The 103,782-nt window shown below is 45.2% G+C and carries 106 protein-coding genes, 1 tRNA gene and 1 pseudogene (1 of these 108 running past the window's edge); 48 read left to right on the plus strand and 60 right to left on the minus strand.

Going from position 1 to position 103,782, the window contains the following annotated elements:
- From CIK98_RS09645 to CIK98_RS09690, 10 genes are all read left to right on the plus strand, one after another.
- Positions 1 to 532: the 3' portion of a glycosyltransferase family 4 protein gene (locus CIK98_RS09645; protein ID WP_094384023.1), read on the plus strand. Its footprint begins 737 nt before the window's first position; 532 of the gene's 1,269 nt are visible here — the last part of the coding sequence; its start codon lies beyond the left edge, outside the window; it ends in the stop codon at positions 530 to 532.
- 39 nt (positions 533 to 571) lie between these two features.
- Positions 572 to 1,984, plus strand: a complete 1,413-nt coding sequence (locus CIK98_RS09650) for a glycoside hydrolase family 57 protein (protein ID WP_094384024.1) — start codon at positions 572 to 574, stop codon at positions 1,982 to 1,984.
- Positions 1,985 to 2,108: 124 nt separating this feature from the next.
- Positions 2,109 to 3,530 (plus strand): hypothetical protein, encoded by a 1,422-nt coding sequence (locus CIK98_RS09655; protein ID WP_094384025.1) that lies wholly within the window; start codon positions 2,109 to 2,111, stop codon positions 3,528 to 3,530.
- Between the two features lie 170 nt (positions 3,531 to 3,700).
- On the plus strand, positions 3,701 to 4,453 hold the full coding sequence (locus CIK98_RS09660; RefSeq protein ID WP_141210498.1) for a hypothetical protein: 753 nt from the start codon (positions 3,701 to 3,703) through the stop codon (positions 4,451 to 4,453).
- 656 nt (positions 4,454 to 5,109) lie between these two features.
- Entirely contained in the window at positions 5,110 to 5,310 is a 201-nt protein-coding gene (locus tag CIK98_RS09665; RefSeq protein WP_094384027.1) for a zinc ribbon domain-containing protein, read from the plus strand.
- Positions 5,311 to 5,329: 19 nt separating this feature from the next.
- Positions 5,330 to 5,629 carry a YkvA family protein gene (locus CIK98_RS09670; RefSeq protein WP_094384028.1) on the plus strand — a complete coding sequence of 100 codons (300 nt, stop codon included), beginning with the start codon at positions 5,330 to 5,332 and terminating at the stop codon, positions 5,627 to 5,629.
- A gap of 70 nt (positions 5,630 to 5,699) precedes the next feature.
- Positions 5,700 to 7,949 carry a GTPase domain-containing protein gene (locus tag CIK98_RS09675; protein WP_172409895.1) on the plus strand — a complete coding sequence of 750 codons (2,250 nt, stop codon included), beginning with the start codon at positions 5,700 to 5,702 and terminating at the stop codon, positions 7,947 to 7,949.
- The gene (locus CIK98_RS09680) at positions 7,936 to 9,627 is read left to right on the plus strand and encodes a LeoA/HP0731 family dynamin-like GTPase (RefSeq protein ID WP_094384030.1); all 1,692 of its coding nucleotides are present in this window, start codon (positions 7,936 to 7,938) and stop codon (positions 9,625 to 9,627) included. The genes CIK98_RS09675 and CIK98_RS09680 overlap by 14 nt, the downstream gene beginning before the upstream one ends.
- Positions 9,628 to 9,805: 178 nt before the next feature.
- Complete coding sequence (locus CIK98_RS09685) at positions 9,806 to 10,303, plus strand: HNH/ENDO VII family nuclease (RefSeq protein WP_094384031.1); 498 nt, start codon at positions 9,806 to 9,808, stop codon at positions 10,301 to 10,303.
- Between the two features lie 14 nt (positions 10,304 to 10,317).
- Positions 10,318 to 10,662: a hypothetical protein gene (locus tag CIK98_RS09690; protein WP_094384032.1), complete on the plus strand. Its 345-nt coding sequence runs from the start codon at positions 10,318 to 10,320 to the stop codon at positions 10,660 to 10,662.
- Between the two features lie 142 nt (positions 10,663 to 10,804).
- On the opposite strand, the gene CIK98_RS09695 is transcribed toward CIK98_RS09690, so the two are convergent.
- Positions 10,805 to 11,176, minus strand: a complete 372-nt coding sequence (locus CIK98_RS09695; protein ID WP_141210499.1) for a GNAT family N-acetyltransferase — start codon at positions 11,174 to 11,176, stop codon at positions 10,805 to 10,807.
- Between CIK98_RS09695 and CIK98_RS09700 the strand changes: the two genes are divergently transcribed.
- Complete coding sequence (locus tag CIK98_RS09700) at positions 11,132 to 11,521, plus strand: DUF4143 domain-containing protein (RefSeq protein WP_216358968.1); 390 nt, start codon at positions 11,132 to 11,134, stop codon at positions 11,519 to 11,521. The genes CIK98_RS09695 and CIK98_RS09700 overlap by 45 nt on opposite strands.
- 860 nt (positions 11,522 to 12,381) lie before the next feature.
- Here CIK98_RS09700 and CIK98_RS09705 read toward each other — a convergent pair.
- From CIK98_RS09705 to CIK98_RS09750, 10 genes and pseudogenes are all read right to left on the minus strand, one after another.
- Positions 12,382 to 12,870 (minus strand): 3'-5' exonuclease, encoded by a 489-nt coding sequence (locus tag CIK98_RS09705; protein WP_094384034.1) that lies wholly within the window; start codon positions 12,868 to 12,870, stop codon positions 12,382 to 12,384.
- A 263-nt stretch (positions 12,871 to 13,133) separates the two neighbouring features.
- The gene (locus CIK98_RS09710) at positions 13,134 to 13,568 is read right to left on the minus strand and encodes a DUF6078 family protein (RefSeq protein WP_094384035.1); all 435 of its coding nucleotides are present in this window, start codon (positions 13,566 to 13,568) and stop codon (positions 13,134 to 13,136) included.
- 75 nt (positions 13,569 to 13,643) lie between these two features.
- Positions 13,644 to 14,681 (minus strand): virulence RhuM family protein, encoded by a 1,038-nt coding sequence (locus tag CIK98_RS09715; RefSeq protein ID WP_094384036.1) that lies wholly within the window; start codon positions 14,679 to 14,681, stop codon positions 13,644 to 13,646.
- Positions 14,682 to 14,998: 317 nt separating this feature from the next.
- Positions 14,999 to 15,358, minus strand: a pseudogene (locus CIK98_RS09720) (cell filamentation protein Fic); the annotation flags it as partial.
- A gap of 39 nt (positions 15,359 to 15,397) precedes the next feature.
- Positions 15,398 to 16,945, minus strand: a complete 1,548-nt coding sequence (dnaB, locus tag CIK98_RS09725) for a replicative DNA helicase (RefSeq protein WP_094384037.1) — start codon at positions 16,943 to 16,945, stop codon at positions 15,398 to 15,400.
- 18 nt (positions 16,946 to 16,963) lie between these two features.
- Positions 16,964 to 18,445 (minus strand): glycoside hydrolase family 10 protein, encoded by a 1,482-nt coding sequence (locus CIK98_RS09730; protein ID WP_094384038.1) that lies wholly within the window; start codon positions 18,443 to 18,445, stop codon positions 16,964 to 16,966.
- 2 nt (positions 18,446 to 18,447) lie between these two features.
- Positions 18,448 to 19,071, minus strand: a complete 624-nt coding sequence (locus CIK98_RS09735) for an HAD family phosphatase (RefSeq protein ID WP_094384039.1) — start codon at positions 19,069 to 19,071, stop codon at positions 18,448 to 18,450.
- A 7-nt stretch (positions 19,072 to 19,078) separates the two neighbouring features.
- Complete coding sequence (metH, locus tag CIK98_RS09740) at positions 19,079 to 21,823, minus strand: methionine synthase (RefSeq protein ID WP_094384040.1); 2,745 nt, start codon at positions 21,821 to 21,823, stop codon at positions 19,079 to 19,081.
- 24 nt (positions 21,824 to 21,847) lie between these two features.
- Positions 21,848 to 22,327 (minus strand): SsrA-binding protein SmpB, encoded by a 480-nt coding sequence (gene smpB / locus CIK98_RS09745; RefSeq protein WP_094384041.1) that lies wholly within the window; start codon positions 22,325 to 22,327, stop codon positions 21,848 to 21,850.
- Positions 22,320 to 22,829, minus strand: a complete 510-nt coding sequence (locus tag CIK98_RS09750; RefSeq protein WP_094384042.1) for a DMP19 family protein — start codon at positions 22,827 to 22,829, stop codon at positions 22,320 to 22,322. Before CIK98_RS09750 ends, smpB begins: the two co-directional genes overlap by 8 nt.
- 199 nt (positions 22,830 to 23,028) lie before the next feature.
- Between CIK98_RS09750 and CIK98_RS09755 the strand changes: the two genes are divergently transcribed.
- Both CIK98_RS09755 and CIK98_RS09760 read left to right on the plus strand, forming a co-directional pair.
- The gene (locus CIK98_RS09755; RefSeq protein WP_172409896.1) at positions 23,029 to 23,709 is read left to right on the plus strand and encodes a ComF family protein; all 681 of its coding nucleotides are present in this window, start codon (positions 23,029 to 23,031) and stop codon (positions 23,707 to 23,709) included.
- Positions 23,710 to 23,818: 109 nt separating this feature from the next.
- Complete coding sequence (locus CIK98_RS09760; RefSeq protein ID WP_094384044.1) at positions 23,819 to 24,670, plus strand: ABC transporter permease; 852 nt, start codon at positions 23,819 to 23,821, stop codon at positions 24,668 to 24,670.
- 92 nt (positions 24,671 to 24,762) lie between these two features.
- Here CIK98_RS09760 and CIK98_RS09765 read toward each other — a convergent pair whose 3' ends face one another.
- From CIK98_RS09765 to CIK98_RS09790, 6 genes are all read right to left on the minus strand, one after another.
- On the minus strand, positions 24,763 to 25,248 hold the full coding sequence (locus CIK98_RS09765) for an Lrp/AsnC family transcriptional regulator (RefSeq protein WP_094384045.1): 486 nt from the start codon (positions 25,246 to 25,248) through the stop codon (positions 24,763 to 24,765).
- Positions 25,249 to 25,337: 89 nt separating this feature from the next.
- A complete protein-coding gene (locus tag CIK98_RS09770) occupies positions 25,338 to 26,627 on the minus strand; it encodes a serine dehydratase subunit alpha family protein (protein WP_094384046.1) in 1,290 nt (429 codons plus the stop codon).
- 3 nt (positions 26,628 to 26,630) lie between these two features.
- Positions 26,631 to 28,664, minus strand: a complete 2,034-nt coding sequence (locus CIK98_RS09775) for a cytochrome c biogenesis protein CcdA (RefSeq protein WP_094384047.1) — start codon at positions 28,662 to 28,664, stop codon at positions 26,631 to 26,633.
- A gap of 142 nt (positions 28,665 to 28,806) precedes the next feature.
- Positions 28,807 to 29,568, minus strand: a complete 762-nt coding sequence (locus CIK98_RS09780) for an exodeoxyribonuclease III (protein WP_094384048.1) — start codon at positions 29,566 to 29,568, stop codon at positions 28,807 to 28,809.
- Between the two features lie 5 nt (positions 29,569 to 29,573).
- Positions 29,574 to 30,044, minus strand: coding sequence for a 6,7-dimethyl-8-ribityllumazine synthase (gene ribH, locus CIK98_RS09785; RefSeq protein WP_094384049.1), 471 nt, complete (start codon positions 30,042 to 30,044; stop codon positions 29,574 to 29,576).
- The gene (locus CIK98_RS09790) at positions 30,044 to 30,721 is read right to left on the minus strand and encodes a tol-pal system YbgF family protein (RefSeq protein ID WP_094384050.1); all 678 of its coding nucleotides are present in this window, start codon (positions 30,719 to 30,721) and stop codon (positions 30,044 to 30,046) included. The genes ribH and CIK98_RS09790 overlap by 1 nt, the downstream gene beginning before the upstream one ends.
- A gap of 147 nt (positions 30,722 to 30,868) precedes the next feature.
- Here CIK98_RS09790 and CIK98_RS09795 point away from each other — a divergent pair, with 147 nt between their 5' ends.
- Positions 30,869 to 31,975, plus strand: coding sequence for a DNA replication/repair protein RecF (locus tag CIK98_RS09795; RefSeq protein ID WP_094384051.1), 1,107 nt, complete (start codon positions 30,869 to 30,871; stop codon positions 31,973 to 31,975).
- A complete protein-coding gene (locus CIK98_RS09800) occupies positions 31,957 to 32,247 on the plus strand; it encodes a DciA family protein (RefSeq protein WP_094384052.1) in 291 nt (96 codons plus the stop codon). The genes CIK98_RS09795 and CIK98_RS09800 overlap by 19 nt, the downstream gene beginning before the upstream one ends.
- 15 nt (positions 32,248 to 32,262) lie before the next feature.
- Here CIK98_RS09800 and CIK98_RS09805 read toward each other — a convergent pair whose 3' ends face one another.
- The 11 genes from CIK98_RS09805 to CIK98_RS09855 form a co-directional block, all read right to left on the minus strand.
- Positions 32,263 to 32,799: a 5-formyltetrahydrofolate cyclo-ligase gene (locus CIK98_RS09805; RefSeq protein ID WP_094384053.1), complete on the minus strand. Its 537-nt coding sequence runs from the start codon at positions 32,797 to 32,799 to the stop codon at positions 32,263 to 32,265.
- A gap of 29 nt (positions 32,800 to 32,828) precedes the next feature.
- Complete coding sequence (locus CIK98_RS09810) at positions 32,829 to 34,463, minus strand: S41 family peptidase (RefSeq protein ID WP_094384054.1); 1,635 nt, start codon at positions 34,461 to 34,463, stop codon at positions 32,829 to 32,831.
- Positions 34,441 to 34,884, minus strand: a complete 444-nt coding sequence (locus CIK98_RS09815) for a dCMP deaminase family protein (protein ID WP_094384055.1) — start codon at positions 34,882 to 34,884, stop codon at positions 34,441 to 34,443. Before CIK98_RS09815 ends, CIK98_RS09810 begins: the two co-directional genes overlap by 23 nt.
- A 19-nt stretch (positions 34,885 to 34,903) precedes the next feature.
- Positions 34,904 to 37,012, minus strand: a complete 2,109-nt coding sequence (locus CIK98_RS09820) for a M3 family metallopeptidase (RefSeq protein WP_094384056.1) — start codon at positions 37,010 to 37,012, stop codon at positions 34,904 to 34,906.
- A 77-nt stretch (positions 37,013 to 37,089) separates the two neighbouring features.
- Positions 37,090 to 37,764, minus strand: a complete 675-nt coding sequence (locus CIK98_RS09825; RefSeq protein ID WP_094384057.1) for a Crp/Fnr family transcriptional regulator — start codon at positions 37,762 to 37,764, stop codon at positions 37,090 to 37,092.
- An 8-nt stretch (positions 37,765 to 37,772) separates the two neighbouring features.
- Entirely contained in the window at positions 37,773 to 38,792 is a 1,020-nt protein-coding gene (locus CIK98_RS09830; RefSeq protein ID WP_094384058.1) for an FAD:protein FMN transferase, read from the minus strand.
- A 25-nt stretch (positions 38,793 to 38,817) separates the two neighbouring features.
- Positions 38,818 to 39,507 (minus strand): DUF6048 family protein, encoded by a 690-nt coding sequence (locus tag CIK98_RS09835; protein ID WP_094384059.1) that lies wholly within the window; start codon positions 39,505 to 39,507, stop codon positions 38,818 to 38,820.
- Positions 39,458 to 39,940 carry a DUF6452 family protein gene (locus tag CIK98_RS09840; protein ID WP_253249690.1) on the minus strand — a complete coding sequence of 161 codons (483 nt, stop codon included), beginning with the start codon at positions 39,938 to 39,940 and terminating at the stop codon, positions 39,458 to 39,460. Before CIK98_RS09840 ends, CIK98_RS09835 begins: the two co-directional genes overlap by 50 nt.
- A complete protein-coding gene (locus CIK98_RS09845) occupies positions 39,928 to 40,890 on the minus strand; it encodes a glycosyltransferase family 2 protein (RefSeq protein ID WP_094384060.1) in 963 nt (320 codons plus the stop codon). Before CIK98_RS09845 ends, CIK98_RS09840 begins: the two co-directional genes overlap by 13 nt.
- Positions 40,891 to 40,919: 29 nt before the next feature.
- The gene (locus CIK98_RS09850) at positions 40,920 to 42,779 is read right to left on the minus strand and encodes a tetratricopeptide repeat-containing sensor histidine kinase (protein ID WP_094384061.1); all 1,860 of its coding nucleotides are present in this window, start codon (positions 42,777 to 42,779) and stop codon (positions 40,920 to 40,922) included.
- Positions 42,776 to 43,312 carry a DUF4199 domain-containing protein gene (locus CIK98_RS09855; protein ID WP_094384062.1) on the minus strand — a complete coding sequence of 179 codons (537 nt, stop codon included), beginning with the start codon at positions 43,310 to 43,312 and terminating at the stop codon, positions 42,776 to 42,778. The genes CIK98_RS09850 and CIK98_RS09855 overlap by 4 nt, the downstream gene beginning before the upstream one ends.
- 256 nt (positions 43,313 to 43,568) lie before the next feature.
- On the opposite strand from CIK98_RS09855, the gene CIK98_RS09865 reads away from it, so the two are divergent.
- Positions 43,569 to 43,642: transfer RNA gene (locus CIK98_RS09865), tRNA-Thr, on the plus strand.
- Between the two features lie 174 nt (positions 43,643 to 43,816).
- Complete coding sequence (locus tag CIK98_RS09870; RefSeq protein ID WP_094384063.1) at positions 43,817 to 44,569, plus strand: hypothetical protein; 753 nt, start codon at positions 43,817 to 43,819, stop codon at positions 44,567 to 44,569.
- Between the two features lie 131 nt (positions 44,570 to 44,700).
- Here CIK98_RS09870 and CIK98_RS18170 read toward each other — a convergent pair whose 3' ends face one another.
- On the minus strand, positions 44,701 to 45,753 hold the full coding sequence (locus CIK98_RS18170) for a hypothetical protein (protein ID WP_094384064.1): 1,053 nt from the start codon (positions 45,751 to 45,753) through the stop codon (positions 44,701 to 44,703).
- Positions 45,754 to 45,985: 232 nt separating this feature from the next.
- Here CIK98_RS18170 and CIK98_RS09880 point away from each other — a divergent pair, with 232 nt between their 5' ends.
- From CIK98_RS09880 to CIK98_RS09915, 9 genes are all read left to right on the plus strand, one after another.
- Entirely contained in the window at positions 45,986 to 46,600 is a 615-nt protein-coding gene (locus CIK98_RS09880; RefSeq protein ID WP_094384065.1) for a YiiX/YebB-like N1pC/P60 family cysteine hydrolase, read from the plus strand.
- A gap of 45 nt (positions 46,601 to 46,645) precedes the next feature.
- Entirely contained in the window at positions 46,646 to 47,047 is a 402-nt protein-coding gene (locus CIK98_RS09885; protein ID WP_094384066.1) for a DUF4878 domain-containing protein, read from the plus strand.
- Between the two features lie 284 nt (positions 47,048 to 47,331).
- Entirely contained in the window at positions 47,332 to 47,886 is a 555-nt protein-coding gene (locus tag CIK98_RS09890) for a DUF4372 domain-containing protein (RefSeq protein ID WP_253249691.1), read from the plus strand.
- A 25-nt stretch (positions 47,887 to 47,911) separates the two neighbouring features.
- Complete coding sequence (locus CIK98_RS18725; protein WP_253249692.1) at positions 47,912 to 48,184, plus strand: hypothetical protein; 273 nt, start codon at positions 47,912 to 47,914, stop codon at positions 48,182 to 48,184.
- Between the two features lie 223 nt (positions 48,185 to 48,407).
- Positions 48,408 to 48,866, plus strand: coding sequence for a hypothetical protein (locus CIK98_RS09895; RefSeq protein ID WP_141210500.1), 459 nt, complete (start codon positions 48,408 to 48,410; stop codon positions 48,864 to 48,866).
- A gap of 162 nt (positions 48,867 to 49,028) precedes the next feature.
- Positions 49,029 to 50,810, plus strand: coding sequence for a 30S ribosomal protein S1 (rpsA, locus tag CIK98_RS09900; RefSeq protein WP_094384068.1), 1,782 nt, complete (start codon positions 49,029 to 49,031; stop codon positions 50,808 to 50,810).
- 100 nt (positions 50,811 to 50,910) lie between these two features.
- Entirely contained in the window at positions 50,911 to 51,444 is a 534-nt protein-coding gene (locus CIK98_RS09905) for a bifunctional adenosylcobinamide kinase/adenosylcobinamide-phosphate guanylyltransferase (RefSeq protein WP_094384069.1), read from the plus strand.
- An 18-nt stretch (positions 51,445 to 51,462) separates the two neighbouring features.
- Positions 51,463 to 52,512, plus strand: coding sequence for a nicotinate-nucleotide--dimethylbenzimidazole phosphoribosyltransferase (gene cobT / locus CIK98_RS09910; protein ID WP_094384070.1), 1,050 nt, complete (start codon positions 51,463 to 51,465; stop codon positions 52,510 to 52,512).
- Between the two features lie 63 nt (positions 52,513 to 52,575).
- A complete protein-coding gene (locus CIK98_RS09915) occupies positions 52,576 to 53,379 on the plus strand; it encodes an adenosylcobinamide-GDP ribazoletransferase (RefSeq protein ID WP_094384071.1) in 804 nt (267 codons plus the stop codon).
- Positions 53,380 to 53,399: 20 nt separating this feature from the next.
- Here CIK98_RS09915 and CIK98_RS09920 read toward each other — a convergent pair whose 3' ends face one another.
- Complete coding sequence (locus CIK98_RS09920; RefSeq protein WP_094384072.1) at positions 53,400 to 55,352, minus strand: HAMP domain-containing sensor histidine kinase; 1,953 nt, start codon at positions 55,350 to 55,352, stop codon at positions 53,400 to 53,402.
- 102 nt (positions 55,353 to 55,454) lie between these two features.
- Between CIK98_RS09920 and cobC the strand changes: the two genes are divergently transcribed.
- The gene (gene cobC, locus CIK98_RS09925) at positions 55,455 to 55,994 is read left to right on the plus strand and encodes an alpha-ribazole phosphatase family protein (protein ID WP_094384073.1); all 540 of its coding nucleotides are present in this window, start codon (positions 55,455 to 55,457) and stop codon (positions 55,992 to 55,994) included.
- On the opposite strand, the gene CIK98_RS09930 is transcribed toward cobC, so the two are convergent.
- The 7 genes from CIK98_RS09930 to ffh are packed head-to-tail and all read right to left on the minus strand — an operon-like array spanning position 55,950 to position 61,017.
- A complete protein-coding gene (locus CIK98_RS09930) occupies positions 55,950 to 56,486 on the minus strand; it encodes a 2-oxoacid:acceptor oxidoreductase family protein (protein ID WP_094384074.1) in 537 nt (178 codons plus the stop codon). The two genes, cobC and CIK98_RS09930, sit on opposite strands and share 45 nt — an antisense overlap.
- Entirely contained in the window at positions 56,483 to 57,262 is a 780-nt protein-coding gene (locus tag CIK98_RS09935; RefSeq protein ID WP_094384075.1) for a thiamine pyrophosphate-dependent enzyme, read from the minus strand. The genes CIK98_RS09930 and CIK98_RS09935 overlap by 4 nt, the downstream gene beginning before the upstream one ends.
- Positions 57,263 to 57,266: 4 nt before the next feature.
- Positions 57,267 to 58,349 (minus strand): 3-methyl-2-oxobutanoate dehydrogenase subunit VorB, encoded by a 1,083-nt coding sequence (locus CIK98_RS09940; protein WP_094384076.1) that lies wholly within the window; start codon positions 58,347 to 58,349, stop codon positions 57,267 to 57,269.
- 5 nt (positions 58,350 to 58,354) lie between these two features.
- Positions 58,355 to 58,585, minus strand: a complete 231-nt coding sequence (locus CIK98_RS09945; protein WP_094384077.1) for a ferredoxin family protein — start codon at positions 58,583 to 58,585, stop codon at positions 58,355 to 58,357.
- Positions 58,586 to 58,609: 24 nt separating this feature from the next.
- Complete coding sequence (locus CIK98_RS09950; RefSeq protein WP_094384078.1) at positions 58,610 to 58,789, minus strand: tetratricopeptide repeat protein; 180 nt, start codon at positions 58,787 to 58,789, stop codon at positions 58,610 to 58,612.
- Positions 58,779 to 59,660, minus strand: a complete 882-nt coding sequence (gene folD, locus CIK98_RS09955) for a bifunctional methylenetetrahydrofolate dehydrogenase/methenyltetrahydrofolate cyclohydrolase FolD (protein WP_094384079.1) — start codon at positions 59,658 to 59,660, stop codon at positions 58,779 to 58,781. The genes CIK98_RS09950 and folD overlap by 11 nt, the downstream gene beginning before the upstream one ends.
- Before the next feature lie 16 nt (positions 59,661 to 59,676).
- Positions 59,677 to 61,017 (minus strand): signal recognition particle protein, encoded by a 1,341-nt coding sequence (ffh, locus tag CIK98_RS09960; protein WP_094384080.1) that lies wholly within the window; start codon positions 61,015 to 61,017, stop codon positions 59,677 to 59,679.
- 285 nt (positions 61,018 to 61,302) lie between these two features.
- Between ffh and CIK98_RS09965 the strand changes: the two genes are divergently transcribed.
- On the plus strand, positions 61,303 to 62,172 hold the full coding sequence (locus CIK98_RS09965) for an aldose 1-epimerase family protein (protein ID WP_094384081.1): 870 nt from the start codon (positions 61,303 to 61,305) through the stop codon (positions 62,170 to 62,172).
- 21 nt (positions 62,173 to 62,193) lie between these two features.
- Positions 62,194 to 63,108 carry an adenosylcobinamide-phosphate synthase CbiB gene (gene cbiB / locus CIK98_RS09970; protein WP_253249693.1) on the plus strand — a complete coding sequence of 305 codons (915 nt, stop codon included), beginning with the start codon at positions 62,194 to 62,196 and terminating at the stop codon, positions 63,106 to 63,108.
- A 525-nt stretch (positions 63,109 to 63,633) separates the two neighbouring features.
- Here the strand turns inward: cbiB and CIK98_RS09975 are convergent.
- Together CIK98_RS09975 and CIK98_RS09980 are read right to left on the minus strand one after the other, a co-directional pair.
- Positions 63,634 to 64,038: a hypothetical protein gene (locus tag CIK98_RS09975; protein WP_094384083.1), complete on the minus strand. Its 405-nt coding sequence runs from the start codon at positions 64,036 to 64,038 to the stop codon at positions 63,634 to 63,636.
- 110 nt (positions 64,039 to 64,148) lie between these two features.
- Positions 64,149 to 64,556 carry a hypothetical protein gene (locus CIK98_RS09980; RefSeq protein ID WP_172409897.1) on the minus strand — a complete coding sequence of 136 codons (408 nt, stop codon included), beginning with the start codon at positions 64,554 to 64,556 and terminating at the stop codon, positions 64,149 to 64,151.
- Positions 64,557 to 64,871: 315 nt separating this feature from the next.
- Between CIK98_RS09980 and CIK98_RS09985 the strand changes: the two genes are divergently transcribed.
- The 13 genes from CIK98_RS09985 to CIK98_RS10045 all read left to right on the plus strand — a co-directional run bounded on the left by CIK98_RS09985 (position 64,872) and on the right by CIK98_RS10045 (position 77,897).
- Positions 64,872 to 66,305, plus strand: coding sequence for a Na+/H+ antiporter NhaC family protein (locus CIK98_RS09985; RefSeq protein WP_094384085.1), 1,434 nt, complete (start codon positions 64,872 to 64,874; stop codon positions 66,303 to 66,305).
- Positions 66,306 to 66,329: 24 nt separating this feature from the next.
- Complete coding sequence (locus CIK98_RS09990) at positions 66,330 to 67,457, plus strand: helix-turn-helix domain-containing protein (protein ID WP_094384086.1); 1,128 nt, start codon at positions 66,330 to 66,332, stop codon at positions 67,455 to 67,457.
- 56 nt (positions 67,458 to 67,513) lie between these two features.
- Positions 67,514 to 67,978 carry a transcription elongation factor GreA gene (greA, locus tag CIK98_RS09995; protein ID WP_094384087.1) on the plus strand — a complete coding sequence of 155 codons (465 nt, stop codon included), beginning with the start codon at positions 67,514 to 67,516 and terminating at the stop codon, positions 67,976 to 67,978.
- A gap of 26 nt (positions 67,979 to 68,004) precedes the next feature.
- Entirely contained in the window at positions 68,005 to 70,011 is a 2,007-nt protein-coding gene (gene ligA / locus CIK98_RS10000) for an NAD-dependent DNA ligase LigA (RefSeq protein ID WP_094384088.1), read from the plus strand.
- A 102-nt stretch (positions 70,012 to 70,113) separates the two neighbouring features.
- A complete protein-coding gene (gene infC / locus CIK98_RS10005) occupies positions 70,114 to 70,821 on the plus strand; it encodes a translation initiation factor IF-3 (RefSeq protein ID WP_094384089.1) in 708 nt (235 codons plus the stop codon).
- An 82-nt stretch (positions 70,822 to 70,903) separates the two neighbouring features.
- Complete coding sequence (gene rpmI / locus CIK98_RS10010; RefSeq protein ID WP_094384090.1) at positions 70,904 to 71,101, plus strand: 50S ribosomal protein L35; 198 nt, start codon at positions 70,904 to 70,906, stop codon at positions 71,099 to 71,101.
- Between the two features lie 35 nt (positions 71,102 to 71,136).
- A complete protein-coding gene (gene rplT / locus CIK98_RS10015) occupies positions 71,137 to 71,481 on the plus strand; it encodes a 50S ribosomal protein L20 (RefSeq protein WP_094384091.1) in 345 nt (114 codons plus the stop codon).
- 193 nt (positions 71,482 to 71,674) lie between these two features.
- Positions 71,675 to 71,854 (plus strand): hypothetical protein, encoded by a 180-nt coding sequence (locus tag CIK98_RS10020; RefSeq protein WP_141210501.1) that lies wholly within the window; start codon positions 71,675 to 71,677, stop codon positions 71,852 to 71,854.
- A 96-nt stretch (positions 71,855 to 71,950) separates the two neighbouring features.
- Entirely contained in the window at positions 71,951 to 72,766 is an 816-nt protein-coding gene (locus CIK98_RS10025; RefSeq protein WP_094384093.1) for a hypothetical protein, read from the plus strand.
- A 29-nt stretch (positions 72,767 to 72,795) separates the two neighbouring features.
- Entirely contained in the window at positions 72,796 to 74,952 is a 2,157-nt protein-coding gene (locus CIK98_RS10030) for an NHLP family bacteriocin export ABC transporter peptidase/permease/ATPase subunit (protein ID WP_094384094.1), read from the plus strand.
- Positions 74,953 to 74,968: 16 nt separating this feature from the next.
- Positions 74,969 to 77,140, plus strand: a complete 2,172-nt coding sequence (locus tag CIK98_RS10035) for an ATP-binding cassette domain-containing protein (protein WP_094384095.1) — start codon at positions 74,969 to 74,971, stop codon at positions 77,138 to 77,140.
- 25 nt (positions 77,141 to 77,165) lie between these two features.
- A complete protein-coding gene (locus CIK98_RS10040) occupies positions 77,166 to 77,573 on the plus strand; it encodes an ATP-binding protein (RefSeq protein ID WP_094384096.1) in 408 nt (135 codons plus the stop codon).
- A gap of 24 nt (positions 77,574 to 77,597) precedes the next feature.
- The gene (locus CIK98_RS10045; protein WP_094384097.1) at positions 77,598 to 77,897 is read left to right on the plus strand and encodes an STAS domain-containing protein; all 300 of its coding nucleotides are present in this window, start codon (positions 77,598 to 77,600) and stop codon (positions 77,895 to 77,897) included.
- 84 nt (positions 77,898 to 77,981) lie between these two features.
- On the opposite strand, the gene rfbA is transcribed toward CIK98_RS10045, so the two are convergent.
- Positions 77,982 to 78,851, minus strand: a complete 870-nt coding sequence (gene rfbA, locus CIK98_RS10050; RefSeq protein ID WP_094384128.1) for a glucose-1-phosphate thymidylyltransferase RfbA — start codon at positions 78,849 to 78,851, stop codon at positions 77,982 to 77,984.
- A gap of 135 nt (positions 78,852 to 78,986) precedes the next feature.
- Here rfbA and CIK98_RS10055 point away from each other — a divergent pair, with 135 nt between their 5' ends.
- The 4 genes from CIK98_RS10055 to rny all read left to right on the plus strand — a co-directional run bounded on the left by CIK98_RS10055 (position 78,987) and on the right by rny (position 81,920).
- A complete protein-coding gene (locus tag CIK98_RS10055; protein WP_094384098.1) occupies positions 78,987 to 79,625 on the plus strand; it encodes a hypothetical protein in 639 nt (212 codons plus the stop codon).
- A 117-nt stretch (positions 79,626 to 79,742) separates the two neighbouring features.
- Entirely contained in the window at positions 79,743 to 80,036 is a 294-nt protein-coding gene (locus tag CIK98_RS10060) for a hypothetical protein (RefSeq protein WP_094384099.1), read from the plus strand.
- Positions 80,037 to 80,053: 17 nt separating this feature from the next.
- Positions 80,054 to 80,353 carry a cell division protein ZapA gene (locus CIK98_RS10065; protein WP_094384100.1) on the plus strand — a complete coding sequence of 100 codons (300 nt, stop codon included), beginning with the start codon at positions 80,054 to 80,056 and terminating at the stop codon, positions 80,351 to 80,353.
- A 31-nt stretch (positions 80,354 to 80,384) separates the two neighbouring features.
- Complete coding sequence (rny, locus tag CIK98_RS10070) at positions 80,385 to 81,920, plus strand: ribonuclease Y (protein ID WP_094384101.1); 1,536 nt, start codon at positions 80,385 to 80,387, stop codon at positions 81,918 to 81,920.
- Between the two features lie 277 nt (positions 81,921 to 82,197).
- Here the strand turns inward: rny and CIK98_RS10075 are convergent, their stop codons facing one another.
- From CIK98_RS10075 to CIK98_RS10135, 13 genes are read right to left on the minus strand one after another with little or no spacing between them, the layout of a single operon-like run.
- The gene (locus tag CIK98_RS10075) at positions 82,198 to 84,186 is read right to left on the minus strand and encodes a fructose-1,6-bisphosphatase (RefSeq protein WP_094384102.1); all 1,989 of its coding nucleotides are present in this window, start codon (positions 84,184 to 84,186) and stop codon (positions 82,198 to 82,200) included.
- Positions 84,183 to 85,298 carry a hypothetical protein gene (locus CIK98_RS10080; protein WP_094384103.1) on the minus strand — a complete coding sequence of 372 codons (1,116 nt, stop codon included), beginning with the start codon at positions 85,296 to 85,298 and terminating at the stop codon, positions 84,183 to 84,185. The genes CIK98_RS10075 and CIK98_RS10080 overlap by 4 nt, the downstream gene beginning before the upstream one ends.
- A complete protein-coding gene (locus CIK98_RS10085; RefSeq protein WP_094384104.1) occupies positions 85,295 to 86,434 on the minus strand; it encodes a glycosyltransferase in 1,140 nt (379 codons plus the stop codon). The genes CIK98_RS10080 and CIK98_RS10085 overlap by 4 nt, the downstream gene beginning before the upstream one ends.
- Position 86,435: 1 nt before the next feature.
- Positions 86,436 to 87,602 carry a diaminopimelate decarboxylase gene (lysA, locus tag CIK98_RS10090; protein ID WP_094384105.1) on the minus strand — a complete coding sequence of 389 codons (1,167 nt, stop codon included), beginning with the start codon at positions 87,600 to 87,602 and terminating at the stop codon, positions 86,436 to 86,438.
- A gap of 36 nt (positions 87,603 to 87,638) precedes the next feature.
- Entirely contained in the window at positions 87,639 to 88,958 is a 1,320-nt protein-coding gene (locus CIK98_RS10095; protein ID WP_094384106.1) for an aspartate kinase, read from the minus strand.
- A gap of 58 nt (positions 88,959 to 89,016) precedes the next feature.
- Positions 89,017 to 89,718: a cell division ATP-binding protein FtsE gene (locus CIK98_RS10100; RefSeq protein ID WP_094384107.1), complete on the minus strand. Its 702-nt coding sequence runs from the start codon at positions 89,716 to 89,718 to the stop codon at positions 89,017 to 89,019.
- 23 nt (positions 89,719 to 89,741) lie between these two features.
- Positions 89,742 to 90,356 carry a bifunctional phosphoribosyl-AMP cyclohydrolase/phosphoribosyl-ATP diphosphatase HisIE gene (gene hisIE, locus CIK98_RS10105; RefSeq protein ID WP_094384108.1) on the minus strand — a complete coding sequence of 205 codons (615 nt, stop codon included), beginning with the start codon at positions 90,354 to 90,356 and terminating at the stop codon, positions 89,742 to 89,744.
- Positions 90,357 to 90,398: 42 nt separating this feature from the next.
- On the minus strand, positions 90,399 to 91,157 hold the full coding sequence (gene hisF / locus CIK98_RS10110; RefSeq protein ID WP_094384109.1) for an imidazole glycerol phosphate synthase subunit HisF: 759 nt from the start codon (positions 91,155 to 91,157) through the stop codon (positions 90,399 to 90,401).
- Positions 91,158 to 91,181: 24 nt separating this feature from the next.
- The gene (hisA, locus tag CIK98_RS10115) at positions 91,182 to 91,904 is read right to left on the minus strand and encodes a 1-(5-phosphoribosyl)-5-[(5-phosphoribosylamino)methylideneamino]imidazole-4-carboxamide isomerase (RefSeq protein WP_094384110.1); all 723 of its coding nucleotides are present in this window, start codon (positions 91,902 to 91,904) and stop codon (positions 91,182 to 91,184) included.
- A 13-nt stretch (positions 91,905 to 91,917) separates the two neighbouring features.
- Positions 91,918 to 92,508 (minus strand): imidazole glycerol phosphate synthase subunit HisH, encoded by a 591-nt coding sequence (gene hisH / locus CIK98_RS10120; protein WP_094384111.1) that lies wholly within the window; start codon positions 92,506 to 92,508, stop codon positions 91,918 to 91,920.
- Between the two features lie 10 nt (positions 92,509 to 92,518).
- Positions 92,519 to 93,382: a formyltetrahydrofolate deformylase gene (gene purU / locus CIK98_RS10125; protein WP_094384112.1), complete on the minus strand. Its 864-nt coding sequence runs from the start codon at positions 93,380 to 93,382 to the stop codon at positions 92,519 to 92,521.
- A 26-nt stretch (positions 93,383 to 93,408) separates the two neighbouring features.
- Positions 93,409 to 93,945: an FHA domain-containing protein gene (locus CIK98_RS10130; protein ID WP_094384113.1), complete on the minus strand. Its 537-nt coding sequence runs from the start codon at positions 93,943 to 93,945 to the stop codon at positions 93,409 to 93,411.
- Between the two features lie 9 nt (positions 93,946 to 93,954).
- Positions 93,955 to 95,079, minus strand: coding sequence for an SPOR domain-containing protein (locus CIK98_RS10135; protein ID WP_094384114.1), 1,125 nt, complete (start codon positions 95,077 to 95,079; stop codon positions 93,955 to 93,957).
- A gap of 135 nt (positions 95,080 to 95,214) precedes the next feature.
- Between CIK98_RS10135 and rfbC the strand changes: the two genes are divergently transcribed.
- On the plus strand, positions 95,215 to 95,760 hold the full coding sequence (rfbC, locus tag CIK98_RS10140; RefSeq protein ID WP_094384115.1) for a dTDP-4-dehydrorhamnose 3,5-epimerase: 546 nt from the start codon (positions 95,215 to 95,217) through the stop codon (positions 95,758 to 95,760).
- A 16-nt stretch (positions 95,761 to 95,776) separates the two neighbouring features.
- Positions 95,777 to 96,568 carry a DUF4738 domain-containing protein gene (locus tag CIK98_RS10145; protein ID WP_094384116.1) on the plus strand — a complete coding sequence of 264 codons (792 nt, stop codon included), beginning with the start codon at positions 95,777 to 95,779 and terminating at the stop codon, positions 96,566 to 96,568.
- A gap of 32 nt (positions 96,569 to 96,600) precedes the next feature.
- Here CIK98_RS10145 and trpA read toward each other — a convergent pair whose 3' ends face one another.
- The 7 genes from trpA to trpB all read right to left on the minus strand — a co-directional run bounded on the left by trpA (position 96,601) and on the right by trpB (position 103,167).
- Positions 96,601 to 97,377 carry a tryptophan synthase subunit alpha gene (gene trpA / locus CIK98_RS10150; protein WP_094384117.1) on the minus strand — a complete coding sequence of 259 codons (777 nt, stop codon included), beginning with the start codon at positions 97,375 to 97,377 and terminating at the stop codon, positions 96,601 to 96,603.
- A 17-nt stretch (positions 97,378 to 97,394) separates the two neighbouring features.
- On the minus strand, positions 97,395 to 98,018 hold the full coding sequence (locus tag CIK98_RS10155; protein WP_094384118.1) for a phosphoribosylanthranilate isomerase: 624 nt from the start codon (positions 98,016 to 98,018) through the stop codon (positions 97,395 to 97,397).
- Positions 98,019 to 98,121: 103 nt separating this feature from the next.
- Positions 98,122 to 98,913, minus strand: a complete 792-nt coding sequence (trpC, locus tag CIK98_RS10160) for an indole-3-glycerol phosphate synthase TrpC (RefSeq protein ID WP_094384119.1) — start codon at positions 98,911 to 98,913, stop codon at positions 98,122 to 98,124.
- Positions 98,914 to 98,935: 22 nt separating this feature from the next.
- Positions 98,936 to 99,934 carry an anthranilate phosphoribosyltransferase gene (gene trpD, locus CIK98_RS10165; protein ID WP_094384129.1) on the minus strand — a complete coding sequence of 333 codons (999 nt, stop codon included), beginning with the start codon at positions 99,932 to 99,934 and terminating at the stop codon, positions 98,936 to 98,938.
- Positions 99,935 to 100,001: 67 nt separating this feature from the next.
- Positions 100,002 to 100,565: an aminodeoxychorismate/anthranilate synthase component II gene (locus tag CIK98_RS10170; RefSeq protein ID WP_094384120.1), complete on the minus strand. Its 564-nt coding sequence runs from the start codon at positions 100,563 to 100,565 to the stop codon at positions 100,002 to 100,004.
- Positions 100,566 to 100,580: 15 nt separating this feature from the next.
- Positions 100,581 to 101,972, minus strand: coding sequence for an anthranilate synthase component I family protein (locus CIK98_RS10175; RefSeq protein ID WP_094384121.1), 1,392 nt, complete (start codon positions 101,970 to 101,972; stop codon positions 100,581 to 100,583).
- Positions 101,959 to 103,167 carry a tryptophan synthase subunit beta gene (trpB, locus tag CIK98_RS10180; protein ID WP_094384122.1) on the minus strand — a complete coding sequence of 403 codons (1,209 nt, stop codon included), beginning with the start codon at positions 103,165 to 103,167 and terminating at the stop codon, positions 101,959 to 101,961. Before trpB ends, CIK98_RS10175 begins: the two co-directional genes overlap by 14 nt.
- Between the last annotated feature and the right edge of the window lie 615 nt (positions 103,168 to 103,782).

Below are 103,782 nucleotides of genomic sequence, written 5' to 3' on the forward strand. Positions count from 1 at the left end.
GGTGGTTACGTTCCTTGGACGCATCACTATGCAGAAAGGACCGGAATATTTCGTGGAGGCTGCCAACATGGTGCTCAAGCGCACCAGCAACGTGCGTTTCTGTATGGCAGGTTCGGGCGACATGATGGATGCCATGATCTATCTCGCTGCCGAGCGCGGCATCTCCGACCGTTTCCACTTCCCCGGTTTTATGCGAGGCAAGCAGGTCTACGAGTGCCTGAAGGATTCCGATGTTTATGTCATGCCTTCCGTGAGCGAGCCGTTCGGCATCTCGCCTCTCGAGGCCATGCAGTGCGGCACACCGTCCATCATCTCAAAGCAGAGCGGATGTGCGGAGATTCTCAACAATTGCATCAAGGTTGACTATTGGGACATACATGCCCTTGCCGACGCCATCTACTCCATCTGTGCCAACGAGAGCCTCTTCAACTATCTGAAGGAAGAAGGAAAACGTGAGGTTGACCAGATCACATGGGAGAAAGTCGGTGCATGGATTCGCACTCTCTACCTCCGCACATTAGGGTGGAACTGATAAAACAATAATTAAAAACAAAGAATAAAAGTTCATATTATGAAAACAATATGCTTATATTTTGAGATACACCAGATTATTCATCTCAAGAGATACCGTTTCTTCGACATAGGCATCGACCACTACTATTATGATGACTATGAGAACGAAAGAAGCATCACCGAGATTGCCGAGCGTTCCTACATGCCGGCATTGAATACACTCGGCGACATGATAAAGGAAAACAACGGGCTGTTCAAGGTGGCATTCTCCATTTCCGGAGTGGGAATGGAACAACTTGAAATGCACGCTCCACAGGTCATTGCCAAGCTCCAGGAACTCAACGAGACTGGATGTGTGGAATTCCTTGCCGAGCCTTATAGCCACGGACTCTCGTCATTGGCTAACGAAGAGGCTTTTGCCGCCGACGTGAAGAAGCAGTGCAAGAAGATGAAAGACTATTTCGGAAAAGAGCCTACCGTGCTCCGCAACTCTTCCCTCATCTACAGCGACGACATCGGTGGACAGGTGGCTGCCATGGGCTTCAAGGGCATGCTCACCGAGGGCGCAAAGCATGTGCTCGGATGGAAGTCGCCGCACTACCTCTACAACTGCAACATCGCTCCGAACCTCAAGCTCCTGTTGCGTGACGTGGAACTGAGCGACGATATCTCACTGCGTTTCAACAACAGTGAGTGGGAGGGCTATCCACTCTTCGCCGACAACTATATCAACCGTATAGCCGCCCTGCCCGAAGAGGAGCAGCTCATCAACATCTTCATGGAACTCTCAGCATTGGGAATTGCACAGCCGCTTTCCTCAAACATCCTCGAGTTCATGAAAGCCCTGCCTGCCTGTGCCAAGGAAAAGGGCATCACCTTCTCCACTCCTTCAGAGGTGTGTGCAAAGATTAAGAGTGTGGCTGCCATCGACGTGCCCGACACTCTGTCGTGGGTTGACGAGGAGCGCGACGCGAGCTGCTGGCTTGGCAACGCCATGCAGCGCGAGGCCTTCGAAAAGCTCTACAGTGTGGCAGACCGTGTGCGCATTGTCAGCGACCCGCGCCTGTCTCAGGACTGGGACTACCTGCAGGCTTCCAACAACTTCCGCTTCATGACCACAAAGCCGTCGAACGTAGGTCTCGATCGTGGCATCTATAGCGGAGCCTTCGACGCCTTCACCAATTATATGAACATCCTCGGCGACTTTATCAGCCGCGTAAAAGCCCTCTATCCGGAGGAGATTGACAATGAGGAACTCAACGCCCTCATGACCACCATCCGCAATCAGGGCGACGAGATAGAGATGAAGGACAAGGAGATAGTTCGCCTGAAGACCAAGATCGAGAAGATGCAGGCCTCGGAAGAGAAGCTGAAGGCAAAGCTCGAGAAAGCGAAGCCGGCCGCCAAGACAACCGCCGCCAAGGCTCCAGCGACAAAGAAAAGGTGTGTAAAGAAAACCACTGAAGAGTAATAACAAGCAATCCCTCTCCGCCACCACGGAGAGGGATTTTTAATTAGGCGGATGCTCATGTTTGCTCATAGAAGGGACATCCTACAAACCTTACTACACCAATTCCATATTTAAACAGAGTTTTATGAAATATAAAGTGCTAATATTATCTAAGGGTATCGATTTTCCTGAATCTGATCTGGATAAGATCAAAAACAAGAGAATAGAAGACTCGGTAATCTCCTCAACAGACACCATTGAAGTGTTGACATCAGATGATGGCAGCGAAGATATTGATGTCTTCGTGGGTATAGGTGATAAGGCAGAAGAAGCAAGATGCCGAGCGCAAAAAGCGAAGAAGCCATCCCTTCTTTGCGACATGAATTGCTCTAAGGCTGATTTGAAAGATATTGATGCCACAATTCCTTATACATGGGGACTATTCAGCAAAAACAACAAGGACAAGGAAAAGGCTTTTCTTAAGCATTTCAACTTGTCATTTGTCTATGACGATGCCGAAGATATCATGGATTATATTGCTTCGCTGGTATTCCACATGCTTGAGGAGTTTTCTTACCATAGCAAGTATAATAAAGATATTGGATATAAGAAACAGGCTGAGTTCATCCACGAATTCACCCAGTTCTATCTCGACAAGATGAAAAAGTTGGTGGCAGCAGAGGGTTTCGTAAGAGAAGACATCAAGGACGACTTCTACCATATTATATATAGGTATAGACCAAAAGATTCCAATAAACCTTTCCATTCTATCGACGGACGCGACTACGACTTCGTGATAGAATACCACCGCGGCAAGCCCTCCGAGGGCATCTACTATGGCATTAAGGGAGAGGTGACATCTGGCGACCTGGAGGAGCAATGCGAGAAGTTCCGAAAAGAGTGGCCAAACATATTCATGAAAGAACATAAGAACAGAAATTCCCTTTCAGATTTACAAAAGGCTACGACAGACATTCTTAATGATACTTTTTTATGGAAAGATTTTCTGAAGTGCTTTAAGCCGACAGATAATTTTAGCAAAAGACGATATTGGCTCTTTTGGATTACACTCAATGATGACGAGGACGTTATCAGTGTAGCGGCACTTGCCGTAAAACTAATCTCAAAATCGTTTGCAGAATATCTGTGGAATGATACAGTTTTTGTGGACAGGGAGAATGAAAAGCGCAAGGGAAGAGGACGCCCAAAGAAATGGGACAAGAAGGATATTTATCTGCGCATACCATATTTTTCTAATGAGGCATACGATAAATTATGCGAGGCGTATTATGGAGAAAGGGAAATAATTGAAGAATGGATAGAAAAGTTGGAAACAAATGAAATCATACGGAAAGAGAATCTGTATGAAAAGTGCTATCGGCTCAATATAGATTCTAAAGTTTTCATCCATGACTATGTAAAGAAATCAAGTAATAATGAGAATATTAAATCGCCTTTCATAATTGTAAAGCAAAAAAAGAAAATGTATTACTACGATTTGCTCGACAGATTGTTTCTGCAAAAAGATGGTAACAGATCTATAGGATATTATCGCAGTGTAGATTAGAATTAATGATTATTATTTTTCACGTGGAAAATATTTAGAATATAATCCTTATCTTTGCGCCGACTTTCCAAAATGGGGAGTCGGCGCATTGACTTTATTAACTATATTATAAATATTAACGGCATGACAAATGCTTTATACATCTATGGTAAAACAAAAATAACGACAATATGAAAAAGACATTATTTCAACTTGCGAGTACGACAATGCTGTTCGTCAGTGTTATTGCATTTTATGGTTGCAAGGATTACAAGAAACTTGCAGCCGAGTTTGAAGCTAATCTCCCTGATTCATTGGTATTCCTGATGACCTACGACAATCCGGAGGAAGACATGCATTTGGTTTATTACAAGAATATCGACAATGAGGGTTATGAATGCATACATGAATTATACAAGTATGACCTTGCGACTTCGTCTGTTGATACCATCAGGTTTAACAATATGATAGACGATAGCGAGTCGTTCGATCTGAGAATTCTATGTGACACGAAACACATCGTTGTGTTAGAACAGATATTAGGAGGGGATTATTTCGAGCTCTTCGCATATAACCCCAAAAACGACAAACTCAAGAAGTTCGGACAAGGCACAGCCATTGAGATGCCCAACGATTCCGTTTTGGCATGTGTCGAAACAGAGGAGGATTCCCGCTATATAGTGACGACACACACCTTATATGACTATAAGGGAAAGAGGATTAAATCGAAAACCGACAGGGAGATAAAACCGGAAGAAATCTACGTGTGGCAATGCAAATGGTGCGACAAGATAGTCAATTCATCCCAAAAGCCAGGCGATGCCCCCGGTTCATGCATAGCATCAGAGAGGACCGCTCTCAATGATCTTTTTGACACTGGTTATCAGCTACACAAATTGAACGGAAACCGACATAATTGGATAAATATCGGCAGGGCAAGATGATAAATAGATACTACATATAGCAATGCCCCCTTCCCTAAGAATACCGCCAATAGATTCAACGGCAGGGGACAAACATGCTGGTGGCTCACGCTCATCGGGTGTGAGCCATTCAGCATTAATAAAGGCAACAAATTAAAATGATTACGGCAAATGTTAAAAAAATGGCAGAGGAAGAAAATTCTTGTCCTTTTCTTTGGACATTTGAAATAAATGGACTATCTTTGCGAAGTGTATTCCAACATAGCAATGTCGGTAACACAAAACAAGCAGGAGCACGTATTCACTCCTGCATCCCGACGGCGGGACACAGACAGAATACACAGTTGAACTAAAACGTAACTTAAGAATCAGAAACAAAAGGAATCCGCAGTAGAATGGGACAAAAACCATCGTTGCGTTTCCTCTCAATAAAATCTGAAACAGTACATATTAATATAATTGAGCTTTTAGCTCTTGTCCTCGTCCCTAAGAATATCGCCAAATTTCAACGACAGAGAACAAGCAGACTGGAGGTTCACGCCAACAGGGCGTGGGCTGTTCTATGCTTGTCGGTCGTATGGTCACTTGGCGGTAACCTTTAGGGAAGGCAAACAGAAGAATGGTGTCACGCCTTTTCTTTGTCCACAATCTATCAATTCTAAAAATCACATCTGACTATGTTACGAGGAAAGAAAACATTCAAATGCGACAACTGCGGCCACACCTTCGAGGCCCTCGACATCGAATGGCAAGCTACTGCCTATTCCCAGCCGATGCCCTGCCCCAAGTGTGGCAGCCGACACACCATGCCAAAGTCCCTGCTCTCCTTTATGGAAAAAGGGGCATACAGGAAGATTTGGGAACAAATGGAGAAATAACGACTAAAACATAAAGATAATGAACGAAAACAAACAATTACCTTCCGTAGTAGTACCATGGGTGATAATGGCGCTCTGTCTTTTGTATGGCGTAAGTCCAGTGGATATTATCCCTGACATCCCAATAGTAGGACAAATCGACGACCTGATAATCATGTTATCGGGCAGTCTGAATCTTGCCCAACGCTACATGGAGCGAGCCGACTCTTCCCTCACTTCCATCGTCAAGGTGACCAAGTGGATAGTCATCGCCCTCGGTGCGATAGTTATCCTCCTTCTCGCCCTGTTTGCGGTGGCGATAGTGAATTTGTTTAAGTGATAATAATACCAATTAACAACTAAAGTGAATTATTATGTCCCCCAAAGGAATATTATTAGAATATAAAACAATGCTTGAAAAAAGTGAAAGACAATACCCTAAAATGTATTGTTGTTTATGGAAAGGTGTGAGACCTTTTTTCCAATATTCTTTATCAAAGATTCATATGAAAGATAATGAGGAACCACTTTTTTGTTTGTGGGGTGATTCCGCGAAGGTAGTTCTTACTTCACATAGATTGCATTTTTTTAAGAGTGGTGTTTATTATCCATTCGATTTGAAAGATGTGAATATTAAGAGTTGTATCTCTGGCATTATTGTTAGCAGCGGAGAGTATAAGAGTTTAAAGCAGGTTGTGCTACCTATTAAGTTATTCAAAATATATGATACGGTTTTTTGGACAAATCTTTTTACCAAAATGGCGCAGGCAGCTAAGAGTGTATCAGATTTTACTCGTGGAGATTCCAGTGTCCATAATTTTTCAATGACAATTCCAAGTAATAGCACATATGGTCAGATAAGTAAACCAAATATGCTGAGCAATGAAAAGTTATCCTCCAGGGATAATATTGAGAATGCATATAGTCAACTGATTGAGATAATTAATGATGCATATTCTGATATTGCAGGGTTGAAAGGTGTAAATCGTAAGTTTGACGAAATTAAGAATAATGTCGTATCGGTCTTTAATTCTCAGGTAAAAGATGCAAAAGACCAGTTGGCCAAGGCAAAAAATGAAACTGTTTGGGACAATCTCGTTATCGCTTTCTTTGGAGAGACCAACGCAGGAAAGAGTACCATTATAGAAACATTCCGTATCCTGTTTGATCCAAACCGTAAGAAAGAAGACGGTCTGATTGTTGGAGACGGACAACATGACTTTACAAAAACTTATTGTGAATATAAACTCTCAATAAGTGGTAAACCTTTCACGCTCATAGATGTACCAGGAATTGAAGGAAAGGAAGAAGATTTCCGGGATACAATCAAGACTGCTTTACAAAAGGCTCATATCATATTTTATATCAATGGGCATAATAAGAAACCGGATGAAGCCACTGCCAAGAAAATCAAGAATTATCTTAGAGACTGGGTAAAGGTTTATTCTGTATACAATGTGCGTGGCGGAGTAAGTAATTACGACGAAGAAGAAGAACGAGAGACTTTGTTTACTGAAGGAGTAAAGAAGAATGAGTCACTCATTAAAACGGAGTTTAAGAGAATCTTGGGAGATGTTTATAAAGGCAACTTGACCATACAGGGCAAGTTAGCAATGTGTGCTAAAGCGTCTTTCTCCAAGAAACGTGATGACCTTATTAAAGACCAACAGAAGTTGCTGAGATATTTCGATGGTTCACCAGAAAAAATTCTACAGTTTAGTCAATTCCAAACAATTGTCAATTTGGTAGACGATAAGTCTGCCAATTTCAAAAAGGAAATCATTGAGGCAAATAAGCAGAAGCTGATATCTCTTGCGTCAAGAATTGCTGATGATATTTCTAAAACAATGGTATCCCAAAAAACATATGTAGACAGACTTAAAGGCAATCTTAATGTGGCTGAAAGGGAAATATGCAACAATATGCTTAATAATATTCATCATAATATTTCCTCAACTGTAAAGAATATGATAGATTCTGCTTTTGGAGATTTAAAATCATACGCTTTTGGCTGCATAGATAGAGGAGATTCGAATCTAAAAAGTAAGGTCGAGGTTTATCAACGAAGATATTTAAGAGAATTACGAAATAATATTGCATTTAGTGTAAAAGATATCCTCAGAAAGGTTGAAGAGACATCAAATAGGAAATTGAAAGAACTTGATGGAGTAAACATCAAACAATTGTCTTTTAATACTTATATTGACTTTGATGCAGAAATTGATTTCACGGAAGCGTTTGAAGAGTTGGATATTGATTTCTCGGATGTTGTGAATTTTGTTGGAAAAACAGCTGGGACAGCAGCGGCAGGTGCTGCTATTGGGTCTGTTATTCCAGGATTAGGGACTATGATTGGTGCTGCTATTGGAGGCATCGTAGGTGGAGTCGTTCATGCTGCAAGTGGTGATGGAGGTAAAGCAGATGCAAAAAAAAGCGTATCTGACGCAATTAACAAAGCCAAAGATAAAGCTAACAGAGATGTCAATAAATCCTTGGCATCTGTGTTCCAAAATATAAAGCGAGTAAGCAAAGATCTAAAGGAAGCTATTCAAACAGAAAAGAGAAATATCAATACTTTACAAGAAGCTATTGACGATTTTGATAACGATATTAATAGATATGTGTCACAGTTAAAACAACAGAGATATGGAAGAATTTAATATTAGAAGCAAAAAGGCTGAAAAGCTAAAAGGTCTGAAAAGCATTCTCTCTGAAGGTGTAGGGATGATGCCTGAGTTGAAATCTTATTTGAACAAGATTGACAGTATTATCAATACCTTAAATGATGGTGAGATAAGTGTTGTCCTGCTTGGCAGTTTTGCCGACGGAAAGACCAGCGTAGTTGCAGGACTCCTGGGACGATTGGAAGATAATATGAAGATTGATGTTGATGAATCGTCAGATGAACTGACCATTTATCGCCCGAAAGACTTGAAGAAAGGCTTTAAGATTGTTGACACTCCGGGACTCTTTGGAACAAAACATAAAGAGATTGATGGAGAAAACGTGAAATTTTCCAGTATAACTGAGAAATATATTTCAGAAGCTCACATCATTGTTTATATTTGTGACGCTGTTGTACCATTAAAGGATAGTCATGTAGAGATTCTTAGAAGAGTCATGAGAACTTATCACAAGTTAGACAATACAATCTTTGTAATCAACAAAATGGATGAAGCTGGTTATGACTTGCTTGACCCGGAAGATTTTGCGAGAGGATCAGAGATAAAGAAGAACAATATCATTTCACGTCTTCGTGACAGACTCAATTTGACCCCTGACGAGGAGAATAGGTTGCATGTTGTATGTATAGCAGCCGACCCCAAAGGAAAAGGACTGTCTCATTGGTTTAACAAAATTGATTCTTATTACGAGCGTTCGCACATCAAAGACTTGAGAAATTGTATCAATCAAGTTGTTGATAACGCTGATGTGGATTCTCTTGCAGAATCTTCATATCAAACATCTGTCGAGGACGTAGTAAACAATCTGAGCCAAGCCATTGAAAAAACGTCTAAGCCTATTTATAAGCAAATGACAAAGATACAAGAGAGGCATGTTGAACTAGAAGAAGATCAGAAACAACTCAAAAATGAACTTATCCTCTCCAAGAACGAATTGAGAGACTCTCTCAATACTCTTAAGAATGATATCATCCGAGATATAAATGGTGCTTCTATTGATACCATTGGAGAAATTTTGCAGTCACAAATAGGAGTGGAGAATGAAAAAGTATCTTTCTATGTATTCAATGATAAGGTGAATTCTCTGATTGAGCGTTGTTGTGAGACAAACGCCAAGGCGGTAGAATCAAATATACAATTGTTACAAGAAGAATTCTCGAGGCAAAATGAGATGGTAGATCAACTTGTCGCTAAAGGATTAGGACAACTCAAAAACCTTACCGTTACAGGAGAACAGGTAAAAGCTATTAGAGACATTGTCGCTTCCAGTTACAAATTCAAGCCTTGGGGTGCTATTAATCTTGGGAAAAATATCACGAAATGGGCTGGATGGATAGGTGCTGGGCTATCTATAGGGGTCGAGCTTTATTCTTGGTATAAGAAATATCGTGATGGCGAGAAATTAGAAAAAATGAAGCATGAGTTGGCTAATGCAATTAATAAGACAATGGCAAACCTATTCAAGTCATTTGAGTCGGATGAGTCATATTTCAAGAATTATGCTCCTTCTTATTTGCAAATGTGTCAAGCTCTAAAAGACAGAGAAAAAGAAGTAACTCAGCTTCAACAGAGAGTCAAAGACTTGGAGAAATATAAGCAACGTATTGATGATTGGCGTAATTCTGCTGAATATGCCGATTTTGAAGAGGCTTGATTAATAATAGTTTAACTATATTATTTTTTTATTATGAGCGACATAATTAAAACAGAGAAAAAAGACAAAGGAGTAATTAAAAGAGTACTTGGAGCAGGAGCCGCTATTGCTTCTCTTGTATTAATTCTTATGAAGAAACGAAACTAACAGGTTGTTGCGACAAGACATTCATTTGATTATGTATAACTTCCAACAGCAAATCAAGGAGCGCACGGGGTGGTCGGACGCCATCGTGCGCTTCCTCCACTCCCGTGAGGAGGCGGAGGTTTATATTAGAGCTGGTCTGGTGGAGCGGCGTATTGGCGGAAGGGCTGCGCTTGTACGGACGGATATTGACTGGAGTGCCTTCAACTGCCGACAGGAATGGCTTAAGCAGAAATTTGCCGATTGGGATAAATGGCAGGACTATAACAATGCCGACCTTATTGGGGAAGGATGGCCGCCACGTGACAGCAATGGCGACCCATACGAGCTTCATCATATTGGACAAAGACAGGACTCACCATTTGCCGAATTGACTTGGCAGGAGCACATGGGTGACGGCAACAATGCTATTCTTCATCCAAACAGAGAGTCTGTCATCGACCGCCAGCAGTTTGATGGCGAGAAATCACGCTATTGGCAAGACCGATTCAAGGCTTTCACGAAAGAAGAAATCAAGAGAATCTATATGTAAATTGTTATCCGCTTATGCCACAGATAGTAAACTTAGGAAAGGAACTCGTGCGTATCAATACGCAGAAGAACTGTGTGGAGTATTCGCAGAATGGTGGAAGGAGTTGGGTGACGAGGTGCTGTAACGGCTCGTATGGCGAGTTCCGGGACTTGCTCGTTTATGGCAGTGATTTGCTGGCTTGCACCAGTAAGGGACTTTATGTAAGTACCAACGAGGGACGATCGTTTGCTCCACGCTGCACCAACAGCTCGTACGGCGACTTCCTCAACCTGCAAGATTCAGGAAGGGAACTGCTTGCCAATACAAGCAAGGGACTGTATTATTCGAGGAACGAAGGACGGTCGTGGGTGAGGAGATAGAGAAGAAAATAGTAAAATAATATGGTTATTAGCCTTACTTATGCAGATATTCAGAGCCCTTTTACAAGCATGTCCTCCGGAGTGAAATAAGCGGTGGAGACAGGCGTGTCGGGCCGGGTGCGCAGGAAGAGACACCGAGTTCCTACCTATATTCTTCTACCATCGACATCAAGTCGTAGAACATCAAGCGAGTGCTCAATGTTGCTTCTGAGGTGATATGACGGTAATCTTTCTCCTGTTGCTCTGTACTGAATACTGTAGTGAAGCCATTTTGCTCATAAAACGCCATTGTTTTTGGTGTATTATATGCGTCAACAATCACAAATCTGCATCCAGTCTTGTTTAGGGGTTCGATAAACCAAAGCTTAATGAAATCGAGAACATCACTGCCGATATGCTTTGAACGGAATTCGGAAGAACCTCCCAACCTTGCCACTAATACAGCAGGATAGTCCTTCAAGGCTTTTGCGTGTGGTATTCCAGTCTCAATTTTCTTTCTGCGTGCATTAGGCAAATCGCTTACCCTAACTACTGCATTGGCAAGGGTAAAAGTGCATACGACTTTGTCTGGCTCGTCATTCTTCGAGGTAACCTTTTCGGTTATAAAGGTGCCATATTTGAGAATCTCGTTGCCGACATCTTCACAAAAAAGAGACGCAAGCTTTGTTATTTCTGTAAAGACTCTGGTTTGGAAGTAGATTTTGTCATCCGATATGAAGGAGAATGTACCCTGATAGAGGTAAAGGCCTCAAGTGGCAACGTAAAAAGCACAAAGACCATTCTTGCGCATCTCGAGAAATATCATGTCCATCACGCAATCAAGCTTGGCGATGTCAATATAGGACAGAACAGCAAATGACAATTCTACCCTTGTATATGGCTTTCTTGCTCGACAAGACATAATCATCAAATCGCAAGTTTTATGTTGAACTAGCGGTGACTTACGCTGACATTCCCTAATTATAGCCTGCCACCCCATCTGCGTTCGTTTTTACCACCAAGAGCAACTCCTACCAGCTCTCCAAGGACGACCGCCTGATGCTGGCGCAGAATATCATCGTGTCGCTCAAGGAAATCGACTCCATGACCACCAAGGAGATAAACCAGCTGAAGGCTTTCGTCACCATGCCGAGCGTCCTAAGGTAGATATCGACAATCGCATACCTGGCGCAGACGAAAAGCCCGAAGAACCGCCCTTCTGACCTCTGTGCGTGACAACGTGACAACGTTATATATAGAAAATCCCTAAAAATGGAAATTCGCTTCCTTTAAAGGAGCTTAATTTCCTTTTCCGCGCATTTCTTATATTATATGTTGTCACGTTGTCACGCCCCCTTAATATCTTTAAGCTTTCAGCTTTTAAGACTTTAATCTTTTAATCTTTAATTTTATTGCCCCTCGCAGACGTCTGCAAAGCCCAATGCATATACTTGCGTAGCCCAACGCATATACCTGCATAGCCCAACGCATATACCTGCATTATGAGGGGGAGTTAAGAGGAGAAGTTATGAGAGGGAGTTATACCCCCCCCAAAAAAAATATCAACTCCAAAAATTTATAGAATTATGAAATCAATGTCAAAGGCACAGCTTGCTGAAGCGGCAGGCGTAAATCGGGGTCGTAGGGACAGGTTCCTTGGTTCACTCTTTCGGGTCAATGAACTGAAGTGAACCTGTCCCTGTGATTCAATAAAGTTTTATGTAAATACAATTTTGATAATTATAAAATTTCCAATGCTATTGCCGCACACGCCTCCGCATCCGCCAAGGCATGGTGATGGTTCTTCAAGTCATATCCGCAGCGGGCGGCAATGATGTCGAGGTTGTGGTGTCCTCCCGGCCAATGCTTGCGTGAGGCGATGCAGGTACAGTAAAACTCATAGTCGGGATAGTCCATCTGATAGACTCGGAAAACGGCTTTGAGGCAGCTCTCGTCGAAAGCCTTGTTATGTGCCACCAACGGCAATCCCTCTATGAGAGGCTCTATCTGCTTCCACACTTCGGGGAATATCGGTGCATTCTCCGTGTCAGCGGCACACAGGCCATGCACTTGGCTGCACCTGTAGTTATAATACTCCGGTTCAGGCTTGATGAGGGAATAGAATTTATCCACTATCTCCCCATCCCTCACTATCACTACTCCAACAGAGCACACCGACGATCGCTCGTTGTTGGCTGTTTCAAAATCTATTGCAGCAAAGTCTTTCATATCACTGATTATTTTTGTTTAGTCGCTTTTGGATGCTCATAGAAGAACTCTGAACAGGTCCTCTGTTGTATAATCAGTATCTTCGATAGCATCATCCTTGTGACTTACTGATACTCTATCCTTGTGGCAGTACTCCCGCGAGAGTACTCTGGTACTTAGGCGTGAGTACTGCAGTACTCTGGTTAGAGTACTGGTGTAATAACAGTCAGAGTACTGGTGTAATAACAGTCAGAGTACTATAGTACTCCGTATGGAGTACTGGCTTAATCATACCAGTTGGTGTTCTCCTCATAACTCTCGAACTTCATATCTTCCGTTACCCCAACCTTCTTCAGGGCATCCAGCACTATCCTTTGCTCCTTGGGAGTGAGGGCTGTGTCGCCTCGCCGACGCTCGTAATAGGCGTTGCGTCCGAACTTGCCTATGAGTATTGTCGAGAAGCGGTCGTATTGGTCGGGAAACATCCGCTTCTGGAAGTGGGCGAAGCCGCGGGCGTAGGTAATGGGCTTGTTGCTGCGGAAGAACTTGCACTTGGCATCCTTGATGCATCTGTTTGGGTTCACCACACTCAGAATATCATTCTTTTCCAACATCACGGGATAAACTATCTGATGCAGACAAGTCTCTGCCATCGGACAGTCGCTATGCTGACATACGGCATAGCCATCGGGTATGGATGTATAATATTTCTTTGGCATAGTTTTCTTATTTATTGTTATTCTTTTATGTTGTCATTCTTGCGAATCACATGTGCTGTACCTGTGCCCCTCCAATCAATTATCAAAATTCAAAGGAAGAAGTCCATCTCCTTCGTCGAACTTATCAAAATCCGACTTAAACAAACGGTCTTGTATGATTCGGTATTTCTCAAATTCGCTCTCTGCATATTCCTTCGCATATTCTGTCGTAACTTGACCAGCATCATTGAGTACTGCATCTCCACCAGCTTCAAGAACAATGTCTATTCGTTTAGCCCAGTCCTCCATTGTCATAGGAATGTGTCTGTCAGCCATACGTTGTGCAAAGTCAAGAATTGAGTTGACCAGTTTACCCATGTCGTCAAGTTCTTTCTCTTTGAGATAATTCTTGGCAATGCTCACGTCAGCCTTGACAATTTTTCCGTCAGGTGCTTTCTCCCAGGTTGTTAGGCCCATGTGTTCTTTTGATGCATCAGCCCGGTCAACAATCAGCTCCGCAGCAGTATGCCCGTGTACCGCAAAGTGCATTTTGTTTTGCATCTTCTTGTAGAACATTCTTGTTGTGGGAGCATCCCTGTTGTAGTCAATGCTGGTGGCATAAATGTCTGTTAGCTTCTGATAGAATCGCCGTTCGCTCATGCGTATCTCACGGATTTCAGACAGCAGATGCTCAAAATAATCCTCGCCAATGAACGCCCCGTTCTCCATACGCTTCTTATCTATGATATAGCCTCGGAGTGAGAACTGGCGGATGACATAAGTACACCATTGGCGGAATTGTGTAGCACGGATGGAGTTGACACGATAACCCACGCTGATGATGGCATCAAGGCTATAGAGTTCCACCATACGTTTGACTTCTCTGTTGCCTTCCGTTTGAACTATTTCCATTTTGGAAACAGTTGCCTCTTTCTTCAGTTCTCCCTCCACAAAGATATTCGCAAGATGCTTGTTGATGGCAGGAATGCCAACATCAAACAAGGCTGCCATTGCCTTTTGGGTAGCCCAAATGGTTTCGTCCTTGTATAATACCTGTATGCCATTCTCCTTCCCTTCGGCTACGAAGGTAAGAAACTCTGCGGTACTATTTCGTATTTCTCTTTTCATTGCCATCAGTTTTGATTTTTATTATTCCATGATTGGTTGTCATCGAATTTAATCCGTACTACTATTTGGGGTGGTATGCGACGGGACAGTCGCTATGCTGACATACGGCATAGCCATCGGGTATGGATGTATAATATTTCTTTGGCATAGTTTTATTATTTATTGTTATTATTTTATTTTGTGAATCAGAGGTGTCTGTCCCTGCGACCCTTAGTCCTCTTCCATTGTTCAGTCCTCCTGCTCATAGTAATATGAATAATCAATTCCCTTCATGAACATCTCGCGACTGTCAATCTCATCGGTGAGTGCACCTTTCAGTAACTGCTTTGACCGTCAATAGTATTGTCACTATAAGTAAACCAATCAAGAAACTCGTTTGCACGGTTGTTCGGATAGTGCTTGGCTAACAGCAGGACACCATTGTCGTCCATTACATCTGCCACACGCTTCTTGCCATCAGGGCCAACTAATTTGAACTCGTGAGTGTCACTCACGGGTTGAACGCCCTGTGCTGCAAGTTTCTTCTTCAACCAACGCCAATAGTTACCTGCTTTCACATAGTCGGTTTCATTGTTGATAGCGCGAACTATATCTGTAGCAGAGTAGTACCATCTGCTATCATCGTCGCTCCATATCGCACGAACCTCCTTATTATTATAAAACCGAATAGATATCTTGTCCATTGCCTTGTCTTTATCAATTTGCGAGACGTGTCTCACGCCCTAAAACGGCATGGGACCGTCGACGGGGGGAATGGTGGAAGGGTCGAAGGGTGTGTAGTCGGGAGACTGAACGGGTGGGGTGTCGCCATTGATGCGCGAACCCATTATCTCTCCTTCGTTGGCCGGAAGGGAACGGTGGAGTGAGGAGTCTTCGGGATTCTCGAAACGGGTGAACTCGCCGCGGAAGGTGAGAAGAACGTCGCCGGTGGCTCCCTTACGGTGCTTGGCTATGATAATCTGGGCCATGCCGTGAAGGTCGCGGCCTTTCTCGTCCTGATAGATGTGATAGTATTCGGGACGATGGACGAAGAGCACCATGTCGGCATCTTGCTCTATGGCTCCCGACTCGCGGAGGTCGCTGAGCTGCGGACGCTTGCCTTCAAGGCCCTCGCGGGACTCTACTCCACGGTTGAGCTGACTGAGGGCGAGGATTGGGATGTCGAGCTCCTTTGCCAGACCCTTTAGCGAGCGCGAGATGGTGGACACCTCTTCCTGACGGCTGCTGAAACGCATGCCGTTGGCATTCATGAGCTGAAGGTAGTCGATCATGATGAGCTTTACGCCATGTTCGCGCACCAGTCGGCGTGCCTTTGTGCGTAGCTCGAATACCGAAAGGCCAGGAGTGTCGTCGACGTAGAGCGGAGCGCCGATGAGGCCGTTGATGCGCTTGTCGAGGCGGTCCCATTCGTCGGGCTTGAGCTGTCCGTTGAGTATCTTGCTACCCTGTATCTCGCAGCAGTTGGATATCAGTCGGTTGACAAGCTGGACATTGCTCATTTCGAGCGAGAAGAAGGCTGTGGGCACCTTGAAGTCTGCCACGATATTCTTTGCCATGGAGAGGGCAAAAGAGGTTTTACCCATGGCTGGACGTCCTGCAATGATGACAAGGTCGGAAGGCTGCCAGCCGCTGGTGATGTCGTCGAGCTTGTGATATCCGGTGGGCACACCAGTGAGTCCGTCTTTGTTTGCCGCAGCCTTCTGTATTACTTCGATGGCATTGGTAATGACGGGGTCTATCTGCGTGTAGTCTTTCTTCATGTTGCGCTGAGAAAGCTCGAAGAGCGAGCCCTCGGCTTCCTGCATCAGTTCATCTACGTCCACCGTTCCGTCGAATGCTTTTGTCTCTATGACGCTGGCGAAGGAGATGAGTTGGCGTGCGAGGAATTTCTGCGCCACGATGCGGGCATGGTACTCGATGTTGGCCGACGAAGCCACGTTGGCTGCCAGTTCGGTGACGTATATCGGTCCGCCCGCCTTCTCTATGTTGCCGTTACGTTCCAGTTCGTTGGTGACGGTGAGGATATCCACCGGTTTTTCTGCCATGCTCAGGCTTCTGATGGCTTCATATATGAGCTGGTTGCGCTGTTCGTAGAAACTTTCGGGATATAATATCTCGCAGACCACGGCATAGGCGTCGCGGTCTATCATGAGTGCTCCGAGCACAGCCTTCTCCACGTCGAGAGCCTGTGGCTGCAGGTGTCCGTAGGTATTGTCGACTGGTGTTGTCTTGCTTGTCTTCCTTGTTTTTGCAGTATTGTTGTCAGCCATGTGTGAAAATGATGAATATTAGAGTGACACTTTCTTTTTCACAGCCTTGCTCTCGTTTTGCATTCTGTCGAGAGAGGTGACCATGTATGTGTATTTCCTTTTTCCAGATTCGTAAGGCAGTTTATAGAAGGTATCGGTGGTGATGGCGATGATTTTTGCCGGGTTATCGATATCGCATTTCTCCCCTTTTTCAAATCTGTAAACCACATATTTCTCGGCCTTGTCTTTCCAGTTATGTCCCTTTGGCGCAGTCCAGAAGAGGATGTATCCGTCGGAGGTCCACACTGCTTTCACCTTTCGTGGCTTTTTGGGTGCCTTGCCGTCGATGAAAGGCATGAGGGGCTGGAGGGCTGGTGTCTTCCAGTATTGTTCGCGCAGGAGGGTGCCGTAGTTGCCCACGTTGTCGACGGCGGCTTTGGCATACCAGAGCACGGTGCCTTTCACGTTTCTCATCTGCATGTGGAGGTTCATCTTTGCCGGTAGCTGATGGCTGTTGACATTTGAGGGGTCGGGGTATTTCACCGTGCGTTCCACGTCCTCGCCAATGTATAGAGGCCTGCCGCCGGCATAGTGGTTCCACCATTCTATGAGTGTGGTGTAATCGGCTGTGGGGTGGCCTATCTGCCAGTATATCTGTGGCACGCAATAGTCTATCCATCCGTTGTTTATCCATAGAAGCACGTCGGCATAGAGGTCGTCGTAGTTCTGAAGACCTTTGGTGTTGCTGCCCATTCGTGAACTTTGCTTGTTGCGGTAGATGCCGAAGGGCGACACGCCGAACTTCACCCAAGGCTTGGTCTTGGCGATGGTCTCGTGGAGCTGGCGTATGAAAAGGTTGACGTTATAGCGTCGCCAGTCGCCCAGGTCGGTGATTCCGTTGGACATGGTGCTGAACTCTTTTTTGTCGGGTATGGATTGGCCTGCCACGGGGTAGGGATAGAAATAGTCGTCGATGTGGAGTCCGTCGATGTCATATCGTTTCACTATGTCTTCCACGACGTTGCAGATGTAGTTGCGGTTTTCGTCGAGTGCAGGGTTCATGATGAGTTGTCCGTCGTAAGAGAACACGCGTTCGGGATGTTGTGAGGCCACATGGTTGGCAGCGAGCTGCGACGTGGTCTTGGTCTTGGCGCGGTAAGGGTTTATCCATGCGTGTAGCTCCATGCCGCGGCGGTGGCACTGTTCTATCATCCACTGCAGCGGGTCCCAATAGGGTGAGGGAGCCTTACCTTGCTGTCCGGTGAGGAAGCGGCTCCAAGGCTCTATGCTGCTTTGGTAGAGAGCGTCGCACTCAGGTCTTACCTGAAAGATGATGGCGTTGCATCCGTCTTTCTGTAGTTCGTCGAGTTGGTAGGAGAGGGTGGACTGCATTTTTTCTGTTGACATTCCTAGGAACTGTCCGTTGACGCATTGTATCCATGCTCCCCTGAATTCACGTTTTGGTTGTGCTACGGCTGCAATGGTTGCAATAAGCATTGCGAGTAATAGTTTTGTTCTCATGGTTATTGTTTTAGTTTTTCTTCTATTAATCCAGTCCAGTCTTCTCCGTTGTTGACGAGCAGTGTCTTGATGCCGAGGGCTTTAGCTGCCTCGATGTTTCGAGGTCCGTCGTCGAGGAAAAGTGTTTCTTCAGGCACGAGGTTCTCTTCATTGATGACTGCGTCGAAGAACACCTTCGATGGTTTCATGGCACCGCATTTGTAGCTCATGTAAGCCTTGTCGAGATAGTGGCTGAGGGAGTGTCCGTTGCCGTCAAACTCGTCGCTCATGACCCACGACATCATGAAGGGGTTGGTGTTTGAGAGCAGCACGACACGATAGCCCCGTCTGCGGAGTTCCGCCATTTTGTCGAGATTGCGTTGCGGTACATCGCCACAATAGCCGAGCCATGCTTGGCGGCATTCCTCCCATGAAAGTTCGTGACCCACGAGAAGGCTCAGTTCGCGGCGGAAGTCCTCCTCGCTAATCTTTCCCGCCTCAAGGTCGCCGAAAATACCTTGTTGGGTGTAGGCGTCGAGGCGTTGTTCGGCATCGTGCAGTCCGAGAGCCTTAAATCGTTTTATGGCCTGTTGTTGGTTGAGTGTGATGACCACACCTCCCATATCTAAAAGTATTGTCTTTATCATAATAATGTTAAAAGAGTTGGAGTTTGTTCTTTCTTGCTTCCTCAAGGCTTGCCAATGGTGTTTGGTGTGACAGATACTCGTCTCTCATGAGACTGTATTTTTTGTCGAGGCTTAGTTTGAGCGTTTCTTCCTCATCGCCGTTGAGCAGTTGTGACGCCATGAGCGGGTTTTGCGAGGCGTCTTTCATCCACACTACGGGTCCGCTGTACACGGGAGCGATTTTCAGTGCCACATGCATCTCGCTAGTTGTAGCACCTCCAATCATTATGGGCAGTCGCAGTCCAGCTTTTTCCATTTCCTTAGCCACGTTCACCATTTCCTCCAGACTCGGTGTGATGAGTCCGCTAAGTCCGATGATGTCCACTTTTTCTTCCATGGCCTTTTTCACTATCTGTTCGGCAGGCACCATCACTCCCATGTCTATCACTTCGTAGTTGTTGCATGCCATGATTACTCCCACGATGTTTTTGCCGATGTCGTGCACGTCGCCCTTTACGGTTGCGATGAGCACCTTTCCAGCCTTGGTGGTGCCTTCCTCCTTCTGTGCCTCGATGTATGGCTGGAGTATAGCCACAGCCTGTTTCATGGTGCGTGCTGTCTTCACTACTTGTGGCAAGAACATCTTTCCGCTACCGAAGAGCTGGCCCACGGTGTTCATGCCGTCCATGAGCGGTCCTTCGATGATGCTGACAGCCTTGGGGTATTTGTCGAGTGCCTCGTGGAGGTCGGTGTCGAGATACGTGGCAATACCCTTTATAAGTGCGTATGCCAGGCGCTGTTCGAGAGGTTCTGACCGCCATTTCTCCTCGTGGTTGTCGGCAGCTGCGGTGTTGTCCTTGTGGCTGTCTGCTTCAGCCTTCAGTTTTTCCGCAAGGCTTATGAGTCGCTCGGAGGCATCGGGAGTGCGGTTGAGAATGGCATCCTCGATGACTGTGAGTTCGTCGGCGGGAATGTCGCTGTAGAGCACTTTTGTGGCAGGGTTGACAATGCCGAAGTCCATGCCTTTGGCTATGGCGTGGTAGAGGAACACGGCGTGCATGGCTTCGCGGATATAGTTGTTGCCGCGGAAAGAGAACGAGAGATTGCTCACACCGCCGCTGACGTGTGCTCCCGGAAGGTTTTGGCGTATCCATTCCGTGGCACGTATGAAGTCTGCCGCGTATGCGTTGTGTTCCTCCATACCTGTGGCAATAGCAAGCACGTTGGGGTCGAAGATGATGTCGAGCGGATTCATGCCAACCTCCTGTGTAAGAATGCGGTATGCTCGTTCGGCTATCTCGATTCTCCGTTCGAAGGTGGTGGCTTGTCCCTTCTCGTCGAAACACATCACCACCACAGCTGCCCCGTAGCGCATGGCATCGCGGGCGTGGCTGACGAAGGTGTCCTTTCCTTCCTTCAAAGAGATTGAGTTGACGATGCTCTTTCCCTGTACGCATTTCAGTCCAGCTGTTATAACCTCCCATTTCGAAGAGTCGATCATTACGGGGACGCGTGTGACATCGGGTTCAGCAGCTATGAGTTTCAGGAATGTGGTCATCTCTTCTTGTGCGTCGAGCAGTCCGTCGTCCATGTTGATGTCTATCACCTGTGCCCCGTCGGCCACCTGTTTTCGTGCAATGCCAATGGCTTCTTCGTAGTTTTTCTCCTTTATCAGTCTCAGGAACTTTCTTGAACCTGCCACGTTACAGCGTTCGCCCACGTTGACGAATCCCACTTCTGGAGTGACGTCGAGCATGTCGAGACCGCTGAGCCTCATGGTCTCGGGTTGTGGCTTAGGCTCGCGTGGAGTCTTCCCTTTTACGAGGTCGGCATACCGTACAATGAACTCATCGGTGGTGCCGCAGCATCCTCCCACGATATTCACCAGTCCCTCGTCGATTAATTCCGCTATTTGGGGTGCCATGCTCTCAGCCGTTTCGTCATAAAGGCCCATAGAGTTGGGCAGTCCTGCGTTAGGATGGGCGCTGGTATACCAAGGAGCTTTTCGTGCCAGTTCGGCTATGAACGGTTTCATCTGTCTTGCTCCGAAAGAGCAGTTGAGTCCGATGGAGAAGATAGGGTAGGAGCCAACGCTTGCCATGAAGGCGTCGAGGGTCTGTCCGCTCAGTGTTCGTCCGGCGAGGTCGCTGACAGTGACCGACACCATTATGGGCAGGTCTTTTTGCAGTCGCTGCATGGTGGAGGTGGCGGCGTCGATGGCAGCCTTGGCGTTCAGTGTGTCGAAGATGGTCTCTATGAGAATGATGTCAGCTCCGCCTTCTATCAGTCCTTCCATCTGTTCTCTGTAAGCGTCGAATAGCTGGTCGTATGTGATGTCGCGTTTTGCGGGATCGCTTACGTCGGGGCTCATGGAGCACGTCTTGTTTGTCGGTCCGACAGAACCGGCCACGAACCTTGGTCTTTCGTCTGTAGAGAACTCGTCAGCCACCCGTCGTGCTATCCTTGCGCCTTCGAAAGCCATCTCACGGCTATATTCTCCCAGTGCGTAATCGGCCTGTGATATGCGTTGGCTGCTGAAGGTGTTAGTGGATATGATGTCGGCTCCGGCTACTAGATATTTTCTGTGAATATCCTCGATGACGTCTTGCCTGGTTATGTTCAGCATATCGTTGTTGCCTTTCATTTCAACAGCAGAGTCGGCAAACCTGGTTCCCCGGAAGTCATTCTCCGTGAGGGAGTATTTCTGAATCATCGTTCCCATGGCGCCGTCGAGCACCATTATCCTGTGTTTTATTATATCTCTAATGTTCATAATTCAATAATCTGCATCTCCTTATCAATAGTGTTTCATCGCCCTGTCCATTTCCCTTCTGTCTTCTTTTTCCTTGAGGGTTTGTCTCTTGTCGAATTCCTTTTTACCCTTGCAGAGGGCGATGTCCATTTTGGCCCGTCCGTTTTGGTCGATAAACACTAACAGCGGAACGATGGTGTAGCCGGTTTGTTTTGTGGCACTTTCAAGTTTTTGTATTTCCTTACGGTTTAGCAGTAGCTTTCTGTCGCGTTTAGCCTCATGATTGTTGTAAGAGCCGTAGAAATAAGTGCTGATGTTCATGCCTTTCACCCATATCTCACCGTTGGTGATGAAGCAGAAGGTGTCAACGAGCGATGCCTTCCCGAGTCTTATTGACTTTATTTCCGTGCCGGTGAGCACAATGCCAGCCGTGTAAGTCTCGATGAAGAAGTATTCGAAAGAAGCCTTTTTGTTGCGTATGTTCACTGGGCTTTTTTTCCTTATGTTCAGTTCGTCTTTATTCATCTTTTATGGTTGCAAACTTTTCAATGTTGTTGTCAATATATTCCGCCACAAGGGCAGTCCACTGTTCCTCATTTTCCACGAAGCTATCATCGTAGTCGTCGAATTCCGGCATTTTTTCAAACATCTGCATGAATTCGTCGTCAGAACAGTCGCGCATTATCTCATCCTTGTATTTCCAGTAGAGGCGTTTCACGTCGTATATCATTTTCGACAGGTCGCGAAGTCCCCAGTCCTTTATAGCCTTTGCAAACGGGTTGAGGAAAATGAAGTCGCCGTAGCCGTTGTGGATAAGTTGTACAAATCCTCCGTCCATAACTTCCTCGTGAAGGGCGTGGAATCCCCAAAGCGTGAGTTGGTCGGCGTTAAGCTCTGCCATGTTTTCTGCTGTGAGTTGTCCTCCCACGGCATCGGATATGGCATTGTAGAACACACCGACAAATTCATCCATTCCCTCTTGAGCTGCCTTTCGCAGTTCGGAGTCTTTTACAAATATTTCTTTCATATCATATAAAGTTTGTGCAAAGTTACGTTTTTTAATGCGAAAAACAAAGAAATCGCCTTCAATTTTTCCTTTTTCTACGTATTATTTCGTTTTTTTTCAAGAAAACTCTTAATTTTGTGGTATGAAAAAGTTTGGAAAAGGTATTGCTTCATTTTTGGGGCCCAAAATATTCAGGTCTGTACATGATTTGCTACACGACATGGCCGATTACATTCTGCCTCGCCATTGCCTGATATGCGGCAGACGACTATCGTCGGCTGAGGAGTTTGTGTGTAGTGTATGCTTTTTGTATAAACCTTTCAATCCGTTGTTTCATGACAACAGAGATAATTATCTCTCAAAGCTTTTTTATGGAGCTATTCCGATTGAAAAGGCCCAAGCTATTATGAGATTCAGGCCAAATACCGATATGGCGAACATTATTTACAGCCTTAAGTACAATAATAATCCAGATGTAGGTGTGTTTTTGGGGCGTGTGGCTGCTAAGATATTATCAGATAGCAACTTCTTCGACGGTATAGACTATATAGTGCCGATGCCGTTGACAAAGAAAAGAAGAAGTTGGAGAGGATATAACCAGTGTGAACGCATTGCGAATGGAGTAAGTGAAGTGACCGGCATACCTATTAATACGCATTGTGTGTCCCGAATGTCGTTTCATTGCAGCCAGACCCATCTTGACTATATACAGAGGCAAGATAATGTGCAAAATAATTTCAAGGCAAGCAATACGTCGGCTCTTGAGGGAAAACATATTCTAATTATTGACGATATAGTGACTACAGGAGCCACCGTGAAGTCGTGTGGCAGGGAGATAGCCCGTGTTGTGCCGAATATAAGAATCAGTGTGCTTGCCATGGGTTTTGCCTCCGCCCTGTAACGTTATATGTTTCAAAAAATGTTAAATATGGAGCGTGGCGTGCGGTAGTGTCAGTGTTTTTTTTTAAATTTGCACAATATAAACAACTATAATCAAAACAGCGAAGGTAATGGAACAGCAATGGGATACAATTATTGACAACAGAAAGCATCTTTTCAGTCTTGACCTAAAGGAAGTTTGGCGTTATCGCGACCTGCTGATGATGTATGTAAAGAGAGATATAGTCACATTTTACAAGCAGACGATACTCGGTCCGTTATGGTTTTTCATTCAGCCAATATTCACCACAGTGATGTTTATGTTTGTGTTTGGCGGCATTGCCGGCATTTCCACCGACGGAGTGCCGCAGGCTGTGTTTTATCTTGCAGGACTGGTATGTTGGAATTATTTTTCCGACTGTCTGACCAAATGTTCCGACACGTTCAACGCCAACCAGCAGATATTTGGCAAGGTGTATTTCCCGCGGCTTGTCGTGCCATTCTCGATTGTGATATCAAACATGATAAAGCTCGGGATACAGTTTCTGCTGTTTTTGGTTGTATATATCTACTATAGTGTGGAGTTAGGAGGTTTTGACATCAATTGGAGTATACTGCTCACACCCTTGCTTGTGGTGATGTTGGCATGTCTTGGCCTTGGTTTCGGACTTGTAATCTCTTCGATGACCACCAAGTATCGCGACCTTCGCTTTCTTGTGTCGTTTGGTGTCCAGTTGTGGATGTATGCCACTCCTGTCATCTATCCGCTTTCGGTCATGAAGCAGAATTATCCCGACAAGATATGGCTGATTGTGGCAAATCCGCTTACTGCCATCACCGAGACGTTCAAGTATGGCTTTACCGGGGTAGGGGTGTTTGAGTGGTCTTATCTTTTATACAGCCTTTCCTTTACGGTAGTAATCCTGCTTTTGGGCATTGTGATATTCAATCGTACACAAAAGAATTTCATGGATGTGATATGATTGAGCAGACGAGTTGAGAAAGAGAAAAAAAGAAAGACCAGAATTCCGTAAGCGGGAGTTCTGGTCTTTTTTCATTATCAAGTGTATGACGCTTAGTCTTCATCTTCTTCAACAGGAATGTTGTCGATAGGCAGTTGTCGATTGATAACAGAGTTGAAAGCTATTATCGTTTCGCTGCGTGCCAATCCTAATGGTTGTAACTTGTCGTGGATGATATTCAGCAGGTGATGGTTGTTCACTGCATATATCTTGATGAAAAGATCGAAGTCGCCCGTGGTATATTGGCATTCTACCACTTCAGGTATTTCTTCAAGTTTTTTAACCACCAAGTCGAAGTTCTCCGGGTTGCGCAGGTTAAGACCGATGTAAGCGCAAGTCTCGTACCCGATTTTTTCCGGGTCGATTACGAACTGCGAGCCTTTAAGTATTCCCATGTTTGTCAGTTTTTGAATGCGCTGATGAATAGCGGCTCCACTGACATTACATGCACGTGCCACTTCAAGGAAAGGAACACGGGCGTCTTCTGCTATCATTCGCAGAATTTGCTTGTCAAGCTTGTCAATTTTCTGATATGCCATTTCTTAATTTATCTTATTGGTGGCAAAGGTAATGTTTTTTTTCCGAAAAACAATGAATTTATCAGTTTTTTTTGCGTTTTCCTGAAAAATCAACATTTATGCGTCATTATGTTGAGCACCATTTCGTCTGTAGCTCTCATGGCATCTGCACCGATGCTGGTGAGGTTATGTATGCTGCGGTCTACATCATCGTCGATAATTCCTTCCGCACTGCTCACACATTTACCTTCCATCGACAGCAGTGCCGAGAGAATGGCAGTGCTCACTCCAGACGAAATCTTTAGTGCGCAACTTGGCTTTGCACCATCGCATATCATGCCGGTGAGGTTGGCTATCATGTTTTTTACAGACTGGCATACTCGAAGGTAGTCGCCGCCCATAAGATATGTGATGCCGCAGCTGCTGCCTATTGACGCCACCACGCAGCCGCAGAGCGCCGACAGTTTGCCGAGGCTTTGCTTGATGTATATGGCGGTGAGATGGCTTAGCGTAAGGGCGCGTATGAGCTCCTCTTCCGTGTTTTCGTTTTCTTTGGCATACACTGCAACGGGGTTGGTGGCACAGATGCCCTGGTTGCCGCTGCCGCTATTGCTCATCACCGGTATGAGGGCTCCTCCCATACGGGCGTCGCATGCAGATGCCGTGCGGGCAATGATGTGTGAGAAGATGCTCTTGCCGAAAATGCCTTGGGCCAGTGGACGGTCGATGGTCTTTCCGAGGTTATGACCATAGTTGCCGAGTATTGCCTTACGCGCTGCATTCATATTGTATTCCTTGGTCTTCAATATGAAGCGTATCTCTTCGATGGGAGCTGTGGTGGCAAACTCATACACGATGGAAAGGTTGAGCTTTATATCATCGTCAACGTGCTCTTCCCCTGCAGCTTGCTGTTTGTCAAGTAGTATGCCTTCAGGAGAGCTTACGTAGATGAAGTTGGTATGGCTTCCGGCGATAATGGCCTTTGAGGTGCGGCCTTGGTTGTCGGTACAGATTATTTCAACGTAAAGTTTTTCGGTTATTCCCTCCTTAAGGGAAATGTCGATACGTTTTTCCGCTATGTATTTCTTTCCGGCCTCGAGAGTTTCGGGCGTGAGGTCGCGGAGAACTTCAAGTTGGTATTCTGACTTGCCGATGATGGCTCCAAGGGCAATGGCGATAGGGAGACCTATCATGCCTGTTCCGGGAATACCCACTCCCATGGCGTTTTTCAGGATATTGGCACTGAGAAGTGCGCTGATTTTTGTCGGGCGGCAGCCAAGGGCTTCCACGGCGCGGGCTGTGGCGAGTGCCACCGCCATAGGTTCTGTACAACCTATGGCAGGCACCACTTCCTTATTGATCAGTTTAATGATGCTATCGCGAATGATTTTATCTTGCATGGCTTACTTTTTATAGTTGTCTAATCCTTTCTGCAAGAAATCGAGATATTTCTGAATGTCCTCGTCATAAGAGCGGCTACCGTTAAGCGGGTTGCCGTCGTTGTCGATGAGTACGTAGAACGGCTGGGTGTTGGCACCGAATTTCACACGCTGGAGATAGCTCCACTTGTCGCCTACGGTGCGCAGAGTGCGCTGCTGGCCGTTTTCATTCACTACCACTGGTTCTGCCAATGGTGTCTTGTCGTCCACATAGAGTGATATGAGGACATACTTCTCGTTAAGTACTGAAGCTACCTGTGGGTCGGTCCATACGGCTGCCTCCATCTTGCGGCAGTTTACACAGCCGAAACCGGTGAAGTCTATCATTACTGGAAGGCCCTTTGCCTTAGCCATTGCCATTCCTTCCTCATAGTCGTGAGACTTTGGCTCAACAGCAGACTTGTGGAGGTTGAAGTCCTGAGTGTTCATTGGTGGGGCAAAGGCGCTTATCGCCTTAAGCGGAGCACCCCAAAGGCCAGGTATCATGTATATGGCGAAAGCCAAGGAAATCATACCGATGAAGAACTGTGGGACATTTGTACGGTGGTCAGGGTCGTCGTGAGGAAACTTGAGCCAACCGAAGAGGTAGATGCCGAGCAGACCGAAGATGACAATCCAAAGGCAGAGGAATACCTCGCGGTCGAGTATGTGCCAACCGTAGGCAAGATCGGCCACGGAGAGGAACTTCAGGGCGAAGGCAAGTTCGATGAAGCCGAGGACCACTTTTACCACGTTCATCCAGCCGCCTGACTTCGGTGCCGACTTGAGAAGGCTTGGGAACATGGCGAAGAGTGTGAAAGGAATGGCAAGTGCTATGGCGAAGCCAAGCATGCCGATTGTGGGCGAGAGAATACTGCCTTGGGTCGATACAGCAACAAGGAGGAATCCAATGATAGGTCCTGTGCAGGAGAACGATACAAGGGTGAGGGTGAATGCCATGAGGAAGATACTCAGAAGACCGCTTGTGTTTTCTGACTTTTCGTCAATCTTGTTGCTCCATGATGACGGCAGAGTGATTTCAAACGCACCAAAGAACGATGCGGCGAACACTACCAGAAGGAGACAGAAGAAGATGTTGAATATGGCGTTGGTAGAAAGGGCGTTGAGGGCACTGGCACCAAAGAGCAATGTCACCACAAGGCCAAGCACAACGTATATTACAACGATAGAAATACCATATGTCACAGCTTCGCGGATGGCCTTTGAACGCTCCTTGTTGCGCTTGAGGAAGAAACTTACGGTCATGGGGATGATTGGCCATACACAAGGGGTGAGAAGGGCGAGGAATCCTCCGGCGAAGCCTGCAAGGAAGATGTAGAACAACGAACTGTCCACTGGATTGTCTTCGTATGCCTTCAGTTCGTTGATTACCGGACGGTAGAGATCTGAGTCGGAAGATGCTACGGCAGCAACGCTGTCGTTTTCAATGGCTGCTACAGCCACGGTGTCGGCTGTAGTTTCTTCTACAACCTCCTCTGCTTTTTCTTCGGTTGCAGGGGCGGCAGCATCAGCCACTTTAGGCTTTTCCGCAGAAGCTGCTACAGCAGGGCTCTTTCCCTTTCCGGTAAAAGGCACTTCTGTCGGCGGCATACAGGTCTCGTCGTTGCATGCGCCATATTCGAGATAGCAGTTGATGCTATATTCAGGTTTTGTGAACTTTATCTTCTGTACGAATGTCACGCTTTTTTCAAAGAAGCGCAGTTTCATGCCAAACATGTTGTCAAACTGGGAAATCTCGTGTCCTTTTGGAGTGAGTTTGCCCACTGGCTCAGCGCCATCCATCTTTACGGCGTTGAAGGTAGCCGAGATCGGGCCGTCGTTGCCGAGGTTGGTGGAATAGACATGCCAACCGTCATCGATCTTTCCTGTGAACACTATTTGGGCCTCGCCATCTTTAAGCATTTCGAGCTTCGACGAGAATTTCACCGGGTCGACCATTTGCGCAAAAGCTGCAAACGAAAGACCTAACATTAGTAAGAGAGTTAAAACCTTTTTCATTATATAATAAGTTTTTTTTGTTATGTCGTTATTATTATTATGAGTAGCGTTAGTATTAAAAAAAACTATTGCCTTTCCTTATTTACTAATAAAACAAAGGAAAGGCAATAGTGGGTCTGTTTTCTTGCAAAAATTAACGAATTTAACTGTTTTTTTCTTGCAGTTCCAATTCCACTGGACAATGGTCGCTACCCATGATTTCCGTATGGATTTTCGCGTCGGCTATCTGGTCGTTCATGCGGGATGAAACTACGAAGTAGTCAATACGCCAGCCTGTATTCTTCTCCCGGGCCCTGAACCTGTATGACCACCATGAGTAAGTCACCTGTTCTGGATACAGAAAGCGGAACGTGTCGGTGAAGCCACTGTCGAGCCATTGTGAGAACTTCTCGCGCTCCTCATCGGTGAAACCAGGGTTACGCCTGTTGGTCTTGGGATTTTTCAGGTCTATTTCCTTGTGAGCCACGTTAAGGTCGCCGCAAACTATCACAGGCTTGATGGCGTCGAGCCGCTTTATGTAGCTGAGGAAGTCGTCTTCCCAACGCATGCGGTAGTCGAGGCGCTTCAGCTCGTCCTGTGAGTTTGGCACATAGACGGTGACGAGGAAGAACGTGTTCATTTCGAGAGTGATGACACGTCCCTCGTGGTCGTGTTCGTCTATGCCTATTCCGTATGTCACTTTAAGAGGCTTTAGCCTTGTGAATACGGCAGTGCCGGAATATCCTTTTTTGTCGGCATAGTTCCAGTAAGACTCATAGCCTTCGAACTGAAGGTCGAGCTGTCCTGCCTGCATTTTTGTCTCTTGTAGGCAGAAGAAGTCGGCATCGAGGCTTTTGAACACCTCGCTGAAGCCCTTTCCCTCACAGGCTCTCAGGCCGTTGACATTCCAGGAAATCAGTCTCATGCGAATCAGAATTTTGCCATTTTTATAGCTACCACGGCGCATTCGTCGCCTTTGTTGCCCAGTCGTCCACCGCTACGGTCTTTTGCCTGCTGTTCGTTTTCGCAGGTGAGCAGACCATATACTATAGGAGTGTGACTGGTGGCGTTGAGCCGTGCAATGCCAGCTGTGACGCCCTGGCAGATATAGTCGAAGTGTGGAGTCTCGCCACGTATGACACATCCGAGGATGATGACAGCGTCAAATCCGTCGTTGAGTGTCATTTGGTGGGCACCATAGATGAGTTCGAAACTGCCAGGTACGGTTTTCACGTGAATATTCTCAGGAATGGCACCATGTTTTTCCAGGGTGCTGACACAACCGTCGAGAAGTGCGCCGGTTATCTCATCGTTCCATTCCGAAACGACGATACCGAAGCACATGTTGCTTGCGTCTGGCACTTTGGCAATATTATATTCCGAAAGGTTTTTTGTTGCCATTACTTAGATACTCGTTCAATGTATTTTTCAATAGTCTGGTACTGCATGGAGTTGAAGTACTTCTCCTTTACCTGCTCGTAAAGTTTCAGTGCTTCTTCTGCCTTGCCTTGACTTTCGAGTATTTCTCCAGCCTGGATAAGGAAAATAGGTGAGAGGCTATTGTTGTCGGCCTTCTCTGCTGCTTTCTTCAGGTTGTCGACAGCCTTGTCGAGCTGATTGAGGTGAGCATAGGCATTACCCAGAGCACCTTGAGCAGCAGGACTGATCATCAAGTCGTCACATGAGTCAAACTTTTCAAGATATTGTGCTGCTTCGTTCCATTTGCCAAGGTTGGCATAGCAAAGGCCTGCGTAGAGGTTTGCAAGGTTGCCTGCCTCGGTGCTGCCGTATTCGTTGGCGATGCTGAGAAGGCCAGGGAAGTTGGCCTTGTCGCCGTTGAGGGCTTTTTCGTACTGCTCTTCTCCAAAGAGCTGCTGACCCTTGGCGAGGATGGTGCTGGCCTTGTCGGCACGTGGAGCAGCCACATAGGTGTTATAAACGATGATGCCTGCAATGATTACAACCACTGCAATGACACCTGAAACGATGGCCTTCTTGTATTTTGCAAAGAAGGCTTCCTGGGCACTGATAGTCTCTTCTACTACCTGAGCGCCATTCTGATCTTTGATATTTGCCATTATTATTGTATATTATTTTGTTTTCAAGCCGAATTTCGTGGCAAAATTACTGAATTTATTGGAGATATTGAAATTTATTATCGACTTTTTTCGTTTTTTGGCGAGAAAACTCGTAACTTTGCATAAAAAAGGCGAATTTTTAGGCTTATGATTCTCAAAACGCTCACAATTGTCAACTTTAAGAACATCGGAATGGCGACGGTGGTATGGTCGCCAAAGATGAACTGTCTGGTAGGCAGAAACGGTATGGGAAAGACTAATGTGCTTGACGCAATATACTATTTGTCGTTTTGCCGGAGCATATCAAACCCTATCGATTCACAGCTCATCAAGCATGAGGAGCCATATTTTATGATTGAGGGGCAATATGCCACTGACGACGGTGAGCCCGAAACAGTGGCATGTGCATTGAAGCGTGGATCGAAGAAGCGTTTCAAAAGAAACAACAAGGAATATCGAAAACTTGCAGACCATATCGGGCTTTTGCCCATTGTGCTGGTGGCTCCGTCGGACACAAACCTAATTGATGGACAAAGCGAGGACAGAAGAAGGCTTATGGACATGGTCATATCACAGTATGACCGAATGTATATGGATTCGCTGGTAAGATATTCAAAGGTGCTTCAGCAGAGAAACACACTGCTGAAGGCTGATGACGAGCCTGATCCGGCTCTTCTTGACATACTGGAAGAACAGATGGCTGTGGAAGGTGAAACCATTTATAAGGCCCGGAAGAATTTCGTAGATAAATTTCTTCCAGTGTTCAACTCATATCACAACACTATTGCTGACTCGAAAGACAAAGTTGGGCTGGAATATGTCTCACACTGTCAGCGAGGGCCGCTAATTGAGGTAATAAGGCGCGACAGGATGAAGGACAGATGTGTGGGGTATTCATTACATGGAGTACATCGGGATGACCTGAACTTTACCATCAACGGACATCCGCTGAAGAAGGAAGGAAGCCAAGGACAAAACAAGACGTTTGCCATTGCACTGAAGTTGGCCCAATTCGACTTTCTGAAACACACGGCATCAGCCACAACGCCGATACTGCTGCTTGACGACATATTCGACAAGCTAGACGCCGACAGGGTGGGGCGCATTGTAGACATCGTTCTGAGCGACAATTTCGGACAGACCTTTATCACCGATACGGAGAGTGCTCATCTTGAGAACATACTTAGGGGATATACTCATGACTATTGCATATATGACGTAAAAGAAGGGGAGATATGTTTAAGAGAGAAGTAAAGTCGATAAAGGAACTGGTGATGCAGAATCTCAGAACCAATGGTCTTGAGACTCCTTTGATGCAAAAGCGTATAGTAGATGCATGGCCGGAAGTGGCTGGCGATTTCATAGCGAGATACACTCTGAATGTCTACATCGAAAACCAGACTCTCGTGGTGAGGCTTTCGAGTGCGGCACTCAGACAGGAACTGTATATGCAGCGTGACTATTATGTAGCACGGCTAAACAATCACGTGGGAGCCCAAGTGATTGTCCGTATCCGGTTTGCGTAAGCCGATACCTCCAGCTTATATGACGCAATCCATCTGTATGTCGTTTGTGGCGGTTGGAATGTGTTCAAACTTTTGGAAGTCGAAACATACACCTATTTTATATATACGCGCGGGAAGCATCGACAGAAAACGGTCGTAGTATCCCTTTCCGCGTCCCAGTCTGTTTCCATTGCTGTCGAATGCCATGCCAGGTATCACTGCCACTTCTATAGTGTCGAAAGCGTTGAATGTAGATCCTGTAGGCTCGAGTATGCCAAAAGCCCCCGCGGCAAGGTCGTCGTTGCCGGTATATTGTCTCAATTCCATGGTAGTCTCGCCCGTTACCTTAGGCAGCAGCACCTTTTTGCCTTTTTCAATGCAATGGTTGAGCAATTCCCTCGTGTCCACTTCGTCTGGAAGCGCGCAGTATAGCATCACGTTTTTTGCCTTTCTGAAGTGAGGTTCCATTATGAGCCTTTCAATAATGGCAAGCGAGAGTGTCGCCAGTTGTTCCTGTCGATACTCCCGCTTCAGTAGTCTTACTGTCTTTCTCAGCTCTTGTTTTTCTGACATAAATTAATCCTTTAGGGAAGAAAAAGGAGTTAATTCTTCCTATCCGTATTTTTGGGGAATGCGGCATTTTTCCTGAATATGTCCATTGCCTTTGAAACGGTGGGGTCATCCTGGTTAAGATACTGAGTCCATGCGTTCTCGTCCAGGATGTTGTATACAATCCTGCTTACGATATACCTTTCGAGTAGCTTGTGCGACTTCTTTATCATGAGGTTACGGCGTTTGAGCCCGTTTTTGTCAGCATATGTGGCAAATTTGTCCACGATATTCTGCTTTGTCAGGTGTTTCGTTATGGCATTATAGTTGCCGAGTTCCGTAAGTTTGGCACGATTTTCGTCGGTATATTCAAATGCGAACTGTAGTATGAGTCCCGAGATGGCCGCCTCTTTATAATATGATGTTATGCCCAATGTATCTTCCGGTACGAAGATGTCGGGGGTGATGCCTCCTCCTCCGTACACTATTCGTCCGTTTTTCGTGTGATATTTCTTTCCGCTATGTTTTATGCTGTCTTGAGAGAAATATTCGCCGCTTTGGTATCTGTTAAGCAAGTCGTCTTCGTAGTCCTTGTCGGCTCCTGAAGAGTAAGGCTTTTGTATGCACCTTCCTGAAGGAGTGTAATAACGTGCGGTGGTGAGTCTTATCATGGAACCGTCCCTAAATGACAGAGGCTTTTGTACAAGGCCCTTGCCAAAAGAGCGTCGGCCGATGATGGTGCCACGGTCGTTGTCCTGAATAGCTCCAGACACGATTTCGGAAGACGAAGCGGAAGCCTCGTCGATGAGTATGACGAGTGGTATGTGTTGATAGCTACCTTTTCCGTCGCTCATGAAGTCCTGTCGTGGCGACCTTCGTCCTTCCATATAGACAATGAGTCTGTTTTTGGGTAAGAACTCGTTGGCTATCTGCACTGCCGAAGCCATGTATCCGCCAAGGTTGCCACGCAGGTCGATGACGAGATTCTGAAGGTTGTTTTGCGAGAGCTGCGCCAATGAGATGAGCAGTTCGGGATAAGTGTTTTCCGCAAACTTCTTAATCTTTATGTATCCGGTCTTACTGTCGAGCATGTAGGTGGCGGAAATGCTTTTCTGAGGTATTTCCCCTCGTGTGACGGTGACATATCTCACTTTTTTGGCTTTATATCCGAGCAGTCCCAGCTTCACCTTTGTGTCCTTAGGTCCTTTCAGACGCCTCATGGATTCTGTCGTGGTTACTATTTTGCCCACGAAAGGTTTGTCGTCGATGCTTACTATTTTGTCGCCTGCTATCACTCCAGCCTTTTCCGCCGGTCCGTTGCTTATGACATTCTGTACGTGGATGGTGTCTTGCCGGATGGTGAATTCTATTCCCACTCCAGAGAAAGAGCTGCTAAGGTCGTCATTGGCTGACTGTACGTCCTTAGAACTGATATATACAGAGTGAGGGTCAAGTTCCGACAGTATCTGTGGCATGGCCTTTTCCACGAGGTCGTTCATGTTGACCGTGTCGACATATTGGTCGTCGATGATGTGCAGCAGGTTGTTGAGCTTATTTCCGCTTGTGTTGATGATATTCAGTCGGTTGCCAGAAAAATGGTTTGCATAGAATGTTCCTATGAGTATTCCAACCACGACACATATTGCCATGAAAAGTGGCATCAGTCTATTTGTCTTGTTCCGATACATAGTTGTCAAGATTAATATATTCAACATTGATGCCTGCCTGTTGCAGCAGACGTATTCCGTCGTTCAGCCGGTATTCGCGAGAGTACACCACACGTTTTATGCCGGCTTGGATAATCAGTTTAGAGCATTCGATGCATGGCGAGTCTGTTACATAAAGAGTAGCCCCGTCGCTATTGTTAGAGCTTCTGGCAAGTTTGGTGATGGCATTTGCCTCGGCGTGAAGCACGTATGGCAGGGTGACATCGTTTTCCTCGCATACGTTTTCGAAACCGCTGGGAGTTCCGTTGTAACCATCGCTGATTATCATTTGGTCTTTTACCACGAGAGCTCCCACTTGCCTTCTTTTGCAGTAGCTGTTCTCGGCCCAGATTTTTGCCATTCTGAGGTATCTCAAGTCGAGTTGTCTTTGCTTTTCGTCCATGTCGATGCTATGTTTTGTTTTACTTCTTTATTCCGTTTCTTTTCAGCAGTGCCTTTATTGAAGGGTCTTTCTTTCTGAAGCGTTTGTAGAGGGTGGAGGGGTGCTCGGTATTGCCACGCGAAAGAATGTTGTCGCGGAAGCTCTGTGCCGTCTTCTGGTCGAAGATGCCGTTTTTCTGAAATACCGAGAATGCGTCGGCATCGAGCACTTCTGCCCACTTGTAGCTGTAGTATCCTGCCGAATAGCCTCCTGCCATGATATGACTGAATTGTACAGTCATGCAAGTGTTTAGACGTCCGGTCTTGTCTTGCTTCAGCATAGTTTTTTCACTTGACTTTATTTCCAGGTCGCGTATGTTCTCCTCGTCGGTGATGGGTTCTGTGCGTGTATATAATCCCATGTCGATGAGTCCGAATCTGACCTGCCTGATGCAACTAAGCGCCACGTTGAAGTTTCGGCTCTTAACCACTCTCTTTATGAGGTCGTCGGGAATGACCTCTCCTGTCTTGTAATGGAAGGCGAAAGTTTGGAGGAAGTCTTTCTCTATGGCAAAGTTTTCCATTATCTGTGAAGGTAATTCAACGAAGTCCCACAGCACATTGGTACCGCTGAGGCTTTCAAAACGTGAGTTGGCGAACATTCCGTGCAGGGCGTGTCCAAATTCATGCAGGAATGTCTCCACTTCGCCCAGGGTAAGCAGTGCCGGCTTTTCGTCGGTTGGCTTTGTGAAGTTCATCACAAGGCTAACGTGAGGCCTATGGTTTTCGCCTTTCCTGTCAATCCACTGTCCTTGGTATTCAGTCATCCATGCTCCCGACTGTTTTCCCATTCTTGGGTGGAAGTCGGCATAGAGTACTGCGAGATATGAGCCGTCTTTGTCGAACACCTCGTATGCCTTTACGTCTTCGTGATAAACTGGGATGTCGCTGTTTTCCTTAAACGTTATTCCGTAAAGCTTTGTAGCCAGGCCGAATACACCGTTTATCACGTTTCGCAGTTCGAAATAAGGTCTGAGCATTTCCGCGTCGATATTGTATTTTTTCAGCTTCAGCTTGTGTGAATAGAAAGGAATGTCCCATGGTTCCACCCTGTCGTTTCGCTCTTCGCCTGTTCTCAGAGCCCTTGCGGTGTTGACGATGCGCTGATTTTCTTTCTCAGCCGTCGGCATGTAGGCAAAGATGAGGTCGTTGAGCAGTTTGTATACGTTTTTTTTGTTTTTGGCCATTCGTTTTTTCAGTACATAGTCGGCATAGCTCTGGAATCCTAACAGTTGTGCCAGTTCGAGACGCAGGTTGACGATTCTTTTGCATATTTCCTGGTTGTCTTCGCTGTTGCCATGGAAACAGAGTGTGTTTTTTGCCATGTACATTTGTTTTCTAAGTTCCCTTCGTTGCGAATGTGTGATGAATGGGCTGTAGCTTGGGAAGTCTAGTGTGAAAACCCATCCGTCTTTTCCCTGTTCCCGGGCCTCTTGTGCAGCGGCTTCCTTAGCACTGTCGGGTAGTCCGGCGAGGTCGTCTTCGTCGGTGATGTGAAGCGAGTATGCCTTTGTGTCCTTACGCAGGTTTTGTGAGAATTGTAGTGAGAGCATTCCGGCTTCCTCGGTTATTTCCCTCAGACGTTCTTTCCCTTTCTCGTCGAGTAGGGCTCCGCATCTGACGAAATCGTCATATTCTTCTTCGAGAAGTCTTTTTTCTTCTTGTGTGAGTATGCGGTGGAAGCGGTGTACATGCTTTATTCTCTCAAACAGTTTTTTGTTGAGTCTCACGTCGTTGGCATGCTTTGTTAGCATTGGTTGTATCTTTTGTGCCAGCTGGTCCATCTCGTCGTTGGTATTGGCGCTGAGCATATTAAAGAACACGGTAGAGACCCTTGAGAGCAGGTCGTAATAGTGTTCCTTGCCTTCTTCGTTATAGAGTATAGTATTGTCGAAGGTGGGCTTGTCTGTATTGTTGATGATTTTCTCTATTTGCTCGTCTTCTCTCCTTATTCCTTCTATGAAGGCTTCCTCGTAGTCTTCCAGCCGTATTTGGTCGAAAGGCACGGTGTCGTGCGGTGTGTTATATTCTTCAAAGAATGGATTTTTTCTTGTCTGTTCTTTGCTTTCTTCTGTCATGTTTTGAGTCATAATGTTTCTCTTGTTTATTTTATCATGCAAAATTAGTAAAAATATTGCACTTACCTTATATAATAAGTAATTTTTAACTATAAAGTGACAAATCTTTCCAAAAACGGTATTGTTATCCTGCCTCTGGCAAGTGTTACCAGCCCTTCTTCTTGCATTTTGTTCAACTCTCTTGACACTTCCAAGCGGCTGGTGTTCACTTCTTCCGCCAGTCGGTTCATGAGTATGTGATAGACTTTGTGTCCCGAGGGCCTTATGCAGTGGCTTGTGAGGAAAGTGATGATGTGAGATCGGGTGTCGGTGCCGTTAGGCAACCATGTGGCTCGTTGCTTTTTCTGCACCAAGGCTGCAAGCATGTTGAGATAGTTGAATTTTATGGTGTCGAATTTGTCTATCAGAATGCACAGTTCTTGTTTGCTGATAGTGATGAAATGACTTTTTGTGGAGGTGCGGAAAGTGCTTGTGTAACGTTGTGTCATGCCGAAGATGTTTTCTGGCTGCAGTGTGAATGGAGAATTGAACACCTCCTCCACCATGAAATTCTTGTCGGCAGATGCTGTTATGGATTCTATTTGTCCGTTTACCAGCATGATGATGCTGTCGCAAGGAGAGTCTGCTTCAACGATGGTTTTGTTAGCGTCTTCCTTCATGAAACCAAACCTGGTATGGGCCACCAGTTCCATGATGTCCTTATGTTTCATTCCCAGGAAGAGGGGGAATTCCAACAGTTTGTGATATAGTAGTATTTCTGCCATTTTTCGTGTTATAATTCCGCTACTTTCTTCTTAAGTTTTTCCGAGCACCACGTTTTGTTTTTCCCGTCTTTGTCTGAATAAATGAAATAGGCCATCAGTTCCGGATGACGCTCAAGCAGCTTCTGTGCCTTTTCCAGTCCCATGACCATGAAAGCCGTGGCATAAGCATCGGCTGTGGCGCAGTTGTCTGCTATGACCGTGGCTGAAAGAATGTTGTGCTGAACGGGATATCCGGTATGAGGGTCGATGGTGTGGGCATATTTCTTTCCGTTTTTGTAATAGAAGTTACGGTAGTTGCCGCTTGTGGCCATGGCTTTGTCTGTAACGTTGATGACGCTTTGTAGCTCTTTTGAAACAGACAGGGAGTCGTCTATAGGTCTTGTCACGCCAATTTTCCATGGTACTCTTTTTGGGCTTATTCCCTTTGTCACTATCTCGCCTCCAATTTCTACCATATAGTTTTTTACTCCTCTTTTTTGCAGAAATCGTGCAACTACATCGCTTCCGTAGCCTTTTGCTATTGAGCTGCAGTCGAGCATCAGTCTTTTGTCTTTTTTCACTACTTTTCTGCCTTCGAGTCTTACTTTTTTGTAACCTATGATATTTTTCAGGCTGTCGATGTTGTGTTTAGTTGGTTGTGTGCCGTTTTTGAACCCGAATCCCCATGCGTTTACCAGTGGGGCAACGGTGATGTCGAAGTCTCCGCTGGTGTCGTCTGATATTTTTTGTGCCAGTAAGAAGACATCGGCAAACATGTCGTTCACTTCAATGTCGTGGTTGTTGTTGACAGCGGTGATTACCGATTTTTTGTTGAAAGGTGACAGAGCCTCGTCCACTTTTTCCAATTCCCTTATGATGCTGTTGTGGAGGTTGGAGTCGCACTGGTATGTGATGTTGTAAGTCGTGCCGAACACCATGCCGCTATTATGTTGGTAGGGTATGGAGCTTTGATGGCGTATAATCACCACGGTGCCGACAATGAGCAGCACGAGGAAGGGAAGTTGCCATACTATTTTGTTTTTTTTCATTTTTTTAAAATGATGTTGATATGTGTCAGATGTCGATTATGACATTGAAGTTTGCACCTATTCGTGTGTCGCCATATTTTCCGTAACCTGGTATGTACCAGGTGTTTCCCGCACTACAGTCTTTGTGTGACAGTCGGCGCTTGTATCTAATGTTCCATCCGAGGTGTAGCGGGCCGGTTATTTTGGCATCGATGCCAATTACTACCTCTGCCCAGTGCTGGTTGCAGCTTTCGCCTTCGATGCTGAATGCCGATGGAGTGCCCAATACCGGATCGTTGACAGACGGGCGGGACATGTCTACCTTGTATGAAGTGAAGGCATAGCGCAAGCCACCGTAGATGCGATTTGGAGAGTGCTTGTTTTTCAGAAGGTTGATGTCGCAGCCAAGTCTGAAATACGGGGCTTGGGTGGAGTAGGCGAGTTGGGTAATCTCGTCGTTATGGTCAGCCTCGCCATATCCGAGTTCGAACACCGGGAAATACTGGTCGTGAAGGTTAAGCCTAAGTGCCGCCTCATATTCTCCATAGTCGCCCAGTGACTTGACTATGGGACCTGCAATGTCTACCGATACGGAGAAGCCCCTGAACAGTGGTATGGAGTCTTTTTGCAGTGCGAATAGCTTACCTTGTGCCGATATTGTAGTCGCGGCGAGGCAGAGCAAGAGGCTAAATGCCAGCCTTGAAATGAATATGGAAATGTTCGGTCTTGGAGTCATAATCTATTCGTCTTTTGTTTATTGTTATGGAGTCGATGCCATGGCGGGTGTGGTTGACAGACACCACGTCGTGGAAATAGACAAGGTTGCAGTCGACGGACTCAAACTGCGGCAGGTTTGTCTTCTCTAGCCACACGGTGTCGGATATCTCGTAACCGTCACCCTTTCTTATGAAAGTTAGTGTGTCGACATCGTTTGTATAGCTTATGGGCAGTTGGAACTCCGTTGTGCTGACGCTTTTGTTCAGCAGTATGGTGTCGTTGCCCGACAGTTGTCTGGTGAGCACGGTGAGCGTGTCTGAGAGTGTGTCTTTCGTCCCGTCAGCCTTAGTCAACATATAGCTTGTGGCCACATTGTTTTCCACGGGGCAGTCTATCGAGGTGCATGCTCCAAGAAACAGGGCAACCGCTATGGCAAACATCAGTCGTCGCATCTTATCTCCTCCTCTATCTGATAGTCGTTGCGGCTTGTCGACGACCTGCTGATGAGGTCTCCCACAAATCCTGCAAGAAACAATTGTGTCCCTATCATCATCATTGTCAGCGAGATGTAGAAGTAGGGCGAGTCGGTCACGAGTCTCTGTGGAATGCCATGGGCGAGACACCACAGCTTGTCGGCTCCGAGTATGAAGGCAGACACGAAGCCTATGAGGAACATGATGGTGCCGAGGAATCCGAACACGTGCATTGGTTTTTTGCCGAAGTTGCTGAGAAACCAGAGTGTGATGAGGTCGAGATAGCCGTTGAAGAATCGGTTGAGACCGAATTTAGACTTTCCGTATTTTCTTGCCTGGTGATGTACCACTTTCTCGCCAATCTTGTCGAAGCCGGCATTTTTTGCAAGATAAGGAATGTATCGGTGCATCTCACCGTAAACCTCAATATTCTTTACCACGTCGCGTCGATACGCCTTCAGTCCGCAGTTGAAGTCGTGAAGGTTTTTCACGCCGCTAATCTTGCGTGCCGTAGCGTTGAAGAGCTTGGTGGGAATGGTTTTCGACAGTGGGTCGTAACGTTTTTGCTTATATCCCGATACGAGGTCGTAGCCGTCCTCGGTTATCATCTTGTAGAGACCAGGAATCTCGTCGGGAGAGTCTTGCAGGTCGGCGTCCATGGTGATGACCACGTCGCCTTTTGCCTGTTTGAAACCGCAGAATAGGGCAGGGCTCTTGCCATAGTTTCTGCGGAATTTTATTCCCTTTACGTTTTCCGATTTCTTTGAGAGCTGTTCTATGACATCCCACGACTTGTCTGTCGACCCGTCGTTGATGAAAATCACTTCATAGGTGAAGCCGTTAGCTTTCATTACCCGTTCTATCCATGCGTGGAGTTCAGGTAACGACTCTTCTTCGTTGAAGAGAGGAATAATAACTGAAATGTCCATTATTTGTATTTAATTCAAGTTTTCTGTTGTCAAGCGTATTGCTTTATGGGCAGTTTTATCACCACCTTGCATCCGCCAATGTATTCTTTGTCGATGTATACCAGTCCTTCCAGTCGTGTGACGATGGCACGGCAGAGTGTCAGTCCCATGCCCATTCCCGGTATGAATTCGTCAATCTTCGTAAACTGTTCGAACACCCATTCTGTCTTTTCCGCCGGTACTCCGCATCCAGTGTCGCTGATGGTGACTGTCATGATGCCGTAGTCGTAGGCGGTGTTGACATCGATGTGTCCTTTCTTTGTGAATTTCGCCGCGTTGTCAAGTATGAGATAAAGGGCTTTCGACAGTAAGTCCTTGTCTGTCTTCATTATGAAGCCCTTCTGTGAAGTGTTGTAGTGAACCTCTACATTAGGCTCCTTGGTATTGGCAATATTTGCCAGCACTTCGTGTACGACGTTGTCGATGTTCACGTCGGTGGATTTTGGCATGAGTGAGTCAATATCGGCATAGTCGAGTATGGTGTCGATGATTTTCGTCAGTTGTGTGCATTGCATTTCTATTATGTCGGAAGTCTGCTTCAACTGTTCGTTGTCGCTAACAAGAGACGCCATCACCTGCGAGAATCCCATGATACCGTTGAGTGGTGTACGTATCTCGTGTTTAATACTTTTCATAAACGACGTTTTCACCTCGAGCGCCCTTTTTGTTTCCTCGTATGCCTTTGTAATGTCTTCCTTAGCCCGTTTCTGTTGTCTTCTTGCCTTGTTGAGGGTCAAAACGAGAACTGCGAGCAGTATAGACACCACGACCATGGCAGCGAAAGCCATGAATGTATAGTTGAGTTTCTCTTTGTTCAGCTCGTTTTCGAGCCTGTCTATTTCATATTTTTTCGATTGCCGTTCGTATTGAACCATGAGGTTCTGCAGGTGCTTTTGGTTTTTTTCGTTTAGCACGCTATCGGAATATTCATTGCTTTTTTCCAGGTATTTTAGGGCATTGGCGTAGTCAGCCTTGTTCTGGCTCATTTTATACGACAGGTGGTACACCTTAGCCAGATGTTCCTTGGAGTTTATCTGTTCGGCCGTGAGTCTAGCTTCTTTTATGTATGTTGCGGCCTTACTTGTCATGTTGTTTTTGATATAAAGGTTTGCGAGTGCTATACACGACTCCAAGGCGTGCCATCGGTCGCCTTCGCCTTTCATTAGCTTATATGCCTCCTGATATTCATTTATGGCCTTTCTTGTGTCCTTGTTTTTTTCGTATATTTCCCCTATATGTGTGTGGCATAGTGATATACCCAGTTTCGACCCTGCTTTCTTGTTTGCTTCCATCGAGAGCTGGTAGTAGTGTAGTGCAGAGTCGCTATGGTTGGTATTCGAGAATATGCTGCCTATGTTGGCATAGTTGATGGCCATGCCCACTATGCTGCCTATTGCTTCCTCCCCTACCAGCGCCCTTCGGAAGATGCTGTCGGCAAGGTTGAAGTCGCCCATGGTGATGAGTATGTTGCCTATTCCGTTTAGCGACACCACTTCGTTTTTCTTGGTCGTCTTGCTTTCCTTGTCGCTATATTGGCTGTTGAGGTTGAGAGCCCTGTAGTGGAATGACGAGGCTTCGTCCAGAATACCCATTCGCCTGTAGTCTGTCCCGATATTGTTCAGTGCCTGTACTATCTCGAGTGTGTCGTGGGCTTGTTCGGCGAGTGTCAGTCCGTGTTTGTGGGCGTCGATGGCCTCTACAAACTTGCTTGAGTTTCTGAGTTCTTTTCCTTTCTCGCGATAGTGTGCAATGCTATCTTTCAGGTGAGTATGGTTTCGTGCCCTTTCGGTATTATTACCGCAGGACATGAATAGTAAGAGTATGTATGATATGAATAGTATTTTTTTCATTTGACTTTGTTCCGTTTTGTTATTGCAGCAACCGGAAGGCTGAGCATTATGCCTATGGTGATGTTCATTGTCATTATGTTCAGTGCGATCATTATCGGCGAGGTGTTGCCCAGTTCGTTGATGCCTTCAGTAACCTGTTTCATGGTGAGTCCGTATGCCTTTATCATCTCTTGGGCCTCTTGCGAGGAGAGGAAGCTGATGTATTGTTTTACGATGTAGCCATTGTCGAGGAAGGCAAAGTAGGCATACTGTGCCAGTGCGAAAAGTATTGAGGCGTAGAAAAACATCAGCATGTAGTATGCCATGGAGCGCAGAAGGCTGATATGCCCGTCGCGTATCTCGTCGCGGAACTTCCTGAGTCGCTTAAAGGCATAGAAAGGACTTGCCAAAGCCATGATGCTCCCGACCATGCCTATCATGGGGTTGGATATGCCAATGATGTAACAGGCAAAACTGATGGTCCAAATAATGCCGAGATATGTGCCGTCTATTCGAGCAAAGGCTCGCAGTTGTATATATTCAGGTGTGGTCATTATGTGCAATTATATATAAAAGATGTGCAAAGTTACAAATAAAAACTGAATATTATATTGTTTTATTGGAAAATATCATGTTTTTATGATTTTTATGCGATTTTATTTGTTTATTTGAAAAAAAATGCCTACCTTTGCACCCGCAAATAAGAAAACGGGTAAGTCTTGCACGGCCAGCTCCCTTCGAATCCTCCAGGACGGGAACGTAGCAAGGGTAGTTGTTTGTAGCGGCGCGATTTAATTAGCTTCCCCACCCGCCTCTTTAGCTCAGTTGGCCAGAGCACGTGATTTGTAATCTCGGGGTCGTTGGTTCGAATCCGACAAGAGGCTCTCAACAGAGGAGGTCGTTTGGCCTCCTTTTTTCGTTGCCTTTCTTTCAGTGTAATCGTTTGCATAAATAATATTTCTGTTTTTTCCTTCTTTTATTCTCACTTATTGAAAAAAACACTATATTTGCATCGTGATTTATCTATTTCATTAACCAATTTAAACATTTTAAAGCGTATGAAAAATTTCTTTACATTATTGTTCGTGTCGTTATTCACAGTATTGGCAGCAAGTGCTGAAGACACTTATGTAGTTGCAGGTGTGGAAGTTATGATGGGGTCTAATTGGAAAGGCGCTGATGCCGACAACCAGATGACAAGTTCTGATGGTGGTGAGACCTACACCCTCGTGAAAGAAGGCGTAAAACTTGAGGCGGGAATCGCTTATGAGTACAAGATTGTCAAAAATGGAAACACCTGGATGCCTGAAGAAAACCAGAAAGTGACAGTCGGTGAGACAGGTATCTATACCATTACATTCACATTCGTTGTTGCTGGCGAATCGATTTCATACTCTACTGTAAAGACTGGCAATGCCGAAGCCACAAAGCATACATACTCAGTAATCGGTACTTTTGTAGATGAATGGGCTACTGATTTCGACATGACAGAATCTCCAGAAGGCACATGGACTGCCGTAATAACCGGACTGGCTGCTGGTAATTATCAATTCAAGGTTAGGGCAGACAGAGGATGGGATATAAATTATCCTTCTTCAGATTACCAATTGACCGTTGAAGCAGACAACACCACAGTGACCATCGTGTTTATTGAGAGCACCAAGGAGATCTCTGTCTCCCAGACCGTTGTTCCCACATCTATCGACAAGGTAAATGCCGCTGACGACAATGTGCCTGTATATAATTTCGCAGGCATGAGGGCAAAGAAGGGATTGGTTATCAAGAACAACAAGAAGTATATTCTCAAATAACATTTTTCCGCAGTGGCATTCTCTATGTGCCTAGGAGGACGTAGCCTTATGATATTATAAGATAGCTTATGCATTGCCGCTTGTCAAGTTATGACAAGCGGCTGTCATAACTTGACAGTCTTTTCCCGGTCTTATATGTCTATCCCCAGACTTGCAATTTGTTCTATAGGAAGTTTTGTCATTTCCGCAATTTGTTCAACAGGTATTCCTGCCGTTTTCATAGCTTTGGCTGAAATAAGCAAGGCAGCGCGTTGCTCTTCCAGCTGAGCCGACTGCTCTTCCAGCTGAGCCGACTGCTCTTCCAGCTGAGCCGACTGCTCTTCCAGCTGAGCCGACTGCTCTTCCAGCTGAGCCGACTGCTCTTCCAGCTGAGCCGACTGCTCTTCCAGCTGAGCGTCTTGCTCGGCAATCCTTTGGTCACGCTTCATAATGGCAGTGTCACGTGTCTCAATGGCTGAGAAATATTCGTCCTCCACGTTCATGTCCTGACGCAACTTGCTGTCAGATGCCGCGGCAAGAAGGCGGTGAAGTATGTGTTCCATCTCGGCATCACCACGATAAGCATCCTCGTCAATATTCAATACCTGCCGATTGTTTCCGTCCTTGTTTGTCTGGTCAAACACACTCAGAACCTCCACGAGGCGGTTGTTCACACGGCCATGAAGAAGAGGTATCTGTACTATAATGCTGTCATGCACAAGGCTCTCGACGAAGGGGTCGGGCATACCCTTGGTAACCTCCACGCCGTCATAGTCGTATGACTTGTGTCGGACATAGAGCACTGGTTCCTCTATTTCACCCACACGATGTCCGAGAAGATATACCGTTATCATCGGAATGCCATAGCCGTTGGGGTTGTCGTCTTTCAGTATGTTGTCGGGGTTGGCATATTGCGTGCCGAGGTACTGGCGGAAACGCAGTGTCTCCGTCTCAAGCCACGTCTTCTGAAGCTCTATCAGCACGAGTTTCAGACTGCCGTCGTCCTGGCGCACCTTTGCGCCGAAATCGATGCGGAACATCGATATTTTGTCTCGTGTGCCGTTGGTGTATTCATGCTTACGCATTTCAACCTCGGCCACCTCCCTCTGCAGAAGGGCAGAAAGCACAGTCTTGGCAACGCGGTTGTCCTCCATGAGGTATTTGAAGACTGCGTCATATATCGGGTTTGCAATACTTATTATCATAGTCGTTTTTTTTCTTTAGACCATTGCAAAGATAATACAAAAAAACGAACTAACGAAGAAAACAGGGATTTTTTCTTGTTTTTTAATAATCACTTATCCACATACAGTTTTGTTATTTATTTCTCGTTGACTCTACTTGTCATTGTTCGCTTTGTTTTTTTTGGGTAAAAATGTTTGCGAATTTAAAATTATTATATTAAATTTGCAGCCGAAACAATTCAATACATGAATTATGAATAGCATCGTCCAAGTTATTAACCTAGTGTTCATCTGCCTTTTTGTTGTGGCTTGTTCCGGAACGAAGGGCGAGAGGATGATTCTCCCTGACGACTTGGTGTTGACAGAGGGTGACATTGTCTTTAGGCGAGGGACAGGGCTGATGAGCCTTACTGTAGTTGCCGCCGACGGAGGGAAGTATTCGCATATGGGCATTGTGGTTGACTCGGCGGGAGTGAAAATGGTGGTTCACGCAGTGCCTGACGAACCTGATTTTCCTGGTGATACAGACAGAGTGAAGATGGAGCCGCCAAGTAAGTTTTTTTCTACTATTAATGCTATGGTGGGAGAGGTGATGCGCCCAACAGACAAGAATGTGGCCAGAGAGGCTTCACGCGAGGCGTTGAGGCTTTACCGATGTGGCATTCTGTTTGACCACGACTATGACGATACCGACTCTACCAAGCTCTATTGCAGTGAATTAGTTGAGATGGCGTATCTCAGGGCCGGTGTTTCATTGGCAGAAGAGCGACGGCATGATTTCGTCATTCCCGGATTTCATTTCGAGCATGTCATTATGCCATCGGATATTTATGAGAGTAGCCTGCTTCGGACAGTATCAAGGTTTTAGTAAATTATTATTATTCTATTATTAACATCTTAAAACTTAAGTATTATGAAGAAATTATTAATTTCTATGTTTGTGGCCATAGTGGCCCTCACATTGTGGAGTTGTGGTAGTGCAAACACTCCGTCAGCAGTTGCCGAGAAGGCAGCCAAATGTATGCAGAATGCAGACTATGAAGGTTATGTGGAACTCATGGAATTGAAGGAAACCGAAGGCAAGGAAGCCGAAAAAGAACAATTTGTGGCATTGTTGCGCGAGAAAGGTACCAAGACCATGGAGAAGAAACAGGGCTTGAAGAGTTATGAGGTACTGTCGGAGGAAATCTCTGAGGATGGCAAATCTGCCACAGTGAAAATGAAGATGGTGTATGGCGATGGCAGCGAGGACACCAGCAAAGTGAAGCTTGTCAAGAACGACAAGGGAGAATGGAAAATGTCTTTTGGCAAATAACACTTATACCCTCGCTTTGTCTTAACTTATGACCGACATCTATCATAAGTTATGGCTTCTGAGGGGAAACGTAACCGTAACCCGTAACTGACATTGATTTTCAATTGCGCATGCGAGTGCATCTATCAGTTACGGTTTATGCGTTTCTTTACTACTGTCCACTAAAATCCATTAACTATTCTCTGAAACACGCATAAATACTAATGTTTTGAGCAAAAAAACCGCTCCCTACTTTTGAAATGAGTATCTTTGCACCAAACTTACAGTTTGAAAGCAAAATACTCATGAACCAAGGTAGATATATTTTCTCGCAATTGTGCGATTTCCTCCCTACTGACCACTTCAAGTGGCTTGTCAAGAAATACGATGGCAATATATATGTCAAGAGTTTTACTTGTTGGAATCATTTGTTGGTACTCATTTTCGGTCAGTTGTCCAATAGGGAAGGACTTCGTGAACTTATAGTTTCGTTGTCTCCATTCAAGTCAGCATTTCATCATTTGGGCTTTGGCAAGAGTGTAACTCGCAGTAATCTCAGCAAAGCAAACGAAATACGGGAATTTCGCATTTTCAAGGATTTTGCAGACAAGATTGTTACTATTGCACGACAAAAGCGTGAGGGTGTCAAGGATTTCTTTATATCCAATAAGGTGTATGCCTTTAATTCCTCCACCATATCTCTCTGCCTATCTGTATTTTGGTGGACAAAACTTCATCACGGCAAAGGTGGAGTAAAACTTCACGAACTGTATGACGTAAAGACAGACATACCTGCTTTCTCTATTGTCACAGATGCTAGTCTTCATGACTCAAAAGAAATTATGAGAAGCTTCACATAATTTCTTCAAATGGCTGAAACAGCATTTGCGCATAAAGGAGTTCTATGGCACATCTGAGAATGCGGTAAAGATACAAATATATGCCGCTATCATTGCTTTTTGTCTTGTAACTATCGTGCAAAGCGAGATGGGGTTGAATATGGACACTTATGATGTGTTGAGAATTTTTAATGTGTCTCTGCTTACAAGAATGCCCCTGGTGGACTTGTTTAACGAAGCCAGCAAGAATGAAGAAGAGGATAAGAGATTCATCCAACTATCTCTCGGTTGTCCAGCTAAGACAACTCATAATCAGTAAAATAGCAAAAAACATCTTCTTTATATTCATATTAAAATTTTTGTTTTTCCCGTTGCAAAATTACCTTCTCCATATTACCACCCCTTTGCGCTGTTATTAAAAAAAGTTGTAGTTATGGTTACATCAGTTGAAACGTGATATTAACACACAAAACATCTCTTTGTCAAGGATATGTAATACAGACATGCTACCTTTGCACCCGAAAGTAAAAAAACGAGAGAAGATGAAAGTAGTATTTGTTGTACAAGGTGAAGGAAGAGTATCTTCCAGCGTTCCCTACGTGTGCATCGGCCATCAGTATCTTTTCCTCCACGAGGGCTTCAATTTTCCCCGTGGTAAATATATTAGTCGTTTGGGACTTATATTCTTCACCCGTCTCTCCTGTATGCGTGCATCCAAGAAGCTCGCCTTGTCATTCCGCAAAATGCCAGACGACTTGACGCATAATATAAAGGTAGTTCCGCCACTACTACGTAGGGAGGTGAAGCGTCTTAAGGCATCCAATGGCAACTATATACACGGGTATATGGTGAATGCTGGATTTGGAGAGAATATATTCGACTGGCATAAAAACAACCCGCAGGTGCCACTCAGATTCTTCTGGGATAAAAAGGGAGCGGAAATAGAGACTATGATAGACTCCACGCTTAGCTTTCATCAAATTGACGACCTAACGCACTGAGTATTATTATTTTTGTTTGTTTGGTTAAAAAACATTAATATACAAGAAATATTCAGTGATTTATGCTTTATATGTAAATGAAAATCAGTACCTTTGCAGCCGATTTTTAAAACAGTTCACATAAAGTCTAACTTTATTAGTAAAAAACAATTAAATTAAATTATGTCAGAATTAACAAAAAACGTCAAGCCATTGGACGACTTCAATTGGGAAGAATTTGAAAATGGCACATCTGTCAACGTCAGCAAGGAAGAGCTTGACAGAGCTTACAACGAGACTCTCAACAAGGTCAGCGAGCATCAGGTGACTGAGGGTACCGTGATTTCTTGCGACAAGAAAGAAGTAATCGTAAACATCGGCTACAAGAGCGATGGTATCATCCCCGCAAGTGAGTTCCGCTACAATCCTGACCTGAAGGTTGGCGACAAGGTAGAGGTTTACGTAGAGAACCAGGAAGACAAGAAGGGCCAGCTGCTGCTTTCTCACAAGAAGGCACGCCTGAGCAAGAGCTGGGAGCGCGTTAATGCTGCTCTCGACAACCAGGAGGTTATCCAGGGCTACATCAAGTGCCGCACTAAGGGTGGTATGATCGTTGACGTATTCGGTATCGAGGCATTCTTGCCTGGCAGTCAGATTGACGTTCACCCAATACGTGACTACGATCAGTTCGTAGGCAAGACAATGGAATTCAAGGTTGTGAAGATCAACCAGGAATACCGCAACGTTGTTGTTTCCCACAAGGCTCTCATCGAGCAGGAACTGGAAGCACAGAAGAAGGAGATTATCGGCAAGCTCGAGAAGGGTCAGATTCTCGAGGGTACAGTCAAGAACATCACATCTTACGGCGTGTTTGTTGACCTTGGCGGTGTTGACGGACTCATTCATATCACTGACCTCTCTTGGGGCCGCGTAGACGATCCTCATAAGGTTGTAGAGCTCGACCAGAAGATTAATGTGGTTATCCTCGACTTCAACGACGAGAAGAACCGCATAGCCCTCGGTCTGAAGCAGCTCACTCCTCATCCATGGGATGCTCTCGACCAAGATCTTAAGGTTGGCGACCGTGTAAAGGGCAAGGTAGTCGTTATTGCAGACTACGGCGCATTCGTAGAGATACAGCCTGGTGTAGAGGGTCTGATCCACGTTTCAGAAATGTCTTGGAGCCAGCACCTGCGTTCAGCTCAGGATTTCCTGAATGTTGGCGACGAGGTAGAGGCTGTCATCCTGACTCTCGACCGCGACGAGCGCAAGATGAGCCTTGGTATCAAGCAACTGCGTGAGGACCCATGGGAGGCTATCGAAGTTAAGTATCCTGTAGGCAGCAAGCACACTGCAAAGGTACGCAACTTCACCAACTTCGGTGTGTTCGTAGAGCTTGAGGAAGGTGTAGACGGTCTGATTCACATCTCTGACCTCTCTTGGACAAAGAAGGTTAAGCATCCTTCAGAGTTTACACAGGCAGGTGCCGACATCGACGTAATGGTGCTCGACATCGACAAGGAAAACCGTCGTCTGAGCCTTGGCCACAAGCAGCTCGAAGAAAATCCATGGGATCAGTTCGAGGCTACTTACACCGTTGGCAGCATCCACGAGGGTAAGATTATCGAGCTGCTCGAGAAAGGCGCTGTGGTATCTCTTGAAAAGGGTGTAGAGGGCTTCGCTACTCCAAAGCACCTTGTAAAGGAAGACGGCACTCAGGCTACTCTTGGCGAGACTCTGCCATTCAAGGTTATCGAGTTCAACAAGGACAGCAAGCGCATCATCCTTTCTCACAGCCGCACATTCGAAGATGCACAGCGTGAGGAGAAAAAGGCTGCCAAGAAGGCTGCACGCGCCAACAAGAAGGAAGAGACCGTTAAGATCGAGAACCAGCCTGCTGCAACAACTCTCGGCGATATCGACGTTCTCGCTCAGTTGAAGGCTCAGATGGAGAAGGGCGAATAATATCGTTCCCTTGATAAATCCATTCCAAAATAATAATTACGGCATGCCGGGACTCTGAATGGAGGTTCCGGCATGCTTTTTTTATGGTATTTGTGACACAATGAAACGCATAATTCTTATCACGGGTGGACAGCGCTCGGGAAAGAGTGTGACCGCCGAACGCATGGCTCTCTCGATGAGCGACAATCCTGTATACCTTGCCACGGCACACATCTGGGACGATGAGTTCAGAAAAAGGGTTGAAATCCACCAGCAACGCAGGGGACCGCAGTGGACGAACATTGAAGAAGAAAAATATCTTAGCCGTCATAACCTTGAAGGTAGGGTAGTGGTGGTGGATTGTCTTACGCTTTGGTGTACCAATTTCTTCTTCTCACGCGAAAAGGCGGAATGGGAACAGCCGACGGTTGATTCGGCTTTGGAGGAACTGAAGGCGGAGTTTGACCGTTTTACCGATCAGGATGCCGTGTTTATTTTCGTTACCAACGAGATAGGAAGTGGCGGTGTGAGTGAGAATGCTATACAGCGCCGTTTTACCGATCTTGAGGGATGGATGAACCAGTATGTGGCCAAAAAGGCCGACGAAGTGATACTCATGGTTAGTGGTATTGAGGTGAAGATAAAAAATACGTAAGAAACCAAACTAAAAGATATGAGACATTTTAGCATAGAAAAACCTGACATTGGCCTATGTGAGGATATACAGAAGAAAATAGACCATCTGAACAAACCAAAGGGTTCGCTTGGTACGCTTGAGGAACTAGCCATGCAACTCTGTCTTATTCAAAACACAATGACACCGAAACTATGTCATCCGTGCCACTTCCTTTTTGGTGCTGACCATGGTATTGAGAGAGAGAATGTGAGCGTATCTCCACGTGAGATTACTTGGCAGCAGATGATTAACTTCACACGTGGTGGTGGTGGAGTGAACATGTTCTGTCGCCAATATGGTTTCGACCTGAAGATAGTGGACGTGGGAGTGGACTATGACTTGAGTAAAGTGCCAGGCATAATAAATAGGAAGATAGCCCTCGGCACAAACAATTTCCTTTACGGTCCGGCCATGACTGAGGAGCAGATGGAACAGGCCATTGCCGTGGGGGTGGAGATGGTTGATAAGGCTATTGCCGAAGGGTCAAACATCGTATGTATGGGTGAGATGGGTATTGCCAATACTTCACCATCGAGCGTATGGATGAGTCTGTTTGAGAATGTACCTTTAGAAGAGTGTGTTGGAGCTGGGGCAGGACTTGACAACGAAGGTATACGCCATAAATACGACGTTCTGAAACGTTCGGTGGACAAATATACCTCTCTGGCTCCTATAGACGACACAGTGGAGTATGCCATACGCTACTTTGGTGGTTTTGAGATGGTGGCGGCCATTGGTGCCATGCTCAGGGCGGCTGAACGAAAGATTACGATAATGGTGGATGGTTTTATTATGTCGGCCTGTGCATTGGCTGCTATACGCCTCTATCCTGCTGCTTTCGACTATATGATTTTTGGTCATAAGGGTGACGAGGGTGGACATGCGCGTATGTTACAACTTATGGGAGCTAAACCGTTGTTGGCTCTTGGCCTGCGTCTGGGTGAGGGTACGGGTGCCTTGTGTTCTTATGGCATAATAGAGAGTGCCGTGAGAATGGTGAGAGAAATGAACAATTTCGACAATGCTCATATTACTAAGTATTTTTAATGAGGAGTGAAGAGTGAGAAGTGAGGAGAGAAAAACGATTTATTGAACAAATAAGAAAAAGAAATGAGAGTATCGATAGATGATGCAAAATGGTGGGAGACCCCATTAGCCGCGTTTATTTTCTTTACGCGTCTCCCTTTCTGGCGCCTTCACCAGCCTCCTGCCCATTGTTATAAGCATGTGGTGGAGTGGTGGCCTCTCACGGGGTGGCTTACGGGAAGCGTTATGGGACTTACCGTGTTTGTGGTGAGTCATTACGTAAGTGTCACTTTGGCAGTGCTGCTTGCCATTGCCTTGAGAATGCTTTTTACAGGAGCTCTTCATGAGGATGGACTAACAGACTTTTTCGATGGTTTTGGAGGTGGAGGCAACGACCGTGAGCGAATACTTGCAATAATGAAGGATTCGCGTATCGGCACCTATGGAGTGCTCGGACTAATAATGTATCTTGCGCTTCTCGTGTTTTCTATGGTAGATATTGACCCTCTGTTGCTATCGTTTGTGATGGTGGCCGCCGACCCGTTTTCTAAGATGCTGAGTGCACAGATAATCATGTTTTTGCCCTATGCCCGAACAGAAGAAGAGGCGAAGGCAAAAACGGTGTATGTGAGGTATGATGTGGTGGCAGGTATACGTCTTGCCATTGTTGGCTTGCTTCCAATGGCGGCCTTGGGATATGTCATGGTCGAGAGGTATGGCCTTGGAGTGTCGCAACTTCAGATGGTTATAGCTTTCCCTTGCTTTGTGTTCTATGGGCTTTATATGCTGATGAACAAGAAATTGCGTGGCTATACAGGCGACTGCTGCGGAGCGTTGTTTCTATTAGTGGAGCTATCGTTTTATTTAGCATTCTCTTTTCTGTTGTAGGTCTTTGCATTATGGTAATTTCACTGTTTTGTAGTATCTGAAATTACCCCCCCCAGATCGGTAGGATGGAGGAAAGAGAACTTTGCACCTTCTGTATATGTTGTGTCGAGCCAAATCTTTCCTCCCAGCAGTTCGATTATCTGTCGGCAGATCTGAAGTCCGAGTCCAGTGCCTTGTTTGAACTGATTGAGTTTTACGAATCGTCCGAATACCTTTTCCGCGTTTTCCTTTTTTATGCCGCATCCTTGGTCGGTAACCGAAAATTTGGCAATTTTTACGAGCGAATCTATTTCGAGATGCAATGAGATGGTGCCTTTCTCGCTGAATTTCAATGCGTTGGTGAGAAGGTTGACAATCACTTGCCTGAGCCTTGTCTCATCGGTTACAAATACCACGTCATAGATGTTGGAGGTAAACACGAATTCGATGGGTTTTCTGCAAGTCACCTTTACTGATTCGAGCACAGAACGGCATAGTTTGGTGATGTTGCATGGCTTGAGTTCAAGTTCCATCTTTCCGCTTTCAATCCTTGAGAGGTCAAGCACGTCGTTTATTAGCTTCAGCAGTGCCTGTGAGTTTTCGTTAATGATGTCGTTGAAGTGTGCTTTTTCATTAGCGTCGAGCTCATCGTTGTTATTGGCGAGCAGTCCTGAGAATCCCACGATGGCATTTAGTGGCGTTCTTATCTCATGGCTCATGTTTGCAAGGAAGGCCGACTTCATTTTGTTAGACTCTTCAGCCCTGTCTCTTGCAATTTCCAGTTCTTTGCTCTTGTTTATTAACTCGAGTTTCATGTTGTTGAGTTTCACCAAATAGTATGAAGTGACGATGAATCCAATGGCAAGCAGAACAGTGAAGCCTAAGATAATCATTATCATGTTGCTGTGTTGTTCCCAGAACGACACGGGCTCGTTTATCAGTTTGCTATTTTTTGGAAGCTGTTGGGGATCCAACCCAAATTGTTTCAGCTTGTCGTAGTTGAACACGTAGTTGTCAGACCTATACACGAATCCCTGTGGAGTGTTTGACTTTGTGTATTCCGAAAGCAAGATTGCCAGTCTTATTCCTGAATCGTCGTAGTCAGGATAGTATCCTCCGAAGGCCCAGTCGTCCATTCCGGATCCGGTGATGGATATTACCGGAAGCATTGGGTTGGCGTTAGCTAGTGTAGTGGCCGATTTGCTTACGTTGAAGCTCTTGTTACTGTCAAGTCTCCATGCTCCGAGCATTACACATGTGCCTTTCTTCGAGTTCTTGAGTTTCTCTATCAGTGCTTTGTATGTATGCTTTCTTCCGTCGAAGTATTCCATTTTGATGTTGTTCATCTTATCTTCGAAATTTCTTGCAAGAGCCTGCACGCTTATTCCTCCGAGACTGTTATCGCTTATGAAAATGCATTTCTTTGTATCAGGAAACAATTGAAGGATGAGATTTTTGTTAGACTCTATGTCGCATCTTGTTAATATACCTCCCACAATGTTGTAGTCGTTAAAGTCGGTACGCAGATTCTTTGCCTCTGGCATCCAATCTGCGGTATTGAAATCGCCTTCCGGTATGGTTACGATGTCGGCACTGCATGAGCCAATGAGCACAGGAAGTTTCTTCAGCCTTATGTCTGCAAGTGAGAAGAAAGTGGTGACGGCCTCCCTTCCGGTAAGTATCACGGGAATGTCGAGATTTTCGGGAATGTTATATTTGTCAAAAATGGATGTCATATCGTGTTTCCATTTTTTGATGTCTTCTATGCTTTTGACATTCATGCTTTCCACAATTACCTCTGTTTCTGGAAGCAATTCAGCCGTTCTTTTGGAGAATTCTGCAAGATATCCGGCTACATATTTGTTGTCTGGATCATACGAAGTGATATATAACACCTTATCGGCTGCAAATGATTTTACGGCCGTAAATATGGTCATAATTAAGGTAAGACAAAAGACAATACCTTCCTTTTTTGTGATTGTTCCTTTTTCCATAGTGCAAAGATAGTGTTTTTTTCTTTATTATTGCGATATATTATGGATAAAATATCGTAGGAGGATATTTTTTTTGTAACTTTGTACCAAAAATTGCATATTATGGATATAATAATGGTTAGACACACGCGTGTGGGAGTGCCAAAGGGCACTTGTTATGGTTGGTCTGACGTACCCGTAGCCGACACTTTTGAGCAGGAGGCGACATTGACAAAGTCGCGTCTGGTGGAGGTCTTTGCCGATGGCAACCCTGACATCGTTTATTCCTCGCCCCTTATGCGAGCGCGAAAACTTGCTGCATTCTGCGGTTATGAAAGTCTGGTGGTTGATGACCGTTTGAAGGAGATGAATATGGGAGAATGGGAGATGCAACGGTATGACGACATTAAGGACGACGCCTTGCAGATGTGGTATGACGACTACATGCACCTCAGAGCCACTGGCGGAGAAGGCTTTCCGGATCTTTATGCCCGTGTGTCTTCGTTTTTTGAAGAGTTGCGTAAAAAAGAATACCGCCGTGTGGCGATATTCGCCCACGGCGGTGTACTGTTATGTGGCGGCATTTATGCCGGTCTGTTTCCTGCAGAAGGTTGCTTTTCACATCTTGTTGAGTGTGGCGGCATTCAGCGCTTCCAAATTTAGCGGAATGAGGCCGTGATGTCGTTCGGGGAGTGTCTTGTATAAGGCTTTCTCCACGCCTTTGACGCTTATGATTGGGCATACTTGCAGCAGTCCGCCGAGAACAATCATGTTGAACACCTTTGCGTTTTTCATTTCAGCAGCCTTGTCCATAGCGTCTATGCGATACACGTTGATGTCCTTTCTTGTAGGCGGGTTGAATATGCCGTATCCGTCGTAGATGAGTGTACCTCCGGTTTTTACCTTTGGCTCAAATTTTTCGAGCGATGGTTGGTTGAGTACTACAGCCACATCGTATGAACTTAATATAGGAGATGATATTTTCTCGTCGCTGATAATCACAGTGACGTTAGCTGTTCCTCCACGTTGTTCCGGTCCGTAAGCAGGCATCCATGTCACTTCTTTACCTTCCATGAGTCCAGAGTAAGCCAGTATCTTTCCCATCGACAACACACCTTGTCCGCCGAATCCTGATATAATGATTTCTTTTTTCATAAGCTGTTTTTCAATGTATCCTTCAAATCTCCCTTTGGATAGAATTTAAACATGTTTTCCTTCATCCATTGGTTGGCCTGTACAGGTGAGAGCTTCCAACCGCTGTTGCATGTCGACACTATTTCTACGAGCGAGCTTCCTTTGCCTTCCATTGAAGCTTCGAAAGCCTTGCGTATAGCACGCTTGGCACTTCTGATGGCAGCCACGCTCTCTACGCTTTGACGCGTAACGTAACAGGTGCCTTCCAATTGTGCGGCAAGCTCAGTAATCTTCAGAGGATAGCCGTGAAGATCTGCTTGGCGACCATAAGGGCAAGTGCTGGTTTTCTGGCCCATGAGCGTTGTAGGAGCCATCTGTCCGCCCGTCATTCCGTATATGGCGTTGTTGATGAATATTATGGTAATGTTCTCGCCACGGTTGAGGGCATGGATAGTTTCGGCTGTGCCAATACATGCAAGGTCGCCGTCGCCTTGGTAAGTGAACACGAGACGGTCGGGCCATACTCGCTTTATGGCGGTTGCAACAGCAGGTGCGCGTCCGTGTGCAGCTTCTTGCCAGTCGATGTCAAGGTATCGGTATGCGAAGACGGCACATCCTACAGGGCAAACACCTACAGTTTTTTCCTCCATACCCATTTCTTCAATCACCTCAGCCACTAACTTATGTACCACTCCATGGCTGCATCCAGGGCAATAGTGCATCGGAACATTGTTCATCAGTTCCGGTTTCTTGTAGACGAGGTTTTCCGGTTTTATTATTTCTTCTCTGTTGATCATGATTCTACATCAGTTTATTCTTCAGTGCCTCCACAATCTCGTCGGGCTCGGGCACGATGCCACCCAGACGACCGAAATATTCTACTTTCTCTTCACCGTTGACGGCAAGTCGTACATCGTCGACCATCTGTCCGGCGTTTATTTCCACCACGAGTACGCCTTTCTTTCCTTTTGCCATACTGTTTATTTCCTTTTTTGGGAAAGGCCATAGAGTGATGGGGCGGAATAGTCCAACCTTGATGCCTTCTTCGTGTGCTATCTCGATAGCCTTCTGTGCAATTCTCGCGGCAGAGCCGAAAGCCACGACAAGATATTCCGCCTCGTCGCAGTCATGAGTTTCGTATCTCACTTCTGTTTCCTCTATCTTGCGGTATTTTTCCTGCAAGTGAAGGTTATGCTTTTCCATAGCCTCAGGCTTGAGTTCAAGGGAAGTGAGTATGTTGGGCTGGCGGTCGCGAGTGCGTCCGATGGTAGCCCATGGGCATTCGCGTCTGATTTCCTCTTCTGTTCTTCTTGGCTTATAAGGCGGCAGAACCACTTTTTCCATCATCTGTCCTATTACTCCATCGCTGAGAATCATTGCCGGATTGCGGTATTTGAATGCCAGTTCGAAGGCAAGGTCGATAAAATCAGCCATTTCCTGTACAGATGCAGGCGCGAGCACAATAACATTATAGTCGCCATTGCCACCTCCTCTTGTAGCTTGGTTGTAGTCGCTCTGTGACGGCTGGATAGTTCCGAGTCCGGGTCCACCACGTTGTACGTTGACGATTACTCCAGGTATTTCAGAACCTGCCATAAACGATATACCTTCCTGCATGAGGGCTACTCCAGGACTTGATGACGAGGTGAATGCTTTTTTTCCGGCTCCGGCAGCTCCATGTACCATATTGATGGATGCCACTTCGCTTTCAGCCTGTAGCACAACCATACCGGTTGTTTCCCATGGTTTGTCGAGGGCGAGTGTCTCGATAATTTCACTTTGCGGTGTGATAGGGTAGCCGAAGAATGCGTCGGCTCCACATCTGACAGCCGCTCTGGCAATGGCTTCATTGCCTTTCATGAGTGTTACTTCCTGTTCTGCCATTGTTGTCAGTCCTCCATTTTTTTACGGTAAACTGTGATGCATCCGTCAGGACACACGATGGCACATGAGGCACATCCTACACAGTTTTCCTGGCTTACCACTTCAACGAATGGGTAGCCGCTTTTGTTGACTTTTTTAGCCAGTGCGATTACATTTTGCGGGCAGGCTTCCACGCATAGGGCGCAGCCTTTACACCGGTCCATGTCAACCACAATGGCTCCTTTGATTTTACTCATAGTTTTTCCCTCTTTTTTTGTTTTTTAAGGATTATATGTGTCCTTATGATAAAAGTTCAGTATGTCATCGAGCATGGCTTTCGCTTCTACGGCCGGACTGTCAGGATTTAGTTCTATGGCTTCTATGTAGCAATTGATGGCTTCTTGCCAATCTCCTTGTTTCCTGAAAGCGTTACCTTGCTCGTAAAGTTCTTCACTTGTCATAATACTCCTTTTTTCCCGCTGCCAGTGTGTTCTTCATGAGCGAGCAGATGGTCATTGGTCCTACGCCACCCGGTACTGGTGTGATATATGAGCAGAGTGGTGAGACCTCGTCGAATTTCACGTCACCGTTTAGGCGGAAACCGCTTTTTCTTGAAGCGTCTGGGACGCGTGTTGTGCCTACGTCGACAATTACGGCACCAGGTTTCACCATGTCGGCTGTAACGAAGTCGGGTCGTCCTATAGCTGCAATGATAATGTCGGCCTCAAGGCATTCTTCCTTTAGGTTTTTGGAGTGGCTGTGACACACTGTAACGGTTGCGTCGCCGTATTGTTTCTGCATCATCAGCTGGGCCATAGGTTTGCCTACGATGTTGCTGCGTCCAAGAATCACGCATTTTTTCCCGCTGGTTTCTATGCCATATCTTTTCAGCAGGGTGATGATGCCCAATGGTGTTGCTGAAATGAAGCAAGGCAACCCTATAGCCATTCTGCCCACATTAATTGGATGGAATCCGTCTACATCCTTTCTGTAGTCTATCGCTTCAATGATTTTTTGTTCGTCAATATGCTTTGGTAGCGGCAGTTGTACGATAAATCCGTCGATGTCGTTGTCGTTGTTGAGTTTTTCCACACAGTTGAGCAGTTCCTCTTCCGTGATGTCGTCCTCATATCTAATAAGTGTCGACTTAAATCCGCATGCCTCACATGCGAGGACCTTATTCTTCACGTAAGTTTCCGAACCACCATCGTGTCCAACGAGCACTGCAGCCAAATGCGGTCTTTTCCCACCTCCGGCTACTATTAGCTCCACTTCCTGTGCTATCTCTTCCTTAATTTTGGCCGCGGTGGCCTTTCCGTCTATAAGATTCATTATTGTTTAACTCCTATTATTTCATTTTTTGTTTCATTGCGGCAGCCATCTGCATCATTTTTGAGTTGTTCATGCCAGTGACCATTTTCATCATCTTTCTCATTTGGTCAAACTGCTTCATCAGCCTGTTGACATCCTGAATAGTAGTTCCAGAACCTTTGGCAATGCGGTTGCGTCGGCTTTGATTGATGATTTCCGGATGAGAGCGTTCTTTTGGTGTCATGCTGTTGATAATAGCCTCAATGCCCTTGAATGCGTTGTCGTCGATGTCAACGTCCTTTATTGCCTTTCCTACTCCAGGTATCATGGCAGCGAGGTCTTTGATGTTACCCATTTTCTTTATCTGTTGTATCTGGCTCATGAAATCGTTGAAGTCAAACTTGTTCTTCATGATTTTCTTCTCGAGCTCCCTTGCTTGTTTCTCGTCAAACTGCTGCTGGGCACGTTCCACGAGGCTGACAATGTCGCCCATGCCGAGAATTCTGTCTGCCATACGGTCAGGATGGAACACGTCTACCGCCTCCATCTTCTCTCCTGTACCAACAAACTTGATAGGCTTTGTCACAACGGTTCTGATAGAAAGGGCAGCACCGCCACGGGTGTCACCGTCGAGTTTGGTCAGCACCACACCGTCGAAATCGAGTCGGTCGTTGAACTCTTTTGCCGTGTTTACGGCGTCCTGTCCTGTCATTGCGTCAACAACGAACAGTGTTTCGTTAGGGTTCACGGCATCTTTCAGAGTAGCAATTTCGTTCATCATCTGCTCGTCAACTGCAAGTCGTCCGGCAGTGTCGATGATTACCACGTCGCAAGCTTTGGCTTTTGCCTCACGTATGGCGTTGTTTGCAATTTCCACCACGTTTTTGTTATCCGGTTCAGAGTACACGGGCACTCCCACCGATTCTCCCACAACCCTCAGCTGCTCAATGGCGGCAGGACGATATACGTCGCAAGCCACAAGCATGGGCTTTTTGTGGTTTTTGGTTTTGAGCATGTTGGCAAGTTTTCCGCTGAATGTGGTCTTACCCGAGCCTTGGAGTCCAGACATAAGAATGATTGTAGGCCTGCCTTCAAGATTTACCGGTACAGCTTTTCCTCCCATCAGTTCTGCAAGCTCGTCGTGAACAATCTTCACCATGAGCTGGCTTGGCTTGACTGCAGTGAGCACGTTCATGCCCATGGCCTTTTTCTTTACTGTGTCGGTGAAGCTCTTTGCCACCTTGTAGTTCACGTCGGCATCGAGCAATGCCCTTCTCACGTCCTTTAGCGTTTCCGCCACGTTTATCTCCGTGATTTTTCCTTCGCCCTTCAGTATTTTGAACGAGCGTTCAAGTCTGTCGCTTAAATTTTCAAACATTATATATTAATCTTTTATTCTTTCTTCTTGTTTGCAAAGTTAGAATAAAAAAGTGGAAAAAACGAAGAATTATTGTATGTTTTAATGTATTTTAAAGAGATTTTCTTCGAAATTGCTCATATCTATTTTTCGTGTGCAATAAAAAGTCCTTAAGAGTAGCAAACAGAAAATGTGATTAATAAAAAGAGAAAAAAAGGACGAATGTTTTGTCTGTTTAAAAAAAAGAATTATCTTTGCATTCAAAATTATATGAATAACGTCTAACATTAATATCATATTTATAAAATGGAACAACTGAAGAATGAGAAGCTCACAGTGGTGATTTCATCCCATGGAGCAGAGTTGCAGAGCATAAAGAATGAAGAGGGAAGGGAGTATCTTTGGCAGGGTGACGAAAAATACTGGCCACGCCGTTCGCCACTGCTTTTCCCGATTGTATGCGGACTGTGGAAAGGACAATATCGTGTGGATGGAAAGACTTATGAGCTGCCTCGACACGGATTTGCCCGAGACATGGATTTTGAGGTGGTGGAAAAGAGTGACACCAGCGTAACCTATGAGCTGACATCGAGCGAGGAGACGATGAAAGTTTATCCTTATGAGTTTGGTCTTAACGTGACATACGTTTTAAGCGACGACACGATAAACGTGATTTGGTCGGTGAAGAATTTGGGCAAGGAGGAGATGCATTTCCAAATAGGAGGCCATCCGGCATTCAATCTCCCAGGTGTGGCTGAGGGTGACAAGATGCAGGGAGCCATTCTCTTTGACAATGAAGAGCCACTGACCCGTATAATTGGTAACACGGAAGGTTGCATAAAGCCAGAACGATATGAGGTGAAAACCACTAAGCATGTATGGGCGTTTACAGAAGAGTCGTTTGCCGACGATGCTGTGATACTCGACAAGTCACAGGTGGGTCTGGCTGTGCTTCTTGATGCCGACGGTCGTCCTCAGATAGGCCTTTCGTTTGACGCACCCTGTGTAGGCATTTGGAGTCCATACGGCAAGAACGCCCCTTTCGTATGCATTGAGCCATGGTTTGGAGTTCACGACTGGGCGGAATATTCCGGTGAGTTCAAGGACAAATATTTGATGAACCATCTTCTTCCAGGAGCTCTCTTTATGAGCAATTATGAGATAAAGGTGTTTTAGAAAAAATCTCTGTCATCCCGAGTGAACAGTATAAGTCTAATAATAGGTTGGCTTCTGGACCTTCTCTTTGGCGATCCTCCACGACTGCCCCATCCCGTAGTATTGTTCGGACGGCTCATAGCCTATGGCGAAAGAATATTGAACTATGGAAAATGGCGTCGGCTGAAGGGTGGGCTGCTTTCTATATTGCTTATTTTGATTACTATCGCCACAACATGGGCACTGATTGCTGTAGCTAAGGAGGTAGGGACATTATTGGCTTTGGCTTTGGAGTCGGTGATGGTGTTTTACTGTCTTGCCGGTACAACACTTGTAAAAGAGGTGCGTGATGTGTTTGTCGCCCTTGACAGGTCGCTCGACGACGGACGACGGCAGGTGGCACGCATTGTTGGTCGCGACACTTCGGAACTGTCTTACGAAGAAGTTCGTAAGGCGGCCTTGGAGACCCTTGCTGAAAATCTCAGCGATGGTGTCGTGGCCCCTCTTTTCTGGTTTGCAGTGGGTGGCGTGCCTGCAATGATGGGCTATAAGATGATAAACACGCTCGACTCCATGATAGCCTATCATACACCCCGTTACCTGCGTTTTGGAACAGTGGCCGCTCGCATAGACGATGTGGCCAACTATGTTCCAGCCCGTCTGACGGCTCTCCTCATGATTCTTGCTGCCCGTCGTCCAAGATTATTCCCTTTTTTGTTGACTTATGGCCCGCGTCATGCCAGTCCCAACAGTGGATGGCCTGAGGCTGCGCTTGCAGGAATACTCGGGTGTCGTTTCGGTGGACCTCATATTTATTTTGGCGAGACATTTTATAAGCCTTACATAGGAGAGTGTGACAGACAACTTACTACTGCCGACATGATGGTGGCTGTAGCTATTAACCGACGTGTGGAAGTGTTTGCTGTGGTTTTGACCATGGTATCATCATTGGCATGAGGTCTTCAATGACCTAACACTTGGAAAAAACCTCAAATAGCAGATTTAGCTTCTCTTCTGAAACAGGCACCGTAAACGCCTTTGCCTACAAGCCTTGTGAGTAATTCAGTTACTCCGGTTACCTCGGTTACCCCGGTTACCCGCCATGTTTCTGTATAGAAGTATAGTAGATTAATAATATATAATATTATTAATCTACTATATATATAGGACCCTAAAAAAACACAAACACGTGGGGTAACCGGGGTAACCGGAGTAACCGGGTAACCCTACCCCAAAGTCCCCCTCGTGAGGAAGTTTTTTTTTCATCCCGAGGCAGCAAACCACAGCCATCGGTTACCTTGGTTACCCCGGTTACCTCACGTGTTTTAATTCTAAACATAATTACCTGTTTGAGGGATTATGATCTGCATATTTACTTAGCGCTCCTGTACATGGATTCTATTTGTTGCAAATAACAACAGATGGTAACACAGTCACAATGAAGTTTTGCATAGGGTCACAGGGAGCCTGTGACCCTAATAATTATTGTCCCTCAAACAGGCGGCTGACAACTTCGGCATCGTGTCCGTAGAAGTATTTTACCTCATCTACTGGGTCATATCGGAAGTTTGAGAAACGCAATAGGTTTACGGCCAAAAAATGATGGTCGGCAGATTGGCATATCTCAGCTCGTATATTGCCCACTGGAGTAGATCTCACGATTATACCACGGTCGAGTTGGTGGTTTATCTCGTCGATATTACTGTTAAGCAATAGGCTGAGACGTTCGCCGTTCATAGATGAATACTCAAATGTTTGTGCCTTTACGCGACTACCTGTCGGGACGTATGTGGCCTTTTCACAAAGTCCGAATAATGTTGTATTTATTGTTATGTCGTTATTGTTGGAAATGGTTTCCGCCATCTCCAGATTCTTTATTCTTGTCATTGTAACTTAGCAAATCTTATTTAATGATAGTATATACGTATATCCATACGGAAACATTTGTTACCGTATACCATTGTGTATGAGTAAATTAATTAAAGTAAACGCTATGGTTAGCAAATGATGTGTCTCAGCGCAATAACGTAGTATTTGCGGGAGACAGACGACTGGAAGGGTGTGGATTCCTGTCGCGTTGAGCGGATTTGAGAGTTACATAATGTGGTGGTATATCTGCGCGACTCTATAGACCTTGCCTGCGTCTTGTTTGGTGCGGCCCCATGCGATGGCAACAGACGTTGGGGGCGACTAAGACAGATACGCATGGTGTTCGTCATATCCTCGAACACCGCCGCAGGTCTATGATCCTCCTTTCGCGAGATGTCAGTCAGACGGTCGCGTCTCGTCTGTCCTTCTCCTTTCTCGTTAGTGGTACTGCCTACTGCGGCAAGGATATCAACAGGTAGGGCCATCATCAGTATGATGGCTGCAAAGCACGTTGTTATGATTCTCCTTGGTTTCATAGTAAGCTTCTTTCTTGACATCTCGATAATTATTGCCGCAAATGTACGAATATATTCTGAAAGATGCAAGAATTGTCTATACAAAGATTGTTAATATTAACGCTTATTATGAAAGCAACCGTAGCTTTCATGACAGTGTGAAGAGTAAATATAGTAAAAAATATTACGTAAAAGGGGATTAAATCCAAGGGGCCGATATCCAGAAATCAACACACGCTATGAGGCAAAAAAAGCAGGAAGTGTCATTTTCAGACAGAATAATTTGCATATTCAAGATAATATTCGTATTTTTGCAGCAGAATATTTTTGATATATATGAAAGAAAAACTGGAAAGAAACAAGATATTGCCATTATGGTTGGCATTGACACCTTTAGTGCTTCTAATGGCATTGTTGGTGTTTACTGTCCGTGCCTTTGGGGACGAATCTCTTGGAGGTCCCAGTCAGATTGTGATGTTGGCAGCTTCTTCGGTATGCTGTATGATAGGTATTTGGGTAGGCAAGGTGAGGTGGCATGTGTTTGAAAATCAGATAGCCAAGAGTATTTCCCAAGTTTCGTCGGCCATGATTATCCTGCTGTTTATTGGTGCACTGGGTGGCGCATGGATGGTGAGTGGGGTGGTGCCGATGTTGATTTACTATGGGCTCGACATTATTCATCCGAGCGTATTTCTGGTTTCTACATGCGTGATAAGTGCCGTGGTGAGTGTGATGACTGGTAGCTCGTGGACAACCATAGCTACCATAGGAGTGGCTCTCATGGGCATAGGCAAGGCTCAAGGTTTTGAAGAGGGTTGGATAGCAGGTGCCATCATCAGCGGGGCATATTTTGGCGACAAGATTTCTCCTTTGTCAGACACCACTGTGCTTGCGTCGAGTGTATGTCGTGTGAATCTCTTTGCCCATATCAGATATATGATGATTACCACGATCCCGTCGTTTCTGATAACCTTGTTGGTGTTTTTGGTGGCAGGCTTTTCGCATACGGCGGTTGACAATGGTCATCTTGCTATATGTCAGGAAGCTATAGCAGGCCGGTTTAATATCAGCGTATGGCTCGTTCTTGTGCCTGTTGCCACTGCAGTGATGATAGCCAAGCGTCTGCCAGCCTTGGTTACCATGTTTGCCTCCACGTTACTTGGGGTGGTATTCGCTCTGATGTTTCAAGCAGATGTGTTGGCAACGCTTGATGATGGCGACTTGTTCCGTGGTGCCATGAGAGTAGTATATGGCAGCACTTCCATTCAGACTTCAAATCCCATGCTCAACCAACTTGTTGCCACAAGGGGAATGGAGGGAATGTTGCCCACTGTTTGGCTCATATTGTGTGCCATGTGTTTTGGCGCTACAATGACTGCTGGCGGCATGACGGCCGGCATTACAAGGCTTTTTGCTAGCTTTGCCCGTGGCCGCACATCTACTGTCGCTTCTACTGTTACCACCGGACTGGTACTTAACAACACTGTAGCCGACCAGTATATGGGCATCCTGCTCTCCTGTAATGTGTTTAGGGAGATTTATGACAAAAATGGTTTAGAACCACGGTTGTTGAGTCGTGCGACAGAAGATTCTGTCACAGTGACCTCTGTTTTAGTGCCATGGAACACATGCGGCATGGCACAGAGTTCTGTGTTGGGCGTGGCTACTTTTACCTATCTTCCCTATTGCTTTTTCAATATCATTAGTCCGCTCATGAGCATCGTAGTGGCAGCCATAGGATATAAAATCAAGAGGGTTGAGAATAAGTAGTATGGAATTTGTTTAACAAGTATTATGGATCAGTCATTATATAGCCAATCATTACAGATAGCGTTGCCGCTAATGCTGTTTTTCGGGTTTCACATGCTTCTATCGCGAACTCCGGATAAGAAGGTGTTTTGCAACTACCTTCTTTCGCGCAGGTTGATGGGAGTAGCATTGCTCATCCTTGCCGCAAATTATTCGGTTCATCTTTTCACTGCCATAAGACTTAGAAACGTGAATGCCACCATATTGATGAATCTCTCAACCTATTTCTTGTGTTACTGGTTGTTCTATTCTGCAATGATGATATTGCTCGACAAACGACATGTCACATTGGGGCGTTTCCTGCGTCATCTGGCATTATGGGTGGCGTTTTCTGTGTCTACATGCGTTGTATTGTTCCTTTTCGACAATGTGTTGGTCCAGGTATGGTGTATGGCGGCTCTTGCGGCATGGTTGGTGGGGTATGGAGTGTTTCTCTCTGTCCACCTGTTGCGCACATATTCATATGCCATTAAGATGTTTGAGAACACATATTCCGACGACATCAGCCAGTATATCCGTTGGCTGTCCATCTTCACTTATTGGGCCATCGGCTTTGGCGTGAGTTGCGGATTGCTCACGTTCCTGCCAGACAAGTATATCTTTATTTGGATATTGTCGTCCATACCTTTTTATATATATCTGTATTGCTGCTATCAGAATTATATCTTATTTTATGAAAAGGTGGAAAAGGCATTTCTAAAAGATGTGGATATGCCGAAGGTAAGCAAAGCGGGTGATTCTGTCAATGCTAATAAGGGCATTCCACCTTCATACTATCACGAAATAGGAATGCGCATCAGTGACTGGATAGAGAAGGAAGGATATCGCAAACCAGGCATATCGCTGATTGAACTTTCAACACTGTTCTGCACCAACCGCACCTATATTTCAACATATATAAACACTGTATATAACATGAGTTTCCGCGACTGGATTTCAAGTTTGCGCATAGAGTATGCCAAACGCTTGATGAAACGACACTCAGATATGAAGATGAACGATATATCAGAAATGTCTGGATTTGCCTCTTTGAATCATTTCATCAGGATTTTCAAGGCTAAGGAAGGAAGTTCGCCCGCCAAATGGCGTGAAGCGGAAAAAATCACGACTTAGTGGAAGTAAAGTTTATGCGAACTAAGGAATATTAACAAATAGATTTACTATATAAAATGGAGTACATGTCAGAAGAAGGCTATAACAAGATATTAGCCGAACTGAAACAACTAGAATCTGTAGACCTTCCGAGGGTGAGGGAAGCCATAGCAGAGGCGCGGGCACAAGGCGACCTCAGCGAAAATTTTGAATACCATGCCGCAAAACGTGAGCAAGGAAGAATCCTCAGTCGAATACGCTTCAAACAGCGTGTGCTGGAGCATGCAAGGATATTGGACAGAACAATTCTGGAAACTGATACCGTAGGACTACTCTCAAAAGTGGAACTGACTAATCTTGCTAATAATGCTAAGATGACATATATGATTGTTAGTCCGCATGAAGCAGACATAAAAGAGGGGAAAATGTCGATAAAGTCGCCTATAGCACAGGCTCTTACAGGGAAGAAGGCCGGTGATACGGTAACTGTGAAAGTGCCGGCGGGCACAATGCAACTCCACATAGATAGTGTCACTTTATGATGATTGGTAATAAAAAATAAAGAATAATGGACGAAATAAAGAGAATAGAGCAGCTCAGACGAGAACTGCACGAACATAACCATAGATATTATGTGGAAAACCAGCCTACAATAAGCGACATGGAGTTTGATGCACTTATGCACGAACTGCAGAGACTTGAAACTGCACATCCAGAGATGGCAGACCCAAATTCACCGACACAAAGGGTAGGAAGCGACCTGGGAGGTGAGTTCAGGCAGGTTGCCCATCGATACCCTATGCTCTCATTGTCTAACACATACAACAAGCAGGAGGTGGCCGAATGGTATGACAGCGTGAAACGAGGACTTGGCGGAGAGGACTTCGAGGTGAGTTGCGAAATGAAATATGATGGACTCTCTATAAGTCTCACTTACGAGAATGGACAGTTGGTAAGGGCTGTGACACGAGGTGATGGAGTGAGAGGCGACGATGTTACAGCTAATGTACGTACCATTCGGTCAATACCTCTTGTGCTTACAGGCGACGAATATCCGTCGGAGTTTGAGATAAGAGGTGAGATACTGATGCCGTGGAAAGTCTTTGAACGACTGAACGCTGAAAGGGAAAAAGCAGAGGAACCGCTCTTCGCAAACCCGAGAAACGCAGCGAGCGGAACGCTTAAGAGCCAAAACTCGGCACTCGTGGCAAGTAGGCAACTTGACGCATACCTTTATTATCTATTAGGCGAACAACTTCCTTCTGACGGTCATTACGAAAACCTGCAGAAAGCACGAAAGTGGGGATTCAAAGTGAGCGAGGGAATGAGAAAAGTGAAATCACTCGAAGAGATATACAATTTCATTGATTATTGGGATGTAGAACGGAAAAACCTCCCAGTGGCCACTGATGGAATAGTGCTTAAGGTCAACTCACAACACCAGCAGAGAAATCTCGGATTCACAGCAAAGAGCCCCAGATGGGCCATTGCATACAAGTTTAAAGCCGAAAGGGAGCGTACACGACTTTTGGAGGTCTCCTTCCAAGTGGGACGAACAGGGGCTGTGACACCAGTGGCAAACATGGAACCTGTACAGTTGGCAGGAACAGTAGTAAAACGTGCGACGCTGAACAATGAAGATTTTATACGATCGTTTGACCTACATCTTGGAGACTATGTCTTTGTGGAAAAAGGTGGTGAGATAATACCAAAAATTGTAGGAGTGGATACCGACAACCGAGACCCCGATGCAATACCAGTTACCTTCGCAGAAATTTGTCCAGAGTGTGGCACACCATTGGTAAGGTATGAAGGAGAGGCTATACACTATTGCCCAAACGATACAGGATGCCCTCCACAGATAAGGGGACGCATTGAACACTTCATATCCCGCAAGGCTATGAATATAGAGTCGCTCGGCCCAGAAACCATAGACGACTACTATCGTCATGGATTGGTGAAAAACGTAGCAGACCTCTACGACATCGACGTACAGCAGATTAACGGCGACGGAAGCCGGGAAAAGTCGGCAAGGAAGATTGTTGACGGAATAGAGGCTTCGAAACAAGTGCCTTTCGAACGAGTGGTGTTCGCCCTCGGAATAAGGCTTGTGGGCGAGACAACGGCAAAACTGCTCGCAAGACATTTCCAGAATATTGACAAGCTGATGGCGGCAACGCTCGACGAACTGACACATATCGATGGAATAGGCGAAGTGGTGGCTAAAAGTGTCATCACATACTTCCATACACAAAACAACGTCGAAATAGTAGAACGGCTTCGAAAATATGGTCTACAGATGAGCCTTAGCCAAGAACAACTCGACAGCCACACCGAACTGCTGAAAGGAATGACTATAGTCATTAGCGGTGTGTTCCAAAAACACAGCCGTGACGAATACAAGGCAATGATAGAGCAAAACGGTGGAAAAAATACAGGCTCCATAAGCGCAAAGACTTCCTTCATTCTTGCAGGCGAAAATATGGGACCTTCCAAACTGCAAAAGGCTGAAAAGTTAGGAGTTAATATAATAAATGAGGACCAATTCCTAGAAATGATAGGCATAAAGGTGTAAAAAACGTTAAAAGAATAGGAATAAAAACAAATTCTTTGCTTTAATTTCTTAATTTCTCATTTTTATTAGTAACTTTGCAGCCGATTTTCATAAAATAGTTGAATGAAGAATGACAATATAAAGAATCAGTACCGTGTTAATGAACAGATACGTGTACGAGAAGTCCGCATCGTAGGAGACAGCGGATCAACAGTAGTTCCTACACGCCAGGCATTGGACATGGCACGTGACCAAGGAGTGGATTTGGTAGAAATTTCACCAAACGCCAATCCACCGGTGTGTCGTCTCATTGACTATTCCAAATTCTTATACCAGCAGAAAAAAAGAGCTAAGGAAATAAAGGCGAAGCAAGTAAAAGTGGAGGTAAAGGAAATCAGATTTGGACCTCAGACAGATGAGCACGACTACAATTTCAAGCTCAAGCACGCCAAGGAATTCCTTGAGGAAGGAAACAAGGTGAGGGCATACGTCTTCTTCCGCGGACGATCAATATTGTTCAAGGAGCAAGGTGAAGTGTTGCTCTTGCGTTTTGCTAACGATCTTGAGGAGTACGGAAGAGTGGAGCACTTGCCATCGCTTGAGGGAAAGAAAATGTTCCTCTATCTCACACCGAAGAAAGCTGGTGTGGCAAAGAAGAGTCAGCAGGCTTTGGATCGAGAGAAAAAAGCCAACGAGCAGAAAGCTGCTCCACAGACGCTGGTCAAAGAAAATGAAGAGGATAAAATGGAGTTACCTGCCAACGGCGGACTTTTCGCCAATGCCAAGATGAGTGACTCCGCCAAGGAGAAAATCAAGAAGATAAAAGACTGAGAATAAAATGGAAACAAGTGCGTAACGCCCGGTATATGCGTTGCCACACTATAATAAATAACAATAAATAAAAATTAAAAAAATGCCAAAAGTAAAGACAAATTCCGGAGCGAAGAAGAGATTCCGTTTCACCGGTACAGGTAAGATTAAGAGAGCTCGCGCTTATCACAGCCACATTCTCACAAAGAAGACTAAGAAGCAAAAGCGTAACTTGGTTCACGACACAATCGTCGACAAGACCAACATGAAGCAGGTTCGTGACCTGTTGTGTCTCCGTTAATCCCTTATTGTCTAACATTTTAAAGTAAGAAAACTATGCCAAGATCAGTCAATCACGTTGCTTCAAGAGCAAAGAGAAAAAGAATTTTGAAACTTACTCGCGGTTACTTCGGTGCCCGCAAGAATGTTTGGACCGTAGCGAAGAACACCTGGGAGAAAGGTCTCACCTACGCATATCGTGACCGCCGAAACAAGAAGCGCACTTTCCGCGCTCTTTGGATACAGCGTATCAATGCTGCTGCCCGTCTTGAGGGAATGAGCTATTCTGTTCTCATGGGAGCACTCAACAAGGCAGGTATAGAGATTAACCGCAAGGTTCTTGCCGATCTCGCCATTAACAACCCAGAGGCTTTCAAGGCTATCGTTGAGAAGGTTAAGTAAGAAAACTTTGGTACATAAAAATTGTGCCTATTGAGCAAATAAAAGCTGCAGTTCTAAGGAATTGTGGCTTTTTTTATGTGTTATTGAGAATAAATTGTAAAAAAGTCTTAACAATTACGCTTTTCTCAAAAATATTTATTATTTTTGCCACATGAAGTTGGATACAGTAATAAAACTATACGGACGAAACGTTATGGAACAGCTCAGATTGTGTCATAACGAGAATGAGGTGATGCAGGTAGTCAGCAATGCCGGATATTCTGCTACGCCAAATGAAGCAAAAGAGATTCTCGCTCTTATGACACTACTGACTGGTGGATTGAGAGAACTTACACTAGAAGAACTTTCGCAGGTGACAGGAGGCGCGGCTTGAGCGAGAAGGGGATATTAATGAAAGCAGAGGGAAGGGACGTGTTGATGAACAAAAGAGAATAATGAGAGGAAGGAGGCATTAAAAGAATATTGAGGAATGAAAAAAAATCTGTTCAGAAAAGAAACGCTCGACGTACTGGATAATCCAGGTCAGATAAACGACTTTATACGAGTCACAACACCGCCATTATATATCGTCATCCTCTCCATGACGATATGTAGTATCGTAGTGTGCTTATGGCTTGTCTTCGGCACAGTTACCGAACATGTTCAGGCAGTAGCTGTGGTGTTCCCTCATGACTCCCCAGAGAGAGTATGTAATAAAACTGACGGAGAGGTAGATCAGCTTTTTGTAATCAAAGGTCTACATGTCACTAAAGGCATGCCCCTAATGGCCGTGAGAAACCATGGCAAAACAGATACACTATACGCTGACCATGCAGGTATGGTGATTAACTCTAAGGCCGTTGATGACAGGTTTCGTGCTCATGAGACACTGATGGAAATCATTCCCGACAAAAACAATCACTTGAATAGAGAACTCATAACCTATGTGAGATATAAGGACTTACGTGAATTAGCACCTGGACTTGAGGTTCAAGTGACTCCTGTAGACCTGCACAGAGAGGACTATGGCTACATAGTGGGACATATCACAAAGATAAATCCTTTTCCAGTACGACTTGAAGAAGCAAGAGAGCAGTCGGTGATAAGGAATTTCGTCGACACAATATTTCCCGACGAAACAGCCTATGAAGTCAGGCTTGTGGTTGATGCAGACAATGCAAATCCTAACCTTCTGAAATGGTCAAGGGAACAGAGCAAACAGATCAGACTGAACACCATGTCTTTCTGTAACGTGCAGATAATTTCTCAGCGAAAGCCAGTATACAAGATGTTTTTCAGATTCTGAATACTTACATCTGAATAAAAAAGACATATATGAAGGTCAAGAAAATTAAAAAAGTACCGGTGATATTGCAGATGGAAACCGTGGAATGTGGAGCGGCTGCCTTGTCGATGCTGCTTGCCTATTACGGCAAGTGGATGTCGCTTGAACAATTGCGTACAGACTGCGGTGTATCGCGTGATGGAAGTAATGCGCGCAATATGGTCTTGGCTGCAAGAAAGTACGGACTGGAAGCGCATGGATGGCATGCCGACATCGATGACCTCCAACATATGGCACCAGCCATCATACACTGGAATTTTAGTCATTTTGTCGTTTTCAAGGGGTTCAAGAATGGGCAGGCTTACATCAATGATCCGTCATATGGAAGCCTTTGTGTGTCGATGAACGATTTTAATCGGTCATATACAGGAGTGGCCATAACAGCAGAACCTGGTATTGAATTCACTAAGAGCGGGCATCAGACTTCCATTTTTCACTACATACATGATAATATCAAAGGTGTGTCAGACGCATTCCTGTTTACTTTGGTTATGGGAATTCTCTTTGCCTTTGCGGGACTAATGTACCCTTTGATATCACAAGTGTTTCTTGACAGGATTATCACGGGGAAAAACGATGAGTGGTCGCTGCCTTTCTTCTTTGCTATGGGAGGTCTTGTAATGTTTCACTTCATGCTTGCATTACTCGATAATGTATATGGCAGAAGATTTTCTGGAGGCATGTCGCTTAGAGGCAACGCCCGATTCCTTTGGCATGCGCTTAATCTGCCGATAGAATTCTACAGTCACAGATATGTGGGCGACATAGTGCAACGACAGTCACTTAACGAGACCATCACGTCAAACCTGGTCTCTATTCTTGCGCCATATGCCGTAAATGTTATGTTGCTCGCTTTCTATGTGGCACTGATGTTGCAATACAGCCTTTTGCTCACCATCCTTGGTATTGTAGTATTGGCTATTAATGCATATGTTGTGGTAGACGAGCGCGAATTGCGCAACAACCTCAGCCGTGGCCTTGAGCAAAGCATGGGCCGATCTTATGGTATCACCATGTCTTGTATAGACAATATGGAAAGCATAAAGGCAGCTGGTGCAGAAAGAGGCTTCTTTGAGTTCTGGGCAGGAAATTTCGCAAGAATGTACAACCATGAGGTGATCATGCAGAAACGTTCATTCTATCCATATATCTTTGCCCATCTTGCCAATAGCTGTGTGCTTATTCTCGGAGCGGCACTCATACTGAAAGGGGAATTCAGTATTGGTATGCTTATGGCTTTTCAAGGTTTCATGGCAGAATTCATGAAGCCGGCCATGGGACTCATGAATGGCTCAACGACGGTGATTGAGATGAGGTCGCAAATGGAAAGAATTGACGATGTTCTGGCATATCCCGTCCAACAGAATAACGACGGCAAGAACCAAGGAGAAAACAAAAGGGCAGAACTGAAAAAGTTGGGGGGAGGCCTGGAACTTCGTGATGTCACATTCGGATATAATCCGGCAGCTGAACCTCTGATAAGTCATTTTTCGATGACACTGAAACCAGGTAAAAGCGTGGCTATTGTGGGTTCATCTGGCTGTGGTAAGAGCACCATAGCAAAACTCGTTTCCAAACTATATGAGCCTTGGAGCGGACAAGTGCTCTTTGACGGACGAGATGCCAAGGACATAAGCCATGAAGAGTTTGTAAGTTCAGTGGCTGTTATAGACCAGAATGTGGTGTTGTTTAACGACACGATAGCTGAGAACTTGAAAATGTGGGACCACTCCATTGAGGATTTCACTATGACCATGGCCTGTATCGATGCAGGAATACGCGATGATATCATATCTCGACCGCGAGGCTTTAACACGCGTCTTGTAAAAGGAGGAGGAAATTTCTCCGGCGGACAACGACAGCGTTTGGAGATAGCAACAGCACTGGCAAGAGAACCCGTAATACTCATTCTCGACGAGGCAACAAGCGCACTTGACACTGCAATGGAGCGTGACGTTATGCAGGGCATCAGGCAGTGTGGAGCATCGTTGATTGTCATTGCCCACAGATTGAGCACTGTGCGTGACTGCGACGAGATAATAGTTATGGACCAAGGAAAGATTGTGCAGCGAGGCACTCATGACGAACTGATTTCACAAGAGGGCCAATACAAAATGCTGATGGAATGTGCCGAGGACATAGAATGATTAACATAAGTAGAAAATGTTATTTGACGACCAGATAAGTAAAAGGCGTGAAAGGGAAATCGCATCACTGAGAGAGGTGTTCGGGGATGCCGCCAAGGATATGGGGTTCAAGGTCGACCGAGGGTCGACAATGGCCTCCGGCAACTATGTCATACACAAACTGCTGGAGTATTTGAAGGTGACAGACTATGTGCTTGACGATGATGGATTCTTGACGCCCGATGAACAATTAGAACGCATTCTTAGACCGATGGGTATAATGCAGCGCAGAATATGTCTCAACGGCACTTGGTGGAAGTCAACCGTGGGACCTAAATTAGGGCAAGATATAGAAGGAAACATGCTGCTTTTCATACCAAGGAAATGGGTGTTCGGATATAAATGTATAGATGCAAATGGAAATGTAAGAAACGTTGACGAAAAGTTGATGAAGACAGTGAAACCCGATGCACTTGACTTCTATCCATGTTTTCCGCCAAAGGCTCTTAAGGCAAAAGATATACTCAGGTTTGTAGTGGCAGTAACCCCCATGTCGGCATTCTCGTCACTGCTTCTTGCCGCCTTTACAGTAAGCCTCTTCGGCATGTTCCTGCCTTTCATCAATAAACAAATATTCAATAACGTGATCCCCAACGGAATACTTGCCGACCTATATCCAATGGCAGCCTTGTTTTGTGGTGTTACTGTGGGCAGTGCACTAATAGAAGTGATGAGAAACAAACTTGTGCTCCGTGTGAAGGATATTGTGCAGATGAACTTCCAAATGGCCTTCATGTCGCGCATTTTCACTCTCGACACAAGATTTTTTTGGCAGCATACCTCTGGAGACATAACAAACCGGATATCGTCGCTAAGGAGATTAAACACATTTGCAAGTGAAGCGATGAGGGGTACTTTCTTTACTCTTTTTTTCTCCGTGATATATGTGTTCCAGATTGTTGTCTACGCTAAAGCATTGTTGGGACCATCACTGATATTACTTGCCATACATACTATGCTCATCGTGGTTTATGCTTGGCAAATGTATATTGAGGAACTTGAACTCGCCGACCATAAGTCGGAGCTGGACAGTATGGAGTACGATATCTTCTCAGGTATTCAAAAGGTAAAACTTACGGGGTCAGAGAAGAGAATATTCACAAAGTGGCTTGACTTGTACCGGCGTTGTGCCCATATCACATACAATCCGCCACTTACGGTGAAAATAATGCCAGCACTTATCGCATTATGTCAAATGGGTAGTATTGCAGTGCTTTACTGGTATGCAGTGGAGGAAAAAGTGGGAGTGTCTGATTTCATAGCCTTCAGTGTAGCATATGGCATGATAGCGTCGGCTATGGCGGACATGACCGCTACTATACCTAACATTGCAAAAATTTTCCCGCTATTGAAAATTGCCGCTCCGGTGCTGAAAACCGTACCAGAACTTCAGCCTGACGCCCCACAAGTCCATTATCTGAGCGGAAATATTGAAGTCAGCGATCTCTCTTTCAGATATAGCGACGAAAGCAACTGGCTCTTTAGGCATTTCAATTTGAAAATAGCCCCCGGGGACTATGTGGCTATCGTTGGCCCGTCGGGATGTGGAAAGAGTACATTGTTAAGGTTACTCCTTGGTTTTGAACATCCACAAAACGGAGGCGTGTTCTACGACAACTACGACCTTTCGAAATGCGACAAGACAAGTCTTAGACGGTTGATAGGTACATGTCTGCAAGGTGGTAGCCTGTTTTCAGGCGATATTTTCAGTAATATAACCATCACTGCTCCAAACAGCACGATGGAAGATGCGTGGCGAGCGGCAGAGATGGCTGGCATTGCTGATGACATACGACAGATGCCGATGCAGATGCATACAGTTGTGAGCGAAGGAAATTCTGGATTCAGTGGCGGACAAAAGCAACGCATACTGATAGCGAGGGCTCTGATAGCCAATCCCGCCATACTGTTGCTTGACGAGGCCACAAGTGCCCTTGACAATATCAGTCAACGACAAGTGGCTGACCATCTCGATAAACTCGACTGTACAAGAATTGTCGTGGCACACAGGTTGAGCACCATCAGAAACTGTAACCGAATAATAGTGCTTGACAAAGGAGAAATTGTTGAAGAAGGTACCTTTGACGAGCTTATGGCAAAGCAAGGGCTATTCTTCAAGTTGGCAAAAAGACAAATAGCAAATCAATGAATTATATTTTAATAAGCCTGTAGATATGAAAAAAAAGATTATCCTAAAAAACGATGTGGCTGAGCTGGAAAAGCTTGCGATATTTGTGGAAGAGGTGGCAGCAGAGATGACTCTTGACCCGGAGTTGGAGATGAATCTGAATCTCGTTCTCGAAGAGATTGTATCAAACGTGATACTGTATGCCTATCCACAAGATGAAGAAGGCACAGTGATTGTGACCGCTGAAAAAGATGGTAACTCACTTGTGTTTACCGTCAATGACAAAGGAAAGGAGTTTGATCCGACAAAGGTGGAGGATGCCGATGTGACATTGTCAGCTGAAGAACGGCAGATAGGAGGACTTGGCATTTATATTGTCAAGAACATAATGAATGAAGTGACTTATCAACGTCTTGACGGACATAACGTCTTGACGTTGAAAAAAAATATTTGACAAGTAACATAAATAAATAGAAAAATGGCAGAAATAGTAAGAAATGGGAACTCTGTTCTCGTAAAAACAGGTAATCGTATTGACACCATCAATGCAGGTGATTTTGAACGTGAAATTAATCCAATATTGTCTGAAAGCGGAGTGGATTTGGAATTAGATTGTTCAGAACTGGATTATATCAGCAGTAGCGGTCTGAGAGTTGTGCTGAAAGCGCAAAAAATGATTTCAGCTAACAAAGGACAAATGAAACTCACAGGAGTCAAGCCCCAAATAAAGAAGGTGTTTGACATGACAGGATTCTCAAGATTCCTGAAGATAAATTAATATAACGAATGAAGAGTGAAGAATAGGCTCCGCATAACCTGCGTTAACCTCATTCTTCACTCTTCATTTAATAACACTCTTCACTTAATTAATACTCAAAAGATATTGGCCATATCCGTTTTTGGACATTGGTTGTGCAAGTTGGTGAAGTTGTTCAAGGGTGATCCAGCCTTTTTTATATGCTATTTCTTCAAGGCAGGCCACCTTTAATCCTTGTCGTTTCTCAATCACCTCGATAAATGTACTTGCCTCGCTGAGACTGTCATGAGTGCCAGTGTCGAGCCATGCAAAACCACGCTGAAGTGGTTTGACTTGGAGTTTTTCCTGCTCGAGGTATACTTGGTTAACTGTTGTAATTTCCAATTCGCCACGGGCGCTTGGCTTAATGTTTTTTGCCACTTCTACAACGCTATTCGGGTAGAAGTAAAGGCCTACCACGGCATAGTTAGACTTAGGCTTGGCAGGTTTCTCTTCAATGCTGAGACACTTGCCTTCGCTATCAAATTCTGCCACTCCATAGCGTTCAGGGTCGTTGACATAATATCCAAATACGGTTGCATTTCCATTCTGCTCTGCATTTTTCACACTTTCCTTGAGCAGTCCGCTGAAGCCGCTACCATAGAAAATATTATCTCCAAGAACAAGGCAGACAGAATCGTCGCCTATGAATTCTTCACCAATAATGAAAGCCTGTGCCAAACCATCAGGAGAAGGTTGCTCAGCATACTCAAATCTCACTCCTAATTCTTTGCCATCGCCAAGGAGGCGTCTGAAGGCAGGAAGGTCGTGTGGTGTGCTGATAATCAAAATATCCTTTATACCAGCAAGCATGAGTACCGAGATGGGATAATATATCATCGGTTTGTCGAAGATGGGAATCAACTGTTTACTGATTCCTTTTGTGATAGGGTAAAGTCTCGTACCGCTACCTCCAGCTAATACAATGCCTTTCATTTTCTCTTTTTTTTTGATTATATATTTATTTTTGCCACAAAGGTACAAATAATTTTCAATGAAAGGCAATTTTGTCGTGAAAAAATCTTCTAATATAAAGAAAATAATGTATCTTTGCACCCAAAAACGACAAAAATGAATATACTATCTAAAATTTTCGGCAAGAAAAGTGCCGATGAACAACAAAAAACAGGGGGAATGGAAGATTTCATGACCCTCATAAGAGTGTATTTCCAGGCAGCCATGGCCTCCGATTTAGGTATCACAAATCTTGCAGCACTGCCAGACTTGAGGGTTTTCAAGACCACATTGCACGTTCCAACTGTTAACAATCGTTTGGGAGTAGGAGAGCGTTCACGATGCAAAAAAATGCTTACCGACATCTATCAGATGGATGACGTGTTCTTCAAGGAGATAGACTCAAGCATAAAGAAACGTTGTAGAAAAATCCAAGATGTGCAGGTATACATGCTACAGTTCCAGGCATTCACACAAGACCTGATGATGCTTGTTGGAAACCTTATGAAATTCAAACTCAGACTGCCATCTTTCATGTCAAAGGCATTGTATACAATGACAGAAAAGACAATAAATGAAATCTTCAACAAAAACGACTATACAGACCCGGGAGTGCTCAAGACAGTGGTCAGTGTGCGACAGTATGCGGCAAAGTTGGGATTCTCTGAACAGTGGACAACATCTTTCGTCTACAAAATTGTAATGCTGGCAAAAAAAGAGCCCAAACCCAAGGACGATGACAGAAAAACCAAATAAAATAGTAGTATGAAGCACTGAAAGACAATATATTGATTAAAAAAAATTAAATTTTTAATTAAACATGTCTGATTGTAAGAAAAATAATATACCTTTGTACAAATTTGGGTAAGAATAATGAGTCCTAACGAAGCTACAATGGCAACATTCGAGGCGCGGATGCGCCAGCTTATTCTCCAGTTTCAGAGTCTGAAAGAGGAGAATAAGGAATTGTATGCCATGCTGGAGAAAAGCGAAGAAGAAAACAAAAGGATTGTTGCCGAACTCAATGATGTGAAGAAACAATTTGATTCTTACAAGATGGCAAAGATGATTGAAGTGGCTGATGGTGATATTACCGCAACTAAAGCAAAGCTACAGAAACTCATCAGAGACGTCAATAGGTGTATCACACTCTTAACAGAAAAATAACGATAGCATTTCGATATATGGCTGAAGACACCAAGCAACATATACGTATCCATGTCTATGACCAGGATTTCGATATCGCAGTGCGTCCACAAGACGAACCGCTATATCGGCGTGCCGCTAAGTTTATCACTGAGCGTTACAACAAGTATGCAGAGATGTTTAAAGGACATAAAAGTGACCACACGATAGCATTGATGACACTTATCGATATTGCGTTGCTTTACGAAATGGAGGTGGACAAAAATGACGTTGAACCATATAATAATACCTTGAAACGTCTCATTTTGGAGATAGACAAGGCTCTTGAAGGTAAATAAATATTAACATTATTATTTAATAAAAACATTTATGATATTGACGATTATTATTGCCGCTGTAGCACTCATACTGGGTGGCATAGGTGGATATCTCTTTTTCAGATACGTACTGAAAGGTAAGTATAACGAGATGATGTCAACCGTAGAAAAGGAAGCGGAAGTTATCAAGGAGAAAAAACTCCTTGAAGTGAAGGAAAAGTTCCTAAACAAGAAAAGTGAGCTGGAAAAGGAAGTGCAGGTAAGAAACCAACACATCCAGCAAAGTGAAAACAAACTGAAACAGAGAGAGTTGTCGCTTAATCAGCGACAGGAAGACCTCGGGCGCAGAAAGAATGAACTCGACAACCAGCAGACACGTATTGAGAACGAGAAAAAAATGCTCGCCATCAAACATGAGGAACTGGAGAAAATGCAGCTAAAGGAGCGTGAGAAGCTTGAGGAGTTATCAGGACTGAGCGCCGAAGAAGCCAAGCAACGCCTTGTCGAGTCGTTGAAAGACGAAGCAAGAACCGATGCACAGAGCTACATCAACGAGATTATGGACGAGGCCAAGCTTAATGCCAATGCACAAGCTAGAAAGATTGTGATCCAAACAATACAGCGAGTGGCCACTGAGACAGCAATAGAAAACAGTGTCAGTGTCTTCCATATCGACAACGATGAGGTGAAAGGAAGAATCATTGGTCGTGAAGGAAGAAACATTAGAGCGCTGGAGGCTGCTACCGGTGTGGAGATTGTAGTAGACGATACGCCTGAGGCTATTGTTATCAGTGCTTTTGACCCAATAAGGCGTGAGGTCTGCAGACTGGCACTACATCAGCTTGTAACTGACGGACGTATTCACCCCGCTCGTATAGAAGAGGTGGTTCAGAAGGTTAAGAAGCAGTTGGACAATGAAGTTATTGAAACAGGAAAGCGCACTGCCATTGATTTGGGAATACACGGATTGCATCCGGAACTGATAAGAATTGTCGGTAAGATGAAATACCGTAGTTCTTATGGGCAGAACCTGCTTCAGCATGCTCGTGAAACTGCAAATCTTTGTGCTGTCATGGCATCAGAGCTTGGACTTAACCCGAAAAAAGCAAAAAGGGCAGGTCTGTTGCATGACATCGGAAAGGTGCCAGATGAGGAAAGTGAATTGCCTCACGCACTATATGGAGCAAAGATTGCTGAGAAGTACAAAGAGAAACCGGATATTTGCAATGCCATAGCTGCCCATCATGACGAGTGCGACATGAATACCCTGTTGGCTCCAATCGTTCAGGTTTGTGACGCCATTAGCGGTGCACGTCCTGGCGCAAGACGAGAAATTGTTGAGGCATATATCAAGCGACTTAACGACCTTGAAGCTATTGCTATGAGTTATCCTGGTGTTACCAAGACTTACGCAATACAGGCTGGACGTGAATTGCGTGTCATAGTAGGTGCTGACAAGATGGATGATGCCGAGACCGAAGCACTTTCTGGTGAAATAGCAAATAAGATCCAGAATGAGATGACTTATCCAGGACAGGTGAAAATCACTGTCATCAGGGAAACTCGAAGTGTTGCTTACGCAAAATAGTGATTATTAGCACAATACGTTAATATTTATATATCCTTCCCTTAAGATTAAGGGAAGGATATATTATTTTAATACTGTTAATTTGTTGTAAGTTGTACAAAAAGAAGTTAAATAATTTGCAAATACTAAACTTATTCCTTATTTTTGCATCGGTTTTAGAATAGCGTGAATCACACAATGATTCAGTTGTTTTAGAGTTTTTTATTTGTAGCCTATGGTTGGAACGTCCTGTTCCAACCTTTTTTTTTGAGAAAAAAATCATCAGATGGTCTTCTTCTTATACTCTCTTTTCTTTTATGTATCCATGGCGATATGCATATAAAAGTTCCTTAAGGTCGTTTATCTGTGATCTTAGCTCTGCGCCCTTGTCTGTGTCTGATACAAGCATTCTATGTGCCGACATTTCAACAATTTGCGTCGTGCTTTTAATGTCTGTACCGCGTATTATGGCGTCTTTGGCCGAGGTGAAGGGCTCGTGTTGTACAAGTTGGAAGCCCCTACTATGATATACGAGAGTATATCCCGCAATACCTGTCTCTTTGTGGTACGCTTCGCTGAATCCTCCGTCGATAACCATAAGTTTTCCTCCTGCCTTAATTGGATTCTCGCCTTTTGATGCATGTACAGGAACATGCCCATTAATGATGTGACGATTGTTGCCTTTTACGCCAAAAGCATCAAGTATCCTGTCGCAAATGGCCTCGTTGTCGCGTAGTTTGAAATAATTACCTTTTTCTTCCTTAAAGGTTTCCCGGTCGGTAAGGAAATATCGTTCAAAGGTAGCCATCTTCGACTTGTCGAATAATGGACTGTCAGTGCCGCACCAAAGGTATAGGAAAAAGTCAATGGCGTTGTCTTTCTCTTCCTTGTCTGTGTCAGAGGCGAAAGCCGACCTGATGAGCATCCCTATGCGATGCATCAGTTCATGTCCGCTATATCTTTTTCCGTCGCAAAGTTGCACCTCTTTTAGCGTACCGTCATCGTTTAGTGGTATTGAGGCATGGAATAGTAGGTTGCTATTGTAGATAGCATACATGCAGCCATGACTGAGTAGTGTACCTACATGTTTGTGTAATTTCTCGCTTGCAGAGAACGAATGATGTAGCTTAGACATGAGTATTTCCTCGTCAGGCGTCAGTCGGTTAGGGTCAGCCGGGTCGATAGTAGGGAAGAAACAACTGGTCATTTTATACTCATTGCCGTCCAAGGTGCATATTCCCTTTTCATAGTCAATATTGTCGAACAAGCATCTGTTAGTCATTGCCCATTCCGGATGACTCTTGAACAACTTGGCTTCTTCCTTGAATTGCAGTACAGCAATGGCCTTATGCATACGTGCGGTGAGCAGGAGCGTCTTTTCGTCCATCTTGGCATTTTTCAACAGTCGTGGAATAAATTCCGTACAAGGGTCGTCAGCGTATGTTTCCATGGCAAATGTAGCCAATGGCATGAGGTTTATGCCGTATCCCTCCTCAAGTGTTACAAGATTGGCATATCGCAGCGATAGTCTTAGAACGTTGCAAATGCAGGCATTGTTTCCTGCGCATGCCCCCATCCACAGAATGTCATGGTTTCCCCATTGTATATCCCAGCTGTGGTAACCGAGAAGAGTGTCAAGAATGATGTGTGCACCTTCTCCACGGTCGAATATGTCACCGAGAATGTGTAGCTGGTCAATGGCAAGACGTTGTATCACATTACATAGCGCCACAATGAAGTCGTCGGCACGACCAGTTGTGATTATTGTGTCAACAATTACTTTTACATAAGCCGTCTTGTTATAATCGTCAGTGCGCTCGTGAAGAAGTTCCTCGATGATATAGCTGAAATCAGAAGGAAGCGATTTGCGTACCTTTGACCTTGTATATTTGCTGCTCACGTCGCGGCATACTCTGACCAATTGGTGAATGGTGATATGATACCAGTCATCAATGTCCTCTTCCGACAATTTCACCTGTTCGAGTTTTTCCTCCGGGTAATAGATAAGTGTGCAGAGTTCCTTTTTTTCATTTTCTCTTATTTCGCTTCCGAAAAGTTCGTTCACTTTACGTTTAATGTTTCCGGAGGCATTTTTCAGGATATGATGAAAAGCCTGGTACTCTCCGTGAAGGTCGGCGAGAAAATGTTCTGTACCTTTAGGTAGATTTAAGATTGCCTCAAGGTTGATAATCTCAGTGCTGGCTGCAGCCACTGACGGGAACGACTGCGACAGAAGAGAGATGTAGCGCAGGTTGTTCTGGATGTTGTAGTGTGTTTTGGGTGTCATAATTTTAGTTGGGTTAAAATACTATTAATAATTGATTTGGTTTTCCTGTCGTTTTTTGAATGCATTATCAGGAAACCTTCCGGCATGCATGTGAAATAGGTGCAGAGAGCCATGGCTCTGGCAGCGAATGACGACAGTTGCGCCTCGTCAAGCTTGAATCTGAGCTCGTCTTCGTCGATACGAAGATTGAATAAAGAAACAGCCAGGAGAATAATGTCGGAAATGCCTATAGTCTTTCGCTCTGCCTTTTCTTTTATAGCCCTTATCATAGCCGTCATGTCATCTGTACTATGTGTGCCGTTGTCGCCTAATGTAAGCATAGGCAAACGATTCGACTCTGCAATGCGTTTGGCCCTTGCCGCACAATAACACCTAATGTTTTCCGGATGACATTCAGGTGGTGTTATCGAGAAGACGTCAGCACCGCGTAGTATATATTCGAGTGTTGATGTCGTGTAACCATATATCATTATCTGCCGCCACTTGTAGTAGTCTAGATTTCCGACTAATGCCACTTCTTCGTTGTCTATCCAGTGTCTGTTGTTTGTGACAGCAGCCTTAAACAACAAAAACAGAGCTTTGCGAGTTTGTTCTTCCATAGCTTGAAACACGTTGCTGTCCATTACTTTTTGGTACACGTCGAGTGTTTCCTTTGCCATTTGAGTGTCTGTGGTCTTACTTGTGAACAATGAGTTGGAAACGATTTCTATCCGTTCTGTCCATCCAATTTTTTTAGTGTTCAAATATTCCATTTCCCCCATGACAATTACAGAGTAGGCCTGTCTTATCAGTTTTCTTTGGTATATTGTCTGTCTGAATAGTTTTATTACGTTATTTTGTCTTGACATCACCCAAGGTTCGAGCTGACCGTGAGGAGTCACGACAAGTCTTGCCTTATGTTTATTTGCAAGAGACATTACGATGGGCAATGAATGATGCCAACATCCATGAATATTGATAATGTCGGCATGTTGTGCTGTCAATTCTTTTTTTATTTCTTTTACCGTAGAAGCCTTTCTTGACACAACTTCATCTGTCATTGCCATGTTTAGAGTGTCAATATACTCGGCAATGACTATGTCGTTGTGTGGATTATAATGGATAATGTTCATCGTCTGATGAAATCATATTTGTCACATTTTGAATGCTTTATTTTCAAAGAGAGGTTTCGCCATGCCATGAACGATTCCAGAAATGGAATTTTCATGGGACTGATGGTTTCGTTTGCCGCCCTCATTGCGTTGCCTGCAATAATAACCCGAATGAGATAGTTGACAAGGAGTGACAATGCAGCAGCGGCACAGAGTATATAGTTGCCAGTTACCGTTGCCAATGCAATAACCGCGATGTGGCATGTCAGGTTGAGATGTAGCATAAAGGTATCGGCGTTTTCAAGTGTTTTGTAGAGTCTGCCGTGCTTTAGATGCTTTCGTGTCTCAATATGATAGAGGTGGTCGTTTATCCATGTTTTTTTCGATGGAGCATCTTCTATAAGGGTAGCCTGCGGTTCGGCAGCCACCACTGTTTTCATTGTTTCGCCATATTCGTTTGCAAGGAAGTCATATTCGCCCCTTAGGTACATAAGGCTATTGAGGAAGCCATTGTCCTTAACGAATTTCTCACGTCGGAACATCATATTATGTCCAGAATAAGTGAACACCTGTCTATGCTGTGTTTCATAGGCTTCTCTCCACCATGTCATGAGACGTTCCAATCGTTGGTAGTCTGTAGCGTCGCTGTGATATCTTGTAGCTCCAATCACGAGTTCCGTGTCATTGTCGCATTTAGCGGCCATAGCTCTGAGCCATTTGTCATCAGCCGGACTGCAGTCTGCATCTGAAAAGATTATCCAGTCGTGTTTTGCGGCTTTCACACCAACGGTAAGAGCAAGTTTTCTCCTGCTGATATAATGGCTAGAGTCTGGAATGAATGTGGTGTACAGATTGTGATAATTGTTTTTGAGACGTTTAAGTACTTCAGCCGTGTTGTCGGTAGAAGATTCGTCGACAACGATTACCTCAAACTGTCCTTCATAGTCCTGAGTGAGAAATTTGGGAAGATTACGTTCAATCTCTTCCTCGCCGTCATGCACGGCGAGTACTATAGAGATTGATGGGAAATCGTTTTGGTTCTGTCTGTCGGTCTTGTCTTTTCGTGGTTTTCTTATCAATGGAGTGAAGACCACCGAAAAGAGGCTGAGACCAATCAGAGCAGCTCCAATGATGATTGTCAACGTGTCGATTGTCATATTAAATAATGTTCAAATCTTCTGTCGTATATCCTTTTGGCAATTGACGGCAGTTATACTGTGAAGCCATGATTTCGCCATAAGCTCCTGCAGAGCGCAATGCGATGAGGTCTCCCCGCTTAGTGGCATTCAACTCAATCTGCTTTGCGAAAACATCACTTGATTCGCAAATAGGCCCGACTATATCATATGTCTCTTTAGCATCTTCGCTTGTGATGTTTTCAATCTTATGATAAGCCTGATAGAGTGCAGGACGTATTAGGTCTGTCATACCAGCATCAACGATGACGAACTTCTTTACTTCACCTTGCTTTATGTAAAGCGTGCGTGTTATCAACGACCCGCATTGCGCTACTACAGATCGTCCTAGTTCAAAATGTAGTTTTTGACCAGGCAGAAGGTGTAGGTGTCGACTGTATGTGTCAAAGAACGACTTGAAGTCAGGAACAGGGACTCGGTTGGGGTGTTCGTAATCAATACCTAACCCTCCTCCCACATTAATGTTTTCAACCTTAATATGTTCTCTTTCAAGTTCTTCCTGAAGTTCGTTGATGCGATTGCATAGAGCTATAAAGTCCCCCATGTCAAGGATTTGAGAACCTATATGGAAATGCAGTCCGATGAACTCCACGTTCTCCATTTTCTCCGCTTTTCTTATTACGGGAATCATGTCTCTCATTGCAATTCCGAATTTGTTTTCAGCCAATCCGGTTGTAATGTTGGCGTGAGTGTGGGCACCCACATTCGGATTGATGCGGAATGCCACACGAGCCTTTTTCCCTTTTTCAGCGGCAAGTTCGTTTATGACTTCAAGTTCAGCGAGGCTTTCTACATTAAAGCAAAAAATATTGTTGTCGAGACTGAGATTTATCTCCCAGTCGCTTTTTCCTACCCCGGCATAAACGATGCCAGATGGTTTGAAACCAGCTTTTATGGCAGCTTCTATCTCCCCACCGCTTACGCAGTCTACGCCAAGTCCCGCCTCTCTGATGATGCGGAGTATGGCGGGGTTGGCATTAGCCTTTACGGCATAGTGTACCACGAAGTTATCGTGTTTTCCTGCCTCTTCGTTTATTGTGCGCAATGTTTTGCGCAGCAACTCTGTGTCATAGTAGTAGAATGGAGTTCTTATGGACTGAAACCTTTCTACGGGGAAAATACCTTTCATGTTTTTGTCTTTTTTGTTTGTATTGGTTGAGTTTTGTTATGCATTAAACAAAGTGTCGCTGAGGCTTTGGAGTGCGCGCTTTTTGTCTTTCTCCTTAATGAGGAATGAAATGTTGTAGTTGCTTCCACCATAAGAAATCATGCGTACAGGTATGTTCTTCATAGCCTCAGTTGCAAGAGTTTCAAATCCCACATTGCTCCAGTCGAGGTCTCCCACAACGCAGATGATACACATATCGTTGTCTACGGTCACAGTACCATATTTCTTTAGTTCGTCAACAATTTCGTTCAGTCGGCTTGGATTGTCGATACTCATCGATACTCCCACTTCAGATGTACACACCATGTCTATGGCCGTTTGGTAACTTTCGAAAATTTCGAACACCTTACGCAGGAATCCGGTTGCGAGCAACATTCGGCTGCTTTTTATCTTAATGGCAGTAATATTGTCCTTTGCGGCAACGGCCTTTATTTTTCCGCGTTCAGTAAAGTTGCTGATTGTAGTGCCCTCTGCCTGAGGATCCATGGTGTTCAGCAGTCGAACCGGTATGCCGGCAAATTTTGCTGGCTGTACGCATGTGGGGTGCAGTATTTTTGCTCCGAAATAAGCAAGTTCTGCTGCCTCTTCGAAGTGTAGCTGGTGGACAGGGTCAGTTTGGTCCACTATGCGTGGGTCGTTGTTATGCATTCCGTCGATATCTGTCCATATTTGGATTTCTTCAGCATTGATGGCAGCACCAATTAGAGATGCCGTGTAATCGCTTCCACCTCTCTGCAAGTTGTCTATCTCTCCATAAGCATTTCTGCATATAAATCCTTGAGTGATATAAACTTGTGAACCTTTGTTTTCGTCGAGTATGGCAGAGAGTTTTTCTTTAATATATGTAGGGTCGGGCTCTGCATTCTTGTCAGTTCTCATAAAGTCAAGAGCCGACAAGAGTGTGGCTTTGATGCCCTGTTCCTTCATGTAGTTTGCTATCATGTTGGTGCTCATTATCTCGCCCTGTGCCACAATGCTTTTCTCTTCGAAACTTGTGAAGAGTTCCTTTGTGAACGATCTAAGATATTTGAAAACATCGTTTAGGAGTTGGCGTGTGTTGTCTTTCCATTCTTGTGTAGAGTACAGTTCCTCTACATGCTGCATGTATTTCTCCTCGAGTTTATTGATTACTTCGTTAGCTCCTTCTGGATTTTTCTTGTATAGATAGTTTGAAATCTCTACAAGAGAGTTTGTTGTTCCAGACATGGCTGAGAATACTACAAATACAGGCTCGCCTGATGATGTCACGAGTTTTGTCACGTCTTTCATTCTGGCAGGAGTGCCTACCGACGTGCCTCCAAATTTCATTACTTTCATATTCTTGTTGTTTAATTATTCTGTTTGTTATTCCTAATTATCAAAAAAAGACAAAGAGTCAATCGAATTCCATTTTTATCTTGTTGAAGTCGTTGGTCACTTCTTCAAGCCTTCCGTCGGCACATCGGTATACGATGCCTGGATATTTGTCCAGTAGAGGCAGGTTGTGGGTGCTCATTACCACCGATGTGCCAGTTTGTGAAATTTCCCTAAGCAGCCGTATGATGTTTTCAGCCGTTTCAGGGTCGAGATTTCCGGTAGGTTCATCAGCAATAATGATTTTTGGTTTATTAAGAATAGCTCTGGCAATAGCGATTCGTTGCTGTTCGCCTCCTGACAGTTCGTAAGGCATACAGTCAATTTTTTCGTCCATTCCCACTTCAGCCAGCACCTCTTTTATTCTGTTTTCGATTTCCGTTTTCTTTTTCCATCCAGTAGCTTTTAGTACGAATTCGAGATTTTTTCTTACGCTTCTGTCCGAGAGCAGTTGGAAATCCTGAAAGATTATCCCCATCTGCCTTCTAAGCGCAGGTACATGTTTTCTTTTCAATGTTGTGATGTCGCAGTTGAAAACCAAGGCCTTTTCAGCATTTTCGACGTCAAGTTCGAAATACATTGTTTTCAGTAGAGAACTTTTTCCTGTACCTACACGTCCAATGAGGTAAATGAATTCACCTTCATTCACCGTGAAATCGACAGCCGACAGTATATCTTTTCCATCGGTCTGGTTAACATTTACGCTTTTGTATTCTATCAACATTGCCTTAACATTACTGGATGATATTAATGCTTATGCCAGTTAGGGTCATGTCTCACCTGTAGTTCCTTGGCAAGGTCTTCTATTCTAAGTCCCTTGCTTGTAAGAAGTACGATAAGGTGGTATATCATGTCAGAGCCCTCGTAAATGAGTCGTTCGTTAGTGCCGTTGCATGCTTCTATAACCGCTTCGAGAGCTTCTTCTCCCACTTTCTGTGCCATTCTGTTCAGTCCGTCTTTAAACAGCGAAGTGGTATAGCTTCCTTCTGGCATTTCTTCGTGGCGTCGGTTGATGAAGTCCTGCAGGTAAGTAAGGAAAAGCAGTGGGTTTTTCTCGTTTTTCTCACCCCAGCAAGTGTCGTTTCCGGTGTGGCATGTAGGTCCCGTTGGGTTTGCCTTTACCAGAAGCGTGTCGTTGTCGCAGTCAACCTTTATGTCCACCAGTTCAAGGAAGTTTCCCGATGTCTCTCCCTTGGTCCATAGACACTGTCTGGACCGGCTGTAGAAAGTCACTTTTTTTGTTTCGACGGTTTTGTCGAACGCTTCCTTGTTCATATATCCTAACATCAAGACAGTCTTTGTTGTAGCGTCTTGTATGATGGCGGGGACGAGGCCGCCCATTTTTTCGAAATCGATATTCATATTATGTTAATAATTTATTCTTGTATTGAATGTGCACAACTTTTATATTCTTACGTTTATACCTTCATTTTTAAGATATTGTTTAAGTTCGGGTATAGGTATTTCTCCGAAATGGAAAACGCTAGCAGCCAGTGCAGCGTCGGCGTGTCCTATTGTAAAGGCATCTCTGAAGTGTTCTTTCTTTCCAGCTCCACCGCTTGCTATCACCGGAATGGTAAGTTTGTTGGCAAGACGTGCAAGAGCCTCGTTGGCATATCCGTCTTTCACTCCGTCGTGGTTCATACTGGTAAAGAGTATTTCTCCCGCCCCGCGTTCCTGTGCCTCATGAGCCCATTCAAACAGTCCTCTTTCTGTGCGTTCCCTTCCCCCCTTCAGGTAGCAGTGCCATCCGTCGTTGTCAAGTCTGGCGTCGATGGCACATACACATACTTGGCTGCCGAATCGTTTAGTTATTTCGTCAATGAGCTCTGGGCGACGAATAGCGGCACTGTTTACGCTTACCTTGTCAGCACCGGCATATAGTAGCCTTTCGACGTCTGCAATTTCGTTTATGCCACCACCTACGGTGAATGGAATGTTAATTTCCTTAGCCACTCTTGTGACCATTTCGGTGAATGTCTTTCTGCCTTCAAAGCTTGCGGTGATATCGAGATAAACCAGTTCGTCAGCTCCAGCTTCGCTGTAAGCTTTACCCAGTTCGACAGGATCGCCAGCCTTACGAAGGTTTACGAAGTTTGTACCCTTCACCGTTTCGCCGTCTTTTACGTCAAGACAAGGAATTATTCGTTTTGCAAGTCCCATATATATATAATAAGGTGTAAAATACTATTGCCTGCTCCAAATAAGAAGTTTGTCGAGGTCAATTTTTCCCTCGTAAATTGATTTTCCGAATACTACAGCAGGTATTCCCCTTCTGTTTAGTTCGTTTATGTCTTCCAGTTTCGACACTCCGCCGCTTGCAATGAGATGTAGGTTAGGGTATGCATTCATTATTTCCGAATAAAGTTCCACGGCGGTTCCTCCCATCATTCCGTCTTTTGATATTTCGGTGCAAAGAACATTTTTTACTCCATGTTTCACATATCTTTCTAGGAATGGCAGCAGTTTGGTGTCAGAGTCCTCTTTCCATCCGTTGATGGATATTCTCCCGTTTCTCACGTCCGCTCCAAGTATTATCTTGTCGGCTCCATACTTTTCCAACCATCCGTCGAAAAGTTCAGGATTGCTGATTGCCACAGACCCTATAGTCACCAAGGCAGCTCCGTTGTCAAAAGCCATCTTTATGTCGTCGTCGGTTTTTATGCCACCTCCGAAGTCAACCTTCAGTTTTGTCTTTGACGTGATTTCTGACAGTACCTTCACGTTGACGATGTGTTTCGACTTAGCCCCGTCGAGGTCCACGATGTGTAGTCTTTCGAATCCTTTGTCGGCAAGCATTATGGCCATTTCCACCGGGTTGCCATACACGGTTTTGGTGTTGTAGTCTCCCTTTGTGAGTCTTACGCACTTTCCGTCGATGATGTCGATGGCAGGTATGAGTTCAATCATAATCTTGTTGTAATTATAGGTCTATGAAGTTCTGCAGTATTCTCGCTCCTACGCTTCCGCTTTTTTCCGGATGGAATTGTGTGGAGTAGAAGTTGTCTTTCGCCAGTGCTGCGCTATATGGATGAATATAGTCGGCCGTGGCGATAGTGTCTTTACATAGTGGAACATAGTAGCTATGAACGAAGTACACATACTCCCCACCGTTGAATCCATTAAAGAGTTGTGTTTTCGTATCTGTTATTTGGTTCCATCCCATTGCCGGCACCTTTTCCTCATGCAGTACAGGTTTGAACCTCCTTACGTTGGTGTCGAAAATGCCGATGCAGTCAACATCTCCCTCATCGGAATGTCTGCACAACAGTTGTTGTCCGACGCAAATACCGAATACAGGTTGTTTGAGGTCACGAATCACCATGTCGAGTTTTCTTTCCTTCAGATATTCCATTGCGCTTCTAGCCTCCCCTTGTCCTGGGAAGAGCACCTTGTCAGCCTTCATAAGCCTTTCGGGGTCGTCGGTAAGGTCAGGTTCTATTCCCATTCTTCTTAGCGCGTTAACCACCGAATAGATGTTGCCGGCATTGTATTTGACTACTGCAATATTCATTATTAGTATATTAGCTGAAGATTATCGTCTTGTTGTGGTAAGTGAGAATTTTTCTCTCGATATGCTTTTTTACAGCCCTTGAGAGCACTATTTTTTCGAGGTCCCGTCCTTTCAGCACGAGGCTTTCAGGTGTGTCTTTGTGAGTTATCCTCACCACGTCCTGTTCTATGATAGGTCCTGCGTCGAGTTCAGCAGTGACATAGTGACTTGTTGCGCCAATAATTTTCACTCCCCTTTCCCAAGCCTGGTGGTAAGGTTTTGCCCCTATGAAAGCCGGCAGGAAGGAGTGGTGTATGTTGATGATATGGTTTGGATAAGCCTTTATCATTCCGTCGCTGATAATTTGCATATATCTTGCGAGCACGATGAAAGTCACTTTTTCCTTTTTCAGCAGTTCCATTTCTGCTTTTTCCACTTCCTGCTTGTTTGAATGGTCTTTGTTTATCGACCAGACATAGAACGGGATGTTAAACTGCTCTCCCACGTATCTCAGTTCCTCGTGGTTGCTTACTATGCATGGTATGTCGACATTAAACTCTCCAGCCTTGTATCTTGCCAGAAGGTCGTAAAGGCAGTGGCTCATCTTGCTGACGAAAATAGCCATTCGTGGTTTTACGTCGTTGAAGTAGAGGTTGCACGTCATAGAATATTTCTGAGCGTACAGAGTGTCAAGATACTCTTTTATTTTATCTCTTGGTATGAGGAATTCGTCGAGTTCCCATTCCATTCTCATAAAGAATATCCCGTCCTGCCTGTCGACATACTGGTCAAGGTATACGATGTTACCCTGGTTGTCTGTTATGAACCTTGTCATTTCAGATATTATGCCAGGTTGGTCTGGGCAGTGAAGTAGAAGAATTGCTGTTGGTTTCATTCTCTCTTGTTTTTCTCACGTTGTTATTATTCGTTATCGTTATTCTCTCCCGAGCGGAGTATTATCGATGTAGCCCCGATGGTAAACAGGGTGCCGTCTTCAATAACCCTTTTTTCCCTGTCTCCGAGAATTTCGTTGTCTACAAATGTACCAGTGTAGCTTGGTCCGTCGCGTAGTATATATTTCAGTTTTCCTTTTTTGTCCCTGCTGACGTTTATTGTACAATGGTTGATATCTATGCTTGGGTCGTTGGTCTCTATGGGTAGTGTTGTGGCGCTGCCCTTCATATATCTGCCAATGGTGTTGTCACCCATTTTCAGTGGCAGCACCTGTTTGTAATGGAACACGTTTTCAATCACGATGAGCGACCCTGCCCCATTTTCGTTAGCATTCTCATCCACCACTTCTTCTTTCTGTGTATTTCTGAGTTTCGAAGTGCCTATTCGTATTCCAAATTCTTTTCCGCAGTCGTTACACTTGAACACGAGCGACTGCCCGTCGTTGTATTTTGTTTCGTCGAAAGTGATGAAATTATCACATTTCGGACATCTTACTCTTTTCATCCTGCAAATTTACTGTGGGTGTGTGATTTTGTATATCCATGCCTGTTCGAAGTGCTTGCTGCCTCTTCTGGCTTTTAGTTCCTTCAGTGCGCTGTCTTCAGTTTCATATTCTCCGTATACTACTCTCACCACCTTATTATTTATATATGTTCGAGCTTTGTCATATCCTTCAGCCTTTAGTGTTTTCACGTAATTGTCTGCTCCCGATTTTGTCACTTGGCTTGCCATCACGATACAGTAAACCGGTTTCTTTTCAAAGAGAGTTTCCTTTTTTTGATTTTTCAAGGAGTCACGATTTTGTATCTTTTCATCGAGGGCTTTGTTTGCAACCAGGTTTCTTACCACCGAGTCCGCCACATTGTTTTGAGTCTTTGCCTTTTCGGTGTTTGGAGTGTCAAGGGTTGGTAATTTTGTCAGTATGCCAATCCCCATGTCGCTTACTAACACCTTGTTGTCGATGCTGTTTTCTACAGGTGTGCTTATTACGAAGAAAGCTATTATTGCAGCAGCTGCCACTGCTATGTTCCTTATCCACGACACTTTTATACTGATGGTTTTTTCCATTTTGTCTTCGTCGCAGTCGTTGGATAATGTCGTGACATTTTCTTCTTGCGGGCGGTTTATAATGACCGGGCTTTCCGTCGTGTTGTCTTTTGATTTATCCATGACAGGCATTGAAATGCCGTTGTCAGCCACAGTCTCATCGCTTGTCGCTAGTTTGCTCACCATTACCGCCCCCAGTCCGTAAAGGTTGGGCGTTAGTATTCCGGCCTCACAAGGAGTGAAAACCAACTCTTCGGCGCCGTTGAGGGAAAGCACTCCGATATTCTTCAGTTCGTATTCCCCATTTTCCGACAGTTGTGCTTTTATGCATTCCACGTCGGCTGCAATGGCTCTTTGTGCTTCAGGGTAGCTGATGTCGTATGCTTCTACATAAGATTGTGCGAGCAGCGAGTCGTTGATATTTTTTAGATGGGGGTTAAAACCAAGTGTACGGATAGGTGGCAAGAACGAACCTTCGCTCTCGTCATATCTGGCCTCGACATGATGGGCCACAAAACCTCCGAAATTGGGTATTATGACACAGTCGTTGTCGAGCAGAAGAATCTCTATATGTCTGTCTAATTCAATCACGAGTGCAAAATTACTCTATTTTTTCGAGAAAACCAAATAAAAATGGGTACAAAATGCCATAAAAACGGGAAAAAAGTTTCTTATGTCATTTTTATTTGCTACATTTGCACGCAGAAATAGAATATAATTAAAAAAATGGAGTATATTGAAACTGATATTAAAGACGTAATCATTGTTCAACCGAAAGTATTTAACGATGACCGTGGCTATTTTTTTGAGTCATGGAAAAAAGACGATTTTGAGAAACATGTAGGGCAGGTAGACTTTATCCAGGAGAATGAGTCAAAGTCAAGCTATGGTGTCTTGCGTGGCTTACATTATCAAAAAGGTGAGGCCTCTCAGGCAAAGTTGGTGAGGGTTGTCAAGGGTCGTGTAGTTGATGTAGCTGTCGACCTTCGTCGCGAAAGTCCTACGTTCGGTCATTATGTCATGGTTGAACTCAGTGACGAGAATAAGCGTCAGCTTTTTATTCCTCGCGGATTTGCCCATGGCTTTCTTGTGTTGAGCGACGAGGCCGTCTTTACATATAAGGTTGACAATGTCTATGCTCCAGCTGCCGAGGCCAGTATACGTTTTGACGATCCGGATATAAACATTGTCTGGCCCATTGACATGTCGGAGGTGAAGACCAGTCCAAAAGACATGAAAGGTGTCGCGTTAGCCGATGCCGAATGTTTTTAACATGAATTATCCTTAGATGAAAATAATAAATCTGATAGCATGTTTCTTTGTGTTGACGCTTGTTGCATGTCATAATAATGCCAAGCAACAGACACAGGCAACCGAAGATTTTGCCGCCAAGCAGAAGTTACAGGGTGTATGGATAGATAGCGAGACACAGGAAGTGAATTTCAAAATTTCCGGTGATACGATATTCTATCCAGACAGTACAAGTCAGCCTTCAACATTCAGGGTGGTGTCTGATACGCTCATTATTGGCAATCCACCTTCGCATTATCCAGTGGCGAAGTTGTCAAACAATGTCTTTGTGTTCAAGAATCAGAACGGCGAAGAAGTGAAGCTGGTAAAGAGCGATTCACCCGACGATGATATTGCTTTTGAGAAACCCACGGCCGTGGTGGAGGTGGTAAACAAGATAATAAAGAAAGACACGGTGATTAATTATGGTAGCGAGCGTTATCATTGTTATGTCACGGTTAATCCCACGAGGTATAAGGTTTTTCGACGCACATTCAACGATGATGGCTTAGCTGTGAATAATGTATATTTTGACAACATTATCCATATCTGTGTTTATAATGGTGCAGAAAAGTTATATTCCAGCGATTTGAAGAAGCAGATGTATGAGAAGTTTGTGCCGAAGGATTTTCTTGAGCAGTCAGTGTTGGGCGATGTGAGGGTATGGAAAATAGACAGTCATGGCGTCCATTTTGAAACTATAATCGGCATTCCCGGTGAAGCTACCAACTACATTCTCGACACCCGGGTGTCGCTGGATGGGAAGATGAGAATAGGGGAAATGAGGTAAATTGAAGGTTGAAAATTTTCAACCTTCAACTTTCAATTTTCCAATGCCTTGAATAGCTTGTCCAATGCCTCGTCGGCATTTTTGCTTTCTTTGAGCAGGGAGACAAACTTGCTGCCGATGATTGCTCCGGCGGCATTTGCCTGGGCACTTTCAAGGGTTTGCTTGTTGCTGATGCCAAATCCAATCATTCTCGGATTCCGCAGGTTCATCGAGTTGATGCGGCGGAAATATTCCTGCTTCTGCTCGTCGAAACTCTTCTGGGCACCGGTAGTGGCAGCCGACGATACCATATAGATGAAACCATCGGTATGCTCGTCGATAAATCTTATCCTCTCCTCGCTTGTTTCTGGAGTGATCAGCATTGTCACCCTTATGTCATACTTGTCGGCCACGGGCTTGATGTTGTTCTGATAGTCCTTGAAGGGCAGGTCGGGAATAATCACACCTGAAACACCACTCTCAACACATTGTCTGAAAAACTCTTCGTATCCGTAGTTCATGATGGGGTTGAGGTATCCCATGAGAATCAGCGGTATGCTTACTTCAGCCTTTATGGCCTCAAGCTGCGAGAACAGTATCCTCAGCGACATGCCGTTGCGGAGCGATGTGGTGGCAGCGTCCTGTATTACAGGTCCGTCGGCCATTGGGTCGCTAAATGGAATGCCTACTTCAATGAAGTCAATGCCCCGTCGTTCCATTGTCTTTATCACTTCGCCGGTATTGTCCAGTTTTGGACATCCGGCGCAAAAATACAGCGACAATAGCTTTTTGTTGTCGCGATTGGCGAATAGTTCGTTTATCTTGTTCATAATCTTTTTTTTATACCTTAATGTTGTTTTACCTTTGCAATGAATGTCGACAGCCTCTCCACGTCCTTTAGTCCCGGTGAAACCTCAAATTTGGAGTTGAGGTCTATGCCAGCCATCATCGGATGGTTGAAGGCCATTATGTTTTCCACGTCGTCAGGACCTATGCCTCCACTCAGCAGAAAAGGCGTGTCACCCTTGTAGTTGTGTAGCACCGACCATTCAAACTGTTTTCCGCTTCCACCCACCGACTTACATTTTGTGTCGAACAGCAGGTAGTCCACCTCGTGGTCATACATCTCCGTCAGCTTAATGTCCTCGGTCTGCGACACGCTAATTGCCTTAACAAACGTTTTGCCGTGTAGTCTTTGCCTCAGTTCTCTTATTGTGTCCACATCCTCAGAGCCGTGTAGTTGGATAATGTCAAGACTGTAAATGTCTGCTTTTTTCACAATCTTTTCGGGTGTTTCGTTCACGAACACCCCCACTTTTTTCACGCCTTTAGGAATAGCCATTGCCGTTTCGGGATTGTCGACGTATCTTGCCGATTTTTGCCAGAATATCATGCCCATCCAGTCCATTCCAGCCTTTCCGGCATCTCTGATGTTGTCCACATCCCTCATTCCGCATACTTTTATTATCATATCATTCTTGCAAAAGTAGAGTCCTTTAATTTTTTTAATTGTTTAATTCTATAATTGTTTAATTGCTGAGTTGTTTAATTTTTAATTTTTAATTTTTAATTCTTTAATTTTTTAATTTTCCCCCAAACCTCCCCAACGCCTCTCCAGGATTGTCCTCTTTCATGAAGCACTCTCCGATGAGAAATCCGTTGAAGCCCGCTTGTTGCAGCTGTTTGATGATGTCAGGATTTGATATACCGCTTTCGCTCACCTTCACAGCTTCTGCAGGCAGTTTGGAGGCAAGTCGCAGCGAGTTGTCCACGGAAGTGATGAAGGTGCCGAGGTTGCGGTTGTTTATTCCGCAGAGGTCTGGTTCCAGGTCGGCATACTCCAGTTCCTCCTCGCCGTGCATTTCCAACAACACCTCAAGCTGAAGCTCGTGGGCTATGGAAAGAAGCTGTTTGCACTCCTGCTTCGTCAGTTCAGCGGCTATGAGCAGTGCGGCTGAAGCACCGCAAAGCCTTGCCTGAAACAACTGATACTCGTCAATCACGAAGTTCTTGTACAGTATAGGGATATCCACTCCCGACTTTCTCGCGGTGGTTATAAACTCGTCCTTTCCTCCAAAATACTTCTCGTCGGTGAGTATGCTGATAGCCGCAGCCCCGTTTTGCTGGTAAGACAGAGGAATGACATCAGGTTGTCCTTCCTGTTTTATCCATCCCTTCGACGGCGACTTTCTTTTAAACTCAGCAATGATGCCCGTTTTTGACTGTCTGATGGCCTTTTTCATCGAAGGCACATATCCTCCAAGCATATCCTCCACCTGTTTGTGAAGGTCCTTCTCAGGCAGGATCTGCTTAAACAGTTCCACTTCCTTCCTCTTGTGAGCAACAATTTCTTCCAGTATGTCCATAATGTCAAGAGCTATAGAAACTTTACGAGTTTAGTTCTACAAATTTCTTGAATGTATCGAGAGCCTTTCCGCTGTCTATCGACTCGCGTGCAATGTCTATACATTCCTCAATGTCCTTCTTTCCCTTCTCGAGCACCTGTATGGCGAATGCAGCGTTAGCGAGCACCACGTTCTTTTGTGCCGGCAGTGCAGTGTTAGCCAGTACTGCGTCGAATATCTCCTTTGCTTCCTGTTCGTTGGCGCCAGCTCGTAGTTCCTCCGGTTTTATTATGGTGAATCCGAGGTCAGACGGTTTGAATATGCGCTCATAGTTGTTTGTGGTCACCTTGAAGTCTCCGGTGAGCGATATCTCGTCGTATCCGTCGATGCTGTTAACTATACCGTAGTCGAGACCTATTTTCTGATACACGTTGTTGTAAAGTCTCATTTGGTCGAGGTTAGCCACGCCGAGCAGCTGGCATTGCGGTTTCGACGGGTTGACGATAGGTCCGAGCAGGTTGAAGCATGTAGGGAATTGCAGTGCCTTTCTTATAGGTCCGACAAACTTCATTGCCTTGGCGAAGAGTTGTGCGTGGAGGTATACGATGCCACACTCGTTGATGCAGCGGTTGAGGCGGTCGATGTCGTCGGTGAATTTCACGCCGTGGTTTGCTATCACGTTCGACGCCCCGCTTGTGCTTGTGGCAGCGTAGTTACCGTGTTTGGCCACCTTGTATCCGGCTCCGGCTATTACGAAGCACGAAGTGGTTGAGATGTTGAATGTGTTTTTGCGGTCGCCTCCAGTTCCCACCACGTCGATGTATCTGTCGCAGTCCAGTGGCACCGGCACTCCCGTCTCGAGTATTCCGTCGCGGAATCCCAGCAGTTCGTCCACTGTGATGCCTCTCATCTGCAGTGCAGTGAGCAGGGCGGTTATCTGTTCGTTAGGGTATTCGCTACGTGTTATTCCCACGAGTATGTCTCTTGTTTCCTCCCTTGTCAGTTCCTCGTGATTCAACATTCTGTTGAGTATATCTTTCATTGTCTGCATAACGAAAAAAATTTTCGATTAAAATTTTAAAGATTAAAAAATCAGAGATTTTAAAGATTTAGTTGTTGATGAAGTTCTTCACTATGGTCTTGCCTTCAGGAGTCAGCACCGATTCCGGGTGAAACTGTATTCCGTGTATGTCGTAGTGTTTATGACGAAGTGCCATGATCTGTCCTTCGTCGCTCACGGCAGTCACTTCAAGGCATGTAGGGAAGTTCTCGCGGCTCACCACCCAAGAGTGATACCTTCCCATGGTGATGCGCTTTGGCATACCCTTGAACAGGTAGTCGTTAGAAAACTGCGTCCCTTCTGTTGCTACTCCATGAAACACGTCAGAGAGGTTTTCCAGTTCTCCTCCGAACACCTCGCCTATTGCTTGGTGTCCAAGACACACTCCCAGTATAGGTTTCTTTCCCTTGTAGGCCTTAATCACGTCGAGCAGCAGGCCTGCCTCCGAAGGAATGCCGGGACCAGGGCTCAACACTATCTTGTCGTAGGGCTCGAGCTGGTTGAGCGTGAATTGGTCGTTGCGTATCACCGTCACGTCGGCACCAATTTCCTTTATCAGGTGACTCAGATTATAAGTAAACGAGTCGTAATTGTCAATGATAACTATTTTCATAATTATATTCTCCTATTACATTTTTTCAGCCATTAGTATTGCCCTGCGCAGTGCCCCGAGCTTGTTGTTCACCTCCTGCAGTTCATATTCCTCGTCGCTCTTGGCCACTATACCGCCTCCGGCCTGGAACCATAGCTCTCCGTTTCTCGACACAAAAGTCCTGATGGTGATGGCCTGGTTGAGCGAACCGTTCAGTCCGATGAATCCGATGCAGCCACCGTATGCACCTCTGTTGTGAGGTTCTATTTCGCTTATGAGCTGCATTGCCCTCACCTTTGGCGCTCCTGACAGTGTGCCGGCAGGGAAGGTGTCGATGAACGCCTTTATTGGGTCGGCACCCTCGTCGAGAGTACCGCTCACTCTTGACACCAAGTGCACCACGTGGGAGTAGTACTGCAGGTCTTTGTAGAAGTCCACCTTCACGTCGTGGCAGTTTCGGCTGAGGTCGTTGCGTGCCAGGTCCACGAGCATCACGTGTTCAGCGTTTTCCTTTGCGTCGTTTCTCAGATATTCCGCAGCCTTTCTGTCAGCCTCTGCGTCGCCGGTGCGCTTTGTCGTTCCTGCAATGGGGTCAATGTAAGCCTTGCGTCCTTCAATGCGGCAGTGGGTCTCAGGCGACGAGCCGAAGATGCGGAAGCCGCCGAAGTCGAAGTAGAAGAGGTAGGGTGAGGGGTTTATCGATCTTAGCGCCCTGTAGAGCTTGAAGTCGTCGCCTTCATATTTTTGTATGAATCTTCTTGCAATCACAATCTGGAACACGTCGCCCCTGAGGCAGTGTTTTATGCCTTGGCGTATGTTTGCCTTGTGCTCCTCGTCGGTCAGTGGCGATGTGGTCTCGCCGGTAGGGTGGAAGTCGTAGGCATGCACGTTAGCCTTGTTCATCTGTCGGTAGATGTCGTCCAGCGCGCTCTCTTCCCCGAGGGTTACAATGGTGAGTTTATTGTTGAAATGGTCAAACACTATGATGTCCCTGTAGAGTATGTACATCATGTCGGGCGCGTCGTTTTTCTCCATTGTGGTGTCCTTCACCGCTATGTCTTCAAAATACCTCACGGCATTGAAGGCAGTATATCCGTAAAGTCCACAATATGAAGCATATTCGCCTTCCACCTTAAAGCGGGAGATGAAGGCGTTGATAGCCTTGTCCGACTTGTAGTCCTTGTTCACTTCGTGCCTTGTGGTCTCACCGTTAGGGAAGTTGCATATAGCTTCCCCATGGCTGATTGCCACCGACGCTATAGGGTTTATGCCGATAAACGAGTGGCTGTTGTTCGAGTCGTGATAGTCAGAACTCTCCATCAGCGCGCTCTGTGGATAAATGTCCCTCAGTCTCATGTAAATGCCCACAGGCGTATATAGGTCGGCAAGCAGTGTCCGGCTTGCGGTAGTGTATTTAAAAGTTTCCATATTCTCCAGCCATATCCTTGTTAGACAAATAAGTTTCCACGTCCTTGTCGCCCCTTCCGCTCACGGTGAGCACCACTATGTCGTCGGGCTTGAAGTTCATCTTTGGCAGCACTCCGAGAGCGTGTGCGCTTTCCAGAGCCGGTATTATGCCTTCAGTGCGTGTCAGCTCGTATGCGGCCTTCACAGCCTCGTTATCATTAATGCTGTATACCGTGGCCCTGTGTTGCGAGGCTATGTTGGCGTGCATGGGTCCGATGCCGGGGTAGTCGAGTCCAGCCGAAAGGCTTTCCGCCTCCACTATCTGTCCGTCGGGAGTCTGCATCACCAAGGTCTTCGAGCCGTGTAGTATTCCCAGTCGTCCGGCGTGTATGGTGGCAGCCGTGTGTCCGGTGTCGGCACCCTTTCCTCCAGCCTCAGCCAGCACGATTTTCACCCTCTCGTCGTCGATGTAGTGGTAGATGGTTCCCGCGGCGTTAGATCCGCCACCCACGCAGGCTATCAGGTAGTCGGGATAGTCGCGTCCAATTTTTTCCTGCAGCTGTTCCTTTATCTCTTTCGATATAATGCTTTGGAGCCTTGCCACGAGGTCGGGGTAGGGGTGAGGTCCCACTGTCGAGCCAATGATGTAGAACGTGTCTGAGGGGTGGCAGCACCAGTCGCGTATGGCCTCGTTGGTGGCGTCTTTCAGTGTCCAGTTGCCGGTTTTCACAGGTCTCACCTCTGCACCCAGCATTTTCATCCTTTCCACGTTGGTGTGTTGTCTTTCCACGTCGAGTGCTCCTTGGTACACCACGCATGGCATGTCCATCAGTGCGCACACCGTGGCGGTAGCCACACCGTGTTGTCCGGCACCTGTTTCGGCAATTATTCGTTTCTTGCCCATTTTCTTTGCCAGCAGAATCTGTCCGATGGTGTTGTTAATCTTGTGGGCACCAGTGTGGTTCAGGTCTTCCCTTTTCAGATATAGCTTGCATCCGTATCTCTCGCTCATTCTCTTTGCGAGGTAAAGTGGCGACGGGCGTCCCACATAGTCTCTCAGCAGCGACATATACTCTTCTTGGAATTCCTTTGACTCGAGTATCGGCAGATACTGTTCCTTAAGTTTTTCCACGGTAGCATAGAGTATTTCTGGCACGTAAGCGCCTCCAAACTCGCCGTAGTATCCTTTTTCGTCTACTAAAAATGTTTTTTTCATTGTCTTTATCTTTGTTTTTGTTCCTTGTCTTGGTTAAAAAAAATAGGCTCACCGCGTTAACGATGAGCCTTTGTCCTTCTATGTTGAACGATACACAGCTTCGTATCCCGCGATTATTTGAATCTCGAGTTACGCCACCACCATGTATTGTTGTTATGTCTGTTCATAATCATTTTTATTTTTTGTTTGACGCTGCAAAATTACATAAATAATTTTAAACTACAAACTTTTTGCCTGTTATTTTTATGTTTTATTGTAAAAAAGTCTGTTTTGCTGATAATTTTCTATCGTAATATGCCGCAATTCCCTTCTTTCACCTTGTTATATTAAACAGAGGGTGGAGGTTTTTTTTTGAGGGTGGAGGGTAGTGAGATTCTGGAGGGTGGAGAGATTATTTGAGGGTGGAGGGAAGAGGGTAGAGGGTGGAGTTTAGTGTAGTGGCGGGGGGGGGACCCCCCCCCCCCTTTCTTTTCCCGGGCATCCCCCCCCCCCCCCGCGGCCCCCCCCCCCCCCCCCCGAGTCTCTTGGTCCTCCATCTCTCCCCCGTCCCCCGGGGTCCCACGCCCCCCCCCCTTTTCCTCGCGGGCGGAGCAGGGGGGGGTGGTGGGAGCCCCC

It is taken from the genome of Prevotella sp. P2-180, from assembly GCF_002251435.1.
GTDB lineage: Bacteria > Bacteroidota > Bacteroidia > Bacteroidales > Bacteroidaceae > Prevotella.

Coding starts and splice junctions, on each gene's coding strand:
- CIK98_RS09650 (WP_094384024.1), top strand. CDS start 572: ATGAAAACAATATGCTTATATTTTGAGATACACCAGATTATTCATCTC.
- CIK98_RS09655 (WP_094384025.1), top strand. CDS start 2,109: ATGAAATATAAAGTGCTAATATTATCTAAGGGTATCGATTTTCCTGAA.
- CIK98_RS09660 (WP_141210498.1), top strand. CDS start 3,701: ATGAAAAAGACATTATTTCAACTTGCGAGTACGACAATGCTGTTCGTC.
- CIK98_RS09665 (WP_094384027.1), top strand. CDS start 5,110: ATGTTACGAGGAAAGAAAACATTCAAATGCGACAACTGCGGCCACACC.
- CIK98_RS09670 (WP_094384028.1), top strand. CDS start 5,330: ATGAACGAAAACAAACAATTACCTTCCGTAGTAGTACCATGGGTGATA.
- CIK98_RS09675 (WP_172409895.1), top strand. CDS start 5,700: ATGCTTGAAAAAAGTGAAAGACAATACCCTAAAATGTATTGTTGTTTA.
- CIK98_RS09680 (WP_094384030.1), top strand. CDS start 7,936: ATGGAAGAATTTAATATTAGAAGCAAAAAGGCTGAAAAGCTAAAAGGT.
- CIK98_RS09685 (WP_094384031.1), top strand. CDS start 9,806: ATGTATAACTTCCAACAGCAAATCAAGGAGCGCACGGGGTGGTCGGAC.
- CIK98_RS09690 (WP_094384032.1), top strand. CDS start 10,318: ATGCCACAGATAGTAAACTTAGGAAAGGAACTCGTGCGTATCAATACG.
- CIK98_RS09705 (WP_094384034.1), bottom strand. CDS start 12,870: ATGAAAGACTTTGCTGCAATAGATTTTGAAACAGCCAACAACGAGCGA.
- CIK98_RS09710 (WP_094384035.1), bottom strand. CDS start 13,568: ATGCCAAAGAAATATTATACATCCATACCCGATGGCTATGCCGTATGT.
- CIK98_RS09715 (WP_094384036.1), bottom strand. CDS start 14,681: ATGGCAATGAAAAGAGAAATACGAAATAGTACCGCAGAGTTTCTTACC.
- dnaB (WP_094384037.1), bottom strand. CDS start 16,945: ATGGCTGACAACAATACTGCAAAAACAAGGAAGACAAGCAAGACAACA.
- CIK98_RS09730 (WP_094384038.1), bottom strand. CDS start 18,445: ATGAGAACAAAACTATTACTCGCAATGCTTATTGCAACCATTGCAGCC.
- CIK98_RS09735 (WP_094384039.1), bottom strand. CDS start 19,071: ATGATAAAGACAATACTTTTAGATATGGGAGGTGTGGTCATCACACTC.
- metH (WP_094384040.1), bottom strand. CDS start 21,823: ATGAACATTAGAGATATAATAAAACACAGGATAATGGTGCTCGACGGC.
- smpB (WP_094384041.1), bottom strand. CDS start 22,327: ATGAATAAAGACGAACTGAACATAAGGAAAAAAAGCCCAGTGAACATA.
- CIK98_RS09750 (WP_094384042.1), bottom strand. CDS start 22,829: ATGAAAGAAATATTTGTAAAAGACTCCGAACTGCGAAAGGCAGCTCAA.
- CIK98_RS09755 (WP_172409896.1), top strand. CDS start 23,029: ATGGCCGATTACATTCTGCCTCGCCATTGCCTGATATGCGGCAGACGA.
- CIK98_RS09760 (WP_094384044.1), top strand. CDS start 23,819: ATGGAACAGCAATGGGATACAATTATTGACAACAGAAAGCATCTTTTC.
- CIK98_RS09765 (WP_094384045.1), bottom strand. CDS start 25,248: ATGGCATATCAGAAAATTGACAAGCTTGACAAGCAAATTCTGCGAATG.
- CIK98_RS09770 (WP_094384046.1), bottom strand. CDS start 26,627: ATGCAAGATAAAATCATTCGCGATAGCATCATTAAACTGATCAATAAG.
- CIK98_RS09775 (WP_094384047.1), bottom strand. CDS start 28,664: ATGAAAAAGGTTTTAACTCTCTTACTAATGTTAGGTCTTTCGTTTGCA.
- CIK98_RS09780 (WP_094384048.1), bottom strand. CDS start 29,568: ATGAGACTGATTTCCTGGAATGTCAACGGCCTGAGAGCCTGTGAGGGA.
- ribH (WP_094384049.1), bottom strand. CDS start 30,044: ATGGCAACAAAAAACCTTTCGGAATATAATATTGCCAAAGTGCCAGAC.
- CIK98_RS09790 (WP_094384050.1), bottom strand. CDS start 30,721: ATGGCAAATATCAAAGATCAGAATGGCGCTCAGGTAGTAGAAGAGACT.
- CIK98_RS09795 (WP_094384051.1), top strand. CDS start 30,869: ATGATTCTCAAAACGCTCACAATTGTCAACTTTAAGAACATCGGAATG.
- CIK98_RS09800 (WP_094384052.1), top strand. CDS start 31,957: ATGTTTAAGAGAGAAGTAAAGTCGATAAAGGAACTGGTGATGCAGAAT.
- CIK98_RS09805 (WP_094384053.1), bottom strand. CDS start 32,799: ATGTCAGAAAAACAAGAGCTGAGAAAGACAGTAAGACTACTGAAGCGG.
- CIK98_RS09810 (WP_094384054.1), bottom strand. CDS start 34,463: ATGTATCGGAACAAGACAAATAGACTGATGCCACTTTTCATGGCAATA.
- CIK98_RS09815 (WP_094384055.1), bottom strand. CDS start 34,884: ATGGACGAAAAGCAAAGACAACTCGACTTGAGATACCTCAGAATGGCA.
- CIK98_RS09820 (WP_094384056.1), bottom strand. CDS start 37,012: ATGACTCAAAACATGACAGAAGAAAGCAAAGAACAGACAAGAAAAAAT.
- CIK98_RS09825 (WP_094384057.1), bottom strand. CDS start 37,764: ATGGCAGAAATACTACTATATCACAAACTGTTGGAATTCCCCCTCTTC.
- CIK98_RS09830 (WP_094384058.1), bottom strand. CDS start 38,792: ATGAAAAAAAACAAAATAGTATGGCAACTTCCCTTCCTCGTGCTGCTC.
- CIK98_RS09835 (WP_094384059.1), bottom strand. CDS start 39,507: ATGACTCCAAGACCGAACATTTCCATATTCATTTCAAGGCTGGCATTT.
- CIK98_RS09840 (WP_253249690.1), bottom strand. CDS start 39,940: ATGCGACGACTGATGTTTGCCATAGCGGTTGCCCTGTTTCTTGGAGCA.
- CIK98_RS09845 (WP_094384060.1), bottom strand. CDS start 40,890: ATGGACATTTCAGTTATTATTCCTCTCTTCAACGAAGAAGAGTCGTTA.
- CIK98_RS09850 (WP_094384061.1), bottom strand. CDS start 42,779: ATGAAAAAAATACTATTCATATCATACATACTCTTACTATTCATGTCC.
- CIK98_RS09855 (WP_094384062.1), bottom strand. CDS start 43,312: ATGACCACACCTGAATATATACAACTGCGAGCCTTTGCTCGAATAGAC.
- CIK98_RS09870 (WP_094384063.1), top strand. CDS start 43,817: ATGAAAAATTTCTTTACATTATTGTTCGTGTCGTTATTCACAGTATTG.
- CIK98_RS18170 (WP_094384064.1), bottom strand. CDS start 45,753: ATGATAATAAGTATTGCAAACCCGATATATGACGCAGTCTTCAAATAC.
- CIK98_RS09880 (WP_094384065.1), top strand. CDS start 45,986: ATGAATAGCATCGTCCAAGTTATTAACCTAGTGTTCATCTGCCTTTTT.
- CIK98_RS09885 (WP_094384066.1), top strand. CDS start 46,646: ATGAAGAAATTATTAATTTCTATGTTTGTGGCCATAGTGGCCCTCACA.
- CIK98_RS09890 (WP_253249691.1), top strand. CDS start 47,332: ATGAACCAAGGTAGATATATTTTCTCGCAATTGTGCGATTTCCTCCCT.
- CIK98_RS09895 (WP_141210500.1), top strand. CDS start 48,408: ATGAAAGTAGTATTTGTTGTACAAGGTGAAGGAAGAGTATCTTCCAGC.
- rpsA (WP_094384068.1), top strand. CDS start 49,029: ATGTCAGAATTAACAAAAAACGTCAAGCCATTGGACGACTTCAATTGG.
- CIK98_RS09905 (WP_094384069.1), top strand. CDS start 50,911: ATGAAACGCATAATTCTTATCACGGGTGGACAGCGCTCGGGAAAGAGT.
- cobT (WP_094384070.1), top strand. CDS start 51,463: ATGAGACATTTTAGCATAGAAAAACCTGACATTGGCCTATGTGAGGAT.
- CIK98_RS09915 (WP_094384071.1), top strand. CDS start 52,576: ATGAGAGTATCGATAGATGATGCAAAATGGTGGGAGACCCCATTAGCC.
- CIK98_RS09920 (WP_094384072.1), bottom strand. CDS start 55,352: ATGGAAAAAGGAACAATCACAAAAAAGGAAGGTATTGTCTTTTGTCTT.
- cobC (WP_094384073.1), top strand. CDS start 55,455: ATGGATATAATAATGGTTAGACACACGCGTGTGGGAGTGCCAAAGGGC.
- CIK98_RS09930 (WP_094384074.1), bottom strand. CDS start 56,486: ATGAAAAAAGAAATCATTATATCAGGATTCGGCGGACAAGGTGTGTTG.
- CIK98_RS09935 (WP_094384075.1), bottom strand. CDS start 57,262: ATGATCAACAGAGAAGAAATAATAAAACCGGAAAACCTCGTCTACAAG.
- CIK98_RS09940 (WP_094384076.1), bottom strand. CDS start 58,349: ATGGCAGAACAGGAAGTAACACTCATGAAAGGCAATGAAGCCATTGCC.
- CIK98_RS09945 (WP_094384077.1), bottom strand. CDS start 58,585: ATGAGTAAAATCAAAGGAGCCATTGTGGTTGACATGGACCGGTGTAAA.
- CIK98_RS09950 (WP_094384078.1), bottom strand. CDS start 58,789: ATGACAAGTGAAGAACTTTACGAGCAAGGTAACGCTTTCAGGAAACAA.
- folD (WP_094384079.1), bottom strand. CDS start 59,660: ATGAATCTTATAGACGGAAAGGCCACCGCGGCCAAAATTAAGGAAGAG.
- ffh (WP_094384080.1), bottom strand. CDS start 61,017: ATGTTTGAAAATTTAAGCGACAGACTTGAACGCTCGTTCAAAATACTG.
- CIK98_RS09965 (WP_094384081.1), top strand. CDS start 61,303: ATGGAACAACTGAAGAATGAGAAGCTCACAGTGGTGATTTCATCCCAT.
- CIK98_RS09975 (WP_094384083.1), bottom strand. CDS start 64,038: ATGACAAGAATAAAGAATCTGGAGATGGCGGAAACCATTTCCAACAAT.
- CIK98_RS09980 (WP_172409897.1), bottom strand. CDS start 64,556: ATGAAACCAAGGAGAATCATAACAACGTGCTTTGCAGCCATCATACTG.
- CIK98_RS09985 (WP_094384085.1), top strand. CDS start 64,872: ATGAAAGAAAAACTGGAAAGAAACAAGATATTGCCATTATGGTTGGCA.
- CIK98_RS09990 (WP_094384086.1), top strand. CDS start 66,330: ATGGATCAGTCATTATATAGCCAATCATTACAGATAGCGTTGCCGCTA.
- greA (WP_094384087.1), top strand. CDS start 67,514: ATGGAGTACATGTCAGAAGAAGGCTATAACAAGATATTAGCCGAACTG.
- ligA (WP_094384088.1), top strand. CDS start 68,005: ATGGACGAAATAAAGAGAATAGAGCAGCTCAGACGAGAACTGCACGAA.
- infC (WP_094384089.1), top strand. CDS start 70,114: ATGAAGAATGACAATATAAAGAATCAGTACCGTGTTAATGAACAGATA.
- rpmI (WP_094384090.1), top strand. CDS start 70,904: ATGCCAAAAGTAAAGACAAATTCCGGAGCGAAGAAGAGATTCCGTTTC.
- rplT (WP_094384091.1), top strand. CDS start 71,137: ATGCCAAGATCAGTCAATCACGTTGCTTCAAGAGCAAAGAGAAAAAGA.
- CIK98_RS10020 (WP_141210501.1), top strand. CDS start 71,675: ATGGAACAGCTCAGATTGTGTCATAACGAGAATGAGGTGATGCAGGTA.
- CIK98_RS10025 (WP_094384093.1), top strand. CDS start 71,951: ATGAAAAAAAATCTGTTCAGAAAAGAAACGCTCGACGTACTGGATAAT.
- CIK98_RS10030 (WP_094384094.1), top strand. CDS start 72,796: ATGAAGGTCAAGAAAATTAAAAAAGTACCGGTGATATTGCAGATGGAA.
- CIK98_RS10035 (WP_094384095.1), top strand. CDS start 74,969: ATGTTATTTGACGACCAGATAAGTAAAAGGCGTGAAAGGGAAATCGCA.
- CIK98_RS10040 (WP_094384096.1), top strand. CDS start 77,166: ATGAAAAAAAAGATTATCCTAAAAAACGATGTGGCTGAGCTGGAAAAG.
- CIK98_RS10045 (WP_094384097.1), top strand. CDS start 77,598: ATGGCAGAAATAGTAAGAAATGGGAACTCTGTTCTCGTAAAAACAGGT.
- rfbA (WP_094384128.1), bottom strand. CDS start 78,851: ATGAAAGGCATTGTATTAGCTGGAGGTAGCGGTACGAGACTTTACCCT.
- CIK98_RS10055 (WP_094384098.1), top strand. CDS start 78,987: ATGAATATACTATCTAAAATTTTCGGCAAGAAAAGTGCCGATGAACAA.
- CIK98_RS10060 (WP_094384099.1), top strand. CDS start 79,743: ATGAGTCCTAACGAAGCTACAATGGCAACATTCGAGGCGCGGATGCGC.
- CIK98_RS10065 (WP_094384100.1), top strand. CDS start 80,054: ATGGCTGAAGACACCAAGCAACATATACGTATCCATGTCTATGACCAG.
- rny (WP_094384101.1), top strand. CDS start 80,385: ATGATATTGACGATTATTATTGCCGCTGTAGCACTCATACTGGGTGGC.
- CIK98_RS10075 (WP_094384102.1), bottom strand. CDS start 84,186: ATGACACCCAAAACACACTACAACATCCAGAACAACCTGCGCTACATC.
- CIK98_RS10080 (WP_094384103.1), bottom strand. CDS start 85,298: ATGAACATTATCCATTATAATCCACACAACGACATAGTCATTGCCGAG.
- CIK98_RS10085 (WP_094384104.1), bottom strand. CDS start 86,434: ATGACAATCGACACGTTGACAATCATCATTGGAGCTGCTCTGATTGGT.
- lysA (WP_094384105.1), bottom strand. CDS start 87,602: ATGAAAGGTATTTTCCCCGTAGAAAGGTTTCAGTCCATAAGAACTCCA.
- CIK98_RS10095 (WP_094384106.1), bottom strand. CDS start 88,958: ATGAAAGTAATGAAATTTGGAGGCACGTCGGTAGGCACTCCTGCCAGA.
- CIK98_RS10100 (WP_094384107.1), bottom strand. CDS start 89,718: ATGTTGATAGAATACAAAAGCGTAAATGTTAACCAGACCGATGGAAAA.
- hisIE (WP_094384108.1), bottom strand. CDS start 90,356: ATGAATATCGATTTCGAAAAAATGGGCGGCCTCGTCCCCGCCATCATA.
- hisF (WP_094384109.1), bottom strand. CDS start 91,157: ATGGGACTTGCAAAACGAATAATTCCTTGTCTTGACGTAAAAGACGGC.
- hisA (WP_094384110.1), bottom strand. CDS start 91,904: ATGATTGAACTCATACCTGCCATCGACATCATCGACGGAAAGTGCGTA.
- hisH (WP_094384111.1), bottom strand. CDS start 92,508: ATGAATATTGCAGTAGTCAAATACAATGCCGGCAACATCTATTCGGTG.
- purU (WP_094384112.1), bottom strand. CDS start 93,382: ATGAAACCAACAGCAATTCTTCTACTTCACTGCCCAGACCAACCTGGC.
- CIK98_RS10130 (WP_094384113.1), bottom strand. CDS start 93,945: ATGAAAAGAGTAAGATGTCCGAAATGTGATAATTTCATCACTTTCGAC.
- rfbC (WP_094384115.1), top strand. CDS start 95,215: ATGGAGTATATTGAAACTGATATTAAAGACGTAATCATTGTTCAACCG.
- CIK98_RS10145 (WP_094384116.1), top strand. CDS start 95,777: ATGAAAATAATAAATCTGATAGCATGTTTCTTTGTGTTGACGCTTGTT.
- trpA (WP_094384117.1), bottom strand. CDS start 97,377: ATGAACAAGATAAACGAACTATTCGCCAATCGCGACAACAAAAAGCTA.
- CIK98_RS10155 (WP_094384118.1), bottom strand. CDS start 98,018: ATGATAATAAAAGTATGCGGAATGAGGGATGTGGACAACATCAGAGAT.
- trpC (WP_094384119.1), bottom strand. CDS start 98,913: ATGGACATACTGGAAGAAATTGTTGCTCACAAGAGGAAGGAAGTGGAA.
- trpD (WP_094384129.1), bottom strand. CDS start 99,934: ATGAAAGATATACTCAACAGAATGTTGAATCACGAGGAACTGACAAGG.
- CIK98_RS10170 (WP_094384120.1), bottom strand. CDS start 100,565: ATGAAAATAGTTATCATTGACAATTACGACTCGTTTACTTATAATCTG.
- CIK98_RS10175 (WP_094384121.1), bottom strand. CDS start 101,972: ATGGAAACTTTTAAATACACTACCGCAAGCCGGACACTGCTTGCCGAC.
- trpB (WP_094384122.1), bottom strand. CDS start 103,167: ATGAAAAAAACATTTTTAGTAGACGAAAAAGGATACTACGGCGAGTTT.